The sequence below is a fragment of the Pantoea sp. SGAir0180 genome, from assembly GCF_043546245.1.
In genome coordinates, this window is the sequence record NZ_CP028071.1 from 2,069,078 (window position 1) to 2,184,420 (window position 115,343).

Below are 115,343 nucleotides of genomic sequence, written 5' to 3' on the forward strand. Positions count from 1 at the left end.
TGAGTGAGAGTGAGAAGATTCGCGATCTTGAAGCGCAGTACATGTCGCTCTACAGCGCAGAAACCCTGCTGGATGCCGATAACTCCCCTGCCGCCTTGCAGCATGGCCTGGCCCGCACGGCACAGGATATCGGTCTGCATCTGCATACGCAGCAGCTCACGCTGCCCGACGCAGAGTTAAAAATGGTGCGCATGCTACGCTATGACAGTACGTCAATTGCGCAGATTGCCTGGATCCATGCGGAATATGGCCCGATGGCGCTGTGCATTTCCCCCGATGCGCATCCGACTTCAACCGGGCTTGAGCGCGAACAGCGCCATGATATGCGCCTGGTGTGGTGGCATCACCGCGGCTACCAGTTTGTTCTGATTGGCCGCAATCCGGCCGGGGAATTATCCGCCAGCGCCAGTGCCCTGAAAACCGCGCTTAACGCCTGACCACCACGCGGCAGTTAGCCAGGCGCGTTCAGGGGACATGGCTGGCCTCTGCCTGAATATCGATAGTAATGGTTACCCTGTCATCCACCAGCGAGGTAAAGCGATCCATATGGTAGGCCGAGCGCGAGATCGTGGTCATCGCATGCAGCGAGATCCTGTCGCCAGTCTCTGCGGTGCGATCATGCTCTTCCATCGTCGCGTCAAGGATCACCGGTCGCTGGACGTCCTTCACCGCTAACGCACCAAAAAGCCGGTATTTACCGTTGCCGCGCGCCACGATGCGGGTGCTGGTGAAGACGATATTGGGATAGCGCGGCGCATCAAAAAACATGCTGCTTTTAAGCTGATAGGTCAGCAGATTGTTTGAGGCGATTAGCGTGGAAACCGGAATGGTGACCCGGACATGATTATCCAGCTCATTCGCCGGGTTCAGCGTCACCTCGCCGGTCACACCCGTCAGTTTCGCATGCGACATCCCGCCAAAGGCACGCCATGACAGCCCTATTGCCGTGTCAGGCGTGGAAATCGTGTAGTAAAGCGGGGCCGCATGGGCGAACGGACTCAGCAGCACTCCAGCAACCAAAAAAGAAACAGCGCGCGTCATAGCAGGCTTCTCCAGTAAACAGATAACGCGTTAACGCGCCAGGTGACAACGTTATTCGATTGATACTTACAGTTATATAACATTCGTGAGGCCGGAGATCGCATTTGGATGGGGAAGCGGCACGGTTATATGAGGTGGATGCAGGATAGTGCGGTGGTTTTTGGCGATGCGCGAGCGTCTTTCCGCTGGGAGCGGAGTTGTTGGCGCGGTGTCCGGCGTGGAGGTTGCCCAACCTGTTATCTGAAGCGGATGCAGATCTTCATCGCTTGTGATAAGAAAGAAAATTAATCTGAGTTCAGGAGATGAGTTATGTACCTGGATGATATTCCCCTTAATTTTCGGCAGCATGAAACCTTTTATCTGATCGCCCCGGACATGAGTCGTACGGAAGAAATGCAGCAAAAACTGAATGCATTTAGTTCCCTTCATCATGAATTCCTGCTCTGGTCTCCCGGTTTTCACTCTCTGAATGCTGTTGAGAAAAATATGGCGGAGGCGGCCGGGAATTTCCTGAATGACAACGTTGAATATAAGTTTTTAATCATTGATCGTCAGTCAGATGACCTCTCAGGCTGTATTAGCTTATTTATCAGGAATCGCGCGATTCCTTATTATGAAATCGGCTACTGGCTCGCCACTGATATGTGGGGTAAAGGCATTATGTCTGAAGCTTGTAAGCTGGTCACAAACATGGCCGCCGATTTTTTTCAGGCAAAGCGAATCGAAATTCGTACGGCAGGACGTAACGTACGCAGTCAGTCTGTTGCGTTAAAGTGCGGTTTCAAACCCGAAGCCAGACTGGTTAACGAACGCCTCGATAGTCTGGGGCGGATTGATGATACGGTTATCTACCGGTATTAGCACGGCTTAAATATGAGTGATAAATCAGAAAAAGAGCGGTTTTCTACCTGCTCATTTTGCATCTCGTCAGCGATGCCATCACAGCTTCAGTGCGATGACACAAATGCAGAGTTTTGCTGCAAAGGCGGAAAGGCGAAATTACGTTGCATACGCTTTATCTCTTCTGCCGGTGGCAGGCCAAACAGCCGTTTGAACTCACGATTAAATTGCGACGGGCTCTCGTAGCCAACGGCGTAGCTCGCGGCGGCGGCAGTGAGCTGCTGACGGACCATCAGCATTCGCGCCTGATGCAGGCGAACTGATTTTACATACTGCATCGGCGGCAGCTGGGTTATGGCTTTAAAGTGGTGATGAAAGGTCGGCACGCTCATACCGCTTTCCGCCGCCAGTTGCGTAAGCGTTAAAGGATCAGCATAAGTGGCACGGATACGCCGTAAGGCTTTGCCGATTTTGCCGAACTGACCTTGTAAAGCCAGCGCCGCGCGCATTGCGTTGCCCTGCGCGCCGGTTAATACACGAAAATAGAGTTCGCGCATCCTCCCGTGCCCCAGAATGGCGGCTTCTGCGGGATTCTCCAGCACGTCAAGCACACGTAACACAGCCGTTTTTATCGTGTCATCCATCGGGCTCGACATCATGCTCTCAGGCGCGGCGGAAAGTTGCGGTGCACCATGCTGCTCAATCTGCAGCATCAGTTCCGCAGCAAGCTGAAAATCCAGATGAATATATATAGCCAGTAGCGGATGGTCTGCCGATGCGTCAGTTTCCATGGTAAAGGGCACGGGGACTGAGACGGCAAGATAGTGCTGTTCATCGTACAGATAGGTCTTTTGACCGAAATAACCGCGTTTACGGCCCTGGCAGACAATGACAAGGCCGGGATCATAGAGCACAGGGGTTCTGGCAAGCGGGCGGTTGGCGCGCAAAATTCTCACATCGGGCAGCGCAGTAAGGTTGTACCCTTCCTGAACGGCCAGTGTTTTTACCCGTGTAATCATGTCGGACATTATCGCACCCTCATAAAATCAGGCAATAAAACCAGAAGATATGGCCTGAAAATCCATTGGTGCAGAGAATATCATGCAGCTTTTACTGCATGGGAATAAATTATGACATCTGCAAAAACGATTTTTATCACCGGTGTGAGTAGTGGCTTTGGTCTTGCCCTGGCGAAGGAAGCCCTGCTTGCGGGCCATCGGGTTATTGGAACCGTGCGCAACCCTGACGCATTACAGGCATTTGAAGCGCTTGATGCGCAGCGGGCATTTGGTCGCCTGCTTGACGTGACAGACGTTGAGCGAATTGCTGAGACCGTTAAGGAGATAGTCGCTACCGTTGGTCCTGTTGATGTTCTGGTGAACAATGCGGGTTATGGTCATGAAGGCATTCTGGAAGAATCTTCGCTGGAAGAAATGCGCCGCCAGTTTGACGTAAATGTGCTTGGCGCAGTGGCGATGATAAAAGCCGTCCTGCCAGAGATGCGTCAGCGACGCTGCGGCCACATCATCAATATCACGTCAATGGGCGGTTTTATCACCCTGCCCGGTATCAGCTATTACTGCGGCAGCAAATTTGCGCTGGAAGGCATATCAGAAACCTTAGGTAAGGAACTGGCCCCGTTTAATGTAAAAGTCACCGCGGTCGCACCCGGCTCGTTTCGCACCGACTGGGCCGGTCGCTCAATGTCACGCAGTGCCCGCACCCTTCCGGACTACGACGCGTTATTTGACCCCATTCGCCAGGCGCGCCAGGAAAAAAGCGGAAACCAGCCCGGCGATCCCGTAAAAGCAGCGCAGGCCATCCTGACGTTGATTGAAAGCCAGAGCCCACCCACGCACTTGTTGTTAGGCAGTGATGCATTAACGTTGGTGCGGCAAAAGCTCGCCGCTTTGCATCATGAAATCGAACAATGGGAATCCCTGACACTTTCAACAGATGGCTAATTCGTTGCTGAAATACATCCCTGTGATGGCTGTTGAAACGGTCAGCCATCACAGATGGATGGTGCGTATGATAAAGGGGTTACCCGGGAGTGAAGGTAATTTCCATTATTCCCGGGCGTTGATATTGTTCTGTAGCTTTGTGCCAGAATCAGACCTGGAATCCAAAATGAGGCGCTGTTAAATACGAAAACGATTAGTTTTTCGAAGCTGCTCTTGTCTTCAGGTAATACTCACCTGCAAGGTAACCCGTTACCGCAATGAAGGTTATTGCCCCGCCCAGTAATGTATTGCTGGGCGGTAATTCACTGAAGAAGAGCCAGACCCATAAAGGCCCCAGCACAATATCAGTTTGCGCAATAAGGCTGGCTTCAGCGGGGTTAATATACCGACTACCTGCCATGAAAAGGAGATAACTCAGACTCTGCGTGGCCAGCGCAAAAGCACATAACCATACCATGTCATGTAAACCGGGAAGTGGAAGGCCCTGCGGCATCATTATAAAACAGAATGCACCGCAGAGTGCGCACGCCAGTGCCGTAACTGCCGGCAGATTCATATCCGGCCATGTCCCGGACATCACGATGCTGGCGGCAAAACCGGCCGTCATCATGAGTGCCAGTGCGTTACCCGCCATATCGCCCGTACCTGAGGCAGAGGTCGCCATAACAATAACCCCCACGAGACTCAGTGCCGCCGAGATAAGCGCGCGCTTTGTTATTTTTTTCTTCTGTATCAGCCAGCCCAGCCCCATGGCAAAAAAGGGAATGGTGGCATAAACCGTCATCACACCAGCAACACTGGTGAGTTTCAATGCCGCTACGTAACAAAACATAGAAACCGCCATGACGGCAGCCGTGATCAGACCTTTTATACCCATATCATGACGAAATGCAAAACGGCGCAAATACCCACCCAGCGCCAGCAGAAGAACCAGTGACAGAAAAGCAAACAGTGACCGCCATGCGACCATTGCCCACGTGTTCATATCGAGCATTCTCACGAAGAAACCTGCTGAACTCCACATGACGGCTGAAAGGCACACCATGCTTATCCCCAGACTGTGCCTGCTGGCGGTTTTAAACAGTGGCATCTCTTATCCTTGTTCGCTATAGTTTTAAAAAAAGTAGAACGGTCTAATTATTATGGCAAAGAGTGATACGCGCAAACGTCTTTTAAATGCCGGTGTAAGGGTTTTCATGAGGGAAGGATATGAAGGTAGTGGTATTACCACTATTCTTGGTGAAGCAGGAATGCCTAAAGGATCATTTTATAATCTCTTCTCCAGCAAAGAAGAATTTGCCTGTGCCGCCCTTGACGTCTATATCAAGACGTTTGACGCACTCCGGGAAAATACACTGCTGAATACAGCGCTTGTTCCCCGCCAGCGTCTGATAAACTGGCTGAGCGGACACAGGGAATATATTGAGCGTGAACCCGAAGCAGGCGGCTGTCTGGCAGGAATTATAGGGCAGACGGGCGCTGTACACAGTGAAAAAATGCGTCAGAAGCTGCTGGCAATTTTTAGCGCCTGGGAGCGCGATCTGATTAACATCTTTACTGACGCTCAGCAGTCTCAGACATTATCGCCACGCATGTCTCCGGAAAGCGCGGCAAGGCTGGTTATTCACAGTTATGAAGGCGTAATGATCCGTATTCGCATAGAACGTAGCCTTTCTCCTTATGCTTTCTTGATGCAAACGCTACCAGACCTTCTTTTTGCTGAACCTGACGCTGTTTAAAGCATTACAGTCCGTCAAAACGGCTGACGGGATAGTATGGCTAACCGCATCGCCGGGCCTGATACAGGGCGGACTCTCACAAAAGGCACCTTGCGGTAAAAGCCAGTTTACGCCGCCAGGCACTTTGTACGGCATTGCAGAAATATTCCCGTTATGAGGTCTGCCTCTTTCTGCCCGAATACGCCACCATCCAGACCGCAATGCCGATGAGGCAGGCGCCTGCAATAAATTTCTCTCCAATTTTCTCGTCAAGCGCAAGATAGCCCCACAAGCAGGCAAAGGGAGGGATAATAAATGTGACCGTAAGAGATTTCAGAGGCCCCGTATCTGCAATAAGCCTGAAATACAAAATGTACGCCAGCGCAGTACAGATTAAGCCCAGCGCGACTACGCTGCTCCATACCCAGGGCTGAAACCCGTTAACGGTACCTGCTGAAAACAGGTTCCAGCCAAAAAAGGGGAACAGAAAAACGGATGCCCCAGCCTGACTTCCAGGTGCGACCAGAAGCGGATCGAGCCCTCCCCGCTCGGTAATCCATCGTCTGGTAAGATAACCCGCAAGTCCGTAACAGGTTGTCGCCACCAGACAGGCCAGCGCGCCTGCTATAAACATTCCGCCTAAACCAGAGAAAGCAGGACTGCTTATAAGCATTATTCCCGCCAGACCCGTTAATATTCCCATCAATTTTCTTACGGTGATGACTTCCCCAAAAAAGCAGTACCCGATAAGTGCTCCCATCATCGGCGCTGTCGCGTTAAACAGTGCGGAGTAGCCCGTCGGGAGCCATCTCGCCGCAATACAGTACATCAGAAAAGGAAGACCGGAATTGATGATGCCGAGCACCAGCGTTGCCCTCAGTTTCCCATTGAACGTCTGTAATTGCATGTTGAACAGGACGACGGCGGCAAGCCCCGTAAATCCTAATAGTACGCGTAAAAAAGCCACGTTAATGGACCCAAAGGCGGGCACAGCTATTCTCATAAACAGAAAACTTGAACCCCACACCGCGGCCAGTAAAACAAGCCTGACAACATCAGAAATCTTCATCTGGTTTTTCCTGACCGATCCCAAACGGCATGCTCATTTACAGAACACGTTCGGCAAGACAGGCGAAACATCCCCGTTTTGCGTAGTGGAAATGAATATAACTTACGGCAGGATCGTCGAAAAAATGATTCAGCCATTGTTCCGCTGCATCGCCCTGACAGATTTCAGCTTTTACCATGAGATGGTTTTCACTATAGGCTCTGAGGGAAAGAAGTCTGTGGCTCATCACTTCCGGTATGTTATTGAGATATATGCCCTGCTCCGTACATCCCTCCCACAAATAGATGGCATGAGAGCCATGGTAAGGTGTATTTGCGAGCTGATAGGTATGGTTGATCAGAATCGCTGTTTCACCGGCAGGAATATCGCGCAGCGAGATTCTGTCGGGATACCCCGGGCAACTCTCGACCTTGACTCTTACAGCACCGTGGAAAGTTAAATAGTGTTCGTCCTGGCCAAAAAGATGGACGAACTGTCCCGCATCAAGCCCCGAAATTTTGTAGTTCATTTTCGCCTCCCGTGTTGGTCAGAATGACAGTACCTTTTTATTGACGGGAACTGCTCGCTGTTTTCGGACAGGGAAATACTGCATACAGGATTGAGAAAGGGTTACGTTAAAGCCGTGGTAAAAGGCGAAGAAATCAGAGGGAATGCTGGCATTCAAACGCATGTGTCTGCTACAAGCCACTCACAGGTCGGCTCGGTCAGCCGGTCGGTAACCTGACGCATCACAAACGAAATCATCAAGTGCAGGCAGCCGCTTTGCAGGCTCACAGTGATTGCTACTGTCCGCCAGGTCGAAAGCGTGGTAATCCCCCTGGAGTATGAAAACGCATTGTCGGTACGGTCAGCTGACATCCTGAATTTGTTTGAACACGCAAAAATCCTCCATGAACTGACAAAGGCGCAGTTGATGCGATGAGATGAACGCAGGGTAAAGCAGGCTGAATTTTTTTAAAGGGTGCAGACACCACAATGGTAAAGGGTGCCTGCAGATTTTATGCGTTATGCGTTGTCATCGTCAGTACAACCCAGACCTGAAGAAGGATCATTACAACCTGGGTTAATTTCCAGATGGTGATGCCACGCAGCCAGTTTAACCGCGCTTTCACTGGTCGAGACATCGGTTTTTTGAGCAGACGTATCTTTGACTGAATCGAGCCCAGGCATCGCGCGGGAAGGCAGCTCTTTTGCAAACGTAGCGCCCTGCAGGCCAGCCAGTAAGACTGCGGCTAACGCTGCGGTTTTAACGGCAGATTTCATGACAGATACAGGCATAACGATTCCTCTCAGCTAAAGTAAACAGAATGCTGATGGCTCTGACAGCGCTCAGCGAATCCAGAAACATCATCATAAAACCTTCAGAAACACAGTAGGCACGCTCTCAGCGTCAGGCTCCGATGCGCCTCTGTTATTCAAGAATGCTTATATGTCAGTTTGATAATACGGGTTATTAAAGACAGTAAGAATATGTTGCTAACGGGTAGCAATCAAATGGTGATAGTGATCAGGCACATCAACTCAGGGCCAGGATTAAAAGCGCTCTCATAAAGGCTTTGTGCTTTCGATAAGGTGAGTTCTTCTCTTTAAGATGAGCATCACTATCCCCTTTGAACCGGGTTTAATTCAGATAAGTCCTGCCCTTTGTGCATTCACCTGTGTGAGTCCGCACGACGTCAGAAGCGAACGTTTAAAATATATTTTGCTTCGCCGGGCAACAACCCCGTATCAGATCTGAATCCTGTTCTCCCAGTTACTCCTTAAAAAAGGAAAGGATTATGTCTCTATTGCAGAATCACCGTGATCTGCCCCCTAAGAATTGATACACCATCAGTCAGTAATGTCGGTTGGTTTTTCTTGATATTTCCCGTTTCGCCAGTCCGCTGGAAATTCAGACAGCAGAACTACAGTATCGTCATAATTCGACGTCCGCTTATCGCTCAAAGCGGACACTGTCTGATGAAGACCAGAAACTTGTTTCATAAACCAACACTGACGAGACTTACTGCAGGATTTTTACGTCGTACCGCGCCAGTCAGCAGCGCGGTACTCCGATCAGAAATGCTTCCAGCCTTCGTCCCTGTTCGTTACGCCAGTGCCTGTTTCCGGCGTACTGAATTTCTGCCCTACGGGTTCATAAGCCGCATTAACAGAAGACCTAATGACCTGATTACCCAGACTGAAAACGGATACGGCCTGGAGAAGCCGTTCGGCCTGATCTTTAAGGCTCGCAGCCGCTGAGGCAGATTCCTCGACCAGCGAGGCATTCTGTTGCGTGGTGCTGTCCATCTCCGTTACCGCAATGCCTACCTGTTCAATACCACGGGCCTGTTCGGCGCTTGAGGAGGTGATTTCCTCCACGGTGTCAGTCAGCTTTCCGACCGCAGAGAGGATGCCTGACATTGTTTCAGAAGCGTGTAACACCAGTTTGTTACCTTCTTCGACGCTGTGCGCATTTGCCTCAATAAGCTGACGTATTTCACCGGCAGCTGTTGCGCTGCGCTGCGCCAGAGACCTGACCTCACTGGCCACCACGGCAAAACCCCGGCCGTGTTCACCCGCCCTTGCTGCCTCAACCGCGGCGTTGAGCGCAAGGATATTCGTCTGGAATGCGATTCCGTCAATCACGGCGGTAATCTCGGCAATACGGCCGGAGCTTTCGCTGATGGTCTTCATGGTCCCGGTAATAGCGCCGGTGGCATCACTGCCTTTATTTGCCACATCGCGTACGCCCACTGCCAGTTGTCCCGCCTGCCGTGCGTTTTCCGCATTGTTCCTGACGGTCATACCCAGCTGCGTCATGGTTGCCGCTGTCTGCTCCAGCGCACTGGCCTGCTCTTCAGTTCGTTGTGAGAGGTCAGCGTTCCCCTGCGCAATCTGGTTGCTGGCCGATGCAACACTTTCCGCATTGCTTCTTACCTGGCTGACGGTGTTAATCAGCGAATCCTGCATGTCACGAATGGCTGACAGCAGTACCCCTGTCTCATCTTTATGACCAGCATGCACCGCGCCACTCAGGTCACCCAGGGCCACGCGGCGTGCAGCCTGAACAGCCTCCGTAAGCGGCCGCGTGATACTCCGGGTAATGAACAGTGCGGATATGGCAGCGAGCAGTACTGCAACAATACCTGCGGTAATGAGTATCATCAGTGCTGACGAACGGTCTGCGCGCGCCTGTGCAGCAGCGGTAATCATCCGCGCTTCCTGGTGGTCCTGCAGTTGTTTCAGGGAGGCCATGAATTCCCCCTGGCTCTGATAGCGCGGACCGAAAAGCAGCTGCGTGGCTTCGTCGTTCTTACCGTTTTTCGCGAGGGCCACAACTTCATCAAGGAAAGGTAAAAAGAGGTCTGCCCGGTCCGTGAGACGCTTAAAGATTTCCAGCCCTGTGGGTGAGCTCACCTGTTTCCGGAGCAGCTCGAGCAGGCTGTCAAGCTCATGCCTTTCGCTGCGGTAGTCGCTGATGGCTTTCTCTCTCTGAGACTCGTCCCTGAGGAGAATTGCATTGCGGGCGAGGCGACTCATGTCTGATGTGAGATAGCGCAGAGACTGGGAGGCGGAGGACTTACTGTAAAGGCTGCCTGAAATTTCATCGTTCGCACTGCCGAGCGAGTTAATCTTAAGGACGCCAATCAGCACCATGATAATCACAAGTAATGCCATAAAGCCGAAGGCCGCACTGAGTCTTATACCTATTTTTATATTATTCATAAAGGTTCCCTGATGTAGGGTATCAGCACTGATGTATTGAGGCGTCAGTGCTGATACAGAAGCTCTCCTGCGCTGCAGAAGGACGATGTAGCACATTTCCGCTTTTTATATGACGGAATTATTACTATCGGCAGCGATTAAAGAATGTTCATTCTGACTGTACCAGACCTGAAATCCGGGGAAAGCCCATGGCTGTTTCTGAGCCAGCGTTAAACCGGGCTGAGCAGCGAAAGGAAAGGCGGTAAGCACTACTTTTCAGTCTTAAAGGCAGGAAGAGAATATACAAAACCCGGGATCTGGCCCGGGCGGATATCTTCGATTACATTGAAGTGTTCTACAACCGGGCCCGGCGCCACAGCCACCTCGGCGGCGTCAGTCCGGAGGCCTTTGAACAGGCCTCGTCGTGAGGACAGAATTTGTCTACAGGTGTGGGGTCAGTCCATGCCCGCATTTCAGTTTTTGCAGATTTTCCTGATGAACATGTCCGCTTTGTGCCAGAAGCAGACTAAGCTGGTATCTGAGTGCATTAATCACTTGTAATTTAGTCTGGTTAACACCTTTATGCCTCCGACATTTCTCCGGCGAGCCGGAGAAATTTAACTATTTTATCGGAAACATTCAGTCTTAAATGCATAACGTCAGCAGCAGGCGTTGTGCACCGATCAGAAATGCGTCCAGCTTCCGTCTTCGTCTTCTGCGCGGTTTTTTACAGTTGCGGTTTTAAAACCCGGCCTTACAACCGTGGCGGGCACACGATCAACGGAAGGCTCAGAAGGGCCACTCAGACTGAACACAGACACAGCCTGCAGAAGCCGTTCCGCCTGCTCCCTGAGGCTTGATGCAGCGGAGGCCGACTCTTCAACCAGTGCAGCATTCTGCTGTGTCGTCGTGTCCATCTCCGTAACGGCAATGCCTACCTGCTCAATCCCGCGGGCCTGTTCGGCACTGGCGGAGTTGATTTCTTCAACAGTGTCCGTGAGCTTACCTACGGCGGAGAGAATTCCTGACATCGTTTCAGACGCGTGAATCACCAGTGCATTACCCTGTCCCACAGTGTCAGCATTGGCTGCAATCAGCTGCCGAATCTCACCCGCAGCCGAAGCGCTTCTCTGTGCCAGCGACCTGACTTAGCTTGCCACGACAGCAAATCCCCGTCCGTGCTCGCCGGCACGGGCCGCTTCCACGGCGGCGTTGAGCGCAAGGATATTCGTCTGGAATGCGATTCCGTCAATCACGGCAGTAATCTCGGCAATACGGCCGGAGCTTTCGCTGATGGATTTCATGGTGCCGGTAATGGCCGTGGTGGCCTCGCTGCCTTTATTTGCAACATCCCGAACGCTTACTGCAAGCTGGCCTGCCTGACGGGCATTATCTGCGTTATTCTTCACCGTCACGCCGAGCTGCGTCATGGTTGCTGATGTTTGTTCAAGGGCGCTGGCCTGCTCCTCGGTACGCTGTGACAGGTCTGAGTTACCCTGGGCAATCTGGGTACTGGCGGATGCCACACTTTCTGCATTGCTTCTCACGAGGCTGACCGTGTTAATCAGCGAGGCCTGCATGTCACTGATGGCAGACAGCAGTATGCCCGTTTCGTCTTTACGGTCTGCACTGACGCTACCAGTCAGGTCACCGCGGGCCACCCGGCGGGCGGCCTCAACGGCCACACTGAGCGGCCGCGTGATACTCCGGGTGATAACCCAAGCGGATATCGCGGCCAGTAACAGCGCAACCAAACCGGCAACAACCAGCATCATCAGTGCACCAGAACGGTCGGCGCGAGCCTGCGCAGCGGCAGAGCTCATTCGGGTCTCCTGGAAGGTCTGCATCTCTTTCAGCGACGCCATAAAGTCTCCCTGAGTCTGGTAACGGGGGCCAAACAGGAGTTGGGTGGCATCATCGCTTTTTCCCTGTTGGGCAAGTGCCACAACCTCATCAATGAAAGGCAGAAAAAGTTCTGCACGGGCTTTGAGCCGGATAAAGATTTCGTTTCCCTGGGGGGTGTTCACCTACGTGCCGATAAGGCTGATTAACCTGTCAACCTCGCGTCTTTCGTCGCGGTAATCGCTTATAGCTTTTTCCCTTTTTGGAGCGTCTTTAAGGAGAATCGCATTACGCGCAAGCCGGCTCATGTCTGATGTGTAGTAACGGATTGACAGAGAAGTGGAGGCTTTGGTGTAAAGACTCCCTGATATGTCATCGTTGGCATTCCCGAGAGCGTTAATTTTTATGATGCCGATGAGCACCATAAACATGACAAGGAGAGCCATAAAGCCGAAGGTGATACCGAGACGAACTCCGATTCTTATGTTATTCATATTTATTCCTAGGTTAGGGCGTCAGCATTAATGCATGGCGCTGACGAAAAAGACTTCCACTGAGGGGAAGATGAGCAATGTGTACGGAGCCGCATAATTTGTTTGCGGTATATGTTTTATCGGCAATTTTCAAAAAAGGTTCATGAAGCAAGGTGCAGATCAGATGAGAGCATCAAGGAAGGAATCCACTCATTGAGAAGGGTAAGCACGGGGTTGTGCAGTACAATATAAGCCTTCTGAAGAAGGATATTTCCAAAAGAATAAAACAGGCCGCTCAGATCCAACCCTCAATTTATTGGGGGCAAGTTCCGCGTTCCCGGAAATGAATTACCTGAGGAGAGAAGCCTCATTTTTGGCGATGAGCTCTAAATTTCTGGCCGTTGATCGGATATCCTGAATGTCCGCAGATCGCTCATGGCGGATTTAAGCTCCATGTCAGTCCGCTCTTTACCAGAAGCGAATGTCAACAACCTCACGTTCTCGCTAATTAACACGCTACAACCGACTGGCGTCCCAGGCCTTCATCGCGAAGGTTACCGCAACATTCAGTTCCTCGTCTGTTGCCCCATCACATGCTTCGGTTGACAGACCTGCCCGCCGTCCATCCGGTGCTGTGCACTCTCTCAGAACTCAGCACCGGGCGGCGGGTAAAAGACCAGCCAGCCTGTATCCTTCAATGAGTTCATCAAAAAGCTGAATAGTGTTTCGACTTCTGGCCATCAGCTGCGCGCCGGCGATGGCAGAAAAAATCGCACCGGCACGGATTCTGCTGTCTTCTAACGATGTAATCCCCGCTTCCAGAAGCTGTGTTTCCAGCCAGTCGATGTTGACGTCCGCAAACTTTTGCACCTCAAGCTTGACCGGTTCTGGCAAGTCATCGTACTCAGCCGACATAAAACTTCCCATACAGAGCCGGTTACCACTTTCCAGCGAACGGCGAAATATCTGCGGATAGCGGCCCAGGCTGTTTATCGCATCGCCCTCCGTTTCCCGTAATGCCGCCAGGTCTCGTGCCGTGTCCTCCCAGTAACGCTGGGCCACTGCCGTGCCCAGTTCAGCCTTACTGGGAAAATGATAATAAATACTGGCTGCTTTAATCCCCACCTCGTCGGCCAGTCCACGAATATTTAATCCTGTATAACCATGCGCCTGTGCCGCCAGCCTGGCGGCGTTGAGGATCTCGTCGCGTGATGTTTTGCTCATTGCCCTGCTCCTCCGGAAACCTGAAAAACAATTCTAACATTTGTTAGGTAGGTATTGACAGTGCGATTTTTCGCGCCCACAATTCAACTACCAATCGTTAGGTAGTTTTTTTCAACGAGGATTAATCATGAGCAAAGACATTTATTATTCCGACGCAACTCATCTGGCCAGCCTGATCCGCAACCGCGATATTTCGCCGGTTGAAGTGATGCAGGCACATCTTGATCGCATTGCTACCACGAATCCGGACGTTAACGCTGTCGTCACGCTGGCAGATGACGCTCTGAAACAGGCGGCCATCGCTGAAGCCGCCGTGATGAAGGGAGAGAAACTTGGCCCTCTTCATGGTGTTCCCTTCACCGTAAAGGATTCCATTGATACGGCTGGTGTACTGACCCAGCGTGGTTCGCCCATTTTTGAAGGCCGACTTCCTGATGAAGACGCGACCAGCGTGGCACGGCTTAAAAAAGCAGGCGGTATCCTGCTGGCTAAGACGAACCTGCCGGAATTTTCATACTGGATCGAGAGCGATAATCTGCTGTCCGGCCGGTCAAATAATCCCTGGGACCTGACCCGGACGCCCGGCGGCTCCAGCGGCGGTGAATCTGCCGCGATTGCCGCAGGAATGTCTCCGCTGGGACTGGGAACAGATCTGGCCATTTCTGTACGAGGACCCGCCGCCCAGACCGGCATCACGTCGATGAAAGCCACGCACGGCAGTGTGCCGATGACGGGCATCTGGCCGCGCGCGCCCCGCCGCTTCTGGCATGTTGGTCCAATGGCCCGCTCAGTTCGCGATATTGCGCTGGCCTTCTCTCAGCTTTCCGGACCGGACGGTCATGATGCATTCTCAAGCACCGCGCGAGTCCATGCTAACGGGCTACCGCCGGTAGCATCACGTTCGCTGCGTATTGGCTGGATGACCGGTCCGGGTTTTGGCCCGGTAGACCCGGAAGTGGCCGCCGTGGTGAAGACGGCCGCGGAAGCGTTAAAAGCCCCTGGCGTTGAGGTTGAACATGTCGGCATCCCTGCTCTGGAACAGGACTTTGCGCTGGACGTGTTTAACCGCCTTCACGTTATGGAGATGAAGCCTGCCTTTGCGGCGGCAACGGCAGGTCGCCACCCTGATGAACTCTACAAAATGGCAAAAACCATGCTGTCTCTGCCAGATAGCTCGATGACGGATTTTATTGATGCGGAGCAGGCCGCCGAAAGGTTACGGGATGGCTTTGCAGCATACTTTTCACGTTACGATGCGCTTATCACGCATGTCCTCCCCATTACGGCGCATAAACATGGCGTAGACAGATTTGTGATTGACGGTCAGGACGTTGACGCCACTTATCTGCAGGGTGCGACGGTGCCGCTGAATATCACCGGCCTGCCTGGCGTCGCGCTGCCGTTCGGTAAGAGCCGTGACGGATTACCGATCAACGTACAGATTGTCGGCAAATGGCACGATGAGCATGTCATTCTTCACATTGCTTCCCTACTGGAAGCCGTAAGCCCGATGAAAGGCGCACATCCGTCACTGTAAAAGCAAGAAGCCCCGCCAATGCCGCGGGGCTTCTTGCTTTCGTTTTACCCGCCTTGTACATGCGGATTGCGCCGCACAGCGCTCATTGTCCTGGCTGAGGCTTCCCACTCACAGACAGGCTTCGGACACGGCATAGCTGTCCTCAAACATGCGGAAACGCGTAATAAGTCCCTGTTCGATGTACATATCAAGGACAAACTCAGTCTCAATTAACTTACCGGTTTTTTTGACACGCGTGGCAAGTTCCCCCGTAGCAACAACATGGTTACCATTGATAAGCATATCGTTAAGATCGAATTTTTCGGACGTCGTCTGCTCCCGGATTTGTGCGTAGAATTCTGCCACACCCGTTCTGCCACATTTGCGCCCAATCCAGGGAACCACCTGCGTATTACCAGCGATGAACCAGTCTACCTTTTCACTGACCAGTTCCGCGATCTCGCTTACCGACTCTGAGGTGGCGATACGATGAAAGAAGGTTTCGACTACAGCCTGAGGTGTTGGCGTCGTCATAAAGTGTCACTCCCGTTAACTGAAGCCCAGGCCCTCAAGATTAATTTAGTGTTCCGGCAAGCGGCTTATCTGCAGATGCGGTTATATGGTGCAGGTCAAAACTCGGGTTACTGACGTGATCGTGTTTCGAAGAGCATGTTGCATAACGCGGGCGGTTTCCCCTTTAACTCGTCACTTGAGATAATGTCGCGATCATTAACGCGGTTTTATTCAGGCAAAATGAAGACGAACCGCTTTCCAGACCTGTTCGCTTTGTTCTGAAAAAAACATTTAGTCATGCCGGGCGAGTTATTCTGGATAATCCCTCCACAGGGTAACGCCGCATAATCGCTTTTACCGCTCTCTCTGAGATGAAATGCAGCTTATTGTAATAGTGAGCTGACTGACTTAACAGCAATGTAATGCCAGCGTATTCCGTCACAGAGAAAGGGGATTGCGTCAGCCATATAGTCACTAACAGTGATTATACGAGAAGCTCTTTAATAGCGGCAGGTTAACGCCCTCTGAAAATCTTATCCCGCGCTTAGTACACCATTCTATTTTCTCTAGCGAAAAATATAATTCTGTTCCTTTCGGGTTATTTATCCTCCTTTTCCCCAAAATCACAAATTACAAATAACCCCTTAATAATAAAGGCAAAAAACACCTGGAAATCTTTTATTGATGGACGCAAACTGTTAAAAGTGAAAACCGGTGAAACAGCTCTTTACATTTCTCGCCTGGCCAGTGCCGAATATAAAAGCATTTATTCACCCTGTTTCTCCAGCCATTTTTGAAATACGCTTCAGTCACTCGCGCTTTGAACAGGGTGCCATATACTTCAGGCATATTCTCATTCGGAATATAAAACTCATTTCAATTTATGGCAGCGCAAACGGCCCTGTAAAGTCGTCTGTGCAAGGAGACAGTATTATGGATCAAACCGCATTTTTGATCGGGTTTTCGGTCATGGCAATTGCGTCACTGGCGATTTATGCCACCGGCAAAAAAACCTTCCCCTTCCGACATCATACGTTAATGCATGCCTCGGTCCCTTTTATTGCTGCCACCGCTTATCTGGCCATGGCCTTTGGTTTCGGAAATCTGGCCACAGAGAGTGGCAGCATCGTTTATCTGGCCCGCTACGCAGACTGGTCCGTCACCACGCCTGTTTTACTGGCAGGGCTTGTTATGGTTGCCTTTCACGAGCAGAGTAAACCGGGTGAAATGGGCGGCTTTTTAACAGCCATCATCATTCTGGATGTGATGATGATTATCACCGGTCTGGTCTCTTCGCTGGCGGCAACGTTCGCCGCAAAATGGGTCTGGTATCTCTGGTCATGTGCTGCGTTTCTTGGCGTGGTTTACCTCCTGTGGGGGCCGCTGCGGACGATTGCCGCGGAGCGCGGCAGGGCGATAGCGGACGCTTACAACAAAAACGTCGCATTACTGACGGTGGTCTGGTTCATCTACCCTATCGTTTTCCTTGTCGGTCCGGAAGGGTTAAAAATCATCACCGATCCTGCGTCCGTATGGGCATTCCTGGTTCTTGATATCATCGCCAAGGTGTTTTACGCCTTTTACGCTGCATCCAGTCTTGAAAAAGCGCTGCGCCATACCACATTTGATGGTGCTGTGCGGGTATGACTCTGCGGCAGAGTGCCGGCTGGACAGGACTTTGGGGGGCAGCGCTGGCTGCCTCTTTCAGTCCGCTGTCCGTGCAGTTAATATTTGCCATTGTCGCAATAGGTGTTATTGGCATGGCACACGGTGCCAGCGATCTGGCCGTAGTAAAACGCGGGCGTAAGTTGCCGTTCCTGGCTGCTTACGGCGTGATCATCCTGCTTTGCCTGTTCTGGTGGCACTGCTCGCCGGCACTGGCATTACCCGGTTTCTTGCTGGCATCTGCGCTGCATTTTGCCCTTGAGGATGCGCCAAAGGGAAGGATGACAGAACGCCTGGCCAGAGGCGTCAGCATGATAGCGACGCCCGCCCTCTTCCACCTGCAAGAATACAACATCATTCTTCACCAGGCAGGACTGGCACCCGCTCTGCTCGGTTCTGTGACGTTATGCATGGCGATTGCGGGCGCACTTTGTGCCATTAGCCTGATGATCACCGGCTTGAGGCGTCACGATGTGCGGCTCATTACCGGGACGCTGGCGTTACTGCTCCTTCCCCCTTTTGTCGGCTTTTCCATGGGTTTTTTAATTTTGCATGCCCTGCCACAAACCCGGTTACGTCGTATTCAGTTGGGTTATACGCATTACACCGGCTACCTTTATGCGACCTGGCCGGTGCTGGCAGCGGCCATTCTGCTGGCGGTCGCGACAACCTGTATGATGTATCCCTCCAGTGACGCAGACATAAAATCGCTGTTTGCTGCGCTCGCTTCACTCGCTATTCCCCATATGCTGATTACCCCTTACTTCGAGCCGGGTAACAGTGAATTACGTCAGAAGTAACAGGAACGCTTCGTCGGACGCAGAAGGTTAACTGTGGCGTCAGCATGTAGATGCCTGACTTTCAGGCATGATAATCAGCGCGGCCCTTTCTGACGTTACCCACCGCACACGTTGCAACGTTCCCCTGAACATCCCCTGACCCCGGCGCTGAGCGCGTGCGTAATAATGGCGTAAGGTTATGCCGCCGGAATCATGCAGCGGCAAAAGGGGTGAACGTCAGGGAAACGAGGGGAAAGACGAGTATCGGGATTCAGCCTGGCAGTCGTGGGGGATCAGTTCCCGGATTTACGACCGAACAAAAGACCCAGGAGTTCACGGTAGTGCTGCTCTTCTTCTGCACTTCCTGCCAGCTCCAGGCGGCGGACAAGTTTGCTGCATATGGCCGTGCGGTTCAGGCTTTTTCCTGCGCGAAGAATTTCTGACGCGATGCTCCCCAGCGTTTCCTGCTGAGTGGGCAGTGACGCACTGTCGAAGTAGCGGGCAATGGCGCTCATGGCGTCGGATTTGGACGAGTTTTTGTACAATGTTGGCTCTGGGAAAATGTTTAATGGGTTTACTATTACTTGTGGGTAAAGTTATAGACTTGATGGTCCGCTGTACAGGTGTATTTTGGGAAACGCTCGTTTTCTTTTGCAAAACGTGCTTTTACTATTATTCTGAGGATGATGATGAGAGTCTGGCAGACTTTCGGCCCTGACCCAGGCTGATTCAGTGGCATAACAAACGCCATGGCCGCATCCCTGTACAGGTGCTGCTTTCCGTGACAGAGATGAAATGAGAGCGGTAAAGGCACGCTAAGCGAAGGGGATTTTGCGCCATTATTCCCGGTCACTGTGCTGAAAACGTCGAAGGAGATCGGCAAAGATTAACCCATTTCCGCATCAGGATTCAGGGCCCGCAATTGTTTTGCATCGTGGCTGCAAAAGAAGGTAATTTCCTGATGATAGTGACTTAACACCGCACGAAGCTGCCGTTGCGTATCCCGTCTGGTTTTATTATCCATTGCCATCATCCACTGATAGAAACGTAGCCCTGGCGTACAGTGGGGTTTATGCAGTGCCATTTCTTCCCGATAGAACCAGGCGTCCCCGCCATGAAGCAGCCATCCTTCCGCCCCGCGAACTGCAATGCCTGCATGCCCTTGTGTATGACCGGGCAGTGGCACAAGCAGAATATCAGCGGGAAGCCCTGTCAGAGATGTTACGGCATCGAAGCCGTACCACCGCTCTCCCTGAACCTGATAGCCCGTCCAGCCGGAAACGCCTGTCCATTGCCCCGGTCGATAGCGCTCACGGGCCAGCCAGCTGTGCCGTTGCTGTGACGTATCGATTTCGGTTTGCAGCAGATGTATCTGCGCACCAGGAAAATCAGTGAGCCCGCCTGCATGGTCAAAATCGAGATGAGTAAGAACGATGTGACGGACATCTATAGCGTCAAACCCCAGCGCCTCAATGCGAGAACGTGCGGTAAGATCTTCACGTCGTTGAATATTGTTCAGCAGTCGAAAAAAGCCAGAAAGGCGTTTTTCTGGCTGGCGCATATCCTCCCGTCCAAAACCGGTATCAACCAGTACAAGGCCGTGCCGGTCTGTTTCTATCAGCAGACAATGGCACACCAGATGCGCATACAGACCTTTACTGAAACCGTCAAACAGCGCTCCACCTACGGGGCACATACATCCACAGTTGAGATGATGAATTTTCATAAATTATCCAGTTTTAAGGTGTAGTCAGGCATTCTGACGACCCCTATCTGTAGGCCTGCTTGCTTAAGGACCTAACGCAGGAAGCAGAATGGCTGAATATTTTTTGTCGCTTCCCTGATGATTGACGCGTCAGAGGCAAAAGCAGAACTGGCGAAAAGCCGCCCTTCAGGCGGGTTACGATGACTGTATTAATGGGGCTCACTGTTCTGTGCAGCAGCACTAAGCCTGTCATCCTGCCCGTCACCCGACGCTCGCTTCAGTGATTTCATCAGACATGAATGGTCAGAGGGGTTATCAACCTGACATGCCGGACTGTCTGCCATAAATAATGCTGTTCATGCCAGGCAGAGATAAAAAATTCCCCACCTGAATAGCGGGGAGCGAACTAACTAAACAGTTCCAGGCTACTTTAGCTGCAGGCGCCAGCAGCCCCCACGTTAATGAATTATTGTACTGATATCTGAGCGTTGCAAACGAGACGGTGACACGACGCTAATTTACATACCGGTTTCTTTTTACTTAGTCAGAATCCGACAAGATCTAAAAATATCAGGACAGCCGCTTCGTTAAAATTAACATCAGAGGAAAACATGACAGACACAATATTGCGCTTATTTGCAAACCAGACAAGAAACGCAAGGCGATTTTATATACGTTTAATAGGATGCCTGCTCCACTAACGCACCCCTTTTACGCCATTTCTTGTTGAAACCCTTAAAATCACCCACACTCTTTTTATACCAAAGCAAATAAAATTAAATGTATAAAATTCAAAGTCTTAATTAATTAATCAACCCAAAAACCTTTGGTTAAACGATAAAGTAGATTTCATATAATAACGCCTGAAATAATGAAATGCCTGATTTTAATCCAATGAAAACGGGCGTGATTAGGTTGATCAAAATCAAATAAATTTAAAAATAACGGGCAAAAATCAAAAGAAGCATAACGAATGTATCTTTTGTGCCGATATACGATTACCGCCTGAGAAACCTAAGACTCGGGGTAACGTTCAACACAGAGTTAATTAAATGAAAATTATAAAAAGCTTTTACAATTTAAAGATAGGCGGGAAACTGGTTCTGGGTTTTCTGTTAGTTATTCTTGCCTCACTGATTATCTCTTCGCTGGCGCTCAAATGTTTTTTAAATATCAAAGAGAACTCTGCCAAACGTGACATTACCGTACAAATGCTGGATTCGCTGGCTAAAGCCCGGCTTAACCGCACACTTTTTCAGTATACTCGTGAGACGAAGTTTATCGAAATCAATGGCGAGGCAATGAACCAGCTTTCGGGTTTACGGCAAAGCCTGGAGCACTACTCCTGGTCCACGGCCGGGCGTGAAAAGCTTTCTGTTCTCAGCGTTGCCCTGAATCAGTATCGGGAGAAACGGCAGACTTTTCTTGCGAGTACAGACAAAACCGTCTTCGCCTTAAATGAACTGAACCGCCTGGAACTGGCCGCGCTGTCAGAAAAACTGGCAGCCCGACAGACGTCCGTTCCTGCTGACGCTGCTCAACTGCTCACGCTGAGCCTGAAGATCGAACAGGCCGCGTTTTATGTGCAGGCATTTATTAAAACGCCAGATTCGTCATCGCTGGATAAATTTGCTGGCATCAGGGATACCCTGTCATCGCTTAAGACCCAGCTGTCCGTTCCGTCCGCTTCAGAATTCACTACCTTGTTAGCCGAAGTGGAGCAAAAAACAACGTCCGGCCCTGTGCTGTTGAACAACTATCTTCTTGCCGTTAACGCAGAGAAACACGCCTCAGACGACATGACGGCCGCCGCAGGCAAACTTAATCAGTCCATGACAGATTTGGCTTTCTTCCAGTCTCAGATGGCTGAAGAGTACATACATACCGCCCTCTGGCAGATAGGTTTCACCACGATTACCTGTATTATTCTTAGCCTTGTTGTCGCCTGGAGAATGACCCGTAGCATTACCGTTCCCCTGAAAGAGACGCTTTCTTCAGCAAAACGCATTTCAGCAGGCGACCTGACGTCAGAAATAACCAGTTCGCGTACTGATGAACTGGGCGAACTGATGACCGCCGTCGGTGCCATGAATCACAGTCTGCGCACTATCATTTCGAAAGTCCGGGACGGTGTGAACAGCGTAGCACGCGCCTCCTCTGAAATTGCAGCAGGTAATACTGACCTTTCCTCACGAACAGAACAGCAGTCCGCAGCCGTTGTAGAGACCGCTGCCAGTATGGAAGAGCTGACCTCCACCGTAAAACAGAATGCTGAAAACGCCCATCATGCCAGCCAGTTGGCTACCGAAGCATCACATAACGCCAGCCGTGGCGGGGAAATTATCAGCGACGTGATCGCCACGATGGGTGGGATAAGTCAGAGCTCGGGCAAAATTGGAGAAATCATCACTGTCATTAACGGCATTGCTTTCCAGACGAACATTCTGGCGTTGAATGCCGCGGTCGAGGCGGCACGGGCAGGCGAACAGGGACGCGGCTTTGCTGTGGTAGCAGGTGAAGTACGTAGCCTGGCACAGCGCAGTTCTGTTGCGGCAAAAGAAATTGAGGCACTCATTCGCGAATCCCTGGAGCGCGTAAACAACGGTACCGAACTGGTTAACCGTGCCGGTAATACCATGGGAGATATCGTCAAATCCGTCACTCAGGTCAGAGATATTATGGGCGAAATCGCTGCCGCGTCTGACGAGCAGAACCGGGGCATTACCCAGATAGCGCAGGCGATGACGGAAATGGATACCACGACGCAACAGAATGCTGCGCTGGTTGAGGAGTCATCTGCGGCGGCCAGCAGCCTGGAGGATCAGGCGCTGGAACTCGAAAAAACCGTGGCCGTATTTCGGTTACCGGCACCCTCTTCAATGACCGTGACCAGCGCTCCGGTGATCGCGCGCAGTCGGCACATTCCGGCTTCAGTGAAAACCTCAGACGCCAACTGGGAGACATTTTAAGGCATAACGCAAGGCCGTGCTGGGGCGCTGTGTGTGACGCGCCTCAGCAAGGGTTGATGCGCCTGACGGCATCGGGAGGATACGTGACTGAAAATAAAATGCATACCGCTCACATTATCGTTGGTGAGGCAGCCGAAGCCCTGTTTTATGAAGCCGATTCAATCACGCGGAAAACGTTAATTGATAAGCTCTACAGCATTCTGCAGCAGGAAACAGGCAGTCAGCGTAAAGCCGCAATCATCGAAGCAATAAACTGTTCATTTGATTTGTACACTCAGTGCCTGAGGAAATGTGAAAGCCCTTCAGTCAGGAAGCATCCTTACCTTACGAAACGTAAGTGCCACTCAGGCGCGTCATACGCTTGAGGTCCTTCTCACGACCACAAAGGCGAAGAATGGCCGCAAGTTGTGCTTTCACGGGTAAAAACACCTGCTGCGATTTGATACTCACGGTAACGGTTTCGCCTACTGAGAGAGCAGTCCAGCCTTGTTCTGTCAAAATGTGGAAGCCACCGAGGAGTTCAACCGGCACCGGACCAGTCTCAGGTCGCAGCAAAAAGTCGGAGCGGAACCGTAAAGACGTCTCATCAGCATAGTTGGGCCAGGCGTATTTCTTGCTCAGAAAAGCCGCGGCATGCGAAGGCAGGACAATATCGATATCGTTCACCGGCCCCTATTCAAGGCCGTAAAGCACCATGGCCGCTCCCCCGATCACCATCCAGGGCAAAGCGTGCTGATTCAGTTGCTGTGCCATTTTTGCCAGGGTTAATTCTAAATCGTCCATATATCACTATCACTCGGTTGAGCGCGTTTTACGACGTAATGTTTTTTCGTTGTGCTGACGTTGTCTTAACGCAACTGGATAACTGTATGCCAGGTTTATGACATCTGAAGGCAACTGCAAGGAAGAGTCAGAATCGCGACAGGTTGGCTAAACAGCACCATCATAAAGCCCTCTGTCGCCTTACCCGATCAGAAATGACGTAAACCGGTGCAGGAAAAACGGCGCAACCTGTCGTCAGGCCAGCCACAACGCGCATCTGAAAAGCCCGACCAGGGCCGTTCAGGCGCGGCGAAAGGCCTGAACGCAGCTCGTACCACCGTTTATTTGCTCAGTCACAAATAAACTGCGCTTCGCACTGGCGGGCGATTTCCCACAGCCTGTTGCGAATCACCTGCTTAAGTTGCAGCGTGGACTGGGACTGGGGTTGATCACGACGGCTGATCAGCATCACTTCAAACGGCAACGGTTGTGCGACGGGGAGTAATTTTAGCTGTTCGGCATAGCGGCAAGCCGTGAACAGATCCACCACGCCCACACCGCCGCCTGCCAGTACCATATCCGCAATCACCGAGTAGGTTTTAATCGATAACGACACCGCCGGATTCAGCTTTTTATCGCGTAGCGCGCGGTGCAGGACGCGCCCAAGCGGATCCTGGGTCTGCATCATCAGCAGGTTATTCGCGCATAACCATGCCAGCGTAACGGGCTCATGTTGGGGATGATTTGGCGGCAGCAGCGCCACCATTGACGACTGAAACAGCGGTTCCGCCAGCAGCGCTGCATCCACCTGCTGACCAAAGACCAGGGCGAAATCAAGCTGATTCTCCAGGATCATTTGGCATAAGGTACTAAAGTGTTCCGTGACCAGTTCAACGCTGACCGAGGGCACCTGTTGTCGCCAGGTGACCAATGCCGGTGCCAACACCATTTGACCGAAAGCGTGAGCCGCACCGACACGGACGATCTGCCCTTCGCCGCGTCGCAGTTGTTCAGTGAGCTGGGTGATGGATTGTAAGCGTTGGTAGAGATCTTCCACCTCTGGCAGCAGCCTTCGTCCTTCTGCCGTGACGCTCATGCCCTGGATACGCCGCTCAAACAGCGCAAAGCCCAGTTGCTGTTCTGCATGGTTCAGCACGCGGCTGATATTGGGCTGCGATACGTTGAGCAGGCGCGCGGCTGCGCTGATGCTGCCGGTCTGTACGATGGCCTGAAAGACTTCTATGTGACGGAGCCGCATCATTATTTACCCTGTGTGGATTCAGCTACCCGCAGGCCGCTGTGATGCACCCTTTCCAGCGCTTCACTTACAGCACCGCCAACGTCTGAATCAAAATGGAAAACCTGAACCATCTGTCATCTCACCCGCGGTACGGGCAAAGAAACGGCCAGCGCCTGAATCTGTCCTGCCTCGTCGTTATTCCTTACTGCCGATACGATCCGGGCGGGTAAAGACAGGACAATCCCTGCTGCAAAAATTGTACCGTAAAACAGAGGGAGGCGAAGCGACCCGCTACCGCCTTGCGCTGAAATAAGGCGGCGCCGGGCTTATGCAAGGGGAAACAGGTGCAAATCGCGCCGGTCTTGGCCCATTTCCCCTCACTGGCTGAATCATTGAAAAGGGTAAAGCCAGGCGTTCGCCCTGCCATGGTGCAGCGGGGAGACGGCCGGGTTATCTCATGAGGGTCAACGGTGCCTGGTGGCGGATTGTCGGTCAGTGCGCACGATCGCGCCCGGCGGCGATGTTTCTGAAAAAAGGAAGCTGCAGGGGCGAAGGTTATCCGCCCCTGACCTCATGGCTGTCCCTGTGCTACGACTGGGTACTCGCCAGGTAAGAAAATGCACTGAGCAAGCTGATCAACGTCTCCATCCGCTCTGCCTGATATCCCACGGTAACCGCATCGATGCGCGTGACGCCGGGGATCAGGCTGAACAGATCGGCCAACACGGGTTTACTGGCCTGAAGCTGCATATGATAAGGCGCGGTCAACCGGGTCGTGCGCGTATCGCGCTGATGCTCAAGCGCGGCGCGTGCAGCACTGCCTATGGCACGTTGTGCCGCTTTGGGACTAATGGATTCCGCGCAGGTATGGGAAATGGCGCGTTTGACACAAACGTAGTCAACCGTTGGGTAATATTCGGCTATCCAGCTCTGTAGCTGATCGTCGCCCGTGACCAGCCACAGTGGCGTGCCCTGCTCAGCGGCGGCAGCGGCGTAAATATCAGTTTCGCCCATCACCAGGCCATTGATATGGATACGCCAGAATGCACGGCCATTAATGGTGTGCGCCAGTACGCCGGGTTCGCCTGCTGCGCTGTGATAGCCCACCAGAAATAATCCGTCGAACGTCTGCTGTTCTATGCCTTCAACCATCGATAAGCCGCGCGGTTTGCCCTGCACCAGCCGGGCGCGGGGATCAAGATTTTCCGCCCGCAGATTGGTCATTTGCGCATGGCTGTCTGCGACGACCACCTCCGTTGCGCCTCCCGCGAACGCCCCCTCTATCGCGGCATTCACTTCCTGTTCCATCAGACCGCGGGCCAACTGATATTCCGGGTTGCCGGGTGTGCATTGCTCCGGGCGCATAACGCCCGCGATACCTTCAATATCGGCAGAAATAAAAATTTTCATGTGGTTAACCTGTCCAGAATCTGAGTCAGTGAGGGACGATGGTGACCCCGAAAGCCGGTAACAGGCTCTGCGCTCAACAAGGCATCGAGTACAGCCTGTTCGGTGGCATCTGCCGCGGCGGAAAGCAGCGGCTCCAGCATGGCGTCCTGCGGCGGTTGTGGCAGCGGTTGCGTTGAAAACGCTACGGCGATATCGCCCGAGCCGTGGCCCCAGTAGCTGCCCAGCCGCCCGAGGCCGGCACCGGCACGCTTCGCGATACGCTTCAACTGACGCGCATCCAGCGGCGCATCCGTCGCCATCACGATGATGACAGAACCGGCATCACGCTGCGGTGCCTCTCCTGCCAGCAGCGGTGCAATCACTTCACCGAGTCGCACACCGTCAAGCGTGAGCGCGCTGAGCGCGCCAAAATTCGCCAGCACCAGCACTCCCAGCGTGGCATTGAGCGACGGAATAACACGCGAGGCCGTGCCGATCCCGCCCTTCAGATTAAAACAGCTCATCCCGCGTCCTGCGCCAACGCTGCCGCGGGAAAAGTCCGCTGCGGCTGCATGCAATGCTTCCTGCGCCATCGCCTCACTGATGGCCAGCGCCTGAATATCATTGAGCCAGCCGTCGTTGCACTCCAGGGCCAGCGGGTTCACCGTCGGTAGCGTCCGCCCGAGTTCCGGGTTACGACGGATGGCGTCCCGTACCAGCGCGGTAAACAGCGTGCCCACCGCCAGCGTGTTACTGAGCAGAATCGGCGTGTGTAACACACCCAGCTCCTCGACCTGTGTCAGTCCGACCGGTTTCGCAAAGCCATTCAGAACCTCAGCCCCGCACGGCAGCGGCGTGAGAAACAGGTTATCACCCGGCGGAACGATAGCGGTGACGCCAGTCTGCCGCTCTCCCTCAGCCAGCGTGACGTGGCCGACGCGCACACCAGCCACATCGCTGATGCGATTAGTGGGGCCACATGCGCTGCGCGGCTGCCCCAACTGACGCTCGTTACGCCAGCGATCCAGCAGCAGTTCGCACTGCAGTTGTTGAAAGTCCATCATCAGCCCTTGAGTTTCGGGTCGAGCGTGTCACGCAGCGCGTCGCCGAGCAGGTTAAACGCCAGCACCGTGATAAAAATCGCCAGCCCCGGAAACACGCTCATGTGCCACGCGCCCGCCATCATCATGCTCCGGCTCATGGCCAGAATATTGCCCCATTCAGGCACATCCGGCTCCGGTCCGAGGCCAATAAAGCTTAAGCCTGCCGCTGTGAGAATACTGGTGCCAATGCGCATCGTAAAATAAACAATGACGCTGGAAAGCGTGCCCGGCAGAATATGGCGCAGGATAATGATTCGGTCGGGTGCACCGGCACAGCGCACGGCTTCCACATAGGCAGCCTGTCTCAATGACATCGTGGAGGCGCGAACAATCCGGGCAAAGACGGGCACGCTGAACACCGCGACGGCGATGATGACATTGTTCAGGCCCGTTCCCAGAAGCGCCACCACCGCAATGGCCAGCAGCATGCCGGGAAACGCGAATAACACATCAGCACCGCGCATGATCAGCATATCGACCCAGCCACCGTAATAGCCCGCCAGCAACCCCAGCACGACGCCGACAATCATGCCGAGCGTCACGGACAGCACGCCGACATACAGCGAAATACGCGCCCCATAGATAATACGACTGAGCAGGTCGCGCCCCAGTTCATCGGTGCCCATCCAGTGTGCTGCCGAAGGGGGCGAGGATAACGCCATCCAGTCGGGTGCCATCGGATCCCAGGGAGCCAGCCAGGGCGCAAAGATCGCCACCAGAATCAACAGCAGGACAAATCCGCCTGAAACCAGCGCCAGAGGATTGCGCACAAAAGCATGCAGGAAATCGCGCCACGGCGAGCGAATGACCTGAGGCGGGTTGTCAGTCAGCGATTGATGACTCATCTCGGCTCCTGTCGCAGACGAATTGCCGGATTGACTACCGCGTAAAGCAGATCCACCAGCAGATTAATGACGATAAACTCAAATACAAACAGCATCACCAGCGCCTGAATGACCGGCTGATCCTGCGCTTTGATCGACTCAATTAACAGCCAGCCTAACCCTGGCCAGTTGAAGACACTTTCCACGACAATCGAACCGCCCAGCAGAAAACCAAACTGCAACCCCAGCATGGTGATCACCGGGATGAGCGCATTACGCATCACGTGTTTCCACGTCACCAGACGGTTACGCAACCCTTTCGCTTTCGCGGTGCGTACGTAATCTTCCTGTGCCACTTCAAGAAAGGCCGAGCGGGTAAAGCGTGCCATGACCGCCGCAACGGACGATCCCAGCGTGATGGCGGGCAGGACAATATCGCTGGCCTTGTTAAAGCCGCTGACCGAGAACAGGCCAAAAGGCATCGCAACGAACTGGATTAGCAGCAGCCCCAGCCAGAACGCCGGCATCGAGATCCCCCCCACCGCCACGCTCATTAGCGTCCAGTCTTGCCATTTCCCTCGTTTCAGGGCCGCGAGTACGCCAAGCATCAGGCCGAGAAGCACAGACCAGGCGAAACCGGCTAAGGCGAGCCACAGTGTGGGCAGGAAGCCCTGCTTAATCACCTGCAGCACCGGTTGCTGGGTGCGGTACGTGGTGCCAAGATCGCCATGTAACAGGCTGTCTATCCAGTTAACATACTGCTGCGGCAACGAGTCGTTGAGCCCGAGGTGCTGACGTGCCGCTTCGACCGCTTCAATCGGTGCATCCGGTCCGGCATAAATGCGCGCCGGATCGCCCGGCAGCAGCTTGATGAAACCGAAAACCAGCAGCGAGACCACCAGCAAAACCGGGATCATCTCCAGCAATCGGCGAATGATGTATGCAAACATGCCATTCCCTGAAATAAAGGTGAGACGGGGAGCCTCACATGCCGCCGCAACCGGCAAGGACACGTGAGGGACATCCGCGACTTATTTAAACGACGCCTGAGTAAACAACAGATTGCCATCAGGCAGCATCGAAACGCCGCTCAGGGTGCTGCGTTTGCCTACCAGATTGTCTGGCGTGCCAAGGAACGCCACGGGGGCCTCTTTCCACAACAGCTTTTGCGCTTGTGCATAGGCGATACCACGTTTTGCCGGATCGGCCGTCGCCAGCCCGGCAGCAATCGCCTTGTCGACGTCAGGATTGCTGAAATAGGAGACATTGTACGAGGTAGGTACCCATGATTCGGTGGCGAACAGCGGACGCAGAGCCCAGTCGGCATCGCCTGTAGACGTCGACCAGCCGCCATAATAGAGGTCAAATTCGGCTTTTTTCGGGTCCTGAACGCCCCACAGCTTCGCGTTGCGCGTTCCGGAATCCATCGGTGTCACCGTGGCGCGAATACCCACCGTGGCCAGTTGCGCCTTCAGCACCTGGGCGGCGCGCACGCTGGCGGTCGCATTGGTGACCCAGAGCTTGAGATCCAGCCCATTCGGGTAGCCCGCCGCTTTCAGCAACGCTTTGGCCTTATCCGGCGCATAGTGGTAATCGGGATCGCTCTGCTTCTCATAGAACTGCACCCCTTCCGGCATCGCGGAGGTGGCCGGTTTACCCAAACCGGCAAAGGCCACCTTCAACCACAGATTACGGTCAATCGCATAGTTGATTGCCTGGCGCACGCGGACATCGGCCAGAGGTTTATGCTGCGTATTGATCGCCATGTAATAGAGATAGATGCTCGGATCGCGCTGAATCGCGAGGTTGCTGTCCTGCTTCACCGCCGCGATCAGATCCGAAGGCAAAGGCCAAATGGCATCCACCTGACCCGATTTCAACGCGGCAACCCGTGTCGCATCTTCCGGACTGGGTGAGAAGATCACCTGATCGACTTTGGGCCAGCCCTGCCGCCAGTAACCGTCATATTTCGCCAGCGTGACCGCTTTGCCCGGTGTCCAGTTTACGAATTTAAATGGTCCGGTCCCCACCGGATGCAGCCGCAACTGGGCCTCGTCCGGATACTGTTTCAGAACCGACGGGCTCCACATTACCGCCGAAGGGTGCGCCAGCGTGTTAATAAAAGCACCAAATGACTGATTGAGTGAGATTTTCACCTGATCGGGAGCCAGCACCGTCACCTTATCGATCATTTTGTACAGGCTGTTGCGCTTCAGCCCTTTTTTCTGGTCTGCCAGACGATCAAGGTTCGCTTTGACCGCTTCCGCATCAAAAGGCGTACCGTCCTGGAAGGTAACGCCTTTACGCAGCGTCAGCGTAAATTCCGTCGCACTGTCGTTGGAGGTGTAACCGGTCGCCAGCCAGGGCTCCAGCTTCATCTGGGGATCAAACTGAAACAGGCGCTCAAAGATACCGCTCTGCACCGAGTAGCTGACATTATCCGAGGTATCGTGCGGATCGAGCCCCGTAATATCGGCATACATTGAAATGCGCAGATCCTGTGCCTGCGCAGTCATGACCAGTGTCGTCGTTAAGGCGAGGGCGAGTGAAGTACGGCGGAACAGCGTTTTCATAAAATCTCCTGGTCGTTAAGGATTATCGCAATGCAATGCCGTCAGCGACCCAGTGTTGCGGTGCAACCTGCCGATAACGGGGTTTCGTGACCGTTTCGCCCACCTTTCGCAACGGCGAAGGAATTTCGCTGTCATCAAAACGGCGAGGCTGACGGTTCTCGGGATCCGCCACCGGCACGGAGGCCAGCAGACGTTGGGTATAAGGATGTTGCGGTTGATTAAAGACCGACTGGCGCGGTCCGAGCTCGACAATCTGGCCGAGGTACATCACCGCCACGCGGTTGGCAATGCGCTCGACGACCGCCATATCATGAGAGATGAATATCCAGGCTACGCCCGTTTGCTGCTGGAGATCCATCATCAGATTCACCACCTGCGCCTGAATTGAAACGTCAAGGGCCGATACGGCTTCATCAGCAATAATCACTTTCGGTTTCAGGGCCATCGCGCGGGCAATGGCAATACGCTGGCGCTGACCGCCCGAAAATTCGTGCGGATAACGACGCGCGTGCTCCGGCAACAGCCCAACGCTTGTCAGCAGCGCATCGATGTGTGGAGAGGCCTGTTCCAGTGAGTCCACCATGCCATGCAACAGCAACGGCTCGGCAATGGTAAACCCCACCGTCAGACGTGGATTCAGTGACGCATAGGGATCCTGAAACACCATCTGAATTTCACGGCGCAGCGGCTGGAATGTCGTCTCTTTCAGATGAGAGATTTCCTTTCCTTCAAAGTGGATGCTTTCCGCCTCACTGGCGATCAGGCGCATCAGCGCACGCCCGGTGGTCGATTTACCGCAGCCGCTTTCACCCACGATGGCCAGGGTTTCACCCGGCCACAGACTGAAATCAATCTGCTCAACCGCATGCACATGATGCGTATGGGTCGAGAAGATGCCGCTGCGGATGGGGTAATACACTTTTAGCCCACGCACATCGAGTAGCGGTTCGCTGTCGTAGCGCGCCGTCAGCTGTTCATGTCGCGCCGCCTGTTGTGCACCCAACAGGGGAAAGCGTTGCGGCCACGCGTATTCACGCATATCGCCCAGTTTTGGCACGGCTGCCAGCAACGCTTTGGTATACGCATGCTGCGGGGCGGCAAAAATCTCTGACACGGTGCCCTGCTCGACCACTTCGCCACGCAGCATGACCACAACACGATCCGCAATTTCCGCCACAACGCCCATATCATGGGTGATAAACAAGACCGCCATGTTTTTCTCGCGTTGCAGCTCACGCAGGATATGTAAAATGCGCGCCTGTACGGTGACGTCCAGCGCCGTCGTGGGTTCGTCGGCAATCAGGAGTTGCGGATCACAGGCCAGCGCCTGAGCAATCATCACGCGCTGGCGCATCCCGCCGGACAGCGCGTGCGGATAGCTTTTCATGACGCGATCGACATCGGCAATACGTACCTGTCGCAGCAGTTCACGTACGCGCGCATGAGCCTGTTTCTTGTCGCACTGATGATGGTCGCGTAACGCTTCGGTGAGTTGATCATCAATACGCAGCACCGGATTCAGTGAGGTCATCGGCTCCTGAAAGATCATCGCCATTTCACGGCCACGCAACGTGCGGCGCTGACTGTCATCCAGCGTTTCTAACGCATGAACTTCTCCGCGGCGATCGCGAAACTGCATGCTGCCGCGATCGATACGGCCGCTGCTCGCCAGCAAGCCCATCACGGCCAGCGACGTGACTGATTTACCTGAGCCGCTCTCGCCCACCACGGCGACAATTTCGCCTGGATAAATGGCGAAACTGATGCCTTTCAGCGCCTGATTCTCACCACTACGTCCACGAAATGAGACGCTAAGGTCCTGAACAGCAAGCACCGGTGATGCACCGTCAGCACGTGTGGCAGAAGAAGTGAGTCGTGTGTCCGTCATCAATGCCTCGTCGCGTTACAGCCAGATACGGCCATCGGAGTAATTCAAAAAAGGAGAGCTGTCGGCCGCCAGCCAGATCGGGCCATCTAAATCGACGTGCTCTGCGTGCACCGCCACGGGCAATGCCGCTTCCATTGCCAGGGATGAACCCAGCATGCAGCCGACCATGATGCGCATGTTCTGCTTGTGCGCTTCATCGACCATCGCCAGCGCTTCCGTCAGACCTCCGCACTTATCCAGCTTGATGTTGATCATCTCGTAGCGATGACGCAGGCTGGCAATGTCCTCTCGCGTGTGGCAACTCTCGTCCGCGCAGACGGGAACAGGATGACGGAAGCGTTGCAGGTCATGATCCTGACCAGCGGGAAGCGGTTGCTCGACCATCGCGATGTTAAAGGCCTGAAGCGCCACCAGCAGGCTTTCCAGATCCATTCCCGACCAGGCTTCATTGGCATCGATAATGAGCGTCGCATGCGGGGCCGCCGCACGAATCGCCGCCACTTTTTCCAGAACCGCATCGCGGTCAAGCTTGATTTTGAGCAGGATGGCACCCCGCGAGACGGCATCCGCCGCCGCCAGCGCCATGTTTTCCAGCGTATCGAGGCTGAGGGTTTCCGCCGTGACGACCGAGCGTGGCGGCGGGCATGCACTTTGTTGCCAGAGCGTTTGACTGGCCCGTGCGGCGTCAAGTCGCCACAGTGCGCAGTCCAGCACATTGCGCGCGGAGCCGGCGGGCAAACGGTGTTGCAGATCATCGCGGCTCAGGCCTGCTTCCACGTCAGCACGTACCGCCTCAAGCTGGGCCTGAACGTTGTCTGGCGTTTCATCGTAGCGCGCCGTTGGTGTACATTCGCCCTGCCCAATAAAGCCGTTTTGCTCAAGCGTGACACGGATAACCGTCACGGCGGTACGCACACCTCGCGAGATAGCAAACGGTCGCGCCAGCGGCAGTTCCACCACGTTGATCTGCACCTGTCTCATCTCAGCCCCGCTCCTGAAGCAGCGCGGCGATGTCATCGATACCAAAACGCACCGGATCGGTTGCCGGTAAACCAAATTCGGCACGGATTTCAGCACAATAGGCGCGCGCGTCTTCTTCCGTGTAGTTTGAGGTGTTAATCGCAAAGCCAGCCAGTTGAACGGACTCACTGGTCACCTGGGCGGCGCGCAGATTGGCTTCCACGCAGTCTTTCAGGCTGACCATCGGTTGATGCGGCAAATGGCGCATATGCGGACGGCCCATTTCATGGCACATCACCAGCCAGTGCGGTTGCGCACCGTGCATAAGCCCCATACTGACGCCCGCGTAAGAGGGATGGAACAACGATCCCTGCCCTTCCACGATATCCCAGTGATCATCATCGTTGGCAGGAGACAGGGCTTCCGCCGCACCAGCAATAAAGTCCGCGATTACCGCATCCACAGCAATGCCTTCCCCTGCAACCAGAATCCCGGTCTGTCCCGTGGCACGAAAATCCGCTTTCATTCCGCGCGCACGCATTGCCGCTTCCAGCGCCAGTGAGGTGTACATCTTGCCCACTGAGCAGTCGGTCCCCACCGTGAGTATCCGCTTGCCTGAACGCTTCTTACCGCTACCGACACTCAGCTTCGGACGCATATGACGCAAATCGAAAAGCGCAACACCAAACGTCTCTGCCAGCGTGACCAGCTCGGGCTCATCCACCAGACGATGATGTAATCCACTGGCCACGTTCATGCCGGCTTTGATGGCACTTTTCACCGTATCCAGCCAGTGTTCGGGCAGATACCCCCCTGCGTTGGCGGTGCCCAGCACCAGCGTTTTCGCGCCGCGCGCTTTGGCGCTGGCGATATCAAGTTCAACCAGCCCCAGGCTGACCGTACAGCCCGGCAGTTTAATTTCGCCAACGCACTGTTCCGGTCGCCAGATATGAATACCGCGCGCCGTTTTTGCCGCGAGGGGATCGGTAACATCGCCAAGAAAAAGTAAATAGGGTTGTGGGATTAGCATGAAAGTTCTCGTTTCAGACAAAGGTAAGGTTCTGAAACCACTATTTCATGCGTGTTGAAAGGTGACGAATGCTTGTTTGGTGGCGGGGTATAACGGCAGGCTATAGTCAGATAAAAAAGTAATGGCAACCGCGTTATTTCAACGAATCCGGGTGAAATCGGCCCCGGTGCCGGGACGAGTCATAGGAAAAGGCTAATATCCGCCGGAGAGTTAATGGAGAGATATCGTTTAATGTCAGTCAACGGGAAGCAAGGCCGTTTACTTCGACGCTGTCTTTCATAATGCCCCGGCGTGGTATCGGGTACCACGGATAACACGCTTTGGGGCGTGGTGAGGATGTTATCTTTCCTCTCAAAACGCTGTGACTGACAACCGAGAGGAAACGCGGTAATTACAGCTTTCCGGTCAGATACTGTGCTTCACCATCCGCAAAGCTCCAGTCACCCGGCGCATTGGTAATAAAGCTGATCATCAGATCTTTCCCATCCACCCCACAGTGCTCTGCCAGCTCCCGTGCCAGTTCCGCCATGAAACGCGTTTTTTGCTCTTCACTTCTCGGGCTGGTAAACACCCGGACCATCACCAGACGGTCGCTGCGTTCAAACCCCAGCCCGGTATCCTGGAACACCATCTGATAATTTTTATTTTCGTGAACAATCTGATAACGGTCACGTTCGGGAACGTTAAACGCGGTGAGCACAGCCCGATGTGCAGCGTCCAGCATTGTTCTGATTTCCGTAGCAGAACGTCCCTCAATGATGTCGAATGTCAGCAATGGCATAAATAAACCCTCGGTTGGTCTAAATCGTAAGTGTATGATGTCGCGCTATGTTGACGACTACTGCTGAAAAGAAAAAGAGACAGGGCTGAAATGATTATTCGCTATTTTGAACAATCCCGATGAAAGCATTCCGCACGGATGAACTGTGGGTGCATTTGTACTGGCTGACGGTACTCGCTGAATCGGGAAGTTTTACCCGCGCGGCTGATCGGCTGGAGGTCAGCAAGGCAGCCATGAGTCAGAAAATCAAAGAGCTGGAGAATATGGCCGGCACAGCACTGGTGCAGCGCACTACCCGCAGCGTCCGTCTGACCTCGGCGGGCGAAAAACTGGTGGATAACTTGCGCGATCCTTTTGCGCAAATTGAGCAATCCTTTTTACGCATTCGTGATGAAACCGGCCCGGTGAGAGGCCTGGTGCGTGTCAGTGCGCCGGTAGCCTTTGCGCGCCAGCAGCTCGTCCCGGTTATTGGCGATTTTGTCCGGGAGTACCCGCAGGTCACTATTCAGCTGGATGTCAACGACCGTCTGGTATCACTGACTCGTGAAGGTTTTGATTTGGCCATCCGTCACAGCCAGACACTTCCGGAGACCCACATTGCGCTGAAGTTGTGTGACACGCATGCGGTTCTGGTTGCCTCCCCCGCTTACCTGGCGCAATACGGCACCCCGCAAAAGCCCGACGACCTTGAGCGGCATAACTGTCTGTACTATCTGCGCGGACAGGAACCGCCGCGATGGCATTTCCATAAAGTGACGGGCGGAGAGGAAACCGTAATGGTGAAGGGACAGGGAAACTTTGCCACTAACAACAGCGAATCCGTCCGCGATGCGGCATTACAGGGACTCGGTATCGCCCTGCTTCCTGATTTTAGTGCGCGAGCCGCGCTGGCTGCAGGGACACTAACGCAGGTTCTGCCCGCATGGCGAACGGTAGACGCATTTGCCGAAAGCTTATGGGTAGTACGTCCGCATACTGCGCAGGTTCCTAAGGCTGTGACCACGTTTATTCGGTGGCTGCGGGCGAGGTTTGCGGAGTAGAGTTTAGTAGAATGGTGATGGTGATTATGTGCGGATGGGTTGCATTGTGCCAGGAGCGGACATTGGCGTGTTATGACGATTTCAGGATTACTCATAGAATGGCTTTGTAGTTGAGATTAACGTGTTCGGAATATTATTCCGCTGTATCCTGACCAAATTGTTTTTGATATCACTCACGCAAAATGTTTTGCGTAGTTGAAAAGAAGGAATTCGTATAATATGTCTCAAATTAAATTTGAACTGAGTCGTGGAAGCGACATATTACGTGATGGTATGTTTCTGGAATTATCTGTCAGCGAGACATCTCCTTTACGGCAAATTGCTGAAGTTTTCTATTCGGATGTTACGCACGGATTCTTTTTGACCTGCTACGAAGAGAATATCCCTCTGGAAGCAGTGGAAAAACTGATTTCGGAGGCGAGGATATCTCTCCCGCCAGTGAAGCAAGAACAATCCACATAGCACAGACCACATATCAATGTCCGCTCCTCGCTCAAAGCGGACCTTCATCTTAGTCAGCTCGTTCGCTCTGCGCCAAAAGCTGAAGGACTTAAATCAGTCTGGTATTTTTATCGTTGCTACCGTTCATCCTGTACAGGAGTAAACGAATGAAAACAGACTGGCACGGTTCTTCATTGACTCGTAACACTGTCGTGGATAACAACTACAAAAACACACAAAACGTTCGTCGTTTCATGACTGATGAATGTGGGCCAGATTTTAGATTTGATCGTGCTTTTATGGCCTGGATTCGAAACGATATCCCTAAAAATTTAGGTGATGTGGTGGATGAGTGGAAACGCAGACATTGCCTTTAAAAGTTACCCAACTGGTTACTCTCAGCTTAAATTGTACCGTGATACTGCCCGTTACGTGCAAAGAGCGAACCTTGCTAATGTTCTGCCATATCGATCAAATACGAGTCGGTCACCTCAGGCGTACAGGTACCTGTTTACGTACCGCATTCGACAGAACTAAGGATGTCGTCACTGAACCATGAACTGCAAGGGCATCGACAATGGCCTCCAGATCAGTCGGTTGAGAAAAAACGCAACGTACGATGAAGCAGTCCTCTCCTGTGATTCTGTCAGCTTCTATCACTTCAGGAATAGCGTTAAATAACGCCAGATATTGTTTGATGTATTGGTGGGTGGTGCGCACTCGCAGGATCGCCTGTAATCCCAGTCCAATCTCTCGCAAACTGACGCGGGCACCGTAACCTTCAATGACGCCTGCACTTTCGAGTTTTTTGACCCGTTCGCTCATCGCTGGCTGCGAAAGTCCAATGCATTTGCCCAGAGACGCCAGACTCTGACGTGCGTTCGTTTGGAGTGCTTCCAGAATTTGCCGATCTTTACTGTCAAGCTCCATGCTGATCCTTTGCCCAAAACAGAGATGAATCATCGGCTAATCGGGCTGTATTTCGATGATTTGCCATTCAGAAACGATGTGGCATTTGACTACATTATGTGAACACCTCTTTGGGAATCAAGACATGACATCTCCAATATTGCTTCTTCCGGGAATTGGCAACTCGGGCTCCGGACACTGGCAAACGCTATGGGCAAAAACTGACGCGTCAATGACCCTCATTTCGGGACAAGACTGGGATCACCCGATTTGCGAAGAGTGGGTCGAAAATTTAGAAACTGCCGTCAGAAAGATCGGGCCAGACGTCATTTTGGTCGCCCATAGCCTTGGCTGCCTGCAGGTTGCGAACTGGGCACAACATAGCCGCACAGTTGTGAGAGGCGCTTTGCTGGTCGCAGTGCCAGATCCCACACGCGATGCGTTTCCAGAAGAGGCTCAGGGGTTTAGTGTTTCCCGAAGTGAAAAGCATCTCGCATTTCCGAGCATAATGATTGTCAGTTCCAATGACCCTTATGCCGATATCCATTACAGCCAGTGCCGTGCCAATGCCTGGGGCAGTCGTCTGGTCAATATCGGTGAGCGAGGGCATATCAACGCAGCCAGCGGACTCGGTGACTGGCCTCAAGGGAGAGCATGGTTAAAAGCGCTTATTGCCAAGTCCACAATGCCGAACTGATCGTGAGTATGCCGCCCAAAAGAGATATCGCTGCTGGCGTTCACCGCCTCGATACCCGCTACAGTAAAAGCCAGAAGCTGAATGGCATGTTGGCGCACGATGTCAGGATTTTTACTGCCGCAGTTGGTCGTGTTGCTCGAGTTCATAATCAATAAACGCACCGATCATCGCCCGGTAGACCTTTTCGATAATCACTTCGGGAAGTCCTGCTTCAGTTGCCTGTTTACTGACTTTGTCGATTACCTGCTGGACGCGGTCTGGAGCACGCACAGCTGAGTGGTCACTTTTAAAAGCTGCTGCAGCTTTAACACATCGGCCACGTTGCGCGATCATTTTAACCAGTTCACTGTCAATTTGATCGATACGATTTCTGACATCATCAATTGATGAAAAATCCATTTCAACCCCATATAGCTAGTACATGAGTACGTCAGGTTACACAAATTTTCGATTAAAAACAGTCTTCAATTTTGACCTGTTCCCTGAAAATGAATATACGGCCTCATTCGCAAATTCCTCCTCCACGATCTTATAACCGCGAACGTCCGCTTCTCGCTCATAGCCGACGTTCATTTTTTAACAGCCATCACGTATCTTCTCATTCCCGAGCTGCCTGCTACCCAACACCTCTGCCTCTCACCTGCCAGCGCACTAACCCGCCGGCATCGCCCATTCCCCCGATCACGTAACGGCTTTATCTATTACTTTTCGTAAAGCGGATCACAAATCAGCGCGCCAGATGACTCACTGCACAATTTCATATTGAATATCAATTTTCCAGGTGCCAGGATTAACCGGCATCACGCTTGTTACCGATTATCGGGCAAAACCTGAATGCAGGCTGAGGGATAATCCCTTCAACGCTGTATTTATGTTTTGCCCGATTGTGTTTCAGGAGTGAGCGATGCTGGTCAGACAAATACTGAATAATAATGTGGTCAGTGCCGTAGATGATAACGGCCTTGAAGTGATTTTAACCGGTCGGGGGCTGGGATTTAATACACGCAACGGGGCCCGTATTCATCTGCACGAAGCAGAAAAGATATTTCGGCTGCAAGATTCAGGCATCTCTGCACGCTTTAAAGATCTGGTCAGTGAAATTCCCATCGATATTCTCCAGTTGACCGCTGATATCGTCAGCCTGGCGCATGAAACGCTGAAGCATAAACTAAGCGAAGGGCTGTATGTTACGCTGGCCGATCACCTCTACTTTGCGCTGGAGCGGCATAAAAATAACGCGCTGCTCGCCAACCCACTGGAATGGGAAGTCCGTCATTTTTACACCGCAGAATATGCGATTGGCCGCCAGGCACTGGGCATGGTAGTGGCCCGCACCGGCACCGTGCTACCAGACAGCGAAGCCTGCAGTATTGCGCTGCATATCGTGAATGCCGGGCTCAATGATAACTTAGGCAAAACCACTAAAATCACCCAACTCCTCTGTCAGTTACAACAAATCGTAAAATACTTTTTTACGCTGACCCGCGATGAACACAGTCTGAATTACCAGCGCTTCATTACCCATTTAAAATTCTTTGCGCAGCGGGTCATTGATGGCGAAGTATTAAATAACGACGACGAGGAATTATTCACGCTGGCACAACAGCGATATGCCCGAACGTTTGAGTGCGTAGAAGCCATCAGCACCTTCGTAAAAAAACATTATCACCACAGTATGAGTCACTCAGAAAAACTCTATCTAACGGTACACATTGAAAACATCGTGCAGCGCAGTGCGCATGATGTTGACACCCCATAATGCATTACTGAACTGCTTTACCGGCTTGTGACTGTTTAATCAGGCAAACCCCAGAAAATATGCCACCCGGTTTATGCCGGTCATTGTGGATGACGTCATATCGACTTCAGTCTGGAGGGATTTATGAATTATCAGGACACCGCACAGCAAATTATTCCCCTGATAGGCGGAAAAGATAACGTACAGTCTTTATTTCACTGCATTACCCGCCTGCGTTTTTTACTAAGAGATAACAGTAAAGCCGACCGTCACGCGCTTGAAGCACTGGATGGCGTGATCGGGGTTAATATTTCTGGCGACCAGTTTCAACTCATCATCGGTAATGATGTCAAACCACTGTGCGATGCGCTGCTCAGTCAGCTTCCGCTTCAGGAAGCTCCTGTCCGCCCTGCTTCGCGCTGTAACCCTGTTTCCGCAGTGCTTGAAGGGTTGTCCGGCATCTTCTCACCGATTATTCCGGCCATAGCGGGTGCAGGGATTCTCAAGGGCATTCTGGCGCTAATGGTGGCGTTTCACTGGCTGGAGACACAAAACCAGAGCTACCAGATCCTGCTGGCGATCAGTGATGGCGTGTTCTATTTTTTGCCGCTGGCGCTGGCGTTCAGTGCGGCAAAACGCTTTGGTGCCAATCCTTATGTCGCTGTTGCGCTGGCGGCATCACTCTTTCACCCTGCCCTGCAAACCCTCTTTACCGCAGGTGAGCCGATACGTTTTCTGGGTTTACCCGTTCCCACGGTGAACTATGCTTCGACAGTCATTCCGGTCCTGCTATCAATCTGGCTGTTGAGTTACGTGGAGCGCCTGATTGACCGCGTTATCCCTGCCGCCCTCAAAACCATGTTTGTTCCGCTTTTAAGCCTGCTTATCGTCACGCCGGTGACGCTGATCGCTATCGGGCCATTAGGGATTTTTGCCGGTAACGCGCTGACCGGGGGCATTATCTGGCTGGTCGAAAACATGGGCATTATCGCGGGCGTGGTGGTCGGCGGGACGTTGTCGCTGATTATTATTACCGGCATGCACTATGTGCTGGTGCCGGTCATGATCCACAACATCAGCCATCTGGGATTCGACCCGTTTAAAATTCTTTTCTATGTGGCCAACCTTGGTCAGGCCGGTGCGGCGTTTGGCGTCTTTCTGCGGGCCCGGGATAAAAAGCTTAAATCGCTGGCGCTTACCACCAGCTTCAGTGCTGCCATGGGCATCACCGAGCCTGCGATGTACGGCATCAACATTCGCTACAAACGTCCCTTTGCCGCCGCTCTGCTTGGCGGTGCCTGTGGTGGTGCGTTTGCGATGGCGATGGGCGTAAAAACCTATGCGTTTGCACTCAGCGGCCTGCCCGGCATTCCCGCCCTGGTTGGTCCCACCTTCTTATCAGCACTGCTGAGTCTGGTCATTGCCTTTTCCAGTGCGGCCCTGCTGACCGTCATACTGGGTTTTGAGGAAGCGCCCCGGAAGAACGTGGACAATACAGCCTCCTCACACTGTCATCATACGCAGGACCACGTAAGGCTTTTTGCGCCGGTCAGCGGTGAGATCACTCCGTTAAGCGCCTTAGCCGATCCGGTTTTTGCCGATGAAATTTTTGGCAAAGGGCTGGCGATTTATCCGACCGGCGGCAAGTTGCGCTCCCCCATTGATGGCCGCGTCGAGTCGCTCTTTGAAACCCACCACGCGCTGGGGCTGAAAAGTGACACTGGCGCGGAAATCCTGATCCACATTGGCATCGATACCGTGAAACTCGGCGGCCGCCATTTCACCAGCCATATTCAGCCGGGCCAGTTTATCCGCACCGGCGATCTGCTGATCACATTCGATCTGAACGCGCTTGAGGCCGAAGGCATCGATCCGAGCGTGATTGTAATCGTGACCAACTGCGAACGCTATGGCGAGGTTCGCCCGGTAAAAGCCGGGGGACATATCGCCTGCCGTGACGCTTTTCTGACACTCACCGCTGCGGCGGTTTAAGGAGCAAAGCATGACGTATTCACCCTCTTTTCCCGAAGGTTTTCTGTGGGGCGGTGCCACGGCCGCGAATCAGCTTGAGGGCGCCTGGCATGTTGGCGGTAAAGGGCTGTCCGTATCGGATGTGTACACCTTTGACGCATCCACACCACAAGACCAGTGGCTGGATCAGTGGTTAAGCATGACCCATGCGCAGGTAGCGGAAGCACAGAATCCGGAGAGCAAAAAATATTATCCCAAACGTAAAGGCAACGGGTTTTACACCCGCTTTAAAGAGGATATCGCGCTGTTCGCCGGGATGGGATTCAGGTGCTTCAGGATGTCGATTGCCTGGACGCGCATCTTTCCACGCGGCGATGAAGCAGAACCCAACGAGGCGGGCCTGCAGTTTTATGATGCAGTGCTGGATGCTCTGCTCGCTCACGGGATCGAACCGATTGTGTCATTGTCACATTATGAAATGCCGCTTGCGCTGGTGACGGATTACGGCGGCTGGCCCAATCGCCAACTGGTAGATTTCTATGTGCGTTTTGCCACCACAGTTTTCATGCGCTATCGCAAGAAAGTGAAATACTGGATGACGTTCAACGAGATCAACTGTGTTAAGCATCACCCTTACGTGAGCATTGGCGTAATTGAAGAAGGTCACCTGCATATTGAACAGGATAAATACCAGGGTGCCCATCATCAGTTTGTCGCCAGCGCGCTGGCGACAAAGGCTTGCCACGCCATTATTCCCGGGGCGCAGGTGGGCTGTATGATCAGCTATCAAATCCTGTATCCGCACACCTGCCATCCGGATGATATGCAGGCGTGCGAAGAGATGCAGCGCGTGTCGTTGTTTTTTAGCGATGTGCAGGCACGCGGCTACTATCCGGCTTATGCAGAAAGAATGCTGGCGGAAAAAGGCGTGCAGCTGATTAAAGCCGTGGGCGACGATGAAATCCTGCGGCAACATCCGGTGGACTTTGTTTCCTTTAGCTATTACATGTCCAGCACGGTCAGCGCCCATCCTGAAAAACTCACCGGCGCGCAGGGCAACCTGATCACAGGCGGCATCAGAAATCCGCACCTGGAAACCAGTGAATGGGGCTGGCAAATCGATCCCAAAGGCCTGCGACTGGCACTGAATCAGCTGTATGATCGCTATCAAAAGCCGCTCTTTATTGCCGAAAACGGCCTGGGCGCAGTCGATACCGTCAAGGCCGATGGCAGTATTGATGACGATTACCGCATTGACTACCTGCGCCAGCACGTCGCGCAAATGAAAGAGGCCATTGCGGATGGCGTTCCCCTGTTTGGCTACACCTGGTGGGGACCGATTGACGTGGTGAGCGCAGGTACGGCGCAGATGTCTAAACGTTATGGGTTTATCTACGTGGATCAGGACGATATGGGCAATGGCACGCAGAAACGTACCTTAAAAAAGAGCTATCACTGGTATAAAAAACTGATAGCCTCTAATGGCGAAGACACAGGTCATTAAGCCGGTTGAACGCCATTGCTGTGACCTGCTGGCAGTCGCTGTCAGCAGGTCATTTTGATCTCAGCCGCTGCCATGCATATCTGGCAGAAACACGTTGCTGTCACATCAACCTGAAGAGAGGGTTAAGTTGAACACGCTGCATCTCGTCGATCCCGAGCTACGTCCCCTGCTCGCTAACAGCGCGCCGCTGGAACTCACGCCTGACGCAATCATTACGCTACGCCAGCAGCGCCAGGATGCTGCGCTTAAGCAGGTCCAGTCGTACCGCGACCAGGGGCTGAACATTGATGAACACCTGATCGCGTTTCCCGGCCATCCGTCGGTCAGAGTCTGTGTGATCACGCCCGTTGCGGCCGCCGGTAAACGCATGGGCATATTACATCTTCATGGCGGCGGTCATCTGTTTGGCAGCCCGGAGCAGTCTCTGTCGCTGACCAGCGCGACGGCACGGCGACATAACTGTGTGGTGGTCTCGGTGGACTATCGGCTGTCACCGGAAACCGTATTTCCGGGATCGCTGGAAGACAGCTATCAGGTGCTGAACTGGATGGTGAATGAAGCCGCGATGCTGGGCATTGATCCGGCACGTATCGGTGTTATGGGCGACAGCGCCGGTGCCGGGCTGGCAGCCTCACTGGCGCTGTTCACCCGCGATCGGAATGGCCCCACGCTGGCCTTTCAGAATCTGATGTTCCCGATGCTGGATGACCGCACGGTCACCGAAACCCACCCCAATCCCGTGACCGGCGAGTTTGTCTGGACGCGGGAATACAACCGCATCGGCTGGTCGGCGCTGCTGGGCGAAGCGCCCGGTGGCGAAGCCGTTTCGCCTTATGCGGCTCCCGCTCGCGCCACAGACCTGCGCGGGCTTCCCCCGGCCTGGATTGGCGTGGGCACGCTGGACCTGTTTCTGGATGAGAACCTCGACTATGCACAGCGGTTAATCCGCGCCGGGGTTGCCGTGGAGTTGCACGTCTGGCCAGGCGCGTTTCATGGTTTCCACGGCAGTGAGACGGCGGCAGTATCGTTGCAGGCCCGGGAACTGCGCCAAATCTGGCTGTCGCGCTTTGCGCCCTGATACTCAGCCAGGCCAGGGTTAACGTCCATCCAGGGCCCACGGAGTGAAGTGATGCAAATGCTGCACATTGTGCCTCGCCTGATGACAGCGGTGCGGGCGGGCAACAAACGCCATACGATACGCTGGCAGGAACAGGCCATTACGCCCGGTCCACTGCGTTATATCAACCACGAAGATCCTGCTGACAGCGTCATAGTGACTGTTGAACGGGTTGTCATGATGCCGCTGTCATCCGTCGCGCAGCATCTGGGCAAAGATGAGGAATGGCCCGATGCGGAACTGCTGGCAGGCATGCAGGAGCACTATCCCGCTATTCAGCTCGATTCTCAGGTGGCAGTGATACATCACTCCGCCCCCTGTGAGACGGAGACAGGACGCTATCAGACACTGCTTGCCGCGTTGACGGCGCTGGAATGCAGTCTGCATCAGGAAAAACGTTACGATGCAGCCTGGCTGGCGCAGCGACTGCATCCTGAATTTCAGGAAATTACCCGCTCGGGCGTGCGGGTGAATCGCGCGCAGACGATTGCGGCCTTACAAGCTGAAGCGCATGCGCCGGCAATCGTCAGCCGCGATTTTCAGCTGATACAGACAGGAACACATCACGCCCTGTTGCTTTACCGTACCGCAAGACCCGATGGCCGCCATGCCGCATGGCGGTCGTCCCATTGGGTGTACCACGCAACGCAAGGCTGGCAGATGATTTTTCATCAGGCCAGCCCCGCAGCAGAACCGGATTTTTAGTGCGGATACCGGCGCATCCTGAAGACGGATGCGCCCGCCTGGCTATTTCACTACCGGGTTTTTCTGCAACGACAGCGCATCCATAAACGCATCGTCCAGTTGCAGGTGTTGTTTCACCAGGTCGCGCGGCGTACCGGCCAGCCATTGATTCAGTGAAATGTCAGCGTAATAATCGCTTTTGAACAGCTCCAGGAAACGCAGCGGCCCCTTGCCGGTGTTTTCCACATAGTGCCCCATGGCGAACGGCACATAGCCGACATCTCCGGCCCGGTAATCAAAGGTTCTGGCCTGGCCGGATGAACCAAACACGCCCATGCGTCCTTCGCCTTCCAGATAGTATTGCCACTCATCGTTGTTTGGATGCCAGTGCAGCTCACGCAAGCCACCGGGTTCGATCTCGACCAGTGCCGCCGCAATGGTTTTGGAGACCTTAAAGGTGGAAGAGTCGGTGATGCGGACCGTGCCGCCTGGCGCTTTGATCGGGTCCTGCGCCAGCATACGGTGAGTAAAGGTGCGTTTGGCTTTGGTTGCCCCTTGTACCTGCACCGATGACAGGCTGCCGGGCACCGGTGCGGCAAAGATATATTCGTCCTGCGGCGACGGTAGTTTCGCAAAGGTTGAGACAGGGACCTTAAAGTTTTTCGCCAGGATCTCGGGCGGAATATGTTTAAACCAGTCAGACAGCAGGAAGGTGCTGTCTTCATCGAATCCACCGTTGTCAAAGGCCAGCAGGAACTCACAGCCGTCCGGCCCCAGGCCCTGAATAGAGTGCGGAATGCCCGGCGGGAAATACCACAAATCACCCACGCCAATATCGTCCACGAACCAGGTGCCGTCGGTATCAAACGCCGTGACGCGGGCGTTGCCGTAGGTCATGTACGCCCATTCGCCCTCTTTATGCCAGTGCAACTCACGAATGCCCCCGGCATTGAGGCGCATATCCACGCCCGCAATCGTGGTGGAGACGCCGAGCTCACGTTGAGTGACCTGGCGGGTCCATCCACCGCTGCTTTTACGAACGTGCGCGTCACTGAAGGAAAAGCGCAGATTCGGTAACGTGCCGCTGTCCGTCGCCGGTGGATTCACGATATCCGGGTTTTCGGCTTCGCGGATCGGATCGTGCGGGCCGGGATCGCGGCCCCCGCCGGAAAAAGACTGGATGCTGTCATGCGCGTGCACCTGTCCGGCCGCCAGCGCGACGGTGCCGCCCGCCGCAAAAGCCATAAAACTTCTTCGGGTTAATTTACTCATAAATACACTACCTCGTTCCTTGCTGATAAAGTCGCCGACATGCACTGTCCTAAGGAATGTATAGCGGGGAAAGTTAAATTTTATTTATGTGATATGTAAATTTTGATGACAACCACAAGACAGGTATGGCGCAGAAGTTATCAACGCGTGCGAACTCTTTGCCGCTGGTTTAGGAATGGTTAAGTTTTCTTATTGATACTGCCCCAGAACTGGCACGAAAAGATAATTTTCGCGTCCGGCCTTCGTATCGTTTTTGGTCACACTTTGTTACAGGTGCAGGCCAGTGAGTGCACCGGCGCAGGCGGGTGACTGAGCAGGCATAAGTTGAATTGACTGTATGACGGGCGATCAGGTTATGCGGCCAGCATGACGGTGGTGTCCTGACCGCCTGACCAGGGCGCAGATAAGTCGGACGAGTGCGGCGTCTGGCCGACATAACCTGCGTGACCCGACGTGAACGTCCTGTCAGAACACGCCGTCCCGACGCGGTCTGGCGGCCTGTTGGGGTGCGCGTGCGGAGAAAGGCGCATCAGGTTGTTGCGCACAAGACGGGTAAGCGCTGTGCCGTTCAGGCAGGTTAACGATGATGATGCTCTCTTCCGGTCCGTCGAGCACCTCATCCATCAGGTTCAGATAGTCGTAAGCATTTTGCATAAATCGTCTCTGTTCAGTTATCCATAGTGAAGCAGGTAATCCAGTCAACACAGGCACGAAATGATCACTGCGAAGAATCGATAATAGCCGCTAATCACCCTGTCACAAGCAGATTACGCTTATATGACAACAATCAGAGGAAAATGCGGCGTGCACAGGGCACGCCGCACCAGGTCAGAAGAAGCCAAGTGGCTGAATGCTGTAACTCACCAGCAGGTTTTTAGTCTGCTGATAGTGATCAAGCATCATCTTGTGGGTTTCACGACCAATGCCCGATTTTTTGTACCCGCCAAAGGCGGCATGGGCAGGATAGAGATGGTAACAGTTAGTCCAGACGCGACCGGCTTTGATCGCACGGCCCACCCGATAGGCGCGGTTGATATCCCGCGTCCAGACGCCCGCGCCCAGCCCATAGATGGAATCATTGGCGATGGCGATGGCTTCTGCCTCGTCTTTAAAGGTAGTGATGCCGACGACCGGTCCAAAGATCTCCTCCTGGAAGACGCGCATGCTGTTGTTGCCTTTCAGCAGCGTCGGCTGGATGTAGTAGCCGCTGGCGAGCGCATCATCGAGCTTTTCAACGCCGCCGCCGGTGAGGATTTCGGCCCCTTCCTGACGGGCAATCTCCAGATACGAGAGTATCTTGTCGAACTGCTGCTGTGACGCCTGAGCACCGACCATGGTCTCCGTATCCAGCGGATCGCCGCGTCTGATGGTTTTGATACGTTTAAGCACCGCCGCCATAAAGGGCTCATAGATGGATTCCTGCACCAGCGCGCGCGACGGGCAGGTACAGACTTCGCCCTGATTCAGGAAGCCCAGCACTACGCCCTCTGCCGCTTTTTCAATGAAGCTCTCTTCGGCCTGCATAATGTCTTCGAAGAAGATGTTGGGTGATTTACCGCCCAGCTCAACGGTGGACGGGATCAGGCTTTTCGCCGCCAGCTCCAGAATGTGTCCGCCCGTCGCCGTCGATCCGGTAAAGGCCACCTTGGCAATACCGGGATGCGAGGCCAGCGCCTCACCGGCTTCTTTTCCGTAGCCGTGAACCACGTTCACCACACCGGGCGGCAGCAGATCTTGAATCAGTTCAACAAACAGCGTGATCGACAGCGGCGTTTGTTCTGCCGGTTTAAGCACCACGCAGTTGCCCGCACCCAGTGCCGGTGCCAGCTTCCAGGCCGCCATCAACAGCGGGAAGTTCCACGGAATAATCTGCGCCACCACGCCCAGTGGCTCGTGGAAGTGATAGGCGGCGGTAAACTCGTCGATTTCAGCTGCGCTGCCCTCCTGCGCCCTGACGCAACCGGCGAAATAACGGAAATGATCCACCGCCAGCGGCATATCCGCAGCCAGCGTTTCCCGCACCGGCTTACCGTTATCCCATGTTTCATTGACCGCCATGTATTCCAGATTTTCTTCCAGGCGGTCAGCAATTTTTAACAGTACCAGCGCACGTTGCTGAGGTGAGGTTTTGCCCCATGCGTCAGCGGCGGCGGCGGCGGCCGCCACGGCCTTATCGACATCGGCCTTGTCCGATCGGGGAAACTCGCCCGCGGCTGAGCCGTTAACGGGGGACATATTGGTAAAATAGTTACCGTTTACCGGGGCGACGAACTCGCCGTTGATGAAATTGCCGTAGTGCTTCTGCAAAGTGATGAGAGAACCCTGTTCTCCTGGAGCGGCATAACGCATGCTGGATCTCCTTACGCTGTGTGATGTGAAACAACTATGAAACTTGTTGTTAACATATTCGATCAGCGCCAGCCTGACAGGTTTGTTGTCCCTAAACTGTGACCGCGGCGAAGGAAATACCCGCCAGAGCCACTACAGATAATTCCGACTTTTTACCGCTTCGTCTGTTAACTGGAAACTTTCGGCGCGAATGAGGTCAATATGAGGATATGTTCACTCTGGAGGTAGGTCAGCATGTTGGCTTCGGCTTTCACGTTAATGCGCGCAAAAGCAGATTTCGTCCACCAGTTCATCCGCAATCCGCGCAAGATGGGCAGCATCACCCCGTCTTCCGAAGCGCTGTGTCGCACCATGGTGGAAGCGGTCGACTGGCGTCATCAATTCCGGATCGCTGAGTTAGGCGCAGGTGATGGTGTGCTGACGCGTCGCCTGCTGGCAAAGATGGCACCTGAGGCCACACTGGACGTATTTGAAATCAGCAGCGCGCTGGCACAAAAGCTTAACGCGCTGGATGATGAACGCATGACGGTACGCACCTGTTCGGCGGAGTACCTGAACGGCAGCTATGACGCTATTTTTTCTGGCCTTCCGCTTCTGTCGCTGTCGCCGGAACTGCGCGAGGCGATTTTGCAGGCGGTTTTCCACGCGCTGGGCCCAAACGGCGTCTTTGTACAGTTTCAGTACACATCCCTGACCCAGCCCGATTTGTCCCGTTACTTTACCTGGGAACGTCAGCGGGTTTTAAAAAACGTGCCGCCCGCCTGGGTTTACCGCTGCACCCGTCACTATGCGCCCTGAGCGCTGTCGACCGCCGGGCGCGTTTGCAGCCAGAAATGGGTTAAAATGCTGCGTGCCCAGTCCGCCCCCTGCAGTTCGGCGCCATCGCTGTCTACATCGTCGGGCAGACAGGCATCCATAATCTGGCGATCAAATTCGGGATGGAACTGCATGGACAGCGCATTCGGCGAATAACGCAATACCTGGCAGGGATCTTTTTCTGACTGTGCCAGGATCGTCGACTGCGGCGGCGGTATCACCACCGACTGACGATGAGAAAGCCAGGCCTCGAAGTGATCCGGCAGGGTCGCAAGCAGGGGATCGTGCTTCGCCGCGGTCGTCGTGTTCAGCGCCAGTAATCCCCGTTCCCAGCCATGAGGGTTGTCCGCGACTTTACCTCCCAGCGCATACGCCATGAGCTGATGGCCGTAGCACACGCCCAGTAGTGGCAACTGCGCGTCCATCCCCGCGCGAACCCAGGCGGCGGTGCGTTCGCTCCACTCCTCATGGTCAGTCACCATTGCCCACGAACCGCTTAATACCGCGCCGGAGATTTCAGTAAACTGTGGCAACGGCTCACCCAGATGCGGACGGACGATAAGGTAATCTTCAGGCTGTAAATTCAGAGCATCAATAAACCAGACCGGTTGTTCACCGATTTTTTCGACCACACTGGCAGGAGGAACATCTAACTGAATCAGGGCAAGCGGCAAGGCAGGTGCATAAGTCATACCGAATCGGATCCTCACAGGCGTTAACGTTTCGGAAAATCAGTCTGACAGCAACTGTTGTAAAAGTCTTATGAATTTTTAGAGTTAACTAAATAAAAAAAACGTTAATCATTGTCTTAACCGCGCGGGTTCATGCCATGATTATCGGGTAACGTGTTTTTTCAAAGGATGACATTGTGGCAGTGCGGCATTTCTTTACGGTTCTGATGGTCGTGTCCATCTGGGCCTTTAATAACGTGGCGGTGAAATGGGGCTTAGTGGATTTACCGCCCCTGTTCCTGACCTGGATGCGGTTTTTCGTCGTGGCGATTGTCCTGGTACCGTTTTGCCGGATTAACCGTCAACAGTTTCCCTGGCTGTTACTGCTGGCCTTTACGTTTGGCTTTATGCACTTCTCGCTGCTGTTTCTCGGCATGCGTTACACCGATGCCGGAACAGGAGCGATTGTGGTGCAACTGGGCACGCCGATTGCGATGCTGCTGGCGATGGTATTCCTGAAAGAGAAGCTGCGGCTTATCCAGCTTATCGGCATTATGATTTCGCTGAGCGGTGTAGTGGTGCTGTCCGGCAGCCCGACGATCCCCGCCTGGTGGGTGCTCTGTATCCTGCTGTGCAGCGCCACGGGCTGGGCGGTGAGCAATCTGATTGTGAAAAAATCGCCCCCGATTAAGCCGCTGACCATGACGGGCTGGATCGCGTTTCTGGCGTTGCCCATTGTCGGCGCGGCCAGCTATATGTCCGAATCACATCAGCTTTATGCCCTGCAACATGCGGGCTGGCGCGGCTGGTTTGCCATTCTCTACAGTGCGATTGCCTCTTCGGTAGTCGCCTATACCTTGTGGTATTCACTGCTGAAGAAATACAACGTTAACCTGATTATGCCCTACTCCCTGCTGACACCGGTGCTGGCAGTGATCATGGGCATTGTGGTGCTGGGCGACAGCCTGAACAGTTTCAAAATTATTGGTGCCTCGCTGGTGATCCTCGGCACTACCATTGCGGTAATCAACCTGCGTAATCTGCGCATGCACGCCCGGTTTCCGCGCTTACGACGTCGTTAAAGGCACATGCTATGCTTCAGGAATCGTCCGCTTCAGGAGCCTGTAGCATGAATCATCTGGCCAACGCACTCTGGCAGCAGATGTGGCAAGGATTGCATGGCAACCCTGCGCCACACGCGCTGCCCGTTTTCACCGATCACGCGGCCTTTTCCTCCGCCTATGCCGTCAGTGAACTGGCGGCCACCAGTCTGGGATTAGCGACGCAGGGCATCGCTGAGTTACTCAATCGTCCTGTCCGTGCACAGATCAATGTCCGCCTTGCCTCACGCTGGTTCCAGCACAGTTTTATGCCGCTTAACCGCCCTGCACCCGCACTGTGGGATGCCTTCGCGGGCGATTACGCCTGCCGCAACGGCTGGATCCGTCTGCATACCAATGCGCCCCACCATCGCCTGGCGATGGAGAGCGTGCTGGGTCAGCATCCGGATCGGGATGCGCTGGCGCGGGAAGTGGCGCAGTGGCAGGCCTCCGAGCTGGAGCAGGCCGTGATTGACGCTGGCGGTTGCGCTGCCGAAATGCGCAGTGCTGAAGCCTGGCGACAGCATCCGCAGGGACTGGCCGTCATACATGAACCGTTGTTTGCCCGGCAGACCATGACCGAAGGCCCTGCGGTCGACTGGGCGCTGCCCGACGCGCGTCCGTTACTGGGCATCAGGGTGCTGGATCTGACGCGCATCATCGCGGGCCCGGTGGCCACGCGCTTTCTCGCCGGCCTGGGGGCAAATGTGTTGCGTATCGATCCACCCGGCTGGCAGGAGCCGGGCGCGGATGAGGAGCTCGCCTGCGGCAAGCGCCGCGCCGTGCTGGACCTGAAACAGCCCGCTGACCGTGCGCAGTTTATCTGGTTGCTGAAACAGGCCGATGTGCTTGTGCACGGTTACCGTGCCGATGCGCTGGAAAAGCTGGGATTTGATGCGGAATCGCTGCAAAGTCTGTGTCCCGGTCTGGTGGACGTGGGCCTGAATGCCTGGGGCTGGCAGGGCCCCTGGCGCAACCGGCGCGGTTTCGACAGTCTGGTGCAGATGGGTTGCGGTATTGCCGAACAGGGCATGCGCTGGAAGCAACATACTGCACCGGTGCCTCTGCCGGTTCAGGCGCTGGATCATGCCACGGGTTACCTGATAGCGGCGGCCGTGCTGGCCGGTCTGCGTCAGCGCCTTCATGAAAGCAGCGGAAGCCAGGCGCGCCTGTCGCTGGCGCGCACCGCCTGGCTGCTGGAGCAGCACCGTTACGCCAGCGACATGGCCCATTCGGGGATCATCCCGCAGCACAGCGACAATCAGCCCAGCCTGGAACTTACACCGTGGGGAATCGGCGTGCGTCTGCATTCCGCCGCATGGCTGCCCGGCACCGCCCTGAAGTGTGCCACGCCCGGCTGCCCACCCGGCAGCCATCCGGCGACGTGGTAAATCAGGCGTCGTCGCCCTGCTCGCTGGCGCTTTCCACCAGCTCATCGTACATGGCCTGAATCGCTTCACGGCTCAACTCGGCCAGGGTGCGGTAAAAGGCGGTAGTGGCATGCGCCTCGACTTTGCCCAGGAACGCGCCGCACCACGGCATCAGAAAGGTATCAAACAGCGCCAGTTGAGCGGCGCTTTCGTCTGCCGCAGACTGATCTTCCAGCCATGACGCCGCCAGCAACAGCGCGCCAAAATGGTCCGTCGGTGCTTCACCCAGCGGCATACCGCGCGAGGTTAAAAAGGCGCGGATCTCGGACTCCGGCTTTCCTTCCGGCCAGTGTGAGGCAAAGGGCGAAACGTTACATGATTCGCCAACAAACAGCGCCTCATAGTCGGCAGTCAGTGCCTGCGGATCGCTGCTCTGCTGTAACCGTTTCAACAGCGCATCCTGCTCCAGCGGCCACTGCGCCGCCAGTTTGCCTTCGCGAATCAGCGTAAACAGCGGTGCCAGCAGGGGATCCTGCGGATGGCGGTTAAACAGCGAGCCGATAATGCGGCACAGAATGGAAAACTCATTCATGAGTCAGAATTCCTTGAAGGAGAAAAATTAAAAGTCCGCCAGCTCGGGGATCGTCTTGCCCGTGCGCAGTGCCAGAAAATCGAGCAGGCGACGCGGCGTGACATTTAACACGCGATCCTCCGGAAAATCCACTTCTCTGGCGATACGCAGGCAGTGCTCAAAATTGCCCAGGGTAAATGCCGTATGGGAATCAGAGCCGAAGGCCAGGCGTCCACCCGCCTTGCCGACGGCTTCGGCAATCGCCGTGATATTAACAGGATATTTCGGGTGCCAAGAGGAAATCCTATACAGAATATAATGATAAAGCTCTATTTCAAAATTTTTTAAACAAGAGACACCCTCTTACTCCCTATTAACTTTAAAATTTTCTTGTTATCTAAAACTCATTATAGAATGATCGATTTTTTTGTTAAAACGCACAAGAAAGATTAATATATCAGAGCATGTGATGATCATTCTCAGACAATAAAAATATATAATTAATGATTTTAACTTACTTTCACGCATAAATTATTCCAATACATAAATCTCAACATTCTTTTAACAGGAACTATGGATCAACACGAACTTGAAGAGGTTGAGATTAACTTAAAGTAAACCGATGAGCTAGTGTATATAGTAACTTTAACAGGACATAAAGATTCACATAAAAAATTCCATAAAGTAGAAATATTCTATTAAGGACCGGAGTTAATGTTCATTTTAATTTTTACCCCCTTTTTTTCTAGTAACCAATGCATTCTTAATGCTTTTCATCAATTTATAAAGAAGCTTTATATTTGGTGTCGAATCTTTAATCCTCACCCTGTTAGGTTTAGGCTGATGGACTAAAAAATGGGAATAAGATCAATAGCAAAGGCGTAAGATAGATATTTTCAATGCTATCGCTATTTATGCTGTTATTGGACCTTGGGCTTCAGGAGCAGAAAAAGACGACTTCAGAAATTAAATTTATTTCATCATATAAATTTCAGGTTTAATTTTTCTCGACATAGAAACATAGTTCTAGAGAGATAAAGAAGCTCATCGCTCGGTTAACACTGCTGAAACAACGATCATTGGAACTAACTCTGTAAAAGAATCACTACTATTATTAAAAAATAGAATCCCCTTCTTTTTGCTACGTTTTCGCCAACATCAAAATAGTAAGCTGGATCAGCATAATTATTTATCAATGTCAGAGCTAAAGATAAAAAGCGTTAATTCATTCCTTGTGCTCTCCCCTGACTTTACCAAGCCAGTAAGCAGCACCATAACCTACGAGGAAACATCCGACGAAGCCGCAGAGTTTCAATGGCCAGCTATCGAAGACGTACAGCGAAGCAAGAGCAAGAAAACTCATTATCACTGTAATTGTTCCTTCAAGAAGATGTGCCGAGAGCTTAGCCAGCAAATTTACAGATTTCATCGTTAATCCTTTTACATGTCTGTGGATGGCTGCTGATAAAGTCCAGGTAGGGTTTCAATTGATCTTCAACTACGAAGTAAATCATATCAAGCCCTTGCGGCTGTACCTTCCAATACGTCGAACTGTAATGATTTGCCATACGCCTGCTGGCAAGGGCTGCTTCTTCTATAAGTCCTTGCCACAAGGCAGTACTGACAGCAAATGAAGTACTGAAGCGGAACAGTGCTTTGTATGCGTAGCTACTGCGAGCATTTTTAATGATTAACATTGCGATCGACTGAGACACGACCACTTGACCGCCAATTCGTCCACCGATACGTCCAGCACCATAGGCTACCTGATTTTGAACTTTCTCTTTCCCCTGCTCATCAAGTTTGTTGTAAAACTCCGTAATGACAGTGGTGACGAGACGACGTAAAGGTTCTTCATTGCTCGCAAGTGATTTGACGACCTGATAGAACCGCTCGTTTTCCCGCTCATTTCTGAGCTGCCGATCATAACCCAATGCACCAGTACTGGTGTAAGTGCGTTTAGCTCCGTAGTAGGCGCTCTGAGGAATTCCCTTGATGCTGTCCCATATGCCATGTGCGATGTTCGATGCGTCCATGTCTTCATCCTTAAGGTGAGCAATGCTTAATCTTATCTGAGATACAAGACTGTTTTCAAACAGGTGTATATCGCCGCCTGGGAATTTCGACGGGGCCACGAGTCGACTAACCGGTAACCGCGTCACCAGAACTATCAAGCGCGATAATAATCATGCATTGTTTGTTCAAAATGCTTTTCCTACCTCTTATTTATCTGTCACAGGCTGGCTCTAAACTTAGTAACGCCAGATGGCAGGCATCTAAAAAAAGACCAGCCTGTAAGTCAGTTAATCTCGCGCCGCTAATATCTTTTAGTGAAGTAATTTCCAGCAATCCCTTGAAGGAGAAAAATTAAAAGTCCGCCAGCTCGGGAATCGTCTTGCCCGTGCGCAGTGCCAGAAAATCGAGCAGGCGACGCGGCGTGACATTTAACACGCGATCCTCCGGAAAATCCACTTCTCTGGCGATACGCAGGCAGTGCTCAAAATTGCCCAGGGTAAACGCCGTATGGGAATCAGAGCCGAAGGCCAGGCGTCCACCCGCCTTGCCGACGGCTTCGGCAATCGCCCGGCAGTTCGGTTCGCTGCCCGGACGCGAATGGGTAAAGGAGGAATTGTTCAGCTCCAGCGCCACATCGTAGTGTGCGGCCGCTTCGGTAATCGCCGGGATATCAACGGGGTATTTCGGGTTGCCGGGATGGCTAATGATGTGCACTAACCCTCCCGCCATGGCGGCAATCATCGCCTCGGTATTCTGAGTAAGGTCGCGTGGTGCATAGACGGGTTCGTGGAAGCCCGCCACAATCAGATCCAGCGATTCCAGCATCGGGCCGGAACAGTCGATTTCGCCCTGCTGGTTTTTGATGTTGGCCTCGATGCCGCGCAGGATCGCCACACCGTCAATGATGCGGGGCCAGATACGCATATTCACAAAGTGCCAGTAGTGCGGTGCATCGGCCATATCCGGGCCGTGATCGGTGATGGCAAACAGTTTCAGGCCGTTCAGTTTAGCCTGCGCGACATAATCATGTAGCGTGCTGTAGGCATGGGTGCTGGCAACCGTGTGCATGTGAAGATCGACGGGATACATTGTCTGCTCCTGTAGGGGCCGGTTACGGCCCGAATCGTTAATAGCCACGTTGGCGATCGACGTAGCCCTGTGGGTTTTCACCTGCTTCAAGTTGAGTAATCGCGCGGGCAATGTAGTCCATCGCTTCCTCTTTCAGGGTGACCGCCGCATTATGCGGAGTAATTGTGACGCGCGGATGGAACCACAACGGATGATCGGCAGGCAGTGGCTCGACCTGGAAAACATCCAGTGCGGCGCCCTTTATTTGCCCGCTATCCAGGGCGGTGAGCAAATAGGCTTCCACGACCTGATCCCCACGAGCGAGGTTAAGGAAAAACGCGCCCTGCGGCAACCGGGCTAACAGTTTCTGATCAATCAGATTGCGCGTTTCTGCGGTGCTGGGCAGCAGATTGATCAGTACCTGAGTGTCACGCAGGAAATCGTCCAGCGCGTCGCGCCCGGCGAAGCTGGTCACACCGGCAATCTGCTTGGCTGAACGGCTCCAGACGCGCACCGGGAATCCCCAGGCCGTCAGGCTTTTCGCCACCTGTTGCCCCAGCACGCCCGCGCCTAAAATCCCGATATGAAACTGGTCACGCGAATACGACCGCAGCGGTTGCCACTGGGCCGACTGCTGCTGCTGTTGGTAATCATCAAAGCGACGAAACCAGCCCAGCACCCGACAGACCGCGTACTCCTGCATCTGTTGCGCCATGCCCGTGTCTTCCAGACGATAAAGGGGAACACTGTCTGCCAGCATGTCCGGGTTTTGCTGCAGCTGACGCAAAATTTCGTCGACGCCCGCCCCCAACGCAAATACCCCTTTCAGATCGTTGCGGCCCCGCAGCATGGCCGGCGGCGGCGAACGGACCAGCGCATAATCTGCCGGAGACGTATCGTCGGTCGTCCAGTGACGGACACGTGCATGGGGTAAGCGCTGCTGTAACCCGCTGATCCAGTCGTCAGCAGGTTGCGATGGATGAAACCAGATGATGTCCATAGTGATCCTCTTTTTTTCTCAGCCTCGGGGAAAAGTGGTCTCAGGGCAAGCGGAGCCTGAAAAAAAAGCACAAAATTTCGCAGGCTATGATCATCAATAAGTTACGCCGCTTCACATTTCCGCCGGACGAAAGGGTGAAAATTGCGGTTAAGGTCTAAAGTTGGAGAGTGGTCAATGCGTGACACATGATCACATTTCGGACAAGGAGAAACACCGATGAGAAACACTGAGGTAACAACGACTAAACGGTCTCAACGTCATGCGCCCGTTTTGCTTGGCGTGTTGTTAAGTGCGACCGTTTTCAGCACCTGGGCAGCCGAGGATTCTCGATTACTGACCAGTCAACCCCAGCCGCCCGATGTCCGTTTAGGACCGTTGTTCAATGCCGTACAACAGGCAAAATTTTACCCTGACCAAAAGACGTTTGCAGATGCCGTGCCTAAATATGATCCGTCCTCCATTCTGGCCGACTGGCAGATGCAGAAGAATCAGCGCGGTTTTGATTTAAAGCGCTTCGTCGCCGCGAATTTCACCCTGCCCACCGACAGTGACAAATATGTGCCGCCTGCGGGCCAGAACCTTCGTGACCATATTAACGGCCTGTGGCCGGTGTTAACGCGGACGACAAGTAACACAGGAAAATATGACTCGTTGCTGCCGTTGCCCAAACCCTATGTGGTGCCAGGCGGGCGTTTCCGTGAGGTTTACTACTGGGACAGCTACTTTACCATGCTCGGCCTGGCGGAAAGCGGCCACTGGGATAAAGTGCAGGATATGGTGGACAACTTCGCCTCGCTGCTGGATCGCTATGGCCACATTCCCAACGGCAACCGCACTTACTATCTGAGTCGCTCACAGCCGCCATTCTTTAGCCTGATGGTAGATCTGCTGGCGACGCATGAAGGCGATAACGTCTATGTGCGTTATTTGCCGCAGTTACAAAAAGAGTACGATTACTGGATGGCGGACAGCGACAGCGTCGCCGCAGGTAATGCCAGCAAGCGGGTGGTCAAACTGGCCGACGGGACAGTGCTGAACCGCTACTGGGACGCACGCGACGTGCCGCGTACCGAATCATGGATGGACGACATTGCAACGGCAAACAAAGCGCCACAGCGCAACAAAGCAGAGATGTATCGCGATCTGCGCGCCGGTGCGGCATCGGGCTGGGATTTCAGCTCACGCTGGTTTACCGATGCGCATAACCTTTCGACCATCCGCACCACGCAACTGGCCCCGGTCGATCTCAACAGCCTGATGTTCCATCTGGAAAAAACGCTCTCGACGGCGTATCGCCTGAATAAACAGGATGCGCAGGCTAAAGCCTTTGCCGATCGGGCTGAAAAACGTCAGGCGGCGATTAACCGCTATCTTTGGGACAGCAAACAGGGCTGGTACGCCGACTACGACTGGAAAACGCGTAAGATTCATCCGCAGCTAACGGCTGCTACGCTGTTTCCGCTCTATATGCAGATTGCCAGTGACAAACAGGCTGACAGCACCGCCAGCGCGGTGGAAAAACAGCTGCTGAAACCGGGCGGTCTGGTGACCACCACAGTGAACAACGGCCAGCAATGGGACGCTCCCAACGGCTGGGCACCGCTGCAGTGGGTGGCCGTTGAAGGGCTGGAGCACTATAAAAAGCCGCAACTGGCGAAGCAGGTGGGCCTGCGTTTCCTGCGTAACGTTCAGCTGACGTACGATAAAGAGCATAAGCTGGTCGAAAAATACGTGGTCGAAGGCAACAATCTTGGCGGCGGCGGCGGTGGTGAATATCCGCTTCAGGACGGTTTTGGCTGGACGAACGGCGTCACGTTAAAATTGCTGGATAAATATTGTCCGAAAGATAAAACCTGTAACAGCGCCCACGATATTCCCGAGGCGCAAAGCAGCGCGAAATAAAGCGAACAGGCGAGAGATCGCGTTAACATAAAAAAGGCCCGCTGCGAGCGGGCCTTTTTTGGTTATCTGCGTACGTTAACTGCGTACTTTGCGGTAGATAAACAGCACAACCAGCGCGCCGATGACCGCGACGACAAAGCTACCGAAGTTGAACCCGTCCACACGGCCAAAGCCGAAGAAGGTACTGATCCACCCACCGACAACGGCACCCACGATACCCAGAATAATAGTAATGATGAATCCACCACCATCTTTGCCTGGCATGATCCACTTCGCCAGGATACCAGCGATTAAACCAAAGATGATCCATGAAATAATACCCATCTGTTACTCCTTCCTTTTGGTTAGTCAATGGCGATCGCCTGATTAATCAAGCGGTTCACGCGCTTAGTATAGTCGCAATTTTTAAAAATGCTGCGCGTTAAGGTTATGATAGTGGTTATTGTGTTAAAGCTTTATTATTGTCAGCCGATAACGAACGGGTAGTAACAGGATAAATATAAATGATAAAGCGTTGCTCATCGGGAGCCAGCAAATGAAAGAAGCCGATAAAGAACATTATCTGAAACGTGGCACGCTGGCGGTTCTGGGCGTCATGAAAGACCTGCTTCAGGCGCAAACACCTTTGCTGGTGAATTTCTCACGTGGGCAGTTTATCAGCCGTATGCTCGCGGCGGATGAAAACCGCATTGTTTTTGATCTGGGCAGTAATAATCTGGATAACGACTACGCACTGCAGTGCAACGATATTACCGTGTTTGCCGAAACCCAGGGCGCGAAGGTTGAATTTGCCTTACCTGGGTTGGAGAAAACGGAATTCGACGGCCTGCCTGCATTTCAGGCAACGTTACCGGAGGTGTTGTGGCAAATTCAGCGGCGTGAATTCTTCCGCATCAGCGCACCGATGGACCCGCAGTTCTGGTGTCACTGCACATGGCCTGACGGCTCGGCTGCCCGACTGCGATTACAGGATTTATCGTTAGGCGGTATCGGCGTGCTGGTGGACGACGCGATGCCGGACGGCCTGAAAAGCGGCGACGATTTTAAAAATCTGCAGGTGGAACTGGGTGAATACGGCCAGTTCAACGTCAATGCGACGTTAATGCATATTGGTGAACGCAGCATGATTACCAGTAAAAATGAAACCAAAGTTACACCGCGGCTGAGCTTCCGTTTTACGGCACTCGAACCCCATCAGGAACGGCAGTTGCAGCAGGTGATTTTTAGCCTGGAGCGGCTGGCGCGCGACAAAGCGCAACGCTTCCAGTAACCTCCGCTCTTTTTCCGCGCCGCACATCCGCGGCGCATCCAGGCTATGCTTTCCTTGCTTTCTCGTTTAACCGGAACCAGCAAGGAGACACTCCCCAATGGAAAACTGGCTCAGTTTGCGTCATTTTCAGTCCATTCTTTTTAATCAAACGCTGTGGATCAACAGCGCCATCGTCATCGTTGCCACCCTCGTTATTTACTGGTTGCTGCGCAGCCTGATCAGTTTCGTGTCCAACCGCATTGCGCACTTCAGCGAAGACCGCCACGTTCGCTTTACCGGCATCCTGGTGGAAATACTGCGCAGCACCAGCCACCTGCTGCTGCTGATTTTTTCGCTGCTGATTGCCCTGCGTTTCATCGATTTGCCTGACTCGTGGCGCTCGACGGTTTCTCACAGCTGGTTCCTGGCGCTGATTGTGCAACTGGCGTTGTGGATCGACTGCGGCATTCGCCTGTGGTTAAAAAGCCTGCTGCGCGATCCGCTTCACGTGCGCAATCCGGTGACCACCGTCATTCTGGGGATTCTGTTGCGGGTCGTGGTGTGGGTCATGATGCTGCTGGCGATTCTGTCGAATATGGGCATCGACATCACGGCGCTGGTAGCCAGCCTGGGCGTGGGCGGTATTGCCATCGCCCTGGCGATTCAGACCGTCCTGAGTGATGTGTTTGCTTCCCTGGCGATTGGCTTTGATAAGCCTTTTGAGCACGGCGATTTTATCGTATTTGGCGATATTGCCGGCACTATTGAGCATATAGGCCTGAAAACCACGCGGCTGCGTAGCCTGAGCGGTGAGCAGATCGTCTGTTCCAATACCATTTTGTTGCAGCAGACGATTCATAACTACAAGCGGATGCAGCAACGTCGTCTGGTGTTTACATTCGGTATCAGCTACGCCACGCCGTCTGAGCAGGTGCGAGAAATCAGCGAACTGGTGAAAACCATCATTCAGGGTATTGAAATGACGCGCTTTGACCGCGCCCATTTTCTGGCATTCGATGACTCGAAGCTGACCTTTGAAGTGGTCTACTTTGTGCTGAGCGCCGACTACAACGTCTATATGGATATTCAGCAGGAGATTAACCTGCAACTGATGGCGGCGCTGGAAGAACGCAATATTCGCTTTGCCTTTCCGATCCGTCAGGTCGAATTCAGCGGCGGAAGTTTACCGCCGGTCGATCTTAAACCGGTGCCGGACGATGAAGAGACTGTCCCGCAACGCGTCAGTCGTTAACCTCGCTGTACTGAGGGCTGGCTGTTACAGTCTGGCCCTCATTTTCCGTTCATTGTGGCTGATAGCGACAGCGGGTCACCGCGTTTTTCCAGCCCTGATAGTTATCCTGCATGTGCTGCGCCAGGTGGGTGCGCGGCATGATGATCGGCCCGCCCTGCAAGGCCAGCATATCGTCGCCCTGCTGCCACCATCCCAGCCCTTTTCCTGCCAGCAGTGCCGCCCCCAGCGCAGAGGCTTCGGCGGTCGGCGCGCAGTGCAGCGGACGTTGCAATACGTCGGCCTGAAACTGCATTAGCCAGGGGTTTTGCGTGGCGCTGCCGTCAACGCACAAGGCCGGAAGCGCTGTGCCGCAGGCCTCTTCCATGGCAAAAAACACGTCAGCAATCTGCCAGCAGATGGACTCCAGCGCCACCCGCGCCAGTACGGCGGGCGTGGCCGCATCGGTCAGGCCGCAGATCAGGCCTCTGGCCTTGAGATCCCACCACGGTGCCCCCAGCCCCGACAGCGCCGGAACAAAATAGCAGCCCTGATTATCATCACAGCCTTCAGCCAGTGCCGTAAGTTGCCGGGGATCGTGAATGCCCAGCATCGTCCCCAGCCAGGCGGCCCCGGACCCGGTGTGCGTGATATTACCTTCAAAGGCAAAGCGCGCCTGGCCGTCGTGCCAGGCAACGGTGGTGCTGAGCCCGTTATCGGTCAGCAGCGGCGTGGCCATCGACATCATCAGCGATGATCCGGTGCCGTAAGTGGCTTTGACCACTTCCGCCGTGCCGCGTCGCTGAGCATAAAGCGCGGCATGAGAATCGCCGATGCGCGCCAGGATCGGTGTGCCGGGTGCGAGTCCCGGTATATCGCTCACGCGTATCATGCCTGCCACGCTCGCCGACGCGGTAATCTGTGGCAGCGCCGCACGCGGCAGGCTGAACAGTGACAGCAGTTCATCGTCCCAGTCATTGCGGTGCAGGCTGTAAAGCTGCGTACGCGCGGCATTGGCATGATCGGTCACAAATGTCGTGCCCGCCGTCAGTTGCCAGGTCAGCCAGCTGTCCACGGTGCCGATGCACAGTTCCCCCGCCGCTGCCCGGGCGAAACCGTCCGGTATGGCTGCCAGCATACCGGTCAGTTTGGCGGCCGGGAACATCGGATCGACCGCCAGGCCCGTCAGAGCGCTGATGCGCGCGGCGCTGCCCGACTGCTGTAAATCCCGGCAAAACGATTCGGAACGGCGATCCTGCCAGCTCACCAGCGGCGTTAACGGCACGCCATCGCGGCGCTGCCAGATCAGTACGGATTCGCGCTGGTTACTGATAGCCACCCCTGCCACGCTTGCTCCGTCGCACTGCGCCAGGCAGTCGGTGATGGCCTGCCTGACGGCTGACCATATGGCCTGGGGATCCTGTTCTGCCAGGCCGGGTTGTGGATGTTGTAACGTTAAACCCTGACTGCCGCGCGCCACCATGCGTCCCTTTCGATCGACAGCGACCGCTTTGGCATTGGTGGTGCCTTCATCAATGGCCAGAATCACCGACTCCCGCATCGTCAGCCTCCTGCACAGAGGCGTAACGCCTGCGCGGCGATGCTGCTGGCATCAATGCCATGGTGCGCGCGCGTGGCGGCCCGATCGCCGGCTATGGCATATTCGCCGTTGGCAATCCCCAGCCGCAGAAGCTTAACCGGCAAGCCGTGTTCCGCCAGCACCTCCGCCACCAGGCTGCCTACGCCACCATTAATGTTATGCTCTTCCACCGTGATCACGGCGCGGAAGTGGCTGAGCAGATTGTGCAACTGCTGCGTATTACAGGGGCGAATGGACGGAACCGAAATCACGGCGGCAGAAACGCCCTGCTTTTCCAGTTGCTCTGCGGCGGTCACGGCTTCATGTACCGTCGAGCCCATGGCAACAAGCGCAATATCGTGGCCTTCTCGCAGCCGGTCAATCTGACCGGGCCGGAAGCGGTAATTTTCGTCGTGCAACGACGGCAGCGCTTTGCCGTCCAGCCGGATATAAACCGGCCCCCTGTGGTCAAGCGCATAGTCGATAATTTGGCGGCACTCGACTGGACAGGCGGGCGCATAAATTTCGATATTGCCGAATCCACGCATGACGGCGATGTCATCGATGCTGTGATGGGTGCTGGCAAGCGGACCATAGCTGGCACCGGCATTCAGTCCAAACAGCTTCACGTTAGTGTTGTTGTAGCAGACATCGATTTTGATCTGCTCATTTGCGCGCGAAATCAGAAAGGGCGCGGCGTTACAGGTCACGGCGATTTTGCCGCCCAGCGCCAGGCCAGCGGCTGTGCTGACCAGCGCCTGTTCAGCAATACCGACGTTAACCAGACGACCGGGAAAGGCGTCAATAAAGGGCGCAATCTTCGCCGTGGAGGTCGAATCCGCCACGACCGGCACCACATCGATGCCGCGATGTACGGCATCTGTTAACGCGTCGACCATGACGTTGGCCAGGTGTTGTGCATTACTCATCGTTTAATTCCTCCAGTGCCCGCGCAATCTCGTCCCCTTTCGGCACCCGATGGTGCCATTCGGCTTGTCCCTGAATAAACGAGATGCCAAAGCCCTTTTCGGTGTGCGCGATAATGACCTGTGGCTTACCGTTCACAGGCAGGTTTTCCAGCGTATTCACCACTGCGGCCATGTCATTGCCGTTGCATTCCCTGACCTCCAGACCAAAGGCGCGCCATTTTTCTGCCAGTGGATCGGTATTGAGAATGTCACGCGTTGCACCCGCCAGTTGCAGCTTGTTCTTGTCGTTTATGATGATGAGGTTATCCAGGCCATAGTGCGCGGCTACCAGCGCGGCTTCCCAGTTGCTGCCTTCTGCCAGCTCACCGTCGCCGGTCACCACAAACACACGGCGCGGGCTGTGGCTCTTTTTCGCCGCCAGCGCAATGCCCACCGCCACGGGCAATCCGTGACCCAGCGCACCGGTGTTGAGTTCAACGCCCGGAGTTTTCTGCCGTACAGGATGGCCCGGCAACGCAGAATCGGCATGTTGATAGGTAGGCAGCCAGTCCAGCGGGAAATAGCCGGCTTCCGCCAGCACGCAATAGTATCCTCCCACAGCATGACCTTTTGACTGGATATAGATATCACGTTGATCGTCTTCCGTTCGATCCGGTGCACAATTCAGAATGCGAAAATAGAGCGCGGTCAGAATCTCAACCTGTGACAGGTCGGCACCGGTATGCCCGCCTGCCGGACTGCCCGCGTTAAGCTGGATGATGCGGCGGCGTACGGCCCGGGCCTTTTTTTCGAGCGCATCCACAGAAAGCGTAAATGGATTCATATTTCACCTTTGAATTTTAAGTCGAACTTGAATATATATTCAAAGAGGGTACAACTCTCCCTTCTTCCGCCGTGATGACAGCAATAACCTACCCTTTCATCGCCTGCTATTACGCGCAGAAACACAACAGCCTTAACAATTATGAATATATATTCAATAATGATTTTATATTCATAATTACTATGCGCCTGACGAACGACGGCGTCTATGCACGAAGTGATAAAAAGCGAAAACGATCACAAATTGCCCTGGATTGTGCTTTTCACGTCAGTGGTTAACAATGGCGGGCAGAATACGAGAGGAAAAACAGATGGCGAAGCAGGACGAACAGCGGCTCATGGTGAAAATTGCCACGCTCTACTATGTCGAAGGCAGGAAGCAATCCGATATTGCGCAGTTACTTAAGCTGTCCCAGTCGTTTGTTTCACGCATCCTGACCCGCAGTGTGAAAGAAGGCGTGGTGAAAATTAGCGTGGTTCCCCCCGCCAACGTTTTTCCTGAACTGGAAAAAGCGATCGAGCAAACCTATCAGTTACCTCAGGCCATCGTAGTGGATGTGGCAGAACAGGCTTCTGTCAGCGAAATTAAACAGGCGATTGGATCGGCGGCGGCTCACTATCTGGAGACGCGACTGCGTCCCGATGAGCTGATCGGCATCTCTTCCTGGAGCGGCACCATTCGCTGTATGGTCGATGCGTTGCATCCGCTGAATGCCTCATGCAAAGGGGTGATTCAGCTCCTGGGCGGCGTGGGGGCGAACGGCAACGTGCAGGCGACTATCCTGACGCAAAACCTGGCCGCCCTGCTGAACTGTCCGGCCTGGCTGCTGCCTTCGCAGTCGATTGAACATTCGGTGAGCGACCGTCAGCGGCTGGCGGCCAATCCGGAGGTGGCCGAGGTGCTGAATAAGTTCGGCGAAGTAGACCTGGCGATTGTCGGCATCGGCGACCTGGAGCCGTCCGCCCTGTTGCGCAACTCCGGTAACTATTACGATGCAACCATGTTGCGCACGCTGGCAGCGCGCGGTGCGGTCGGCGATATCTGTCTGCATTATTTTGACGAACAGGGCCAGCCCGTGCTGCAGGCCGACGAAGATCCGGTGATTGGTATGGAGCTGGAACAGGTCAGACAGTGTCCGCAGGTGGTGGCGCTGGCGGGTGGCAAAGAGAAGGCCCAGGCGATTCGCGGAGCCCTGCGCGGCGGTTATGTCAATGTGCTGATCGTCGATTATCCGACGGCCCGGCTGCTGGTGGGTTAAGTGTTTTCTCCTCACCTTCTGTCAGGTGAGGAGAAAAAACGCGACTCAGCTGATAGCCCGGTAGGCCGTGGTGACTTTCCATAAGTAACGCGGTGCCTGAGCAGCCGGATGCTTGTTCTGCACGTGCTGGTAGAATTCGTCCGGCGTCATGGCGTTAATCATGGCAATCGCGCGGTCACGATCGCGCGAGAACGTGCGAAGCAATGCCCCGGCACCGTTAGCGTAAGAAACAATCGTGGCATAACGCAGCGTGAGTGGATCGCGGATGCCGGACAGCGCAGACTGCTGGAGGATTTTGATATAGGCGGTGCCGATCTCAATATTCCTGGCGGGATCGCGTAACTCAGCGGTGGTCGGTTGACCCCGGCGCCCCTGGGTACGGTACACTTCACGTCCGGCCGTTGCCGCTTTGATTTGCATCAACCCGACAGCATTCGAACGGCTGACCACGCCCGGATTTCCTCCGGATTCCACATTAATAATCGCGCTAATCAGTTTCTCATCCACCCCGTACTGGCTGGCCGCGCTTTCGGTAAAGAGTGACCATGTGCCCGAAATACGCGACGGCGGTGCCTGCGTCAGCGGTGTATTCTTCTCTTTAACATACGTATGCGGCGGTTCACTGGCACAGCCTGTCAGCAATAATGCTGAAATGACAAAGTAGCGAATTTTAAGCAATTTTTTATCTCGTCGCAGAAGTGGCGGAAGCTATCATACCTGGCAGGGTAAATTGCAAAATTACCGTTTATCCTAATTACAGTAGTCGGATGACTTATTGGCACTTTTTCGTCATTATCGTGACGTCTGTCACTGACTAATTTCAGGAATTTACTATGACGTCACGTTCAATCCGTCTTATCGCCCCTTCAGGTTATTGCCACAATCAGCCTGCAGCCCATCTGGGGGTTGAACGCCTGCGCGCAGCGGGGCACCAGGTTGAAAATACGGGGGCAATCGCACGGCGTTTTCAACGTTTTGCCGGTACGGATTCGGAACGCTTAGACGATATCAATGCGCTGGCCGATCTGGCGACCTTACCTGATATTGTGCTGGCAGTGCGCGGCGGCTACGGTGCCACGCGCCTGCTGCCCTCAATCAACTATGCCGCGTTACAGCGCCGCTTAGCGGACCAGCCGCTGGCACTGTGTGGCCACAGCGACTTCACCGTGATTCAACTGGCCTTACTGCAACACGCCGGAATAATCAGCTTCAGTGGGCCAATGCTGGCGGGCAACTTTGGCGCTGCGGTTTTATCCGAATTTACCCTGCAGCACTTTTGGCAGGCGCTGACATCACCTACAGTCAGTGTGAACTGGAAAAGTGACACGCCCGATAACGGTACCTGGCACGGTACGTTATGGGGAGGAAACCTGGCGATGATCAGCTCGCTTATCGGTACGCCGTGGATGCCGGCCATCACAGACGGCATTCTGGTGATTGAGGATGTGAATGAGCATCCGTTCCGGATTGAACGTATGCTGCTGCAGCTCCACCAGTGTGGGATTCTGGCGCAGCAACGAGCGATTATCACCGGCAGTTTCACCAGCACCGCCTTGTCCGACTACGATAACGGGTTTGACTTCGCCACGGTCTGGCAGTACCTCCGCGATCTGAGCGGTCTGCCCGTTATCAGCGATCTGGATTTCGGTCACGGCCCTGACACCGTGACCCTGCCGTTGGGTGCCAGGGCGACCTTAGCGGTACATCAGGGACAGGTCAGTTTACAGGCAATCGGGCATCCCGTATTGCGCACATAACTGGAGTTGCAGGAGATCGACATTGAAGCCGCTGTATGACGATTTGTGGATCTCTACGCCGGAGTTTCCGGAAGACGATGCCGTCGATATCATGATGCATGGGTTTTTACTGCGCCATCCGCGCGGTAATTTACTGATTGGCCGGGTGGAAAATCCGCTCGATCATGAAGTGCTGGCCGATGAGAACGGCGTGATTCGCCATTATCTGACTCACTGGCATGAGTCTGCACCGGGCGCAGCGGTAATCCAGAAGCGTTTTAGCAGCGCGCTGTACTGTCACAGCCGCTCGCTCGGGCAAATCAGCCGCTTTGTGGAGCCGGACGATACTTTTACCCAGCAGGAAACCCATTTCGGTGATTTTCATCTGTTGCCCACGCCCGGCCATACGCCCGGCAGCTGCAGCTACCTCTACCATTCGCCGCAGGGGCCGACCTATTTATTTGTCGGGGATACGCTGACGCGTGATCATGACCGCTGGGTAACGGTGTTGGTACCCGACAGCAATCCTGCCGAACTGGCGGCGTCGCTGGAGCTTTACCGTAGCCTGCGTCCCGATGTGGTGCTGATGAGCACCACGCGTGGTCATCTGTCCTGGCAAAAGGTTACACTGCCCTGCTGGCTGGCCGCGATTGATGAGGCTGAGCAGCACCCGCTGGATTTGCGGCAGCAGGCGCTGCCCTCAGCATAGCGTTTTCGTCAGATAGTGACGCTGATGATGCATAATGTACTCGCCCAGCGTCAACCGGACACGGTAACCCAGCTTTTCGTAAAACGGCTTTGCCTGAAAGCTGCCGGTATCCACCTGTGCAAAATGGCAGCCGCGCTGGCGGGCTTCCTGCTCAGCCGCCAGGACCAACTGGCGACCGGTGCCTTGCCCACGCAGCGCCTGTGCGACCCAGAGTAAATCAATGCGTAGCCAGTTGCCGGTGGTCGTGCCGGTCAATCCGGCCAGTTTCCTGCCCTGCGCATCGCAGATGAACAGTCCAAGGGGTTTAATCAGGTCAGCATCGTAAAACTGACTGTTCCAGGCATTCAGGCCCAGCCGGATTTCATCCAGATCCTTACTGCTCACCGTGTCAGTCAGGGTAATCTGCATTTATCTTCCTTATCGCTGCGGGTCAGGAGTCGTTGCGCTGGCGATCATCGTAGCGCTCAAGGCTCAGCGCATCGACCTCACGCGTCGTGGTACGGCGGCACGGGATCAGATCGTCGCTGTCATGGTAGACAAAGAAGGTGTCGAGATTGCTTTTGTTCACAATCAACTGATCGCCGTTGCGAAAGCGTGTAATCGCGACCTTGTCGCCGTTATCCGTGCGGGTTTGCAGCTGGCCTGCGGCAATCTGGAAATGCTGTTTCGGCCAGTAGAGCGTGCTGAGCCCATATTGCGCCCGCGAGACGGTCATAACGGGACGTCCGGGACACTGGATCTGAAACTCACTTTCGCTCCATGCGGATGCGCTGAAACCGGCGATCAGGCACAGGGCAAGACGGGCTGCTTTCATCTGATTCCTCCACTGAAAATAAGGGCGGCCACATGTCAGGTGGCGCTAAGACGCTGTAAGCAGGGGTAAAGCATCGCGCGGTGAGCGCGACCGCGCAATAAAAAACGGCACATCAGGCCGTAAGAGACGCGTGACTGGCTGCCGCCAGCGGGATGACACTCGCGCATGCGGATACCAGGCGCGACGGATGAAACTTACTCTGCCGCAACCTCCGCCGCGATCAGCATCAAGGCCAGACCGGCAGGTTCGTTGTCGAAACTGCTCATGACATCGCGGATTTCTGCCGCACAGGCAATCACCTGCTGCCTTTTCTCTGCGTCCAGCGCATCGATGGCATGGCGAATAATCATTAGACTGGCTTCTTCTTCTTTCATCTTTTATCCCTGAATTTGCTTAAGCGACGCGCAAAGATGGCAAGAATAACGTTTATTTGCACCGAAAGTCATCTTTTACATTCCCACTGCTTAACGATTGAACAAACGGCAAATCAACCCGGCGCGCGTAAACGCTATGATCATGTTATTTTTCGCGTTTCAGGCTAAAATCGATCATTCATTCTATGGACCGGGGCAGGAGCAGGCTATGTTGCGACCAGGATTTTTCATTTTTATGGCACTGCTCTCAGGCTGTTCCTCTTCGCCGAAAGGTGTGGAGTGTCCAGGCGACGTCAGCACAATTTACGGTCAGTCACTGGGGCAAACGCAGGGAACGGTATTCGATCTGGTCACCGCGTTCAGCGTCAGTCGGGATGGCGTAAACGTGCAGAGCGGGCCGCTTCAGTCGCTGGATCGCTTTCAGTATGTCCCCTCTGCGGTGACGTCTGAAGGTTACTACGCTCAACGCCTGTCCGATAAACAGTTTCGTCTGATCAACCCCTATCAGGACACCATGATTACCTGGACCTGTCCGTAAAGCGGGCAATCCTGACACTGCGTGATATAGTGTCAGGAAACGTCAAGCGACAGGTCAGGCTCATCATGGAAAAACGGCTGGATAACAACGGTTATATTGATTTCCCGTTCCCTGCTACCCGCAATGCAGATGGCTCTGTTAATCCCTGCGGTATCGACCTGACCCTGGAGACAGAACGGCTGGACGAGATCGCCGTGATTCGTCACTCCCCTAACCTGCAACGTTTACTGGAAGAGGTGAATCTGCAGGAAGGCCTGTTTATGACCCTGGCCTGCGACTGGCAGCAGCAGGAAAACGCGGTATGCGGATTCATTGATATCGCCTTTCGGCCCGAACTCCTTCACTGTTCTCACAAGGAGGCACTCCAGCTAGAAGCCGCCTTTTATGACTATCTGAAGGAACAAGAGCAGCAGCACGCGCTGGCAGCCGACACGCTGGTGAACTTTGCCCGTTGTGTACTTGACTGGGGCTGGTCACCGCTACAGCAACGCCAGCGCCATTATGAAAAAATTACGATTCAGTATTACTGCCAGCAGGCTGAGGATGCCGAGTGGTGCTTTGACCATCTGCGGCATTTTCTGGTGAGCTGGTATCCCAACACGCGATCCCATCCACTTCATCCCGTCAGGTGAAACAGCTGGTAATAATTTTCCTCGCCGGGCCCTCCGCGTGGTGGCGTTAACGCGCCCTGTCCGCTTCATGCCCGTCTCTCCGCGCCTTCCGCCAGTCCGATGGCCATTACCAGGCGGAGTTTTCATCTGGTCAATTCCCCTCTGACAGACGATTAATGCGTCTAAACGCAGCACAGTGGCGAAGGTTTGCTACGCTTTAAATGACTGTGATAACCAAGGAGATGAAGCATGTCAGGAAAAATTGAAGATGCCGTAAAAGAAGTCGCCGGTGCCGCAGAGCAACAATGGGGTGAAGTCACCGATTCGCCGCGTCACCGCGCCCGTGGTGCAGCCCGCCGCTACACCAACCAGGCATCCTATGCCGCACGCGATGCCGCCGATTGCATCAAAGATCAGATGCAGTCTAACCCGTTTGCGGGTCTGGCGGTCGCGGCCGGTGTGGGCGTCGTACTGGGCTTCCTGCTCGGTCGTAAGTAAGTTCAAAACGGGGGCGTTTGCTCCCGTTTTTCCTTTATGTCAGCTCCCGCGTGTGGTCGTCTTTATTGAGTGTCATCAGGGCCGGGATGGAAACCAGTGCCGTTGCCATCATATACCAGGCCGGAATATCCAGATTGCCCGTCTGCTTAATCAACCCTGTAATAATTAAACCCGCACAGCCGGAAAACACCGCATTGGATAACGCATAGGCGACACCCAGCCCGGTATAACGTACCGTTGTTGGAAACATTTCCGCCAGCATCGCAGGCCCCGGCCCGGCGAGCAAACCAACCAGTCCACCCGCTATCAGCACCACCAGCGCTTTTAGCAGCAAACTCACGCCATCCGCCTGCACTATTTTCAATAGCGGCATCGCCATAAGTAGCAGGAGTACGCTGGCGCTAACCATGACACGACGCCGACCAACGCGATCACTGACGATGCCCGCCGGGATAATTGTCAATGCGAAGCCCACATTAGCGATCACGGCAATCAGCAGCGCCTGATTCATAACGGTATGTAGCGCCGACTGCAAATAGCCGGGCATGATCACCAGACAGGTATAGCCTGCGGAGGACCACAGCATGACGCGCGCGATCGCCAGGAAAATAATTTTTATCGTCTGGCGCGGTGCAGCCCTGACGCGCTGCTGTTGCTGGCGTGCAAAGTCCGGCGTTTCTGTGATTGCCAGACGCAACCATAGCGCAACCAGGCCCAGCGGTAACGCCAGCCAAAACGGAATGCGCCAGCCCCATGCCAGCATCGCCTGCGGGCTGAGCAGCCAGGACAGCAGCGCCACCAGCCCCACGCCGGCCAACAGGCCAAACGCCACGGTCAGCGACTGCCAGGCACCATAGCGTCCACGTTGACCGCGCGGCGCAAATTCGGTCATCAGCGCCACCGCCCCGCCATATTCGCCGCCGGCAAATAGCCCTTGCAGGATACGCAGTGCCGTAAGCAGCACGGGCGCGAGAATGCCCGCCGTCGCATAGGTAGGAATTAACCCGATAGCGGTGGTCGCCAGCGTCATCAATATCAGGACGGTAATCAGGACAGGCTTGCGGCCCAGGCGGTCGCCCAGTCGGCCAAACACCAGGGCGCCAAGGGGGCGAAAAAAGAACGCAATGGCAAAGGACGCCCAGGTCAGGATCAGGCCACTCAGCGCTGACTCGCCCTGAAGCTGAAAAAAATTGTGCGCAATAATTGTGGCGAGGAAACCGTAGATGGCAAATTCATACCATTCGATAAAGTTGCCTACCGCACCCGCGATCAGTGCGCGTATTGAGTGTTTTACGGGTGAAAGAGGCGTTTCCATTCAGGGTTCCTCCGGGATTTATGCAAAATCAGTACGGCGTTGACAGTGAGAGTATAGAATTTCAGCCGATACGATTTTGTCTCCCGGACGAAAATAATTACATCACACCCTGGCGCCCTGCCCTGCGCGCAGTGCCGACAGCAATATACCGCTGGACACTGTACGTAAAGAGTTGCTGCGTCATCAGGACATTCGGCCAGCCGGGCATGAAGTTTCTTACCCGTTGAATATTTTACGCATCACAGTACGTAAAGCGATGAATGCCTGACAGGACGGGAGCATTCGCGCGGCTGAGGCACGTACACTGGAATAGTCGCTAAACGCGTCGCAGGGCTTTACATAGCAGATCGTGTCAGGGGGAAAAACCGGATACCGCGTGGCAGCAAAACGCCGGATGCAAAAAGCCACCAGACAGCAGACACAGCCTGGCTGTCTTTTATAGCCTGGGGTTATGGCTCGCGGGTATAACGTTGCGCATCTTCCGCCATGCTGCCCGACGGCTCAGCCTTTAGTGCCGACTGTTCACGTCTGGCAGACAGCGAGCTGTCAACGGTATTCCCTCGGCCTTTCCGTTCTGAATCCTAAACCAATAAGCCGGCCAAATACGAAGCGCAGAAACGGGAATTTACGCATCATGGCGGGCATCTTACTTTGCCCGCTGGCACGTGGCTTGTTGCTGCTCATTTTAATTTGCAGGAACTGGGTCGCCACGGTAGGAAACTGACGGCGTTTCTGGACCTTATGGAGATCGCTTAACTTCAGCGTTCCCCTGCGCAGTGGTCGCGTTAACAGGTTCGCCGCCGCCACCGCATCCTGAATCGCCAGGTTAACCCCAACCCCGCCGATCGGTGACATAGCATGCGCCGCATCGCCAATGCACAGCACGCCCGGTTTTGCCCACTGATCCAGACGGTCTATCCGGATAGACAACAGTTTGAGTTTTTCCCAACTGTCGACCTCCGCCAGACGTGAAGCGGCAAAGGGCGAAACCGCCGCAATAGTGTCTTTAAGCGCATCCAGCCCCTGCGCCTGTAAGGCCTCAAACTGGCCTTTGGGAATGGTAAGACCACATTGCCAGTAATCCCCCCGATCAATGACGATAAAATTGTTGCGCGGGCCGGTATGGCCCATGCCGGTCAGCGGATCGTCGGGCTGTTTATTGAGGTGGAACCAGAGAACGTCGCGCGGCGCGCCAAAATGCTGGCTGCTGAGCCCGGCCTGGGCACGAATAACGGAATCCCGTCCGTCCGCTCCCACCACCAGACGGGCGCGAATTTCCATTGGCTGGCCTGCCTGCTTCGCCAGTACGCCGCACACCTGACCATTCTCGGTGATCAACTCACGACACACGGTCGATTTAAGCAGTGTAAAACCTGAAAACTGCGCGCTTTTCTCCGCCAGAAAATTCAGAAAGTCCCACTGCGGCATAAAGGCAATAAAGCGGCAACGCACCGGCAGGCGGGAGAAGTCGGCCATCGTGACCTCTTCACCGCCCATTTCTGCCTGCAGTTTTTCGACACGCTGATGCGGCAGCGTGAGCAGCGCATCAAGTAAGCCCAGATGGTGCATGATTTGAAGGGTGGAGGGATGAATGGTATCGCCACGAAAGTCGCGCAGAAAATCAGCGTGCTTCTCCAGCACTACCACCTGCAAACCGGCACGTGACAATAAATATCCCAGCATCAGACCTGCCGGGCCACCACCGACAATACAGCAATCGGAGGTTATGTGTTTGATGGATGGCATCGCTTAGCCCTCGTTGTATACGTGGTCAGTGTATGCCAGCCGGGAAAATTTGAATACCGAGGAAGTACAGGGATACTGCGACCTGTCCCGGACAGGCTTTATGTATAGCGCCTGTCATCCGGCGCTATCTTCTTTTACCTCCACCAGCACCAGCGGACATTTTCGGACCTGGCAGGCGTGATGATAAGCCAGGGAACACACTGAACAATAATCGGCAGAATCAGACTGGTACTCATATTCCTGGAAATAGCGAAACCCGCCATTATCAGCATCGGTACGCGCGCTGTAAAAAGCGTGATCAGCAAGCTGCTCATCCAGTTGCATGAATGTAAGTGGAGAGGGGTTGTGGTAGCCCACTTTAATACGATATGTCTTCATATCCCCATAGTCACGCTGACGGGGAGATGCGGCAAATTGTTATTATTGTTTAGTGTGATAGCCCGCGGTTATCAGAACTTTGCCTTATAATTCAGAACACACCATTACAGGCAATTTACATAAGCGCAACATAGCTTCTTATCGAGGCCTTAAAACGGCAATGCTGTCTTCTCATTATCATTGATCTGACAGGCCAAATATTGTGATAGCTTTTCATCAAGTTTGCATTTATGGTCTCATACCTTACAAACGAAGGCGAAACATTACAGCAGTGTCAAAAAGTTTAAGAAAAGTTCTCCAATTGTAAATGAACACGTATGGATCAAACCCCATCGCGTATCTCGTGCATTATTGCGCAAAAATTAATCAAGATAACATTTAAGCATAAATTATAAATATAACATCAAAATTTCGGCATTATTAATTACCAACACTAGGGATTTTAACATCACACCATGATTTATTATCATTTAAATATAACCATAACAGGAAATTAACCAGAAAAGTGATTTTATCTTAAAGTGCGATAATTTTATTGATCGTTTAAAAAGAATTAATTGAAAAATCCTGGAAAGCGCGGAATTATCTTACTTTCGAAAAAAAGTGCCATCTTTGACAGTTCGTATGAAATTGCCCTCTTGTGAGAAAAATCTCTTTTCGACACCGCTCAAAAATGAAACATAACTCTTTCGGATTATTCCGCACATATTATACACTGCGCCTTTCCAACGCGTTGAGTTATAAAGCTTAATGATGCTATGTTTACCTCACCTTTCTTAAAGAGCATCAGAATCAGCTTATGAGAAGGATTACACGAGAAAGGATTTCCTGTTTTAGCTGCCGCTATCGATGCGAATTAGTGAATGAACTTACAGCAGAAATCAAACGCTGTCCGATACAGAAAGTAGCCATCTGGCCAGCAAGGAATTCTTTTTTAGTTAAAGGAATTTTGTCAGTAGTCACTGGCCGTTATGAAAGCTTATATATGAAAGGTTGCATTTTTGTAGACTTTTCCGCACACAACATTCGCTACTTTACTAATCACAACTGGCTCGACTACCTGAAGTCTCCAGGTTTAATTATTATTCTGATTTGCGATCGCCGCCTGGCATCCTTAGCAGCCTTCTGGAAACAGCAGGATAAAAGCATCAATACGGTCATTTATCCGGGGACGAGCATTGCCGAGATAAAAAAATCTATTAACGCATGTTACTACGGTTTAAAAGGAGGTGAGAAAAAAGGTGTTAATCCGTTAACCAGCGATGAGGTTAATTTTTTGGAACTGGTGAATCATGGGTTATCTCTGGGTGAAATATCAAAAAAAATGCAACTTGGTGTAAAAAAGATCTACTGCATTAAAGATTCGGTGCGTCGTAAGACGGGAAGCAGCCTGAATCAGTTGTTCTCCAGTTAAAAATGTAAAAGGAAAATACAATCATGTTAAATACTAAAGCTATGACCTTACCTCTGTTGATTAGTGCAGCGCTGGTATCAGGACAAGCACTGGCGGATTCAGCTAACACTATTAATTTTAAAGGTGAAGTCAGTGATGAAACCTGTTCCGTTAGCGTGAATAGCAATGAGAGTGCACCGGTTGTACTCATGCCAACCGTAGGCGTAAACGAGTTGCTTAAAACCGGAGATATCGCTGGTAAGACGGATTTCACTGTCGCCATCAGTGGCTGTACCGGTTCAACAAATTCAACTCGCGTGTCCACTATTTTTATCGGTAACAACGTGAGCACTACCGGTAATTTGAAAAGCAATGGTAGTGCTGAAAACGTTGAAGTTCAGTTGCTGGACACGGAAGGTAAAGAAATAAATTTAACCGGAGGCTACGACGGTAATGGTGATTTAACCCTGAGCCCCGGCGAAACGGAAAAATCAGCGACCTATTCTGCACAATATTATGCTACTAACTCCGCTACTGCAGGTACCGTTAGCGCCTCACTTCAGTATGCCGTGACTTATCAGTAATTCTTACCTGGTGCACTCCCATTCAGCGGAGTGCACAATAAATGATTGAGAACCTGTCTATGTTTATTCGCAGACGCGCCATTGCGTTAAAATTTTTTTCAACATTATTTTCGGCCTTGTTATTGGCCCCTTGCACGAATGCCAGCGTGACAATTATGGGCAGTCGTATTATCTATCCCGAACAGGCACGCTCTATAGATGTTCAATTTAAAAACAATGATGCTGTTCCCTACGTTATTCAGAGCTGGTTCGATAATGGCGACGACAGCTCACAGCCAGAAAGCCGCGCAAATACACCGTTCATTATTACGCCACCGGTATTCCGCATTCAGCCCAAAGCTGGTCAGATTGCTAAAGTAATATTGAATAATCCCGCATCACAACCGCAGGATCGTGAATCTGTATACTGGTTTAATACACTTCAGATCCCACCTTCAAATATCGCTAAAGATAAAACGCAGAATGCAATGCTGGTGGTATTACGTAATCGTATGAAGATCTTTTATCGCCCTAAAAGTATTGGCGCGCCAAAAAATATTCTTAAAGGCATAAAGATAACACCTTTATATCAGTCGAATAAAGGAATGGGGATCGAAATTGACAACGCGCAGCCCTGGCACGCGTCATTAGTGGATGTTGTTTTAAAAGTGGGCAATCAGTCTTTAAAACAAGAGGCGGATATGGTCTCTCCTTTCTCCAGAAAGACTTACTGGTTCAGTAATAGTAAACGTCTTCAGGGCACAGGGGTGATTTCAGTCTCGGCAGTTAATGATCAGGGAGCTAAAATCAGTGAAAACTTTACGGTTGAAGTTAATTAGTCCGAAACTCATAGCTTTTACCGTGTCGGCCTGCTTTTCTTACTCTGTCTGTAGCGAAGAATATTATTTCGACTCCTCGCTTTTTCAAGGGGCGACATTTGGGAAAAACATCGAACAATTCAATCAAAACGAAATTGTCCAAGGCTATTACCTGGTTGATATTTACCTCAACAACAAGATGATTAAATCCGGGGTCAAAATTAACTTCAGGAAATTCAGCGACGAGGGCGAAGTCGAGCCCTGCCTGCCTGAAGATATCGTGACGCTAATGCAATTAAAAATCCCGCGCGCCGGGCAACCTACAGAGCGCTGTCAGCCATTAGCCGGCTGGACAGAGGCGGGCAGTTGGCGTTTCGATCAGTCATCGCTTCGTCTGCATTTTATGCTTCCACTGGCGAGCCTGAACCGTGCTCCCCGCGGCTACATTCCCACATCTGAATGGGATGAAGGCGTTACGGCCCTCTTTCTGCGTCACAACACCAACTTCATGTGGTCGGAAAACCGCTCGTCAAATTACCGGTATGAATATTTATGGAGCGGAATCACAGCAGGCACCAATCTGGAAAAGTGGCAGTTTCGTCATCAGGGTAATCTGCGTTATTTACGCAACAGCCGAGCCGGAAGCCGTTATCGATACAATCAGGTCAGAAGCTGGGTGCAACGGCCTTTAGAGGGCATAAACAGTCAGCTTGCTTTAGGTGATAACTACACGAGCAACTCTCTGTTCGGCAGCCTTGCGTTTAACGGCATCAAACTCGCCTCTGACGAACGCATGTGGCCGCAGGGCAAGCGAGGTTATGCGCCAGAAGTACAGGGTGTGGCGACTTCCGATGCCCGCGTTATCGTGCGTCAGCTCAATAACGTTGTCTATGAGACAAGCGTTCCACCCGGCCCCTTTGTCATTGACGACCTGTATAACACCAGCGGTCAGGGAGACCTGGAGGTTGAGGTTATTGAAGCTAACGGGAAGCGATCGACCTTTACGGTGCCCTACTCTTCTGTCCCGGATTCTGTTCGCCCTGGAAACTGGACATATGGCCTGGCATTGGGACGTGTACGTCAGTATTACAGTGTGGACAACACTTTTTTTGAAGGTGTCTTGCAGCGCGGCATCAGTAACCGCTTCACCGCAACGGCCGGTTCACGCATCGCGAAAGATTATCAGGCATGGCTGGCAGGCGGTGTATGGGGTTCACCGGTCGGAGCTATGGGTATAAACACCATTTTTTCACAAGCTCGCGTGGAGCAAAATAAAAAAACGACCGGCTGGCGTGCCGAACTGAGCTACAGTAAAACCTTCGAAACCGGCACAAATCTGGTATTAGCGGTCTACCGTTACTCCACCAGCGGTTTCCGCGATCTGCAGGACGTTTTGGGCGTCAGAAGGCAGAATGAGACAGGCATCAGCTACTATTCCGATTCGATGAACCAGCGTAACCGGTTATCCGCAACCCTGGGTCAGTCATTTGATAACGTCGGTATGTTCAGCCTGAGCGCCAGCACAGCCGATTACTACAACAATAAATCCCGCATCACTCAGTTGCAGCTTGGCTATAACAACAACTGGAAAAAGATCAGTTACGGCTTCAACGTCGCACGCCAGCGCACGACATGGAATACGACGCGATCCGACCTGGATCTCTTCAACCGGCAGGATGACTCTCGCGCACAACGTTATACCGAAAATACCTTCTCCTTTAATATCTCAATGCCTCTGGACTGGAACAACACCTCTTCTGTCTCCTATTACTATAACCAGTCAAAACAAACACGTAGCTCATCCCTGTCCCTGTCAGGCGCGGCGGGTGACAACAATGATGTGTCTTATTCTGTCTATGGCGGCAGCGAGCATTCTCGCAATGGCGATGGCAACAGCGGACACGCACTGAACTTTGGCGTGAACGTTCAGCAGAATACGCGTCTGGGGGCTTTTCGTGCGAATTATGGCCAGGGCGAAGACTATCGCCAGGCTGGGTTGGGAGCATCTGGCACCGTGGTGCTTCATCGGGGCGGCATCACACTTGGCCCGTACAGCAGTGAGACGTTCGCTCTGGTTGAGGCCGATGGCGCACAGGGCGCGCTGGTGCGTAATGGTCAGAGAGCTGTCATCGATCGCTTCGGCTATGCCATTTTGCCTTCACTCAGTGCCTACCGCGAAAATAACATCAGCCTGGACACGCTGGATATGAATGCTGATGCCGAACTGACCGGTGGTAGTCAACGTGTTGTTCCCTATGCGGGGGCTGTTGTACGGGTAAATTTCGCCACCATTAAAGGCAAAGCAGTCTTGATCTCGCTCACCAGTAACGAAGGGGAAGCGCCCCCGATGGGCGCTGAAGTTCGTGATGCCGACAACACCGTCATTGGTGTTGTCGGCCAGGGCGGCCAGCTTTATGCGCGTGTCCCCCACGACTCCGGCACACTTAAAGTCAGTTGGGATAACGATGGACAACAAACCTGTCTTGTGAGTTATCAAATTACTGGAAAGCAAGACGATCACCTGATCCAGCTTCCCGGCTTATGTAATAAGGAGTAGCGCGTGTTTACAAGAACCCTGCTTTCGTTAATCATTACTTCACTGGTACCGCTTCCACTACTGGCGAATTGCACAAAAGTGACAAGTAAAAGCCAGCTTTCCCAGGCCGCTCAAGATGCCGGCTATACCGCAAAGGGATGGGAGGGTGCCTGTGATGAATGCACAGGGCGGCTGGCATTGCCTGCAATCATTAATATCAATTCCGGCAACCTCTTTCAGCCCTCGGGGACGTTGCTGGCCAGTGCGGTCGGCCATCCGCTCAATAACCCGATGAAGGATGCGTTTACGCCAAATCAGATTCTGTACCGCTGCGACATGGCTGATGCCGGCAAACTCTATGAAATGTATTCGACTAATGGCGACAGAGAAGAAGCTGGTAAATATGTCACCAGCGAGGTTGACGGCGCTTATTTTGATAAGTTCAAAAATGTGGCGGTGAGACTAACCAACCTTAGCACGGGTGAATATTACAGCCGCTACTGGAAAGGACGGCAGCTTAGTGCCAGCGACTGGTATACCGACGGGCAAAAAATCTACATCCCGGCCAGTATATTTAGCAGTGTGCTCTACGAGATATTTAAAATTGATGAAGGTAAACATTACGTCAATAGTGACAACTATTATTTTGAGACAAACAATCAACCCCGCGGATATATTGCATTTAAAGGTCCTGGACTGGAAAGTAATAATCTTTATATCGGTGCGGATCATGCCACGGTGTGGAATGGCTGGCACTATGACTGGCCTGTTGGCTGGAGTTCATGGAAGACAGTCACCTATGTTCGCGGCGCAGCCTGCGAGGTGTACGATTACCCTGCGGTCGTCTCTCTGCCATTGACCAGTATTGGCGTTTTAGCCGGTGGAGGCAGCAGCCAGGCACCTTTTTCCATTACCCTTCGCTGCGAAACCGGGGCAACATCCGGGATCCAGAACTCCACTCTGAAATCAGCCAACGTCGCGATGGGTTTTCTGGTAAATCAGCCTCAGGCTGTGGCCATGGCTCAGACGCTGGGTCTCACCACCAGTAGCGGTGGGTTAACCTGGCTGCTTGACACAAATTATGGGGAAAGCAACGGCAGTTCAGCCTCTGGCGTAGGGATAAAAATCTACAACAGTGCCGGTACTCCTCTCAACCTGTTGCCCGATATAAGCAGTACCGGCACAGGCAATACGCGTGGATGGTATGCCTATAAAGATTTAACCACACTTACGTCATCAGACAACGGTGAGATCTACAGCGGCGATTTTACTGCCTCCCTTGAGGCTATTCCCGGACAAGTTATCACTTCAGGAACCGTTAATGCACAGTTACAAGTGGTGGTCAGTTTTCAGTAGCAGCCTGTATTTACTCACGGCGTTATTGTCAACGCAGGCAGTTGCCGTTGTAAACATTGATAAAACCCGCATTATTTTCAACGCCAACGAGATTGCGCAATCCGTCAATCTGGTCAACAGTGAAAACAGCCCTGCCGTTTTACAAATCTGGACAGATGACGGCGATATCTATGCCCCGCCAGAGAAGAGTAAAACACCGGTCATGGCTATGCCGCCGGTCTTGAAAATGCAGCCCGGCGAATTACGCTCTATAAAGCTGATGCTGACCTCACGCGCTGGCTTGCCCACCGGGAAAGAAACCCTGTACTGGCTGAATCTCTACCAGATACCGGCGCTCAAAAAATCTGACAACCAACGCGATAAAAAAGTCGTTCTGCCGCTGCGTCTTCGCCTGAAGGTTTTTGTACGTCCGACAGGGCTGGGTGCACCCCGGCCGGAAGATGCACAAAAACTACGCTTTACCCGACAAAGCCAGCAAATCATGATTTCTAATCCTACGCCCTGGTATATGAGCCTGAACGCGAAAGTGGAAAAAGCGGTATTGAGAAATATTATGGTCGCACCGCTGTCTGATATTGTGGTTCCCGTCACCACTTCCGTTAACCCCGGTGCAAACGTCGAATATGAAGTGATTGACCAGAACGGTAACGTTGAGAAACATCGCAGCACGCTTCGCGCGACTGTTGGGAAGTAGCCGAATTACCTGTTTTTGGCACAAAGAGAGATGATATGGAACGCTGATGAGGCACTGAAATGCAGTGCCTCTGACAAGGTACGTTCTTCAATGAAGCGCATTTTTTATCTGTTTAATTTTTCGTAAGCGGGCAAAACACGGCATTCAACTGGAAAGTTTCATATTCGATATTATCTCTCTCATCTTCTTCGTTTTCATACACCATAATTGCTTCGGTAAACAGATAGCCATTAATGGGCAAAATAAACATGTTTTCATTAATTATACCGTCCTCGACAAGACTATGGTAAATTTTAACATTTTCCTTTTGATATTCCAGGAAGTCGCCGACAGTGTCGAACTTGTCAGCCGTAGTTCCATAAGGAAAAATATTTCGCGTACCGTTGTAGTTAATGAATACGTATCCAGGGCTGACAAATGGACCACCGGACCAGTGTATTATGCCAGTATCGCATCCGACTCGATAAAGGCGCATCGCTACCTTGTATTTTTTTGTGCCTCCGTAACGTCCGGATTGATTTCTACTGCCCCCATAGAAAGAACATCTCCGGGCTGGTGACCGTTCAGGCTCCACGGGATCATTTTTGCATTTCTGAAAAACCACATATATCGCTCCTTTTATAGTTAATAAATTAAGTCACTAAGAAAGACAGGCAACCTGCGGTGTTCGCACATCCGTTTTTGATCATTTTGAAACCACAATATCAAAAGGCGAGAAAAGGCCTTTCTCTTCCACATAAGCAAGCATTCAAAATGGAATCAGAAAAAATGAAGCCTTATGACGACATATTAGCTGGCTATGTCGGATAGATTCCGGATTGTTTACCTGGCTCCGTTCCCTAAATCAATAAACATATGAAAATGTAATCGATAACGTTTTATAAGGCTAACATATATTTTTATCATCAGTAATTATTGCCCCAGGACAATAAATGAACCGTCTTACTGATTCTGCTCCCTGAGAGTCAATAGCAGACAAGGAGTAACTGGCAGGTAAAGCTCATGGTGAACGCGATGGAATAGAGATGGCATTTTCACTCATTTAACTTTGTTATCTCTGAAATAATATTCGGTTAAAGTTTTTCATTTGAGCATTACAGCAACAGAAGCCGTTTTTTGCAGTTATATAGGGCATAAATAAAGCTTTTGGCCCTGACAAAAAACATCGCTGTACAGGGTAAGTAAGTTTGATTTTACAGTTCTGAAGAACGGTTGCTAACATGCGGATAATCTATCCAATGCTGTCTGTTCACCCCGTTGCCTTCATTCTGAAGGGCATGGATTGTGATCTGGATTAAGCATGTAAGAGGGTGATCATCACAGCGCATTACAATTATCACGCGATTTAATCTGCGCCCGACAGGGCGACCTACAAATAACCTATCTTTGACTTGCGGCTATCTTCTCAATCAATAACGGAATAAGCTGCACTCTCATTGAGAAAAAGAATGGTTTGCAAATGAACGGACACTTGCAGACTGACGGGTTCATGTCCTTTGCCAACAACAGAGATAAAACTATAAACGCCTAATTTTTTGCTTTGACATCAAGCTTATACCTGCTAATATTTTCATTCTGAAATATACCTGCGTCCCTTTCTGATTTACTCTCAGCTAAGAATGAATACTACATGAATGCTCACACGCAGCCAGTTGATACTGCTGAATTGATTAGAGACGACCTTTATCGTTACGCAGCTGACATCAGTTTTAAAACATTTATTAAAACCTTTCTTAAAAATGAAGCGTTTAATTTTTGTTTTTGGTTCAGAATGAGCACACATAAGAGTAAGACGTGCAGACGTATTGCTAAACGTGTTTTTAAGCGTAAGTGCAAAAAATTTCATATCTTTCTCTGCCCTTCTACCCGGATTGGGCCAGGGCTGTATATCGGTCATATCGACGTCGGAAGCATTGTGATCAATCCCGGCACCCAGATAGGCGCAAACTTCAACGTTTCGCCAAATGTCTGTATTGGTTCCAATACAGGAGACTGTGCCATCATTGGCGATAACGTCTATATCGCCCCGAACGTTTCTGTAGTTGAAGGTGTTAAGATAGGCAATGATGTTGTGATTGGCGCAGGTTCTGTTTTAACGAAAGACATTCCTCCCTATACTGTTGCTGCAGGCAATCCTGCAAAAGTGATTAAATCACATCATAAAAACCCGTTTATACAAAACAGGTGCGTCATACCAGAAAAAGCGGCCTCCACTGTTGAGTCATGTCGCTGATAGTCAGCGTTCTGACTATCAGTCGAGCAAGCAATGCGATTGGCAAAACAGGTTGCTATCCCAGATAAGGGATTACTCGCCCGTCTTTTAGGTGCGCACCAATGCAGTCGGTATTCTTTCCTTTCTCCTGTGAGCTGGCTGAAAAAACAATAAGTTCGGCTTTGAACGCTAACCGACTCAAATTCACATACTGGGCGAAAAATCCTGAGCCACTTGAGCTTGTTTACAGAAGTAAAACTGCAATTGGTTACGGTCTCAGGCAAGGCAGTTCAATCAAAGAAACCTGCTCAAGTGTGAGGGTTGTTTTGCTTCAAAAATTCTACAATGGGAAGTCATATTATGTTCTCACGTCTTATCCGTGGATGGGGTAAAGATAAAATGACGTACCCAGTCATGCGCGAGATTTTAACCGCCTCTTTCAGCTGTTATCACGACGATTTTGACAACGCTGTCGGTGAAACAGCCGCCTGCTATTTCGACACTAACGTCCTTTCAAAAGCAGATGCCCGCAATGAAATCGGTTCATTATTACGTATCTCTGACGATGAGGAACTAAAAACAACGTCAGAGCAGTTAGATTGCGATCATTTTCGTCCAGAACCATGGGGTGAAACATGGCGCAGTTTCCTGGAAAAAATTGCTAAGGCAATTCGATGGTAAGAACGAATAACCCTGACAGAGGGCTGTGAAATCGTTATTGTGATAAGATTTTAAGACTCGCAATCTATCTCAAGCCGCACATCAAGCTTGCCAGTTCCTTTCAACAAAACCCTCCGCCATTTGAAATTTAATGCGGTTCATTCCCTCTGAGAGCTTTAGTTTGCGGTACGCATTGTTCCTATCTAAGGACAAGCTGTTTACTGCGGCAGAACTGTTTACCGTAATGCTGTCTCTAAACCTAATTGCCAAGGTAATTAGCTGCGTGATTTTGGAAGCCAAAAAAACCTTAACGTTTATGATGAATAACCTGGTTTTGATAAATAATGTTGCTGAATGTTATTAACATACTAATAAAAAACGGGAACCAACCGGCTCCCGTTCTCGTTTAACCCAAATTCTGGATTACATATTCGCGATAATCGCGTCACCAAACTCTGAACATTTCAGCAGCTTAGCGCCATCCATCAGACGTTCGAAGTCATAGGTCACGGTCTTGGCAGCGATTGCGCCTTCCATGCCTTTAACAATCAGGTCTGCGGCTTCGAACCATTCCATATGACGCAGCATCATTTCAGCGGACAGAATCACGGAACCTGGGTTCACTTTATCCTGACCTGCGTACTTCGGTGCCGTACCGTGGGTGGCTTCGAACAGCGCACATTCGTCACCGATGTTTGCGCCTGGTGCAATACCGATACCGCCAACCTGCGCCGCCAGGGCGTCAGAGATGTAGTCACCGTTCAGGTTCATACAGGCGATAACGTCATATTCTGCCGGACGCAGCAGGATTTGCTGCAGGAAGGCATCGGCGATCACGTCTTTTACGATGATCTCTTTACCGGTGTTTGGATTTTTAAATTTCATCCATGGGCCGCCATCGATCAGCTCGCCGCCGAACTCGTCTTTCACTAACTGGTAACCCCAGTCTTTGAAGGAGCCTTCGGTGAACTTCATGATGTTGCCTTTGTGTACCAGCGTCAGTGAATCACGATCGTTAGTGATGGTATATTCCACTGCTGCACGGACCAGGCGCTTGGTGCCCTCTTCCGAACACGGTTTAACACCGATACCGCAGTTTTTTGGGAAGCGAATTTTCTTCACGCCCATTTCTTCACGCAGGAATTTGATGACTTTATCCGCTTCTGGCGTGCCCGCTTTCCATTCGATACCGGCATAGATATCTTCGGAGTTTTCGCGGAAGATCACCATATCCGTGTCTTCAGGACGTTTTACCGGGCTTGGTGTACCGGTATAGTAGCGCACCGGACGCAGGCAAACGTACAGATCCAGTTCCTGACGCAGCGCAACGTTCAGAGAACGGATGCCGCCGCCAACTGGCGTGGTCAGTGGGCCTTTGATCGCTACGCGGTATTCTTTAATTAAATCGAGGGTTTCTTGCGGCAGCCAGACATCCTGACCGTAGAGTTCAACCGATTTTTCACCGGTATAAATCTCCATCCAGGAGATTTTACGCTCGCCGTTGTAGGCTTTTTTCACAGCGGCATCAACCACTTTCAGCATCACTGGTGACACATCAACGCCGATACCATCCCCTTCGATGTAAGGGATAACCGGGTTATTTGGGACAACCAGTTTACCTTGATTCAGGGTGATTTTCTGACCTTCCGCCGGAACAACTACTTTGCTTTCCATTAACCTCTCCTTCGAGCGATTTTTTGTTAATGATTTGTAAGATGCGCGTCAATACTACTTGAATATTCACGCCACGCCAATCACCGCAATTTCGCGTTATAATGCGCTGAATGTTCCAGACTGCAAAGCGTATGCGAAAAACTAATCAGACTTCTCATCCAAATAAACGATTCAGCCAACAAACACGTCCCGTGCATCGCAAGGCGTCCTCGCCGCCTGCCGTCCGCCGCGTGCTTCTGTTCAACAAACCCTTCGATGTTCTGCCGCAATTTACCGATGAAGCCGGCCGCCGCACCCTCAAAGATTTTATCGACGTGAGTGACGTTTACGCGGCGGGCCGACTCGATCGCGACAGCGAAGGACTGATGGTCCTGACTAACGATGGTCCGCTACAGGCGGCGCTGACGCAGCCCGGCAAGCGCACCGGCAAGATTTACTATGTGCAGGTGGAAGGCGCGCCTGAGGAAACCGATCTACAACCTTTGCGCGATGGCGTTAATCTGAAAGATGGCCCGACGTTACCGGCTGGCGTCGAAAAAGTGGCTGAGCCCGACTGGTTGTGGCCGCGCCAGCCGCCGATTCGCGAGCGCAAAGCCATTCCAACACAGTGGCTGAAAATAACGCTTTTTGAAGGACGCAACCGTCAGGTCAGACGTATGACGGCCCATATTGGCTTTCCAACCCTGCGTCTGGTGCGCTATGCCATGGGCGAGTTTACGCTGGGCGATTTGGCGCCGGGTGCCTGGCGCGATATCAGCGCACAAGGTTGACTGCCATTATCATTTCCATAACTTTAAGTTAACAATTCAGGAGGATCGATGTTTAAACCGCATGTCACCGTCGCGTGCCTGGTGCAGGCTCGGGGTGCATTACTGGTCGTTGAAGAACGCGTCAACGGCATCGCCACCTGGAACCAGCCTGCCGGTCATCTTGAAGCCGATGAAACGCTGCATGAAGCCGCATCACGGGAATTGTTTGAAGAGACCGGCATTCGGGCCGAAATGCAGTATTTTATCGGCATAAACCAGTGGATCGCCCCGGATAATACGCCTTTTGTGCGGTTTCTGTTTGGCGTGGATCTGGACGATATCCAGCCAACGGCTCCGCAGGACAGCGACATTGATTGCTGCTGGTGGGTCGCGCCAGAGCAGATTCTGTCGGCCTCTAACCTGCGTTCGCCCCTGGTTGCCGAAAGCGTACGCCGCTGGCAACAGGGCGTACGCTATCCGCTCGACCTGATCAGCCCGTTCAACTGGCCGTTTCATGAAGGTGCGCACCCGCGTTCAGCGTGATAGAATGCGCCGCCTGTTTTACTGTTTTGCGAGCTTGTGATGTCTGATAACTGCCAGAAAAAAGTGATCGTCGGAATGTCCGGCGGCGTCGATTCTTCCGTTTCCGCCTGGTTACTGCAACAGCAGGGCTATCAGGTTGAAGGCCTGTTCATGAAGAACTGGGAGGAAGACGATGGCGAGGAATACTGTACCGCCGCTGACGATCTGGCGGATGCGCAAGCCGTGTGCGACAAGTTAGGTATTAAACTGCACAAAGTGAACTTTGCGGCAGAGTACTGGGACAATGTCTTTGAACACTTCCTGGAAGAGTACAAAGCGGGCCGCACTCCCAACCCCGATATCCTGTGTAATAAAGAAATCAAATTCAAGGCGTTTCTGGAGTTTGCCGCAGAGGATCTGGGTGCAGACTTCATCGCCACCGGGCACTATGTCCGCCGTCAGGATATCGATGGCCGCAGCCACCTGCTGCGCGGTCTGGATGGTAACAAAGACCAGAGTTATTTCCTTTACACACTCAGCCACCAGCAAATCGCGCAGAGCCTGTTCCCGGTCGGCGAGCTGGAAAAGCCTGAAGTGCGTCGCATCGCTGAACAACTTGAGCTGGTGACGGCGAAGAAAAAAGACTCCACCGGCATTTGCTTCATCGGTGAACGCAAGTTTACCGAATTCCTGGCGCGCTACCTCCCTGCCCAGCCGGGTGAAATTGAAACCGTCGACGGACAGGTTGTGGGTGAGCACCAGGGCCTGATGTATCACACGCTCGGCCAGCGTAAAGGGCTGGGCATTGGCGGTCTTAAAGAAAGCAAAGACGATCCCTGGTACGTCGTTGATAAAGATGTGGCGCGCAACCGCCTGATCGTGGCGCAGGGCGGCCACCATCCCCGACTGATGTCAGTGGGTCTGATTGCCCAGCAGTTACACTGGGTTGATCGTCAGCCGCTAACCGCACCGCTGCGTTGTACGGTGAAAACCCGCTACCGTCAGACCGATATCCCCTGCGAAATTATCCCGCACGGCGAGGATAAAATTGAAGTCCGGTTTGATGAGCCCGTTGCTGCGGTCACGCCGGGTCAGTCTGCGGTGTTCTACCTTGATGAAGTCTGCCTGGGTGGCGGTATCATCGAAGAACGTTTGCCTTGGGTTGCCGCATAATACCGGTGGGAATAACGCGTAAACAGGAGTAACCGTGGCAAAAAACTATCAGGACATTACCTTTGCACTGGCGGGCATTTGCCAGGCGGCCCATCTGGTGCAGCAGTTAGCCAATCAGGGACATTGTCAGCCGGAGGCGCTGACGGTGTCACTGCGCAGCGTACTGGACCTGAATCCTCCCTCGACCCTGGCGGTATTTGGTAACAACGAAGCCAACCTGCGCCTGGGGCTGGAAACCCTGATGGCCGTGCTGAACAGCACGCAACGTCAGGGCGCTGGTGCCGAACTGACCCGTTACACGTTGAGCCTGATGGTACTGGAGCGCAAGCTCAATGCGAACAAGCAGGCTATGAACACCCTGGCCCAGCGTATCAGCCAGCTCGATCGTCAGCTGGCGCATTACACGTTGGAATCCGACACTATTCTGAGCGCCATGGCGGGCATTTATGTCGATGTGATTAGCCCGCTCGGCCCACGTATTCAGGTAACCGGATCGCCGGCAGTGCTACAGAATTCCCTGCTACAGAGTAAAGTTCGCGCCACGCTGCTGGCCGGCATTCGTGCCGCCGTGTTGTGGCAACAGGTTGGCGGAGGCCGACTGCAGCTGATGTTTTCGCGCCAGCGTTTACTGCGCGAAGCCAAATCGATTTTATCCCGCCTGCCACTGACTTACTGAGTCAGTGAGGCAAACACCGTTAAATGAATCAGGAGTTGCACTGATGGAATTATCCTCTCTGACCGCCGTCTCACCTGTCGATGGTCGTTACGGCGATAAAGTCAGCCCGCTGCGCGCAATTTTCAGCGAATTTGGTTTGCTGAAGTTCCGCGTTGAGGTTGAAGTTCGCTGGTTACAAAAACTGGCTGCGACCGCAGAGATCAAGGAAGTTCCTGCATTTGATGCTGACGCAAACGCTTTCCTTGACGAGATCGTCGCCCGTTTCAGCGAAGCAGACGCCGCACGCATCAAAACCATTGAGCGCACCACCAACCATGACGTGAAAGCGGTTGAATATTTCCTGAAAGAAAAAGTGGCGGATGTGCCCGCCCTGCATGCAGTGTCGGAATTTATTCATTTTGCCTGCACCTCTGAAGACATTAATAACCTGTCCCATGCGTTGATGCTGGAAACAGCACGCCGCGATGTCATTCTGCCTTACTGGCAGCAGCTGATCGCCGCCGTAAAAGGCCTGGCGCAGGAATACCGTGATATTCCCCTGCTGTCTCGCACGCACGGCCAGCCCGCTACGCCATCGACCATGGGTAAAGAGATGGCCAACGTAGCCTACCGCATGGAACGTCAGCTACGTCAGCTGTCGCAGATTGAAGTGCTGGGCAAAATCAACGGCGCCGTGGGCAACTACAACGCGCACATTGCGGCGTACCCGGAAGCCGACTGGCACCAGCTGAGTGAAGAGTTTGTTACCTCGCTGGGCATCACCTGGAATCCCTATACGACGCAAATCGAGCCGCACGACTACATTGCCGAGCTGTTTGACTGTATCGCCCGCTTTAACACCATCCTGATCGACTTTGATCGCGATATCTGGGGCTATGTGGCACTCAACCACTTCAAACAGAAAACCGTTGCGGGTGAAATCGGCTCGTCGACCATGCCGCATAAAGTAAACCCTATCGATTTTGAAAACTCGGAAGGCAATCTGGGCCTGGCCAACGCGGTCATGCAGCATCTGGCCAGCAAACTGCCGGTTTCCCGCTGGCAGCGTGATCTGACCGATTCTACCGTGCTGCGTAACCTGGGTGTCGGCGTAGGCTATGCGCTGATCGCCTATCAGGCCACCTTAAAAGGTATTTCAAAACTGGAAGTGAACCGCGAGCGCCTGCTGGATGAACTGGATCACAACTGGGAAGTGCTGGCCGAGCCGATTCAGACCGTGATGCGCCGTTACGGCATCGAAAAACCGTACGAGAAGCTGAAAGAGCTGACCCGCGGTAAACGTGTTGACGCCGCAGGCATGCAGGCCTTTATCGACAGCCTGGCGCTGCCTGAAGAAGAAAAAACCCGTTTAAAACAGATGACCCCGGCAAATTATCTTGGCCGTGCGATTCAAATGGTTGATGATCTGAAATAATATCCCTTCTGCAGACCGGTTCCCGCCGGTCTGCGTTAACCTGCTGTTTAATTCATTTCGCTTATACTTATTTAAATTCGTTTCGATCTGATGCTAAGGAAATCCTATGCGTGTTCTGGTTGTGGAAGATAATGCCCTGCTGCGCCACCATCTTTCAGTACAACTGCGAGAAATGGGTCATCAGGTTGATGCTGCTGAAGATGCCAAAGAAGCCGATTATTTTCTCCAGGAACATTTACCTGATATCGCGTTGGTTGATCTGGGCTTACCCGGTGAAGACGGCATGTCGTTAATTCGTCGCTGGCGCAATGATGCCGTGCGTCAGCCTATTCTGGTGCTGACCGCCCGTGAAGGCTGGCAGGCGAAAGTCGAAGCGCTGGAAGCCGGTGCGGATGATTACGTCACAAAACCGTTTCATATTGAAGAAGTTGCCGCACGCCTCCAGGCATTAATGCGCCGCAACAGTGGTCATGCGTCGCAAATTATTGCCATGCCGCCGTTTCAGGTCGATTTATCGCGTCGCGAACTGACGGTGAATGAAAGCCCGGTTAAGCTGACCGCCTTTGAATATACCATCGTGGAAACCTTAATTCGTAATGCGGGCAAAGTGGTGAGTAAAGATTCATTAATGTTGCAGCTGTATCCCGATGCCGAATTGCGTGAAAGCCACACGATCGATGTATTAATGGGCCGCCTGCGCAAAAAAATCCTCGCGCTGCATTCTGACGAAGTTATCGCTACCGTTCGCGGCCAGGGTTACCGCTTTGATCTCTGATGATGTCCTGGCTTAAACGTTATCGCCCTATTTCGCTGCGGACACGCTTTTTACTGGCCTCCGCAGCCATCGTTCTCATTCTCTCGCTTTCTTATGGCATGGTCGCCGTGATTGGCTATGTGGTGAGTTTTGATAAAAACACCTATCGCGTGATGCGAGGCGAGAGCAATTTATTTTTTACCCTGGCACAGTGGAAAGATAATAAGCTGACAATTGCGCAGCCCGAGCGCACCATGCTTAATTTCCCCACCCTGGTATTTATTTATGATGAACACGGCAAGCTGCTCTGGCAGCAGCGTGATGTGCCGGAAATTCGTGAGAAGATTCAACCCGAATGGCTGTTAAAACCTGATTTCTACGAGATTGATACCAACAACAGCACCAGCCGGGCCGCCATGGGCGACAATCTGACGGCACAGCAGCAGCTTCATGCGTGGGATGATAACGACGATGACGATCAGGATACGTTTACCCATTCGGTTGCCGTCAACCGCTACGATGCCACCACCAACCTGCCCGCCCTGACCATTGTGGTGGTCGATACCATTCCGCAAGAGCTACAGCACTCCGATGTGGTCTGGTCATGGTTCAGCTATGTTCTGGCCGCTAACCTGATTTTAATTGTCCCGCTGCTCTGGCTGGCGGCGCACTGGAGTTTACGGCCGATTGGGCATTTGACGCTTCAGGTACGCGAACTGGAAACCGGGCAGCGTGAAAATCTGGACGATAAGCCGCCGCAGGAGCTGCGTTCGCTGGTGCGTAACCTCAATCTGTTGCTGACCAACGAGCGTCAACGTTACACGCGTTACCGCACGACGCTGGCCGACCTGACCCACAGCCTGAAAACACCGCTGGCGGTCCTGCAAAGTACCCTGCGTTCGCTGCGCGGCGGAAAAGAGTTAACCATCGAACAGGCCGAGCCGGTGATGCTGGAGCAGATCAGCCGCATCTCTCAGCAGGTCGGTTATTACCTGCACCGAGCCAGCATGCAGGCCGATCATAATCCCCTGCAGCGTGATCTGCATTCGGTATCGGGTTTACTGGACAGCCTGTGCTCGGCACTGAATAAAGTGTATCAGCGTAAAGGGGTGGAAATTACCCTGGATATTTCCCCGGAAATCACCTTCTTTGGCGATCAGAACGACTTTATGGAAGTGATGGGCAATGTGCTGGATAACGCCTGCAAATACTGTCTGGAATTCATTGAGGTCAGTGCTCATCAGACCGAAGATGCGCTGCACATCTATATTGATGATGACGGTCCGGGCATTCCGGAAAGTAAACGCGACCTGATTTTCGTGCGGGGACAGCGCGTCGACACCATGCGACCAGGCCAGGGGCTGGGGCTGGCCGTGGTGCGTGATATCCTTGAGCAGTACGCCGGTAATGTCATCGCCTCCAGCAGCCCGTTAGGCGGTGCGCGCATGGAAGTCGTATTTCAGCGTCAGGAAATGGAACATCGCCGCGAGTAGTTCAGGCTGCGGGCTGTTATACTTGCAGCTATTTTCAGCCCTTAGCGGACTTTCTTTATGGATTATCAGCTCGATCTCAACTGGCCCGATTTTATTCAGCGTTACTGGCAAAAGCGCCCGGTAGTGCTGAAGCGTGGCTTTAAGAATTTTATCGATCCCATTTCGCCGGATGAACTGGCGGGCTTAGCCATGGAAAATGAGGTCGACAGTCGGCTGGTCAGCCAGCCAAACGGAAAGTGGCAGGTCAGCCATGGTCCGTTTGAAAGCTACGATCACCTGGGCGAAAACAACTGGTCACTGCTGGTTCAGGCGGTCAATCACTGGCATGAGCCCTCTGCCGCACTGATGCGCCCTTTCCGCTTTCTGCCGGACTGGCGCATTGACGATCTGATGATCTCGTTCTCCGTGCCCGGCGGCGGCGTGGGTCCGCATTTCGATCAGTACGATGTGTTTATTATTCAGGGCACCGGCCGCCGCCGCTGGCGCGTCGGGGAAAAAGTGCCGATGAAACAGCACTGCCCGCATCCTGACCTGCTGCAGGTCGAGCCGTTTGACGCCATTATCGATGAAGAAATGGAACCGGGCGATATTCTCTATATTCCGCCGGGTTTCCCGCATGAAGGCTACTCCCTCGAAAATGCGTTGAACTACTCTGTAGGATTCCGCGCGCCCAGCGGACGTGAACTCATCAGCGGCTTCGCCGATTATGCGCTGGCCAACGAGCTGGGCAGCCTGCGTTATACCGATCCCGATGTGCCTTCGCGCGACTGCCCGTCGCTGATTTTGCCTGAAGAAGTGGAAGGCTTACGCAAGGTGATGCTGGATGTGGTGAATCAGCCTGCACACTTTGAGCAGTGGCTGGGCGAATTTATTTCACAATCACGCCACGAACTTGACGTTGCGCCACCGGAACCGCCTTATCAGCCCGATGAAATCTATGATGCGCTGCAACAGGGCGATGTATTGTCTCGTCTGGGTGGATTACGTGTCCTGACGCTGGGCAATGCGATTTATATCAACGGCGAGCGCGTCGAATGCGCCGATCCGCGCGTGATGTCCGTGCTGGCACATCGTGATGAAATCACCCTGGATGATCTGGGAGAGGCTCTTGACGATCCGGCCGTGCTGGCGCAGATTGCCGGGCTGATTAACGCGGGTTACTGGTATTTCGGCGCTGAATAAACCGCTGGAGAAGCGTTGTTCCCATCCGTTTACGCCGTCTCCTCGCCCGGCCCGGACGAGGAGACGTTGTTTTAACCTTTCTTCTGACCGGCCAGTTCTGCCAGGCGAACGATGACGTCGACAGACTGCGCCATGATGTTCAGCGAGGCAAACTCGTGCTTGCCGTGGTAGTTATAGCCCCCGGTAAACAGGTTTGGACAGGGCAATCCTTTCCATGACAGGGACGAACCGTCCGTACCGCCGCGAATCGGTTTCACCACCGGCTCGATGCCGCAGTCGCGCATCGCCTGTAAGGCCAGATCGATAATATGCGGGAAAGGTTCGACTTTTTCGCGCATATTGCGATAGCTGTTGCTGATCTCTACCGTAATACCACAGCCGGGATGCAGGTCTTTATTGATCTCATCCGCAATTTGCTGCAGTGTGCGTTTGCGTTGTTCAAACGCCTCGGTATCAAAATCACGAATGATGTAGTGCAGCTCAGCGTGCTCAACCGTGCCTTTCATCTGGTGCAGATGAAAGAAGCCCTCATAACCGTCTGTCCATTCCGGCTTCTCTTTCGCAGGCAACGCTGCACTGAAACGCGTCGCCAGCTCCAGCGCATTGACCATGACATTTTTCGCAGACCCGGGATGAACATTGTTGCCCACGACTTTCACCAGCGCCGAGGCTGCATTGAAGTTTTCGTATTCAAATTCGCCCAGATCGCTGCCGTCGACGGTATAGGCCCAGTCAGCCGCAAAGCCTTCAACATCGAAATGCGACGTGCCCCGCCCAATCTCTTCGTCTGGGGTAAAGGCAACGCGAATGGCACCGTGCGGAATATCGCCTTCCGCCAGTCTGGCCATGGCCGTCATGATCTCGGCAATGCCCGCTTTATCATCCGCGCCCAGCAGGGTTTTGCCATCGGTGGTGATCAGGGTGTGACCGATAAGCTTATGCAACACGGGGAACATGACCGGTGACAGCACTTCATCACCATTGCCCAACGCGATATCGCCGCCCCGGTAGTTTTCGATGATTTGCGGATTAACATGTTTCGCGGTGAAATCCGGTGAGGTATCCATATGCGAAATAAAGCCCACCACCGGCGTTGGCCAGTCCACATTGGCCGGTAGTGTGCCCATCACACAACAGTGATCGCTCAGGCTGACATCCACAAAACCCAGGGCCAGCAGTTCTTCCTGCAACTGGCGGGCCAGTACCCACTGACCTTCGCTGCTGGGCACCTGACGTGCCTGCGGTTTTGCCTGCGTCTCTACTGCCACATAACGCAAAAAGCGTTCTAATAGTTGCTTCATATGCCATCCTTAAAATTTACCGCCGGTCATTATTGATAAACCGGCAAGACATCGTGTTGCGTCAAATCATTATCGTTCAGGTTAAGGCTGCCGGGGCATATTCCGCACGCCAGACAGCATAAAAAAACGGGTAATCGCTGGTTTTTGCGGCGGTTAACGCAATCCTGCCCTGTATCATCCAGATTCAGAGCCAAAACCGGGGCGCGTTTTTTTCCGCTATCGCGGCCCTTTTCTTTGCTGACAGGCTGCCGGGTCAGCAGACAGAAATATTAATAAGGTAAGCACGCACACAGCCGTTTCGGGCTCCTGTAACCTTTGTGATGCGCCCCGGGAAGCATCCGGCTGCGCTCAAACATACGGCGGCGGGGTTTAACGCGGCTGAGGATGAGAGGAGGCAGGCAACAGCCGCATGCCGTTCGGAAACCGCACGCAGGCCGTTAACCCGTGCATCAACAGGCGGCCTGACTCCCTGCCGCCGCTGGGCTGCCGTAAACCCTGAGGCCGGCGTGTGGCGCGACCGTCTTACTGCTGAAAGTGTTTTCTTTCAGGTGTGCGGTGGCATCACACACAAGATTATTTGTGCAGCCCGTGCAACAGCTTATGTACGAAGGCGGGAACCACTTCACTTGCGAGCCCGTAGTGACTTTCGGCAAACTCATTGCCCACCTGACTGGGCTCCAGATTCAGTTCCACCGTGTGCGCGCCTTGCAGCTTTGCCTCATGGACAAAGCCCGCCGCGGGATACACGTGGCCTGAGGTGCCGATGGCGATAAACAGATCGGCCTGTTCCAGCGCCTGGTAGATGTCTTCCATACCCAGCGGCATTTCGCCAAACCAGACGACATGGGGGCGCAGGACAGAGGGAAACTGACAGCAGGTACACCGGTCGTTCTCCGTGACGTCTTCCTGCCAGTCGATCACCTGTCCGCTACTGGCACAGCGCACTTTTAACAATTCGCCGTGCATATGCAGCACACGGCTGTTGCCCGCGCGCTCGTGCAAGTTATCGATATTTTGCGTGACAAGGAAAAAGTTGTCGCCCAGCACCTGTTCCAGTTCTGCCAGCGCCAGATGCGCGGCATTGGGCTGGATCTCGGGCTGCTGAAGCTGCTGACGCCGCGCGTTATAAAAGCGCTGCACCAGCGCCGGATCACGTCGGAAACCTTCTGGCGTGGCGACATCTTCAACCCGATGCTCTTCCCATAATCCGTCTGCGGCACGAAAGGTCCTGATACCGGATTCGGCGGATATCCCTGCCCCCGTTAACACGACGATGCGCGGCAACGGGTGCGCCGCCAGTTCGGCCTGACGATCGCGTTCGAAAATACGCTGGCGAAAGCGCTGATGCACTTTCCTGCGTGTTTTCTTCAGGCGGGCAAGTCGTATACGGCGACGAGGTGTACGCATAAAGTCTCCTGGTGCGGTGAGTAAAACGTCCGCAGGTCAATCAACAAAGTTTGGGCCAGTTGGCCCGACAATCCAAAGAACAGGGCCGACAGCGCAGCATGAACGGCGCTGTCTGGTACGACTACTGTCCACTCAGGACACGCGCCGGATCGATGCGGCTGGCGCGCCGTGCGGGATACCAACTTGCCAGCAGGCTTAGCACAATAGCGGTAATCAGTACTGAAAACACGTCCAGCCAGTGCAATTCAGACGGCAGGAAGTCGATGAAGTAGATATCGCCGGCTAACAAATGGTGACCGGTCAGCGTTTCAAGACCTTTCATCAGCGATGTCAGATTCAGCGCCACCAGTACACCGACCACCACGCCGCTCACGCTGCCCAGCAGGCCTGCCAGCAGGCCGTACCAGATAAAAATTGCCCGAATCAGGCCATCTTTTGCGCCCAGCGTCCGCAGAACGGCGATATCACTGCTCTTGTCTTTAACGGCCATCACCAGTGTCGACACAATGTTGAAACAGGCGACGCCGATCACCAGCACCATGGCCAGGTACATGATGGCGCGAATCATCTGGATATCGCGGTACATATAACCGTAGGTGCCAATCCAGCTTTTGATATACACGTAAGCGTGCGTCACTTCACCCGCCGCGCGCACCAGTTTGGCCGCCTGGAAGGGATCGTTCATCTTCAGCGCGATGCCGGTCACGCTGTCACCCATATCCAGATACTGCTGCGCGTCCGCCAGCGGCACCAGAGCCAGGCTATGATCCAGCATTCCGCTCAGCTGCAAAATACCGCTCACCTGCAGGCGAATACGTTTGGGTTGCAGGAGCTTATTCTCACCGTCGTTGTTCGGGATCATGATGGTGATCCAGTCGCCCTGCTTCACGTTGAGCGCCTTTGCGATACCACCACCGAGGATGATTTGTTGTTTCCCTGCCGCAAAGGATGACCAGGCATTGTCGGTGACAAAAGAAGGTAAGGCACTCAGCCGTGGCTCCTGTGCCGGATCCACGCCTTTCACCTGCAACGCTTCCATCTTCGCGCCACTTTCAATCAGGCCGGTAAAGTTGACATAGGGCGCGGCAGCCGCGATGCCAGGCACCTGCTCAATCGGCGCGATCAATGAGTGCCAGCGCTGAAAAGGCTGATTAACGGCTTCGATTTCACCGTGCGGGACCACGGCAAGAATGCGTTTATTCAGCTCACGCTCGAAGCCGTTCATGGCGCTCAGGCCAATGATCAGCACCGCAACGCCGAGTGCAATGCCCACGGTGGAAATCACCGAGATCAGCGACACCATGCCGCCGCGACGACGGCCACGGCTAAAACGCAGCCCCAGTAACAGTGATAGCGACGATCCCATCAGACCGCTCCCGCCAGGATAATCTGATCGCTGAGCTGGCCGTCGCGCATTTCCATCTGACGCGTCATGCGTTTTGCCAGATGCAGATCGTGGGTGACCACCAGAAACGCCGTGCCCTGACGCACATTCAGCTCCCCCAGCAGTTCAAAAATGGCATCCGCATTGCGGGCATCCAGGTTACCGGTGGGCTCATCAGCCATGACCAGGCGGGGACGATTCACCAGCGCACGGGCAATCGCCACGCGCTGACGTTCACCACCAGACAGTTCAGACGGACGATGGGCGGCGCGGTGTTCCAGCCCGACGGCGGCCAGCATTTCCCGCGCGCGTGCCTGGGCTTCGCCTTTAGCGGTTTTGCCAATCAGCAGTGGCATCGCGACGTTTTCCAGCGCGCTAAAGTCGGGCAGCAGGTGGTGAAACTGGTAGATAAAGCCCAGTTCGCGGTTACGCAGTTCGGCCTTATCAGAAGAAGACATGCTGTTCAGCGAACGTCCGTCAAACACCACATCGCCCGCAGTGGGCGTATCCAGCCCGCCCAGCAGGTGCAGCAGGGTACTTTTTCCTGATCCTGAACTGCCGACAATCGCCATCAGTTCACCAGGTTGCACATCAAAATTCACGTTGCGCAGTACGTCGGTCTGTACGCTGCCTTCCTGATAGCGTTTGCACAGGTCGCGGCACTGCAACAAAGGAGAGTTACTCATAGCGTAAAGCCTCAGCGGGTTGTACGGCGGCAGCGCGCCATGAAGGGTAAAGCGTAGAAAGCAGCGCAATCACCATTGCGCTGAAAGCGATAGTCACCACCTGCCACAGATTAATATCCACAGGCAGCGCGGCACCGTCCAAAAACAGGCCAATGACCGGCATCAGGTTATTAAGCTGGCTGGCTAACAGGACGCCAAGCAGCGCCCCGAGCAATGTGCCAATAATCCCGGCACTGGCACCCTGCACCATAAAAACGGCGACAATCTGACGGCGGGTTAATCCCTGGGTTTGCAGAATGGCCACTTCACCTTGCTTCTCCATGATCAGCAGGCCCAGCGAGGTGATGATATTGAAGGCCGCAACGGCAATGATCAGGCTCAGCAGCAGCCCCATCATGTTTTTCTCCATACGCACGGCCTGGAATAAATCCCCTTTGCGTTCGCGCCAGTCTTTCCAGACCATGCCCGCGGGCAGAGCCTGTTGGCTCACGCTGTCAACCTCAAGCGGCTTATCCAGCCACAGACGCCAGCCGGTAATATTGCCCGCGGGATAGCGCATAATGCGCGACGCATCCTGCTGGTTAACCAGAATCTGATAGCCATCAACTTCGCTGTTAGCCGCATACGTGCCCGCCACGGTAAACAGGCGCTGGCTCGGCACGCGCCCCATGGGCGTGAACTGGCTGACGGACGGCACCATCAGGCGGATCTGATCACCCCGTTTCACGCCCAGCTGCGAGGCCAGTTGTTCGCCCAGGATGACGTTATACTGACCGGGCTGTAACACGCTTTGCGGCGTGTTAACGAGAAAAGGCGTCAGGGGATCCTTTTCGTCCGGCTGGATCCCCAGCATCACCCCGACTGAGACGTTGTGTGCACTTTGCAGCACCACATTACCGGTGGTCAGCGGCGCGATGCGGTCAACGCCGTTGAGCTTGAGTGCAGAGGCAGGGAATTGCTGCGGATTGATGCTGCCCGTGTTGCTGGTGATCAGCGCCTGTGGCATCAGGCCCAGGATGTTGCCCTCAAGCTCGCGCTCGAAACCGTTCATCACAGACAGCACAGTAATCATGGCCAGCACGCCAAGCGTGATACCAATGGTGGAGAGCCAGGAGACAAAGCGACCGAAACGATCCGCTGCTCTTCCGCGCATGTAGCGCAGACCGATAAATAGCGCGACAGGTTGATACATGGTATCCAATGTGCAGTTGCTGGAAAATAAGTAGAGAGGATGATAAAGGAGCTGTGCACTTTATGAAACCTCTAACCCTCTGAGTCTGCTGCAAAGTTGTATCAGAATAGGTTAGCAGACGGTTTGATGCACAGGATTACGCCACAAAGATGATGTTTATCGTACGATCATTCACGCCCCACATCGGTATACTTATTCGGGTAAAGCGGTGACGGCTATGACCGTGACTCTGATGTACCCGATTCACTTTCCTGCGAGCCCTGTTCGCAAAAAAGATTTACACACAGCAACCCTTCTGCATCGCCTGCATCAGGCGAAGCGGCAGAAAAAATCTGCCGCAGAGGTGATCCCCATGGCGTATTATGGAATGATGACGCCCTGGTAAAAATGGAGCAACCTCGAGATCACATGTCCGAACCGACTCGCTATACCCTGCCCGTGAAATCAGGCGACCAACGCCTGCTCGGTCAGCTGACTGGCGCTGCGCACGCGGTTGAGTGTGCCAGCATCACTGAGCGCCATGCAGGTCCGGTGTTAATGATTACACCCGATACGCAAACCGCCCTGCGTCTGCTGGACGAGATTCGTCAGTTTACCGATTTACCTGTTACCCACCTTGCGGACTGGGAAACGCTGCCTTATGACAGCTTCTCACCCCACCAGGATATTATCTCGGCACGTCTGTCCACCCTGTATCAGTTGCCCACGCTGCAACGCGGCATGCTGATTATGCCGGTCAACACGCTGATGCAGCGTGTTTGTCCTCACAGCTACCTGCACGGTCATGCGCTGGTGATGCAGCAGGGCCAGAAACTGTCACGCGACCGCCTGCGCGACCAGCTTGAACAGGCCGGCTATCGCCATGTCGATCAGGTGATGGAGCACGGCGAGTACGCCACACGCGGCGCCCTGCTCGATCTGTTCCCGATGGGCAGTGATCAGCCCTACCGTATTGATTTTTTTGATGACGAGATCGACAGCCTGCGCCTGTTTGATGTCGACAGCCAGCGAACGCTGGAAGCCGTTCCCGCCATTAATTTGCTGCCGGCCCATGAATTTCCCAGCGATAAAACAGCCATTGAACTGTTCCGTAGCCGCTGGCGTGAAAACTTTGATGTGCGCCGTGAGGCAGAGCATATTTATCAGCAGGTGAGCAAAGGCACCCTGCCGGCCGGTATTGAATACTGGCAACCGCTGTTCTTCGACCAGCCGTTACCGTCGCTGTTTAGCTATCTGCCTGACAATACGTTGATCGTGAACTGTGGCGATCTGGAAGGCAGTGCCGAGCGCTTCTGGCAGGATGCGAATGCGCGTTACGAAAACCGCCGTGTCGATCCCATGCGCCCGCTGCTGGAGCCGACCACGCTGTGGCTGCGCCCGGATGCCTTAATGGGGGAACTCAAAGCCTGGCCGCGTATCCGTATGACCCATGAGGTGCTGCCGGCCAGGGCCGCCAATACCAACCTGGGCTATGAATCCCTGCCCGATCTGTCCGTTCAGGCGCAGGCGAAAGCGCCGCTGGATCATTTACGTCAGTTCCTGGAACAGTTTACCGGCGACGTGGTGTTTTCTGTGGAAAGCGAAGGCCGCCGTGAAAGCCTGCAGGAGTTGCTGGCGCGCATTAAAGTACGGCCGAAACCCATTCGTCATCTGCGCGAGGCCCGTGAGGCACAGTATGGTCTGATGATCGGTGCCAGCGAGCGTGGCTTTGTGGATACACAGGGGAAGCTGGCTTTCATCTGTGAAAGCGATTTGCTGGGCGAACGCATCAGCCGCCGCCGCCAGGATACGCGCCGCACCATTAATCCAGACATCCTGATTCGCAACCTGGCGGAACTGCATCCGGGCCAGCCTGTGGTGCACCTTGAACACGGCGTCGGGCGCTACATCGGCCTGACCACGCTGGAAGCCGGCGGCATTCAGGCAGAGTATTTGATGCTCTCCTATGCCAATGACGCCAAGTTGTACGTCCCGGTTTCCTCCCTGCATCTTATCAGTCGTTATGCCGGCGGTGCCGACGAAAATGCACCGCTGCATAAACTGGGCAGCGATGCCTGGTCGCGCGCGCGGCAGAAAGCGGCGGAGAAAGTGCGCGACGTGGCCGCTGAACTGCTGGATATCTATGCTCAGCGTGCCGCCAAGGCCGGGTTTGCCTTCAAACATGACCGTGAGCAGTATCAACTGTTCTGCGAAAGTTTTCCGTTTGAAACCACACCCGATCAAACCCAGGCCATCAATGCCGTGTTAAGTGACATGTGCCAGCCGCTGGCCATGGATCGTCTGGTGTGCGGTGATGTGGGCTTTGGTAAAACCGAAGTCGCCATGCGCGCGGCCTTCCTGGCGGTGGAGAACAACAAGCAGGTGGCGGTGCTGGTTCCCACCACCCTGCTGGCTCAGCAGCATTACGATAATTTCCGTGACCGCTTCGCTAACTGGCCGGTGCGCATCGAAATGCTGTCACGCTTCCGCAGCGCCAAAGAGCAGAATCAGATTTTGCAGGAGGCCAGCGAAGGCAAAATTGATGTGCTGATTGGCACTCACAAGCTGTTGATGAGCGACATTAAGTGGCACGATCTGGGCTTACTGATCGTCGATGAAGAACACCGCTTTGGCGTGCGTCACAAAGAGCGCATCAAGGCGATGCGCGCCGATGTGGATATCCTTACGCTGACCGCCACGCCGATTCCCCGTACGCTGAATATGGCCATGAGCGGGATGCGCGACCTGTCCATCATTGCCACGCCACCCGCGCGTCGTCTGGCGGTAAAAACCTTTGTACGGGAATACGACGACTTAGTGATTCGCGAAGCCATTTTGCGCGAAATTTTGCGCGGTGGTCAGGTCTATTACCTGTATAACGATGTCGAAAATATCGAGAAAGCCTCGCAGCGGCTGGCGGAACTGGTGCCGGAAGCGCGCATTGCCATTGGTCACGGACAGATGCGCGAACGCGATCTGGAACGGGTGATGAATGACTTCCATCATCAGCGTTTCAATGTTCTGGTATGTACCACCATCATCGAAACCGGCATTGATATTCCGACGGCGAATACCATCATTATCGAACGGGCCGATCACTTCGGGCTGGCACAGCTACATCAGTTGCGTGGTCGCGTGGGCCGGTCGCACCATCAGGCTTATGCCTGGCTGCTGACCCCACATCCCAAAGCCATGACGACCGACGCGCAAAAACGTCTGGAAGCCATCGCCTCCCTGGAAGATCTGGGGGCAGGCTTTGCGCTGGCTACGCACGATCTCGAAATTCGGGGTGCCGGTGAACTGCTGGGTGAAGAGCAAAGTGGTCAGATGGAAACCCTGGGCTTCTCGCTGTACATGGAACTGCTGGAAAATGCGGTCGATGCATTGAAAGCCGGTCGCGAGCCTTCGCTGGAAGATCTCACCAGTAATCAGACCGAAGTAGAACTGCGCATGCCTGCCCTGCTGCCGGAAGACTTTATTCCGGACGTGAATACCCGTTTATCGCTGTATAAACGCGTAGCCAGTGCCGAAACGGAAGAGGAGTTGCAGGAGCTGAAGGTGGAAATGATCGATCGCTTCGGTCTGTTACCCGATCCAGCGCGTAATCTGCTGGACATCGCCGTGCTGCGCATGAAAGCGCGAGCGGTGGGCGTGCGCAAAATTGAAGCCAGCGACAAAGGCGGTTATTTTGATTTTGCTCCGCAGAACAGTGTCGATCCGGCCTGGCTGATTGGTCTGCTGCAGAAAGATGCAAAGCAGTGGAAACTGGAAGGTCCGACACGGTTACGCTTTACCCGTGAGCTGACGGAACGAAAGGTGCGCATGGACTGGGTGCAGTCATTTATGAACCAGTTACTGGAAAATCAGGTCGCGTCTTAACCGTGCTCATCGTTTTGCATTCATGCAGCTGACAAGCCGCCTTACGGCGGCTTTTTATATGGTTTGCTGAGAAGTGCGTATCATGCGCCTGTTTCCGCTGCCACGCTTTTCATCAGGAGCGTGCATTCATGCCGTGGTGTCAGACAGGCTTTTTATGCGGATCACGCGGTGACTGACGTCGGCCAATCAACAGCGCGCCAAGGCAGGCACAGGACGTGACCAGCATCAGGGGCGTCAGCGCATAGGTAAAACTCCCCGTGCTGGTGCGAATTAAGCCGATTAGCCAGGTGCCCACAAACACGCCCAGATTATTAAGGGCATTGATTTGCCCGATGACCACAGCCGCCGCGCTGGCGGGGATCATCTCGGTTGCCATCGCCCAGAACGGGCCCTTAATCATCGACGCTGCGGTAATGGTCAGGCATAGCACCATCAGCATCGGCCAGAGATGGGTAACATACATGCTGGCCGCAAGACCGGTCGCTCCCAGCAATAACGGAAAAGCGGTGTGCAGACGACGCTCGCCTGTCTGGTCAGAGTGACGTCCCCACAGATACATCGCCAGGCTCGCCACCGCGAACGGAATGGCATTGACTAAGCCAATCTGAATAACGCTCAGGTTAAAGGTTTTAATGATTTGAGGTTGCCATAATGCCAGACCATTGGTAACGGCGGTTCCGCCCAGATAAATAAGCGTCAGCAGCAGCACGCGCGGACTGAACAACGTGGCGAACAGGCTGACGCGCGGGGTTGTCGGGGCGGTACTTTTCTGCTCTTCCGCCATCGTATGGCGTAACCAGCTGCTTTCCTGCGGGCTCAGCCATTTAGCCTCCAGAGGCTGCCTCGGCAACATCACAAAAGTCAGGAATCCCAGCGCGACAGCCGGCGCACCTTCAAGGATAAATAACCAATGCCAGCCACGCAGGTTCATCAGGCCATCGAAATTAAGCAGTGCGGCGGACAGCGGTGAACCCAGCACGCTGGACACCGGCAGCGCCATCATCAGGATGGCCACCATTTGTCCACGATAACGTTTGGGAAAACAAAGCGTAAAGTAATAAATGACGCCCGGGAAAAAGCCGGCTTCCGCGATCCCCAGTAAAAACCGGAGAAGATAAAAAGATACCGGGCCCTGCGCCATTGACATGCCCGCCGCCAGCAATCCCCATGCAATCATGACGGCAGACAGCCAGCGGGTTGCGCCCACTTTTGTCATCACCATATTGCAGGGCACGGCGAAAAGGCAGTAGGCAAAGAAAAACAGCCCTGCACCCAGGCCGTATGCGGCAGCGGATAAGCCGATGTCGCCATTCATTTGTAATGCCGCAAAGCCGACGTTGACGCGGTCCAGGGACGCCAGAAAATAGCCTACCGTAAACAGCGGCATCAGCCGCCATGCCATCTTGCGCACTGTGCTGTGCTCGACTGAGGTGTTATCACGCATTGAACTGTTCCCTTTTACTTTTGCACCGAAGCAAACCGGTTTTGTTATCAACGGTTAGCCTGCTTTCTCAATGCATTTGATAAGAAAGAGTAATTAAGCGTAATGCTCTTTCCCTGACTGTGCACTTTGTTCTAAATATGTAAAAATCCAGCAAGTAATGTGTTACAAAAACTGTCCTGACGTGACTGTCTGTGAATCGCGTGAATGAAAATGTCAGCCTGACGCCGCCGCTTTAACGCAGTCATATTTACCGGGCAGCCGGGATCTGATGCATAAGGTCAGCCATGCACGGCGAGCAGCCTGGAAGAGGCTATCGTTCGGTTGCGCGCTTTAGCGTTCGGATAAGCAAAAAAAAGCGCATCCGGAGATGCGCTTATCATTTTTGTTATGTGTGCTGTGTGACCGCAGTGCGGCAAGCTTTGCCCTTAAGCCTTGTCGCCGTTCAGGATCAATTGTCCGTTACGGTCAACCGGAATACGCGTACCCGGATCGTTTTCCATACGGATTTTACCCTGCTGGTCGCCGATCTTGTAGGTTACGTCATAACCCAGCATCTTTTCTTGTTTGTCGTATACGGTTCTGCAACGCTGTTCAGACGTCGTATAGGTATCACGATCCTGCAGGCCGCCCTGAACCTGGTTACCGGCATAACCGCCTGCCAGCGCACCGGCTACCGTTGCGACATCGCGTCCGCGACCGCCGCCAAACTGATGACCAAGCACACCGCCCGCTACCGCACCCAGTACTGAACCGGCGATACGGTTTTCATCCTGAACCGGACGACGATGCGTCAGCGTCACGTTACGACATTCCTGACGCGGTTGTTTGATAGATTCTTTTATTGGTGTTGCTGACAGCACCTGTGCGTATTGAGGACCGCGGTCAAACACGTTAATGCTTGCTACGGCGGCAACACCCAGTGCCGCTGCCACGCCAATACCGATACCCGCTAACATTGATTTATTCACAGGAAGTTCCTCCTGAAAGTGTTACCGCGCATTCCTGCCGCTGGATATCCCTCACAGCACTGGCAGAACCGGCGTGCGCGACTCGCCGTTTGGTTAAGATAAGTTTTACAGATGTAAAGCTTTTGCAATATCGGAATTTGGGAAGAAAATCGCGCCAACAGTGGTGCTACCACGTTTTCGGAGAGTTCTGAACAGAAATGACAGCGTAAAATCGTGCGCGGGTTTCGCCACCGGAACAGCACCGGTGGCGAAGTCAGACGAATCCGCCCCGTACTCTTAGTGCAGTTTCAGCCGGGGGCGAATCACCCGGTTCAGGCTCCCCACCACCATCATCAGGCCAGTTTTGATATAGCCATGCAGGGCGACCTGATGCATGCGGTACAGGGAGATATAGACAACACGGGCGATGCGCCCTTCAATCATCATAGAGCCGCGCATCAGGTTGCCCATCAGGCTTCCCACCGTACTAAAGCGCGACAGCGACACCAGCGAGCCGTGGTCTTTATAGACGTAGGCTTTCAACGGCTTGCCCCGGTACTGTAGCAGGATGTTATCCAGCGCACAGGACGCCATCTGATGAGCTGACTGCGCACGCGGTGGCACGAATCCGCCACCCGGCAAGGCACAGGAGGCACAGTCGCCGATAGCGTAGATATCCTCATCCAGCGTGGTTTGCAGCGTGTCTTTGACCACCAACTGATTAATGCGATTCGTTTCCAGTCCACCGATGCCTTTCATAAAATCAGGCGCTTTGATGCCCGCTGCCCAGACCATTAAATCGGCTTCGATAAATTCGCCGCTCTTCGTGTGCAGGCCCTGCTTATCTGCGCTGGTGACCATCGTTTGTGTCAGCACGCGAACACCCAGCTTTGACAGTTCCTGATGGGCCGCAGCCGAAATACGCGGTGGTAAGGCTGGCAGGATACGTTCGCCCGCTTCCACCAGCGTTACGTTCAGCGCTTCACTGTCGAGCGCCTTATAGCCATAGCTGTGCAGTTGCTTCACGGCATTATGCAGCTCCGCCGACAGCTCAACGCCTGTTGCTCCGCCCCCGACGATGGCGATATTGACCTTCTCCAGCGCCCCTTCACTGGCCGAGAATTTCAGGAACAGGTTGAGCATTTCGTTATGGAAACGGCGAGCCTGGTGCGGGTTATCGAGAAAAATGCAGTGATCTTTGACGCCCGGCGTCCCAAAGTCGTTTGAGGTACTGCCCAGCGCCATCACCAGCGTGTCGTAGGCCAGTTCGCGCTCGGGCACTAATACGTCCCCCTGCGCATTGACCACTTCGGCCAGCTGAATCACTTTCTTTTCGCGGTTAATGTTAGTGAGCGAACCCAGCTGGAACTGGAAACCGTGATTACGGGCATGCGCCAGATAACTCAGCGCATCAATCCCTTCGTCCATCGATCCGGTAGCGACTTCATGCAGCAGCGGCTTCCACAAGTGACTGTGGTTGCGATCGACCAGAATAATCTCGGCTTTCTTTTTACGCCCCAGCTTGTGGCCCAGTTGCGTGGCCATTTCCAGCCCGCCGGCACCGCCGCCAACAATAACAATTTTCTTAACAGATGCAGTCAACAAGGACCCCCTCAAATTGTGAACCAAAAGTTAATCAATGGTTAAATTAAACCTTAATAAACATAGGGTTGGCGACATAACATCGCTATCTGAAGGCAGAATACCATGACGGCCCCGGATGGGCCTCAGAAAATTGATGTACATCAAATTTAGCAGACTGTTCCTGGCATAGAGCCCGGCATCGTGCGGTTGCCGCGTTGTGTTAAACGGTGGTTTTGAAGGCGTTGATTCGCTGGAGATGGGGCGAGAGATTCCTGAACTTATGGCTTTCGCTTTCGTCCCAGATAAGGGGGTAATAAGGCTGGAGCAGCGTCGCGGTGCGCTGGCTGTCAAGCGCCTCATCATGACGCGCTAAAATGGTCAGGCAGCGGTCACGATTACGCTCGCGAAAATCGCTGACGCACTTGGTGGCTATATCCAGGTACTCTTCAGGACGATCAATCCTGCCTTCCATGGTCTCGAAGGGAAAGAGGTTGGGGTTAAACAGGACCTGACGGATACCGCATAAAAAACCAATACGCTCGGACCAGTAGCCTCCTAAGCCGACCCCGCAGATCAGCGGACGGGGATCATCACTGAGGCCCAGCATTTTATCCGTTTCTTTCAGCAGAAATTGCATGTCATGTTTAGGATGACGGGTGCTGTAACTGATGAGTCTGACATCAGGATCGATAAACTGCAGTTGCAACACTTTTTCGTGGTTGCCCGGGCTCGTCGCGTCAAAACCGTGCAGATAAATAATCATGTTTATCCTCTATGGCTGTCGCGCCGGGCAACCTGATGGCTATAACGCGGCTTTATGTGCCAGCCAGCGCGCCTGTAGCGCACTGAGCTGCTGCGCATTGTCTTTCCAGCGGCGACTCGCTTTCAGGCTCTCCCGGCTCAGGATTCCACGATGATACAACTGCATGACAGGCTCCGCTTCGATCAGGGTCAAATTATCTATGACACTGACGGCGCCCTTGCGATCGTTACAAACCAGAACCATGTCACAACCGGCAGACAGTGACTGCTGCGCACGCTCCGCATAGCTGCCCATCACGGCGGCACCTTCCATGGAGAGATCGTCAGAGAAAATCACGCCCTTAAAGCCCAGTTCCTGGCGTAACACCGTTTTCAGCCAGTAGGGTGATCCGCTGGCAGGAAGCGGGTCCGCTTCGCTGTAGATCACATGGGCAGGCATAATGGCATCCAGCGCCTGTTCATGAATCAGCGTACGAAAAATGGCCATATCGTGCTCGCGCACCTCGGCTTCACGGCGATTGTCGCGCGGGGTTTCTTTATGGGAATCTGCGCTGACCGCACCATGACCGGGGAAATGCTTACCGGTCGTCTTCATTCCCGCCTCATGCATACCGGCAATAAAGCGGCGCGCTATCGCGAGAGCGATCTGCGGATCCGCGTGAAATGACCGGTCGCCAATGGCCGCACTGATGTGGCCGATATCCAGCACCGGCGCAAAGCTGATGTCGATATCCATCGCTATCATTTCGGCGGCCATCTGCCAGCCTGCCTGCTGGGCCAACTCCCCTGCCGTGCTCATATCGTGGAGCGCAGCAAATGACTGCATCGCCGGTAGTGTGGTGAAGCCGTCACGAAAACGCTGTACCCGACCACCTTCCTGATCGACGGCCACAACCAGACGAGTGTGCGACGCGGCGCGGATCTGACGGACCAGCTCGGCCAGTTGCGCCGGATCGTGGTAATTGCGGGCAAAAAGAATCACGCCCCCCACCAGCGGATGGCGCAGTATGTCGCGCTCTTCGGCATCCAGCTCGAAACGCTCAACGTCCAGCATGAGTGGGCCGGGAAAACGTGTTGTCATAACCTGTATCCTGTCTCTCTGCGCCTCTGCGCAAAGCCGTTAAATCTGTGACCAGCTCTGTTGAGCCAGCTGTTGTAATTGGGCATCGCCACTCTGTTCTGCGCGCAGTTGATACCAACTGGCCACTAGCAGGTGCAGCCATGGTTGCCAGCGACGGACCTGACGCTGAAGTGAAGCCAGCGGTAACTGCATCCGCTCAGCATAGTCGGTTAGCCAACCGGTTTGCTGATCCGGCACGGCTAAACAGACGGCGGCCAGCTCCAGCGCCACATCCCCGTCCGCGGCATATTCCCAGTCGATAAGATGCAACCCCTGCGATGACTGGATCAGGTTGGCAGGATGAACATCCATATGCAGCGGGGCAAGGCGCAACGGACGCGGCTCACCCTGCTCTGTCAGCCGTTTTAGCTGGCGCAGCCAGCAATACTGACGCTGCTGGCACTGCTGCCAGTATTGCCACAGCAGGGGTAACAGCACGACACGATAACCGGTCAGCGGCTGGTGATGAAGCCGCTGGAGGAGCGTAATCACCTCGTACCGCTGTGCACGAAAACCCGCCTCATCCAGCACCTCACCTTCCTGCCAGGGCATAATAAGGCCATGGCGGTTACCCGCCAGCGGCGCGTTCACCAGCCCGCTGGGCTGCAACTTGCGCAACACACGGTGCTCGCGCTGGCGATTAACGAACGGTATCGCGGGATGCGGTGCCGGGCGGAGAAGATAGCGTCCCTGTGCGGTCAGGATGCGACAACTCTGCCCGGTTAAGCCCGCGAGTGAGGTCAGGTTGACCGGCTGCTCACCCGTTGTAGCCTGAATCAGCTGTAAAAAAGCGGCATTAATTCTGGGCGACACCGTTGCCCGACCAGATAATTTCGCCCGTCTGCACCAGCATGAGCTGCATCTGGATGGTCGGCGTTTTGACGTCACCCTTCGCCGTGCTGTAAAGGACATACTGGGCGTTAACGTTACGCGCCAGGCCAATCGCTTTACTGCGTGAGTTAAGACTGTCGTCCGGCGAAAGCCCCAGCGCCTGTTTGGCCTGCGCCAGCTGCTCCGGCGACACCAGGCTGAACTTACCATTGTTGTTCAGCGCCGTCTGAATGGCACTGGTTGCCTTCTCCGACTGGAGTGAACCGTTAGTGTTGTTTTTGATACGATCCACCAACAGCACGCTGCCCGGCTGCACAGTTGCGGCACGCACCATTTGGGCGACCAGCGGCTGTACGGTGGCATCCCAGTTAATTGTCACCAGCTTTGGCGGCTGCGGAACGGGTTGAGGCTGAGGAACCGGCTGCGGCTCAGGCTGAGGAACGGGCTGAGTCTGTTCCTCGGGCTGAGTTTGCTGTTCCACGGGGGCAGGCTGCTGCTGTTTCAACATACAGCCCGAAAGAATAAGCGCCATCATCAGTGCGCCAGTACGATTAACACTGCGAATCACGTAACAGTCCTCAGAGATAGATATAGAGACGAACCTTGCTGGCCGTCAGGTTACCCAGTTGCGACACCGCAGCGACGCTGCCGTCAGGCGGCACCGTGACAATCTGCGCGGGTTCACGCGGCGTTATTTCCAGCCCTTTATCGTCGTACCAGTAATAACGATAGTGCACCACAACCGGGGTTTCACGCTGATTGTAGAGTATGCTGCTGGCACGTTTCTGACCGTCGTGGTCATCCAGCGTGGGCTCATCGGTAATAATGCCCGCTGAAAGCACGGATGATTCCATCACCAGCGACTGAGACGTATTGATCATCGGTTTGTCACTACTGCAACCGGTCAGACTCAGCAAAACGGCCAGTCCTGTCAGCCATGAACGCATAGCAAGGTCCCCTTCAGGGATCAATGTGACAGCATCGGACCAAGCGGTTTACCGCCTACCAGATGCATATGAATATGGTAAACTTCCTGACCACCGTGCTGATTGCAGTTGACGATCAGGCGATAACCCTCTTTATCAATCCCTTCTTCACGCGCAATCTTCGCCGCCGCCGTGAACATCCGGCCAAGCGCCTGCTCATGTGCCGCCTCAACATCGTTGGCGGTCGGGATAAGAATGTTAGGGACAATCAGGATGTGCGTGGGGGCTTTAGGCGAGATATCGCGAAACGCCGTGACGAGTTCATCCTGATAAACCACGTCGGCGGGAATTTCGCGACGGATGATTTTACTGAAAATCGTTTCTTCAGCCATAGAGAGCAGTTCCTTTAGCCTGGGTAGATAATCTCTCAGTATGCGGGAGAAATTCGTTTTCTTTCAACCTCGCGCCGCTCTTTCTTACATTAAGTGGCGGTGTTTAACGCATTTCCGCCCTTGTAAGGGCACGAAACAGGCCTTTCCATTTTTATCACCCCACAGTCAGTGTCGTCTCCTTTCCTGCAGCCTGTCGTGGAATGAAACGATCACGTATCTCTGGTTTTCACGCGCAGCAGTCCTGCAAACGTTGGGTCGTTGCCACAGTCTCCGCTCCCCTGCTGTCCTGGCCGGGTTGACGGATATCACCCGCTGTCTTTCCGTGCAACGACAGCCCTTTCTGCTCTACGCACTATTGGCCCCAACAGTCGGCTCATCCACAGCGTGACGGGCGTTACTTAAGTTCCTGCATTACTGGGCGGGGGTGACAGCAAAAGGTTGCAACATTTGATCATTAAAGCCCTATCATTTCTTGCCGAAACTATAAATAACGTGTCGGATTAGTTTGATCCCGAGCCCGTCGCGTTTTACACCGCTTCAGGCCGTTAAATCTTGATGCGCAATAACGTGCCTGACTGAAAACGATTACAATTAACCGTTAAACAGGATGTTAATTATGCGATTCTTACAACGCGTTAAACTGTCACACCGACTGATTTTTCTCACCGCTTTTTTTCTCATCGCCATGGTCATTATTGCCGTTATCTGTCTTCATTCCCTCAGAACACTGGCGGCATCAGAACAGCAGTTATACACATCGCGGCTTGAACCGGTTCAGATGATGAACGTGGCGGCCCGCGAAATGGCGACCCACTTTCGACGGGGCTATGCGTATGTTTTTCCGGGTGGCAACGTCACCGCGGCCGAATCCCGTCAAAATACGATAAAATTTAACCAAAAATCACAGCAGTCGGTCCAGACCGCAGTGGATTTTCTGAAACAGTCCCAGGATCCCGCGTTGGTCGCGATTACGCAAAAAGTGTTGCAGGCCTGGCCGGACTATCTGGCCTCTATGCAGCGGGTTTATGCGCTGGCGAACAATAACGACATTCCGGGTGCCCTGAAGGAAATTGCCACTCAGACCGACCGCCTGCACGTCGCTGTCAGAGATCCGCTGCTGGAGGCCGTGAAGATTTACAACGCCTCTGTGCATCAGGTCATTGATGACAATGTTTCCCACATAGACAGTACCTCGTTCACGCTCATTCTGTTAATCGGTCTGACCTTCCTCGCCGGCGGCGTACTCGGTACGCTGATTTTTATCTCTGTCATGAAGCAACTGGGGGCGGAACCGGAAGTGGCGGTCCACATGGCGGGACTGATTGCGCGCGGTGACCTTCACGGGCACAACGAAACAAAACCCGGTGATACCTCCAGCCTGATTTTTCAGTTGTCTGTGATGCGTCAGCACATCCGCGATCTGATCAGTGAAGTCCAGGATGCCGCTGAGCAGGTGGCAAAATCCTCCGCAGAAATCGCCAACGGCACGCAGGATTTGTCACGCCGTACCGAGTCTCAGGCATCTGCACTGGAAGAAACCAGCGCCTCAATGGAACAGCTCTCTTCGGCAGTACAGAGTAATGCAGATAATGCGCGGGTGGCCAATGATGTCGTCAAACACGCGTTTCAGATTGTGGCCAGCGGCGGCCAGTCCGTCTCGGATGTAGAAGAGACCATGCACGCTATCCAGGACAGCAGCAGCCGGATAGGTGAAATCATTAGCGTGATTGACGGCATTGCTTTTCAGACCAATATCCTGGCGCTTAACGCGGCGGTCGAAGCGGCCCGGGCGGGCGATCAGGGACGGGGTTTTGCTGTGGTAGCCGGAGAGGTTCGCAGTCTGGCACAACGCAGCGCCGTGGCGGCTCAGGAAATCAAAGCGTTGATTACGGAGAGCCACTCGCGGGTAGCAACCGGGGTGAATAATGTCAGCGTGGCGGGCGAGACCATGAAGGCGGTGGTGAAAGAGATTCATCGCGTTAACGATCTGGTTGCCGAAATCAGCACCGGAAGCCATGAGCAGAGCACCGGCGTGAAACAGGTCGGCATTGCCGTGGCGCAGAT

At 53.6% G+C, this 115,343-nt stretch carries 108 protein-coding genes and 3 pseudogenes (2 of these 111 running past the window's edge); 49 read left to right on the forward strand and 62 right to left on the reverse strand.

Translation table 11 applies throughout. The features are described 5' to 3' along the window. Positions 1-437, forward strand: the 3' portion of a protein-coding gene (locus C1N58_RS09635) for an anti-sigma factor family protein (RefSeq protein ID WP_394549594.1). It extends 370 nt beyond the left edge of the window; 437 of the gene's 807 nt are visible here — the last part of the coding sequence; its start codon lies off the left edge, out of view; it ends in the stop codon at positions 435-437. A gap of 28 nt (positions 438-465) precedes the next feature. On the opposite strand, the gene C1N58_RS09640 is transcribed toward C1N58_RS09635, so the two are convergent. Next, positions 466-1,041, reverse strand: a complete 576-nt coding sequence (locus C1N58_RS09640) for a YceI family protein (protein WP_054633978.1) — start codon at positions 1,039-1,041, stop codon at positions 466-468. A gap of 309 nt (positions 1,042-1,350) precedes the next feature. On the opposite strand from C1N58_RS09640, the gene C1N58_RS09645 reads away from it, so the two are divergent. Beyond that, positions 1,351-1,902 (forward strand): GNAT family N-acetyltransferase, encoded by a 552-nt coding sequence (locus C1N58_RS09645; protein WP_033738408.1) that lies wholly within the window; start codon positions 1,351-1,353, stop codon positions 1,900-1,902. 86 nt (positions 1,903-1,988) lie between these two features. On the opposite strand, the gene C1N58_RS09650 is transcribed toward C1N58_RS09645, so the two are convergent. Then, positions 1,989-2,909 carry an AraC family transcriptional regulator gene (locus tag C1N58_RS09650; RefSeq protein ID WP_394564835.1) on the reverse strand — a complete coding sequence of 307 codons (921 nt, stop codon included), beginning with the start codon at positions 2,907-2,909 and terminating at the stop codon, positions 1,989-1,991. 102 nt (positions 2,910-3,011) lie between these two features. Between C1N58_RS09650 and C1N58_RS09655 the strand changes: the two genes are divergently transcribed. Next, a complete protein-coding gene (locus tag C1N58_RS09655) occupies positions 3,012-3,845 on the forward strand; it encodes an oxidoreductase (RefSeq protein WP_054687838.1) in 834 nt (277 codons plus the stop codon). 193 nt (positions 3,846-4,038) lie between these two features. On the opposite strand, the gene C1N58_RS09660 is transcribed toward C1N58_RS09655, so the two are convergent. Next, complete coding sequence (locus C1N58_RS09660; RefSeq protein WP_394564836.1) at positions 4,039-4,935, reverse strand: DMT family transporter; 897 nt, start codon at positions 4,933-4,935, stop codon at positions 4,039-4,041. Between the two features lie 52 nt (positions 4,936-4,987). Between C1N58_RS09660 and C1N58_RS09665 the strand changes: the two genes are divergently transcribed. Beyond that, positions 4,988-5,584 (forward strand): TetR/AcrR family transcriptional regulator, encoded by a 597-nt coding sequence (locus tag C1N58_RS09665; protein WP_375096216.1) that lies wholly within the window; start codon positions 4,988-4,990, stop codon positions 5,582-5,584. A gap of 151 nt (positions 5,585-5,735) precedes the next feature. On the opposite strand, the gene C1N58_RS09670 is transcribed toward C1N58_RS09665, so the two are convergent. The 4 genes from C1N58_RS09670 to C1N58_RS09685 form a co-directional block, all read right to left on the reverse strand. Then, positions 5,736-6,632, reverse strand: coding sequence for a DMT family transporter (locus C1N58_RS09670; RefSeq protein ID WP_394564837.1), 897 nt, complete (start codon positions 6,630-6,632; stop codon positions 5,736-5,738). A gap of 37 nt (positions 6,633-6,669) precedes the next feature. Beyond that, positions 6,670-7,140: a DUF1203 domain-containing protein gene (locus tag C1N58_RS09675; RefSeq protein WP_394514788.1), complete on the reverse strand. Its 471-nt coding sequence runs from the start codon at positions 7,138-7,140 to the stop codon at positions 6,670-6,672. Positions 7,141-7,637: 497 nt separating this feature from the next. Then, entirely contained in the window at positions 7,638-7,910 is a 273-nt protein-coding gene (locus C1N58_RS09680; protein WP_394549601.1) for a hypothetical protein, read from the reverse strand. 777 nt (positions 7,911-8,687) lie between these two features. Then, the gene (locus tag C1N58_RS09685) at positions 8,688-10,340 is read right to left on the reverse strand and encodes a methyl-accepting chemotaxis protein (RefSeq protein ID WP_394551154.1); all 1,653 of its coding nucleotides are present in this window, start codon (positions 10,338-10,340) and stop codon (positions 8,688-8,690) included. 269 nt (positions 10,341-10,609) lie between these two features. Between C1N58_RS09685 and C1N58_RS09690 the strand changes: the two are divergent. Next, positions 10,610-10,747: pseudogene (locus C1N58_RS09690) on the forward strand (IS3 family transposase); the annotation flags it as partial. Between the two features lie 255 nt (positions 10,748-11,002). Here C1N58_RS09690 and C1N58_RS09695 read toward each other — a convergent pair. Together C1N58_RS09695 and C1N58_RS09700 are read right to left on the reverse strand one after the other, a co-directional pair. After that, positions 11,003-12,655, reverse strand: a pseudogene (locus tag C1N58_RS09695) (methyl-accepting chemotaxis protein). A 630-nt stretch (positions 12,656-13,285) separates the two neighbouring features. Continuing rightward, complete coding sequence (locus C1N58_RS09700; protein ID WP_394564838.1) at positions 13,286-13,858, reverse strand: TetR/AcrR family transcriptional regulator; 573 nt, start codon at positions 13,856-13,858, stop codon at positions 13,286-13,288. Between the two features lie 127 nt (positions 13,859-13,985). Here C1N58_RS09700 and C1N58_RS09705 point away from each other — a divergent pair, with 127 nt between their 5' ends. After that, positions 13,986-15,395 (forward strand): amidase, encoded by a 1,410-nt coding sequence (locus C1N58_RS09705; protein ID WP_054634116.1) that lies wholly within the window; start codon positions 13,986-13,988, stop codon positions 15,393-15,395. Between the two features lie 108 nt (positions 15,396-15,503). Here the strand turns inward: C1N58_RS09705 and C1N58_RS09710 are convergent, their stop codons facing one another. Continuing rightward, complete coding sequence (locus tag C1N58_RS09710) at positions 15,504-15,908, reverse strand: nuclear transport factor 2 family protein (protein WP_054634117.1); 405 nt, start codon at positions 15,906-15,908, stop codon at positions 15,504-15,506. Between the two features lie 912 nt (positions 15,909-16,820). On the opposite strand from C1N58_RS09710, the gene C1N58_RS09715 reads away from it, so the two are divergent. Beyond that, positions 16,821-17,534 carry a bacteriorhodopsin gene (locus C1N58_RS09715; protein WP_054634118.1) on the forward strand — a complete coding sequence of 238 codons (714 nt, stop codon included), beginning with the start codon at positions 16,821-16,823 and terminating at the stop codon, positions 17,532-17,534. Beyond that, a complete protein-coding gene (locus tag C1N58_RS09720; protein WP_394564839.1) occupies positions 17,531-18,352 on the forward strand; it encodes a Brp/Blh family beta-carotene 15,15'-dioxygenase in 822 nt (273 codons plus the stop codon). Before C1N58_RS09715 ends, C1N58_RS09720 begins: the two co-directional genes overlap by 4 nt. A 272-nt stretch (positions 18,353-18,624) precedes the next feature. On the opposite strand, the gene ycgZ is transcribed toward C1N58_RS09720, so the two are convergent. Together ycgZ and C1N58_RS09730 are read right to left on the reverse strand one after the other, a co-directional pair. Beyond that, positions 18,625-18,876: a regulatory protein YcgZ gene (ycgZ, locus tag C1N58_RS09725; protein WP_155489659.1), complete on the reverse strand. Its 252-nt coding sequence runs from the start codon at positions 18,874-18,876 to the stop codon at positions 18,625-18,627. A gap of 341 nt (positions 18,877-19,217) precedes the next feature. After that, on the reverse strand, positions 19,218-20,057 hold the full coding sequence (locus C1N58_RS09730; RefSeq protein ID WP_394564840.1) for an MBL fold metallo-hydrolase: 840 nt from the start codon (positions 20,055-20,057) through the stop codon (positions 19,218-19,220). Between the two features lie 1,031 nt (positions 20,058-21,088). Here C1N58_RS09730 and C1N58_RS09735 point away from each other — a divergent pair. Then, positions 21,089-23,005, forward strand: coding sequence for a methyl-accepting chemotaxis protein (locus C1N58_RS09735; protein ID WP_394549638.1), 1,917 nt, complete (start codon positions 21,089-21,091; stop codon positions 23,003-23,005). A gap of 324 nt (positions 23,006-23,329) precedes the next feature. Here the strand turns inward: C1N58_RS09735 and C1N58_RS09740 are convergent, their stop codons facing one another. The 11 genes from C1N58_RS09740 to C1N58_RS09790 all read right to left on the reverse strand — a co-directional run bounded on the left by C1N58_RS09740 (position 23,330) and on the right by C1N58_RS09790 (position 35,555). Beyond that, entirely contained in the window at positions 23,330-23,671 is a 342-nt protein-coding gene (locus C1N58_RS09740; protein WP_394549639.1) for a hypothetical protein, read from the reverse strand. Between the two features lie 445 nt (positions 23,672-24,116). Continuing rightward, positions 24,117-25,025 carry a LysR family transcriptional regulator gene (locus C1N58_RS09745; protein WP_032413424.1) on the reverse strand — a complete coding sequence of 303 codons (909 nt, stop codon included), beginning with the start codon at positions 25,023-25,025 and terminating at the stop codon, positions 24,117-24,119. 570 nt (positions 25,026-25,595) lie between these two features. Further along, positions 25,596-26,417: a M55 family metallopeptidase gene (locus tag C1N58_RS09750; RefSeq protein WP_015065586.1), complete on the reverse strand. Its 822-nt coding sequence runs from the start codon at positions 26,415-26,417 to the stop codon at positions 25,596-25,598. After that, the gene (locus C1N58_RS09755) at positions 26,414-27,457 is read right to left on the reverse strand and encodes a DmpA family aminopeptidase (RefSeq protein WP_394550850.1); all 1,044 of its coding nucleotides are present in this window, start codon (positions 27,455-27,457) and stop codon (positions 26,414-26,416) included. The genes C1N58_RS09750 and C1N58_RS09755 overlap by 4 nt, the downstream gene beginning before the upstream one ends. A gap of 2 nt (positions 27,458-27,459) precedes the next feature. Next, complete coding sequence (locus C1N58_RS09760) at positions 27,460-28,344, reverse strand: ABC transporter permease subunit (RefSeq protein ID WP_394564841.1); 885 nt, start codon at positions 28,342-28,344, stop codon at positions 27,460-27,462. Then, positions 28,341-29,273, reverse strand: a complete 933-nt coding sequence (locus C1N58_RS09765; protein ID WP_015065583.1) for an ABC transporter permease subunit — start codon at positions 29,271-29,273, stop codon at positions 28,341-28,343. Before C1N58_RS09765 ends, C1N58_RS09760 begins: the two co-directional genes overlap by 4 nt. 81 nt (positions 29,274-29,354) lie before the next feature. After that, positions 29,355-30,896, reverse strand: a complete 1,542-nt coding sequence (locus C1N58_RS09770) for a glutathione ABC transporter substrate-binding protein (RefSeq protein ID WP_015065582.1) — start codon at positions 30,894-30,896, stop codon at positions 29,355-29,357. A gap of 22 nt (positions 30,897-30,918) precedes the next feature. After that, the gene (locus C1N58_RS09775) at positions 30,919-32,784 is read right to left on the reverse strand and encodes an ABC transporter ATP-binding protein (RefSeq protein WP_394564842.1); all 1,866 of its coding nucleotides are present in this window, start codon (positions 32,782-32,784) and stop codon (positions 30,919-30,921) included. A gap of 15 nt (positions 32,785-32,799) precedes the next feature. Beyond that, positions 32,800-33,765 carry an N-acetyl-D-Glu racemase DgcA gene (dgcA, locus tag C1N58_RS09780; RefSeq protein WP_394564843.1) on the reverse strand — a complete coding sequence of 322 codons (966 nt, stop codon included), beginning with the start codon at positions 33,763-33,765 and terminating at the stop codon, positions 32,800-32,802. A 1-nt stretch (position 33,766) separates the two neighbouring features. Further along, a complete protein-coding gene (gene dgcN, locus C1N58_RS09785) occupies positions 33,767-34,774 on the reverse strand; it encodes an N-acetyltransferase DgcN (RefSeq protein ID WP_205951736.1) in 1,008 nt (335 codons plus the stop codon). 391 nt (positions 34,775-35,165) lie between these two features. Then, positions 35,166-35,555, reverse strand: coding sequence for a tautomerase family protein (locus C1N58_RS09790; RefSeq protein ID WP_058701352.1), 390 nt, complete (start codon positions 35,553-35,555; stop codon positions 35,166-35,168). 119 nt (positions 35,556-35,674) lie between these two features. Here C1N58_RS09790 and C1N58_RS09795 point away from each other — a divergent pair, with 119 nt between their 5' ends. The 3 genes from C1N58_RS09795 to C1N58_RS09805 all read left to right on the forward strand — a co-directional run bounded on the left by C1N58_RS09795 (position 35,675) and on the right by C1N58_RS09805 (position 37,413). After that, positions 35,675-36,595: a LysR substrate-binding domain-containing protein gene (locus tag C1N58_RS09795; protein WP_033737487.1), complete on the forward strand. Its 921-nt coding sequence runs from the start codon at positions 35,675-35,677 to the stop codon at positions 36,593-36,595. A 219-nt stretch (positions 36,596-36,814) separates the two neighbouring features. Continuing rightward, a complete protein-coding gene (locus C1N58_RS09800; RefSeq protein WP_394564844.1) occupies positions 36,815-37,057 on the forward strand; it encodes a hypothetical protein in 243 nt (80 codons plus the stop codon). Positions 37,058-37,203: 146 nt separating this feature from the next. Continuing rightward, entirely contained in the window at positions 37,204-37,413 is a 210-nt protein-coding gene (locus tag C1N58_RS09805; RefSeq protein WP_205950035.1) for a DUF6434 domain-containing protein, read from the forward strand. 109 nt (positions 37,414-37,522) lie between these two features. On the opposite strand, the gene C1N58_RS09810 is transcribed toward C1N58_RS09805, so the two are convergent. Then, a complete protein-coding gene (locus tag C1N58_RS09810; protein ID WP_033737491.1) occupies positions 37,523-37,966 on the reverse strand; it encodes an Lrp/AsnC family transcriptional regulator in 444 nt (147 codons plus the stop codon). 124 nt (positions 37,967-38,090) lie between these two features. Here C1N58_RS09810 and C1N58_RS09815 point away from each other — a divergent pair, with 124 nt between their 5' ends. Next, positions 38,091-38,642: an RBBP9/YdeN family alpha/beta hydrolase gene (locus C1N58_RS09815; RefSeq protein WP_394564845.1), complete on the forward strand. Its 552-nt coding sequence runs from the start codon at positions 38,091-38,093 to the stop codon at positions 38,640-38,642. 111 nt (positions 38,643-38,753) lie between these two features. Here C1N58_RS09815 and C1N58_RS09820 read toward each other — a convergent pair whose 3' ends face one another. Then, positions 38,754-39,041: a chorismate mutase gene (locus tag C1N58_RS09820; RefSeq protein ID WP_033737493.1), complete on the reverse strand. Its 288-nt coding sequence runs from the start codon at positions 39,039-39,041 to the stop codon at positions 38,754-38,756. Positions 39,042-39,546: 505 nt separating this feature from the next. Here C1N58_RS09820 and licT point away from each other — a divergent pair. The 5 genes from licT (at position 39,547) to C1N58_RS09845 (ending at position 45,677) form a co-directional block, all read left to right on the forward strand. Continuing rightward, the gene (gene licT, locus C1N58_RS09825) at positions 39,547-40,401 is read left to right on the forward strand and encodes a BglG family transcription antiterminator LicT (RefSeq protein ID WP_110267659.1); all 855 of its coding nucleotides are present in this window, start codon (positions 39,547-39,549) and stop codon (positions 40,399-40,401) included. A 123-nt stretch (positions 40,402-40,524) separates the two neighbouring features. Beyond that, on the forward strand, positions 40,525-42,372 hold the full coding sequence (locus C1N58_RS09830) for a beta-glucoside-specific PTS transporter subunit IIABC (protein WP_394564846.1): 1,848 nt from the start codon (positions 40,525-40,527) through the stop codon (positions 42,370-42,372). A gap of 10 nt (positions 42,373-42,382) precedes the next feature. Further along, positions 42,383-43,855 (forward strand): glycoside hydrolase family 1 protein, encoded by a 1,473-nt coding sequence (locus tag C1N58_RS09835; RefSeq protein ID WP_394564847.1) that lies wholly within the window; start codon positions 42,383-42,385, stop codon positions 43,853-43,855. 127 nt (positions 43,856-43,982) lie between these two features. Continuing rightward, positions 43,983-44,933 (forward strand): alpha/beta hydrolase, encoded by a 951-nt coding sequence (locus tag C1N58_RS09840; protein ID WP_058701358.1) that lies wholly within the window; start codon positions 43,983-43,985, stop codon positions 44,931-44,933. A 51-nt stretch (positions 44,934-44,984) separates the two neighbouring features. Then, positions 44,985-45,677, forward strand: a complete 693-nt coding sequence (locus tag C1N58_RS09845; protein WP_058708471.1) for a DUF4440 domain-containing protein — start codon at positions 44,985-44,987, stop codon at positions 45,675-45,677. A 42-nt stretch (positions 45,678-45,719) separates the two neighbouring features. Here the strand turns inward: C1N58_RS09845 and C1N58_RS09850 are convergent, their stop codons facing one another. From C1N58_RS09850 to C1N58_RS09860, 3 genes are all read right to left on the reverse strand, one after another. Continuing rightward, positions 45,720-46,928, reverse strand: a complete 1,209-nt coding sequence (locus C1N58_RS09850) for a cupin domain-containing protein (RefSeq protein ID WP_033737503.1) — start codon at positions 46,926-46,928, stop codon at positions 45,720-45,722. Positions 46,929-47,393: 465 nt separating this feature from the next. Continuing rightward, on the reverse strand, positions 47,394-47,582 hold the full coding sequence (locus tag C1N58_RS09855; RefSeq protein WP_039340978.1) for a hypothetical protein: 189 nt from the start codon (positions 47,580-47,582) through the stop codon (positions 47,394-47,396). A 174-nt stretch (positions 47,583-47,756) separates the two neighbouring features. Next, positions 47,757-49,277: an acetaldehyde dehydrogenase ExaC gene (locus C1N58_RS09860; RefSeq protein WP_054634141.1), complete on the reverse strand. Its 1,521-nt coding sequence runs from the start codon at positions 49,275-49,277 to the stop codon at positions 47,757-47,759. Between the two features lie 234 nt (positions 49,278-49,511). Here C1N58_RS09860 and C1N58_RS09865 point away from each other — a divergent pair, with 234 nt between their 5' ends. Continuing rightward, positions 49,512-50,075 carry a class I SAM-dependent methyltransferase gene (locus C1N58_RS09865; RefSeq protein ID WP_039340985.1) on the forward strand — a complete coding sequence of 188 codons (564 nt, stop codon included), beginning with the start codon at positions 49,512-49,514 and terminating at the stop codon, positions 50,073-50,075. Here the strand turns inward: C1N58_RS09865 and C1N58_RS09870 are convergent. Further along, on the reverse strand, positions 50,063-50,785 hold the full coding sequence (locus tag C1N58_RS09870; protein ID WP_058701362.1) for a glutamine amidotransferase: 723 nt from the start codon (positions 50,783-50,785) through the stop codon (positions 50,063-50,065). The two genes, C1N58_RS09865 and C1N58_RS09870, sit on opposite strands and share 13 nt — an antisense overlap. A gap of 176 nt (positions 50,786-50,961) precedes the next feature. Between C1N58_RS09870 and C1N58_RS09875 the strand changes: the two genes are divergently transcribed. After that, complete coding sequence (locus C1N58_RS09875) at positions 50,962-51,846, forward strand: DMT family transporter (RefSeq protein ID WP_006119699.1); 885 nt, start codon at positions 50,962-50,964, stop codon at positions 51,844-51,846. Positions 51,847-51,893: 47 nt separating this feature from the next. Then, positions 51,894-53,255: a CoA transferase gene (locus tag C1N58_RS09880; protein WP_394564848.1), complete on the forward strand. Its 1,362-nt coding sequence runs from the start codon at positions 51,894-51,896 to the stop codon at positions 53,253-53,255. A gap of 1 nt (position 53,256) precedes the next feature. Here the strand turns inward: C1N58_RS09880 and C1N58_RS09885 are convergent, their stop codons facing one another. From C1N58_RS09885 to ghrA, 6 genes and pseudogenes are all read right to left on the reverse strand, one after another. Continuing rightward, complete coding sequence (locus tag C1N58_RS09885; RefSeq protein ID WP_006119701.1) at positions 53,257-53,826, reverse strand: TorD/DmsD family molecular chaperone; 570 nt, start codon at positions 53,824-53,826, stop codon at positions 53,257-53,259. A 27-nt stretch (positions 53,827-53,853) separates the two neighbouring features. After that, positions 53,854-54,078, reverse strand: a pseudogene (locus tag C1N58_RS09890) (phosphatase); the annotation flags it as partial. Between the two features lie 952 nt (positions 54,079-55,030). Continuing rightward, positions 55,031-55,234 (reverse strand): hypothetical protein, encoded by a 204-nt coding sequence (locus tag C1N58_RS09895; protein ID WP_133745140.1) that lies wholly within the window; start codon positions 55,232-55,234, stop codon positions 55,031-55,033. After that, positions 55,209-55,841, reverse strand: a complete 633-nt coding sequence (locus tag C1N58_RS09900) for a hypothetical protein (protein ID WP_394564849.1) — start codon at positions 55,839-55,841, stop codon at positions 55,209-55,211. Before C1N58_RS09900 ends, C1N58_RS09895 begins: the two co-directional genes overlap by 26 nt. A 331-nt stretch (positions 55,842-56,172) precedes the next feature. Next, on the reverse strand, positions 56,173-56,910 hold the full coding sequence (locus C1N58_RS09905; RefSeq protein ID WP_006119703.1) for a phosphatase: 738 nt from the start codon (positions 56,908-56,910) through the stop codon (positions 56,173-56,175). 37 nt (positions 56,911-56,947) lie between these two features. Further along, positions 56,948-57,889 (reverse strand): glyoxylate/hydroxypyruvate reductase GhrA, encoded by a 942-nt coding sequence (gene ghrA / locus C1N58_RS09910; RefSeq protein WP_394564850.1) that lies wholly within the window; start codon positions 57,887-57,889, stop codon positions 56,948-56,950. 216 nt (positions 57,890-58,105) lie between these two features. Here ghrA and treA point away from each other — a divergent pair, with 216 nt between their 5' ends. After that, positions 58,106-59,791: an alpha,alpha-trehalase TreA gene (gene treA / locus C1N58_RS09915; protein ID WP_283787179.1), complete on the forward strand. Its 1,686-nt coding sequence runs from the start codon at positions 58,106-58,108 to the stop codon at positions 59,789-59,791. Positions 59,792-59,866: 75 nt separating this feature from the next. Here treA and C1N58_RS09920 read toward each other — a convergent pair whose 3' ends face one another. Next, positions 59,867-60,115: a GlsB/YeaQ/YmgE family stress response membrane protein gene (locus C1N58_RS09920; RefSeq protein WP_033737514.1), complete on the reverse strand. Its 249-nt coding sequence runs from the start codon at positions 60,113-60,115 to the stop codon at positions 59,867-59,869. Positions 60,116-60,326: 211 nt separating this feature from the next. On the opposite strand from C1N58_RS09920, the gene C1N58_RS09925 reads away from it, so the two are divergent. Together C1N58_RS09925 and C1N58_RS09930 are read left to right on the forward strand one after the other, a co-directional pair. Further along, positions 60,327-61,061: a flagellar brake protein gene (locus tag C1N58_RS09925; RefSeq protein ID WP_006119706.1), complete on the forward strand. Its 735-nt coding sequence runs from the start codon at positions 60,327-60,329 to the stop codon at positions 61,059-61,061. 97 nt (positions 61,062-61,158) lie between these two features. Then, the gene (locus tag C1N58_RS09930; protein ID WP_033737515.1) at positions 61,159-62,292 is read left to right on the forward strand and encodes a mechanosensitive ion channel family protein; all 1,134 of its coding nucleotides are present in this window, start codon (positions 61,159-61,161) and stop codon (positions 62,290-62,292) included. 49 nt (positions 62,293-62,341) lie between these two features. On the opposite strand, the gene C1N58_RS09935 is transcribed toward C1N58_RS09930, so the two are convergent. From C1N58_RS09935 to C1N58_RS09945, 3 genes are read right to left on the reverse strand one after another with little or no spacing between them, the layout of a single operon-like run. Next, positions 62,342-63,829, reverse strand: a complete 1,488-nt coding sequence (locus C1N58_RS09935; protein WP_283787185.1) for an FGGY family carbohydrate kinase — start codon at positions 63,827-63,829, stop codon at positions 62,342-62,344. Positions 63,830-63,831: 2 nt separating this feature from the next. After that, on the reverse strand, positions 63,832-64,776 hold the full coding sequence (locus C1N58_RS09940) for a transketolase family protein (RefSeq protein WP_054634146.1): 945 nt from the start codon (positions 64,774-64,776) through the stop codon (positions 63,832-63,834). Further along, positions 64,769-65,599 carry a transketolase gene (locus C1N58_RS09945; RefSeq protein ID WP_006119710.1) on the reverse strand — a complete coding sequence of 277 codons (831 nt, stop codon included), beginning with the start codon at positions 65,597-65,599 and terminating at the stop codon, positions 64,769-64,771. The genes C1N58_RS09940 and C1N58_RS09945 overlap by 8 nt, the downstream gene beginning before the upstream one ends. A gap of 310 nt (positions 65,600-65,909) precedes the next feature. Here C1N58_RS09945 and C1N58_RS09950 point away from each other — a divergent pair, with 310 nt between their 5' ends. Continuing rightward, positions 65,910-66,857, forward strand: coding sequence for a sugar-binding transcriptional regulator (locus tag C1N58_RS09950; RefSeq protein WP_033737518.1), 948 nt, complete (start codon positions 65,910-65,912; stop codon positions 66,855-66,857). Positions 66,858-66,902: 45 nt separating this feature from the next. On the opposite strand, the gene emtA is transcribed toward C1N58_RS09950, so the two are convergent. Beyond that, positions 66,903-67,535: a membrane-bound lytic murein transglycosylase EmtA gene (gene emtA, locus C1N58_RS09955; protein WP_006119712.1), complete on the reverse strand. Its 633-nt coding sequence runs from the start codon at positions 67,533-67,535 to the stop codon at positions 66,903-66,905. Between the two features lie 155 nt (positions 67,536-67,690). On the opposite strand from emtA, the gene ldcA reads away from it, so the two are divergent. Continuing rightward, positions 67,691-68,614 (forward strand): muramoyltetrapeptide carboxypeptidase, encoded by a 924-nt coding sequence (gene ldcA, locus C1N58_RS09960; RefSeq protein WP_394564851.1) that lies wholly within the window; start codon positions 67,691-67,693, stop codon positions 68,612-68,614. 22 nt (positions 68,615-68,636) lie between these two features. Then, a complete protein-coding gene (locus tag C1N58_RS09965; RefSeq protein WP_033737520.1) occupies positions 68,637-69,302 on the forward strand; it encodes an MBL fold metallo-hydrolase in 666 nt (221 codons plus the stop codon). Here C1N58_RS09965 and C1N58_RS09970 read toward each other — a convergent pair. The 3 genes from C1N58_RS09970 to C1N58_RS09980 all read right to left on the reverse strand — a co-directional run bounded on the left by C1N58_RS09970 (position 69,294) and on the right by C1N58_RS09980 (position 70,490). Beyond that, positions 69,294-69,710 carry a GNAT family N-acetyltransferase gene (locus tag C1N58_RS09970; RefSeq protein WP_283787189.1) on the reverse strand — a complete coding sequence of 139 codons (417 nt, stop codon included), beginning with the start codon at positions 69,708-69,710 and terminating at the stop codon, positions 69,294-69,296. The two genes, C1N58_RS09965 and C1N58_RS09970, sit on opposite strands and share 9 nt — an antisense overlap. A gap of 22 nt (positions 69,711-69,732) precedes the next feature. After that, positions 69,733-70,116, reverse strand: a complete 384-nt coding sequence (locus C1N58_RS09975; protein ID WP_033737521.1) for a hypothetical protein — start codon at positions 70,114-70,116, stop codon at positions 69,733-69,735. A gap of 194 nt (positions 70,117-70,310) precedes the next feature. Beyond that, entirely contained in the window at positions 70,311-70,490 is a 180-nt protein-coding gene (locus C1N58_RS09980; RefSeq protein WP_394564852.1) for a hypothetical protein, read from the reverse strand. Positions 70,491-70,698: 208 nt separating this feature from the next. Here C1N58_RS09980 and C1N58_RS09985 point away from each other — a divergent pair, with 208 nt between their 5' ends. The 3 genes from C1N58_RS09985 (at position 70,699) to C1N58_RS09995 (ending at position 72,137) form a co-directional block, all read left to right on the forward strand. After that, positions 70,699-71,028, forward strand: a complete 330-nt coding sequence (locus tag C1N58_RS09985) for a hypothetical protein (RefSeq protein WP_033737760.1) — start codon at positions 70,699-70,701, stop codon at positions 71,026-71,028. A gap of 65 nt (positions 71,029-71,093) precedes the next feature. Further along, positions 71,094-71,660: a hypothetical protein gene (locus C1N58_RS09990; RefSeq protein ID WP_054634149.1), complete on the forward strand. Its 567-nt coding sequence runs from the start codon at positions 71,094-71,096 to the stop codon at positions 71,658-71,660. Positions 71,661-71,888: 228 nt separating this feature from the next. Beyond that, positions 71,889-72,137, forward strand: coding sequence for a glycine zipper domain-containing protein (locus C1N58_RS09995; RefSeq protein ID WP_006119721.1), 249 nt, complete (start codon positions 71,889-71,891; stop codon positions 72,135-72,137). A 34-nt stretch (positions 72,138-72,171) separates the two neighbouring features. Here C1N58_RS09995 and C1N58_RS10000 read toward each other — a convergent pair whose 3' ends face one another. The 3 genes from C1N58_RS10000 to C1N58_RS10010 all read right to left on the reverse strand — a co-directional run bounded on the left by C1N58_RS10000 (position 72,172) and on the right by C1N58_RS10010 (position 75,576). Next, entirely contained in the window at positions 72,172-73,452 is a 1,281-nt protein-coding gene (locus C1N58_RS10000) for an MFS transporter (RefSeq protein ID WP_394549663.1), read from the reverse strand. A 546-nt stretch (positions 73,453-73,998) separates the two neighbouring features. Continuing rightward, positions 73,999-75,198, reverse strand: coding sequence for an FAD-dependent oxidoreductase (locus C1N58_RS10005; protein WP_394564853.1), 1,200 nt, complete (start codon positions 75,196-75,198; stop codon positions 73,999-74,001). Between the two features lie 114 nt (positions 75,199-75,312). After that, on the reverse strand, positions 75,313-75,576 hold the full coding sequence (locus C1N58_RS10010) for a hypothetical protein (RefSeq protein ID WP_054634156.1): 264 nt from the start codon (positions 75,574-75,576) through the stop codon (positions 75,313-75,315). Positions 75,577-76,435: 859 nt separating this feature from the next. Here C1N58_RS10010 and C1N58_RS10015 point away from each other — a divergent pair. From C1N58_RS10015 to C1N58_RS10040, 6 genes are read left to right on the forward strand one after another with little or no spacing between them, the layout of a single operon-like run. Next, entirely contained in the window at positions 76,436-76,990 is a 555-nt protein-coding gene (locus C1N58_RS10015) for a LuxR family transcriptional regulator (RefSeq protein WP_394564854.1), read from the forward strand. A 23-nt stretch (positions 76,991-77,013) separates the two neighbouring features. Beyond that, entirely contained in the window at positions 77,014-77,553 is a 540-nt protein-coding gene (locus C1N58_RS10020; RefSeq protein ID WP_283787204.1) for a fimbrial protein, read from the forward strand. Positions 77,554-77,594: 41 nt separating this feature from the next. After that, complete coding sequence (locus C1N58_RS10025; RefSeq protein WP_283787206.1) at positions 77,595-78,371, forward strand: fimbria/pilus periplasmic chaperone; 777 nt, start codon at positions 77,595-77,597, stop codon at positions 78,369-78,371. Beyond that, complete coding sequence (locus C1N58_RS10030; RefSeq protein ID WP_394564855.1) at positions 78,322-80,907, forward strand: fimbrial outer membrane usher protein; 2,586 nt, start codon at positions 78,322-78,324, stop codon at positions 80,905-80,907. The genes C1N58_RS10025 and C1N58_RS10030 overlap by 50 nt, the downstream gene beginning before the upstream one ends. 3 nt (positions 80,908-80,910) lie before the next feature. Next, on the forward strand, positions 80,911-82,242 hold the full coding sequence (stbD, locus tag C1N58_RS10035) for a fimbrial usher protein StbD (RefSeq protein ID WP_283787209.1): 1,332 nt from the start codon (positions 80,911-80,913) through the stop codon (positions 82,240-82,242). Continuing rightward, entirely contained in the window at positions 82,208-82,936 is a 729-nt protein-coding gene (locus C1N58_RS10040) for a fimbrial assembly chaperone (protein WP_394549665.1), read from the forward strand. Before stbD ends, C1N58_RS10040 begins: the two co-directional genes overlap by 35 nt. 112 nt (positions 82,937-83,048) lie before the next feature. On the opposite strand, the gene C1N58_RS10045 is transcribed toward C1N58_RS10040, so the two are convergent. Next, on the reverse strand, positions 83,049-83,540 hold the full coding sequence (locus tag C1N58_RS10045; protein ID WP_394549666.1) for a hypothetical protein: 492 nt from the start codon (positions 83,538-83,540) through the stop codon (positions 83,049-83,051). Between the two features lie 1,026 nt (positions 83,541-84,566). On the opposite strand from C1N58_RS10045, the gene C1N58_RS10050 reads away from it, so the two are divergent. The 3 genes from C1N58_RS10050 (at position 84,567) to C1N58_RS10060 (ending at position 85,829) form a co-directional block, all read left to right on the forward strand. Continuing rightward, positions 84,567-85,169: a serine acetyltransferase gene (locus tag C1N58_RS10050; RefSeq protein ID WP_039341038.1), complete on the forward strand. Its 603-nt coding sequence runs from the start codon at positions 84,567-84,569 to the stop codon at positions 85,167-85,169. Between the two features lie 101 nt (positions 85,170-85,270). Next, the gene (locus C1N58_RS10055) at positions 85,271-85,540 is read left to right on the forward strand and encodes an RNase A-like domain-containing protein (protein WP_394564856.1); all 270 of its coding nucleotides are present in this window, start codon (positions 85,271-85,273) and stop codon (positions 85,538-85,540) included. After that, on the forward strand, positions 85,509-85,829 hold the full coding sequence (locus C1N58_RS10060; protein WP_039341041.1) for a contact-dependent growth inhibition system immunity protein: 321 nt from the start codon (positions 85,509-85,511) through the stop codon (positions 85,827-85,829). Before C1N58_RS10055 ends, C1N58_RS10060 begins: the two co-directional genes overlap by 32 nt. Positions 85,830-86,231: 402 nt before the next feature. Here the strand turns inward: C1N58_RS10060 and icd are convergent, their stop codons facing one another. Next, complete coding sequence (gene icd / locus C1N58_RS10065; RefSeq protein ID WP_394564857.1) at positions 86,232-87,482, reverse strand: NADP-dependent isocitrate dehydrogenase; 1,251 nt, start codon at positions 87,480-87,482, stop codon at positions 86,232-86,234. A 110-nt stretch (positions 87,483-87,592) separates the two neighbouring features. On the opposite strand from icd, the gene rluE reads away from it, so the two are divergent. The 8 genes from rluE to C1N58_RS10105 all read left to right on the forward strand — a co-directional run bounded on the left by rluE (position 87,593) and on the right by C1N58_RS10105 (position 95,445). After that, positions 87,593-88,252, forward strand: a complete 660-nt coding sequence (rluE, locus tag C1N58_RS10070) for a 23S rRNA pseudouridine(2457) synthase RluE (protein WP_394549668.1) — start codon at positions 87,593-87,595, stop codon at positions 88,250-88,252. A 48-nt stretch (positions 88,253-88,300) separates the two neighbouring features. Continuing rightward, positions 88,301-88,774, forward strand: coding sequence for an NUDIX domain-containing protein (locus tag C1N58_RS10075; protein WP_033737534.1), 474 nt, complete (start codon positions 88,301-88,303; stop codon positions 88,772-88,774). Between the two features lie 39 nt (positions 88,775-88,813). Next, entirely contained in the window at positions 88,814-89,926 is a 1,113-nt protein-coding gene (gene mnmA / locus C1N58_RS10080) for a tRNA 2-thiouridine(34) synthase MnmA (protein ID WP_394564858.1), read from the forward strand. A 34-nt stretch (positions 89,927-89,960) separates the two neighbouring features. Then, the gene (hflD, locus tag C1N58_RS10085; RefSeq protein ID WP_033737536.1) at positions 89,961-90,602 is read left to right on the forward strand and encodes a high frequency lysogenization protein HflD; all 642 of its coding nucleotides are present in this window, start codon (positions 89,961-89,963) and stop codon (positions 90,600-90,602) included. 43 nt (positions 90,603-90,645) lie between these two features. Continuing rightward, on the forward strand, positions 90,646-92,016 hold the full coding sequence (purB, locus tag C1N58_RS10090) for an adenylosuccinate lyase (RefSeq protein ID WP_039341046.1): 1,371 nt from the start codon (positions 90,646-90,648) through the stop codon (positions 92,014-92,016). Positions 92,017-92,122: 106 nt separating this feature from the next. After that, a complete protein-coding gene (phoP, locus tag C1N58_RS10095; protein WP_033737538.1) occupies positions 92,123-92,791 on the forward strand; it encodes a two-component system response regulator PhoP in 669 nt (222 codons plus the stop codon). Between the two features lie 2 nt (positions 92,792-92,793). Next, entirely contained in the window at positions 92,794-94,263 is a 1,470-nt protein-coding gene (gene phoQ, locus C1N58_RS10100) for a two-component system sensor histidine kinase PhoQ (protein ID WP_033737764.1), read from the forward strand. A 57-nt stretch (positions 94,264-94,320) separates the two neighbouring features. After that, positions 94,321-95,445 carry a ribosomal protein uL16 3-hydroxylase gene (locus C1N58_RS10105; protein ID WP_058701381.1) on the forward strand — a complete coding sequence of 375 codons (1,125 nt, stop codon included), beginning with the start codon at positions 94,321-94,323 and terminating at the stop codon, positions 95,443-95,445. Positions 95,446-95,516: 71 nt separating this feature from the next. On the opposite strand, the gene pepT is transcribed toward C1N58_RS10105, so the two are convergent. From pepT to lolC, 5 genes are all read right to left on the reverse strand, one after another. Next, on the reverse strand, positions 95,517-96,746 hold the full coding sequence (gene pepT, locus C1N58_RS10110; RefSeq protein WP_039341051.1) for a peptidase T: 1,230 nt from the start codon (positions 96,744-96,746) through the stop codon (positions 95,517-95,519). A 573-nt stretch (positions 96,747-97,319) separates the two neighbouring features. Next, complete coding sequence (cobB, locus tag C1N58_RS10115; protein WP_033737540.1) at positions 97,320-98,153, reverse strand: Sir2 family NAD+-dependent deacetylase; 834 nt, start codon at positions 98,151-98,153, stop codon at positions 97,320-97,322. A gap of 121 nt (positions 98,154-98,274) precedes the next feature. Beyond that, positions 98,275-99,519, reverse strand: a complete 1,245-nt coding sequence (gene lolE, locus C1N58_RS10120) for a lipoprotein-releasing ABC transporter permease subunit LolE (RefSeq protein ID WP_394564859.1) — start codon at positions 99,517-99,519, stop codon at positions 98,275-98,277. Continuing rightward, complete coding sequence (gene lolD, locus C1N58_RS10125; RefSeq protein WP_033737542.1) at positions 99,519-100,223, reverse strand: lipoprotein-releasing ABC transporter ATP-binding protein LolD; 705 nt, start codon at positions 100,221-100,223, stop codon at positions 99,519-99,521. The genes lolE and lolD overlap by 1 nt, the downstream gene beginning before the upstream one ends. Then, positions 100,216-101,415, reverse strand: a complete 1,200-nt coding sequence (lolC, locus tag C1N58_RS10130; RefSeq protein WP_033737765.1) for a lipoprotein-releasing ABC transporter permease subunit LolC — start codon at positions 101,413-101,415, stop codon at positions 100,216-100,218. Before lolC ends, lolD begins: the two co-directional genes overlap by 8 nt. A 408-nt stretch (positions 101,416-101,823) precedes the next feature. Here lolC and mfd point away from each other — a divergent pair, with 408 nt between their 5' ends. Further along, positions 101,824-105,273, forward strand: coding sequence for a transcription-repair coupling factor (gene mfd / locus C1N58_RS10135; RefSeq protein ID WP_058701382.1), 3,450 nt, complete (start codon positions 101,824-101,826; stop codon positions 105,271-105,273). Between the two features lie 139 nt (positions 105,274-105,412). Here the strand turns inward: mfd and C1N58_RS10140 are convergent, their stop codons facing one another. From C1N58_RS10140 to hinT, 9 genes are all read right to left on the reverse strand, one after another. Beyond that, positions 105,413-106,717, reverse strand: a complete 1,305-nt coding sequence (locus C1N58_RS10140) for an MFS transporter (protein WP_394564860.1) — start codon at positions 106,715-106,717, stop codon at positions 105,413-105,415. Between the two features lie 425 nt (positions 106,718-107,142). After that, positions 107,143-107,685 carry a glycine zipper 2TM domain-containing protein gene (locus C1N58_RS10145; protein WP_033737545.1) on the reverse strand — a complete coding sequence of 181 codons (543 nt, stop codon included), beginning with the start codon at positions 107,683-107,685 and terminating at the stop codon, positions 107,143-107,145. Positions 107,686-107,961: 276 nt separating this feature from the next. Beyond that, complete coding sequence (locus C1N58_RS10150; protein WP_033737546.1) at positions 107,962-109,266, reverse strand: NAD(P)/FAD-dependent oxidoreductase; 1,305 nt, start codon at positions 109,264-109,266, stop codon at positions 107,962-107,964. A gap of 202 nt (positions 109,267-109,468) precedes the next feature. Continuing rightward, a complete protein-coding gene (gene ycfP, locus C1N58_RS10155) occupies positions 109,469-110,011 on the reverse strand; it encodes an alpha/beta hydrolase YcfP (RefSeq protein ID WP_006118847.1) in 543 nt (180 codons plus the stop codon). A gap of 39 nt (positions 110,012-110,050) precedes the next feature. Next, positions 110,051-111,091, reverse strand: a complete 1,041-nt coding sequence (gene nagZ, locus C1N58_RS10160) for a beta-N-acetylhexosaminidase (protein ID WP_394549677.1) — start codon at positions 111,089-111,091, stop codon at positions 110,051-110,053. A 39-nt stretch (positions 111,092-111,130) separates the two neighbouring features. Then, positions 111,131-111,943: a thiamine kinase gene (thiK, locus tag C1N58_RS10165; RefSeq protein ID WP_283787236.1), complete on the reverse strand. Its 813-nt coding sequence runs from the start codon at positions 111,941-111,943 to the stop codon at positions 111,131-111,133. Next, positions 111,927-112,529: a penicillin-binding protein activator LpoB gene (lpoB, locus tag C1N58_RS10170; RefSeq protein WP_033737549.1), complete on the reverse strand. Its 603-nt coding sequence runs from the start codon at positions 112,527-112,529 to the stop codon at positions 111,927-111,929. The genes thiK and lpoB overlap by 17 nt, the downstream gene beginning before the upstream one ends. Positions 112,530-112,539: 10 nt before the next feature. Then, a complete protein-coding gene (locus tag C1N58_RS10175; protein WP_033737550.1) occupies positions 112,540-112,908 on the reverse strand; it encodes a YcfL family protein in 369 nt (122 codons plus the stop codon). Between the two features lie 20 nt (positions 112,909-112,928). Beyond that, a complete protein-coding gene (gene hinT / locus C1N58_RS10180; RefSeq protein WP_006118842.1) occupies positions 112,929-113,279 on the reverse strand; it encodes a purine nucleoside phosphoramidase in 351 nt (116 codons plus the stop codon). Between the two features lie 616 nt (positions 113,280-113,895). Between hinT and C1N58_RS10185 the strand changes: the two genes are divergently transcribed. Next, on the forward strand, positions 113,896-115,343 hold the 5' portion of the coding sequence (locus C1N58_RS10185; protein WP_394564861.1) for a methyl-accepting chemotaxis protein. The gene runs 127 nt beyond the window's last position; only the first 1,448 of its 1,575 coding nucleotides appear in the window; the start codon lies at positions 113,896-113,898; its stop codon lies off the right edge, out of view.

Bases quoted from the DNA above. Each gene is read 5' to 3' on its own strand.
- C1N58_RS09680 (WP_394549601.1), bottom strand. From the start codon at position 7,910: ATGCCTGTATCTGTCATGAAATCTGCCGTTAAAACCGCAGCGTTAGCC.
- lolC (WP_033737765.1), bottom strand. From the start codon at position 101,415: ATGTATCAACCTGTCGCGCTATTTATCGGTCTGCGCTACATGCGCGGA.
- C1N58_RS09925 (WP_006119706.1), top strand. From the start codon at position 60,327: ATGAAAGAAGCCGATAAAGAACATTATCTGAAACGTGGCACGCTGGCG.
- C1N58_RS09795 (WP_033737487.1), top strand. From the start codon at position 35,675: ATGAAAGCATTCCGCACGGATGAACTGTGGGTGCATTTGTACTGGCTG.
- C1N58_RS09860 (WP_054634141.1), bottom strand. From the start codon at position 49,277: ATGCGTTATGCCGCTCCAGGAGAACAGGGTTCTCTCATCACTTTGCAG.
- C1N58_RS09700 (WP_394564838.1), bottom strand. From the start codon at position 13,858: ATGAGCAAAACATCACGCGACGAGATCCTCAACGCCGCCAGGCTGGCG.
- C1N58_RS09885 (WP_006119701.1), bottom strand. From the start codon at position 53,826: ATGAATGAGTTTTCCATTCTGTGCCGCATTATCGGCTCGCTGTTTAAC.
- C1N58_RS09685 (WP_394551154.1), bottom strand. From the start codon at position 10,340: ATGAATAATATAAAAATAGGTATAAGACTCAGTGCGGCCTTCGGCTTT.
- C1N58_RS09730 (WP_394564840.1), bottom strand. From the start codon at position 20,057: ATGAAAATTCATCATCTCAACTGTGGATGTATGTGCCCCGTAGGTGGA.
- C1N58_RS10140 (WP_394564860.1), bottom strand. From the start codon at position 106,717: ATGCGTGATAACACCTCAGTCGAGCACAGCACAGTGCGCAAGATGGCA.
- ghrA (WP_394564850.1), bottom strand. From the start codon at position 57,889: ATGGACATCATCTGGTTTCATCCATCGCAACCTGCTGACGACTGGATC.
- C1N58_RS09815 (WP_394564845.1), top strand. From the start codon at position 38,091: ATGACATCTCCAATATTGCTTCTTCCGGGAATTGGCAACTCGGGCTCC.
- C1N58_RS09990 (WP_054634149.1), top strand. From the start codon at position 71,094: ATGGAAAAACGGCTGGATAACAACGGTTATATTGATTTCCCGTTCCCT.
- C1N58_RS09710 (WP_054634117.1), bottom strand. From the start codon at position 15,908: ATGACGACGCCAACACCTCAGGCTGTAGTCGAAACCTTCTTTCATCGT.
- C1N58_RS09895 (WP_133745140.1), bottom strand. From the start codon at position 55,234: ATGAAATCTGTAAATTTGCTGGCTAAGCTCTCGGCACATCTTCTTGAA.
- lolD (WP_033737542.1), bottom strand. From the start codon at position 100,223: ATGAGTAACTCTCCTTTGTTGCAGTGCCGCGACCTGTGCAAACGCTAT.
- dgcN (WP_205951736.1), bottom strand. From the start codon at position 34,774: ATGCTAATCCCACAACCCTATTTACTTTTTCTTGGCGATGTTACCGAT.
- C1N58_RS09640 (WP_054633978.1), bottom strand. From the start codon at position 1,041: ATGACGCGCGCTGTTTCTTTTTTGGTTGCTGGAGTGCTGCTGAGTCCG.
- phoP (WP_033737538.1), top strand. From the start codon at position 92,123: ATGCGTGTTCTGGTTGTGGAAGATAATGCCCTGCTGCGCCACCATCTT.
- C1N58_RS10030 (WP_394564855.1), top strand. From the start codon at position 78,322: ATGATCAGGGAGCTAAAATCAGTGAAAACTTTACGGTTGAAGTTAATT.
- C1N58_RS09945 (WP_006119710.1), bottom strand. From the start codon at position 65,599: ATGAATCCATTTACGCTTTCTGTGGATGCGCTCGAAAAAAAGGCCCGG.
- C1N58_RS09760 (WP_394564841.1), bottom strand. From the start codon at position 28,344: ATGAGTCATCAATCGCTGACTGACAACCCGCCTCAGGTCATTCGCTCG.
- C1N58_RS09660 (WP_394564836.1), bottom strand. From the start codon at position 4,935: ATGCCACTGTTTAAAACCGCCAGCAGGCACAGTCTGGGGATAAGCATG.
- cobB (WP_033737540.1), bottom strand. From the start codon at position 98,153: ATGCGTACACCTCGTCGCCGTATACGACTTGCCCGCCTGAAGAAAACA.
- C1N58_RS10105 (WP_058701381.1), top strand. From the start codon at position 94,321: ATGGATTATCAGCTCGATCTCAACTGGCCCGATTTTATTCAGCGTTAC.
- phoQ (WP_033737764.1), top strand. From the start codon at position 92,794: ATGTCCTGGCTTAAACGTTATCGCCCTATTTCGCTGCGGACACGCTTT.
- C1N58_RS09935 (WP_283787185.1), bottom strand. From the start codon at position 63,829: ATGCGGGAGTCGGTGATTCTGGCCATTGATGAAGGCACCACCAATGCC.
- C1N58_RS09770 (WP_015065582.1), bottom strand. From the start codon at position 30,896: ATGAAAACGCTGTTCCGCCGTACTTCACTCGCCCTCGCCTTAACGACG.
- lolE (WP_394564859.1), bottom strand. From the start codon at position 99,519: ATGGGATCGTCGCTATCACTGTTACTGGGGCTGCGTTTTAGCCGTGGC.
- C1N58_RS09970 (WP_283787189.1), bottom strand. From the start codon at position 69,710: ATGCAGATTACCCTGACTGACACGGTGAGCAGTAAGGATCTGGATGAA.
- C1N58_RS09675 (WP_394514788.1), bottom strand. From the start codon at position 7,140: ATGAACTACAAAATTTCGGGGCTTGATGCGGGACAGTTCGTCCATCTT.
- mfd (WP_058701382.1), top strand. From the start codon at position 101,824: ATGTCCGAACCGACTCGCTATACCCTGCCCGTGAAATCAGGCGACCAA.
- C1N58_RS09940 (WP_054634146.1), bottom strand. From the start codon at position 64,776: ATGAGTAATGCACAACACCTGGCCAACGTCATGGTCGACGCGTTAACA.
- C1N58_RS09705 (WP_054634116.1), top strand. From the start codon at position 13,986: ATGAGCAAAGACATTTATTATTCCGACGCAACTCATCTGGCCAGCCTG.
- C1N58_RS09655 (WP_054687838.1), top strand. From the start codon at position 3,012: ATGACATCTGCAAAAACGATTTTTATCACCGGTGTGAGTAGTGGCTTT.
- C1N58_RS09805 (WP_205950035.1), top strand. From the start codon at position 37,204: ATGAAAACAGACTGGCACGGTTCTTCATTGACTCGTAACACTGTCGTG.
- C1N58_RS09985 (WP_033737760.1), top strand. From the start codon at position 70,699: ATGTTGCGACCAGGATTTTTCATTTTTATGGCACTGCTCTCAGGCTGT.
- C1N58_RS09645 (WP_033738408.1), top strand. From the start codon at position 1,351: ATGTACCTGGATGATATTCCCCTTAATTTTCGGCAGCATGAAACCTTT.
- C1N58_RS10050 (WP_039341038.1), top strand. From the start codon at position 84,567: ATGAATGCTCACACGCAGCCAGTTGATACTGCTGAATTGATTAGAGAC.
- C1N58_RS09810 (WP_033737491.1), bottom strand. From the start codon at position 37,966: ATGGAGCTTGACAGTAAAGATCGGCAAATTCTGGAAGCACTCCAAACG.
- C1N58_RS09715 (WP_054634118.1), top strand. From the start codon at position 16,821: ATGGATCAAACCGCATTTTTGATCGGGTTTTCGGTCATGGCAATTGCG.
- licT (WP_110267659.1), top strand. From the start codon at position 39,547: ATGCTGGTCAGACAAATACTGAATAATAATGTGGTCAGTGCCGTAGAT.
- dgcA (WP_394564843.1), bottom strand. From the start codon at position 33,765: ATGAGACAGGTGCAGATCAACGTGGTGGAACTGCCGCTGGCGCGACCG.
- icd (WP_394564857.1), bottom strand. From the start codon at position 87,482: ATGGAAAGCAAAGTAGTTGTTCCGGCGGAAGGTCAGAAAATCACCCTG.
- C1N58_RS10175 (WP_033737550.1), bottom strand. From the start codon at position 112,908: ATGCGTTCATGGCTGACAGGACTGGCCGTTTTGCTGAGTCTGACCGGT.
- ycfP (WP_006118847.1), bottom strand. From the start codon at position 110,011: ATGATTATTTATCTGCACGGTTTTGACGCGACGAGCCCGGGCAACCAC.
- C1N58_RS09835 (WP_394564847.1), top strand. From the start codon at position 42,383: ATGACGTATTCACCCTCTTTTCCCGAAGGTTTTCTGTGGGGCGGTGCC.
- C1N58_RS09870 (WP_058701362.1), bottom strand. From the start codon at position 50,785: ATGACTTATGCACCTGCCTTGCCGCTTGCCCTGATTCAGTTAGATGTT.
- C1N58_RS09880 (WP_394564848.1), top strand. From the start codon at position 51,894: ATGAATCATCTGGCCAACGCACTCTGGCAGCAGATGTGGCAAGGATTG.
- C1N58_RS09750 (WP_015065586.1), bottom strand. From the start codon at position 26,417: ATGAAAATTTTTATTTCTGCCGATATTGAAGGTATCGCGGGCGTTATG.
- C1N58_RS10020 (WP_283787204.1), top strand. From the start codon at position 77,014: ATGTTAAATACTAAAGCTATGACCTTACCTCTGTTGATTAGTGCAGCG.
- C1N58_RS09975 (WP_033737521.1), bottom strand. From the start codon at position 70,116: ATGAAAGCAGCCCGTCTTGCCCTGTGCCTGATCGCCGGTTTCAGCGCA.
- C1N58_RS09775 (WP_394564842.1), bottom strand. From the start codon at position 32,784: ATGACGGACACACGACTCACTTCTTCTGCCACACGTGCTGACGGTGCA.
- purB (WP_039341046.1), top strand. From the start codon at position 90,646: ATGGAATTATCCTCTCTGACCGCCGTCTCACCTGTCGATGGTCGTTAC.
- C1N58_RS09920 (WP_033737514.1), bottom strand. From the start codon at position 60,115: ATGGGTATTATTTCATGGATCATCTTTGGTTTAATCGCTGGTATCCTG.
- C1N58_RS09650 (WP_394564835.1), bottom strand. From the start codon at position 2,909: ATGTCCGACATGATTACACGGGTAAAAACACTGGCCGTTCAGGAAGGG.
- C1N58_RS09950 (WP_033737518.1), top strand. From the start codon at position 65,910: ATGGCGAAGCAGGACGAACAGCGGCTCATGGTGAAAATTGCCACGCTC.
- C1N58_RS09670 (WP_394564837.1), bottom strand. From the start codon at position 6,632: ATGAAGATTTCTGATGTTGTCAGGCTTGTTTTACTGGCCGCGGTGTGG.
- hinT (WP_006118842.1), bottom strand. From the start codon at position 113,279: ATGGCTGAAGAAACGATTTTCAGTAAAATCATCCGTCGCGAAATTCCC.
- C1N58_RS09995 (WP_006119721.1), top strand. From the start codon at position 71,889: ATGTCAGGAAAAATTGAAGATGCCGTAAAAGAAGTCGCCGGTGCCGCA.
- C1N58_RS10060 (WP_039341041.1), top strand. From the start codon at position 85,509: ATGTTCTCACGTCTTATCCGTGGATGGGGTAAAGATAAAATGACGTAC.
- pepT (WP_039341051.1), bottom strand. From the start codon at position 96,746: ATGAAGCAACTATTAGAACGCTTTTTGCGTTATGTGGCAGTAGAGACG.
- C1N58_RS10040 (WP_394549665.1), top strand. From the start codon at position 82,208: ATGCACAGTTACAAGTGGTGGTCAGTTTTCAGTAGCAGCCTGTATTTA.
- C1N58_RS10010 (WP_054634156.1), bottom strand. From the start codon at position 75,576: ATGAAGACATATCGTATTAAAGTGGGCTACCACAACCCCTCTCCACTT.
- mnmA (WP_394564858.1), top strand. From the start codon at position 88,814: ATGTCTGATAACTGCCAGAAAAAAGTGATCGTCGGAATGTCCGGCGGC.
- C1N58_RS09900 (WP_394564849.1), bottom strand. From the start codon at position 55,841: ATGGACGCATCGAACATCGCACATGGCATATGGGACAGCATCAAGGGA.
- C1N58_RS10025 (WP_283787206.1), top strand. From the start codon at position 77,595: ATGATTGAGAACCTGTCTATGTTTATTCGCAGACGCGCCATTGCGTTA.
- C1N58_RS09830 (WP_394564846.1), top strand. From the start codon at position 40,525: ATGAATTATCAGGACACCGCACAGCAAATTATTCCCCTGATAGGCGGA.
- C1N58_RS09765 (WP_015065583.1), bottom strand. From the start codon at position 29,273: ATGTTTGCATACATCATTCGCCGATTGCTGGAGATGATCCCGGTTTTG.
- C1N58_RS09745 (WP_032413424.1), bottom strand. From the start codon at position 25,025: ATGCGGCTCCGTCACATAGAAGTCTTTCAGGCCATCGTACAGACCGGC.
- C1N58_RS09855 (WP_039340978.1), bottom strand. From the start codon at position 47,582: ATGCAAAATGCTTACGACTATCTGAACCTGATGGATGAGGTGCTCGAC.
- treA (WP_283787179.1), top strand. From the start codon at position 58,106: ATGAGAAACACTGAGGTAACAACGACTAAACGGTCTCAACGTCATGCG.
- C1N58_RS10005 (WP_394564853.1), bottom strand. From the start codon at position 75,198: ATGCCATCCATCAAACACATAACCTCCGATTGCTGTATTGTCGGTGGT.
- C1N58_RS09845 (WP_058708471.1), top strand. From the start codon at position 44,985: ATGCAAATGCTGCACATTGTGCCTCGCCTGATGACAGCGGTGCGGGCG.
- C1N58_RS09755 (WP_394550850.1), bottom strand. From the start codon at position 27,457: ATGGACTTTCAACAACTGCAGTGCGAACTGCTGCTGGATCGCTGGCGT.
- C1N58_RS09665 (WP_375096216.1), top strand. From the start codon at position 4,988: ATGGCAAAGAGTGATACGCGCAAACGTCTTTTAAATGCCGGTGTAAGG.
- C1N58_RS10055 (WP_394564856.1), top strand. From the start codon at position 85,271: ATGCAGTCGGTATTCTTTCCTTTCTCCTGTGAGCTGGCTGAAAAAACA.
- C1N58_RS09735 (WP_394549638.1), top strand. From the start codon at position 21,089: ATGAAAATTATAAAAAGCTTTTACAATTTAAAGATAGGCGGGAAACTG.
- C1N58_RS09720 (WP_394564839.1), top strand. From the start codon at position 17,531: ATGACTCTGCGGCAGAGTGCCGGCTGGACAGGACTTTGGGGGGCAGCG.
- C1N58_RS09820 (WP_033737493.1), bottom strand. From the start codon at position 39,041: ATGGATTTTTCATCAATTGATGATGTCAGAAATCGTATCGATCAAATT.
- C1N58_RS10000 (WP_394549663.1), bottom strand. From the start codon at position 73,452: ATGGAAACGCCTCTTTCACCCGTAAAACACTCAATACGCGCACTGATC.
- C1N58_RS09850 (WP_033737503.1), bottom strand. From the start codon at position 46,928: ATGAGTAAATTAACCCGAAGAAGTTTTATGGCTTTTGCGGCGGGCGGC.
- rluE (WP_394549668.1), top strand. From the start codon at position 87,593: ATGTTCCAGACTGCAAAGCGTATGCGAAAAACTAATCAGACTTCTCAT.
- C1N58_RS09790 (WP_058701352.1), bottom strand. From the start codon at position 35,555: ATGCCATTGCTGACATTCGACATCATTGAGGGACGTTCTGCTACGGAA.
- C1N58_RS10075 (WP_033737534.1), top strand. From the start codon at position 88,301: ATGTTTAAACCGCATGTCACCGTCGCGTGCCTGGTGCAGGCTCGGGGT.
- C1N58_RS09865 (WP_039340985.1), top strand. From the start codon at position 49,512: ATGTTGGCTTCGGCTTTCACGTTAATGCGCGCAAAAGCAGATTTCGTC.
- C1N58_RS09905 (WP_006119703.1), bottom strand. From the start codon at position 56,910: ATGTATCCCGTCGATCTTCACATGCACACGGTTGCCAGCACCCATGCC.
- C1N58_RS09980 (WP_394564852.1), bottom strand. From the start codon at position 70,490: ATGAAAGAAGAAGAAGCCAGTCTAATGATTATTCGCCATGCCATCGAT.
- C1N58_RS09930 (WP_033737515.1), top strand. From the start codon at position 61,159: ATGGAAAACTGGCTCAGTTTGCGTCATTTTCAGTCCATTCTTTTTAAT.
- ldcA (WP_394564851.1), top strand. From the start codon at position 67,691: ATGACGTCACGTTCAATCCGTCTTATCGCCCCTTCAGGTTATTGCCAC.
- C1N58_RS09800 (WP_394564844.1), top strand. From the start codon at position 36,815: ATGTCTCAAATTAAATTTGAACTGAGTCGTGGAAGCGACATATTACGT.
- nagZ (WP_394549677.1), bottom strand. From the start codon at position 111,091: ATGACAACACGTTTTCCCGGCCCACTCATGCTGGACGTTGAGCGTTTC.